130 protein-coding genes, 1 riboswitch and 1 other annotated feature (1 of these 132 only partly in view) are annotated in these 115,343 nt (G+C 49.7%); of the genes, 121 read left to right on the top strand and 9 right to left on the bottom strand.

Annotation, left to right across the window (positions count from 1 at the left end; genetic code table 11):
* The 27 genes from DP091_RS03095 to spo0A form a co-directional block, all read left to right on the top strand.
* A protein-coding gene (locus DP091_RS03095; RefSeq protein ID WP_113057012.1) for an aspartate kinase crosses the window boundary here: on the top strand, positions 1-756 show its 3' portion. Its footprint begins 498 nt before the window's first position; the window shows 756 of its 1,254 coding nt (coding positions 499-1,254); its start codon lies beyond the left edge, outside the window; its stop codon occupies positions 754-756.
* A 203-nt stretch (positions 757-959) separates the two neighbouring features.
* Positions 960-1,226, top strand: a complete 267-nt coding sequence (locus DP091_RS03090) for a YqhV family protein (protein WP_071223843.1) — start codon at positions 960-962, stop codon at positions 1,224-1,226.
* Between the two features lie 98 nt (positions 1,227-1,324).
* On the top strand, positions 1,325-2,323 hold the full coding sequence (spoIIIAA, locus tag DP091_RS03085; RefSeq protein WP_113057011.1) for a stage III sporulation protein AA: 999 nt from the start codon (positions 1,325-1,327) through the stop codon (positions 2,321-2,323).
* Positions 2,316-2,834 carry a stage III sporulation protein SpoIIIAB gene (spoIIIAB, locus tag DP091_RS03080; protein ID WP_113057010.1) on the top strand — a complete coding sequence of 173 codons (519 nt, stop codon included), beginning with the start codon at positions 2,316-2,318 and terminating at the stop codon, positions 2,832-2,834. The genes spoIIIAA and spoIIIAB overlap by 8 nt, the downstream gene beginning before the upstream one ends.
* A gap of 16 nt (positions 2,835-2,850) precedes the next feature.
* Complete coding sequence (spoIIIAC, locus tag DP091_RS03075) at positions 2,851-3,054, top strand: stage III sporulation protein AC (protein WP_007129715.1); 204 nt, start codon at positions 2,851-2,853, stop codon at positions 3,052-3,054.
* A 10-nt stretch (positions 3,055-3,064) separates the two neighbouring features.
* Positions 3,065-3,454, top strand: a complete 390-nt coding sequence (gene spoIIIAD, locus DP091_RS03070) for a stage III sporulation protein AD (protein WP_113057009.1) — start codon at positions 3,065-3,067, stop codon at positions 3,452-3,454.
* Between the two features lie 15 nt (positions 3,455-3,469).
* Positions 3,470-4,678, top strand: coding sequence for a stage III sporulation protein AE (gene spoIIIAE, locus DP091_RS03065; RefSeq protein ID WP_071223847.1), 1,209 nt, complete (start codon positions 3,470-3,472; stop codon positions 4,676-4,678).
* A 42-nt stretch (positions 4,679-4,720) separates the two neighbouring features.
* Positions 4,721-5,443: a stage III sporulation protein AF gene (spoIIIAF, locus tag DP091_RS03060; RefSeq protein ID WP_113057008.1), complete on the top strand. Its 723-nt coding sequence runs from the start codon at positions 4,721-4,723 to the stop codon at positions 5,441-5,443.
* A 14-nt stretch (positions 5,444-5,457) separates the two neighbouring features.
* Entirely contained in the window at positions 5,458-6,102 is a 645-nt protein-coding gene (spoIIIAG, locus tag DP091_RS03055; RefSeq protein WP_181469726.1) for a stage III sporulation protein AG, read from the top strand.
* Between the two features lie 65 nt (positions 6,103-6,167).
* Positions 6,168-7,040, top strand: coding sequence for a SpoIIIAH-like family protein (locus tag DP091_RS03050; RefSeq protein ID WP_113057006.1), 873 nt, complete (start codon positions 6,168-6,170; stop codon positions 7,038-7,040).
* Positions 7,041-7,208: 168 nt separating this feature from the next.
* Entirely contained in the window at positions 7,209-7,712 is a 504-nt protein-coding gene (gene accB / locus DP091_RS03045; RefSeq protein WP_113057005.1) for an acetyl-CoA carboxylase biotin carboxyl carrier protein, read from the top strand.
* Positions 7,713-7,766: 54 nt separating this feature from the next.
* Positions 7,767-9,110, top strand: a complete 1,344-nt coding sequence (gene accC / locus DP091_RS03040; protein ID WP_113057004.1) for an acetyl-CoA carboxylase biotin carboxylase subunit — start codon at positions 7,767-7,769, stop codon at positions 9,108-9,110.
* Between the two features lie 118 nt (positions 9,111-9,228).
* Positions 9,229-9,642 carry an Asp23/Gls24 family envelope stress response protein gene (locus DP091_RS03035; RefSeq protein ID WP_009591235.1) on the top strand — a complete coding sequence of 138 codons (414 nt, stop codon included), beginning with the start codon at positions 9,229-9,231 and terminating at the stop codon, positions 9,640-9,642.
* Positions 9,643-9,713: 71 nt separating this feature from the next.
* Positions 9,714-10,253, top strand: coding sequence for an alkaline shock response membrane anchor protein AmaP (gene amaP / locus DP091_RS03030; protein WP_113057003.1), 540 nt, complete (start codon positions 9,714-9,716; stop codon positions 10,251-10,253).
* Positions 10,254-10,268: 15 nt separating this feature from the next.
* Positions 10,269-10,502 carry a DUF2273 domain-containing protein gene (locus DP091_RS03025; protein ID WP_113057002.1) on the top strand — a complete coding sequence of 78 codons (234 nt, stop codon included), beginning with the start codon at positions 10,269-10,271 and terminating at the stop codon, positions 10,500-10,502.
* Between the two features lie 176 nt (positions 10,503-10,678).
* Positions 10,679-11,137, top strand: coding sequence for a transcription antitermination factor NusB (nusB, locus tag DP091_RS03020; protein ID WP_100536240.1), 459 nt, complete (start codon positions 10,679-10,681; stop codon positions 11,135-11,137).
* Positions 11,138-11,198: 61 nt separating this feature from the next.
* Positions 11,199-12,059 (top strand): bifunctional methylenetetrahydrofolate dehydrogenase/methenyltetrahydrofolate cyclohydrolase FolD, encoded by an 861-nt coding sequence (gene folD, locus DP091_RS03015; protein WP_113057001.1) that lies wholly within the window; start codon positions 11,199-11,201, stop codon positions 12,057-12,059.
* Between the two features lies 1 nt (position 12,060).
* Positions 12,061-13,431, top strand: coding sequence for an exodeoxyribonuclease VII large subunit (gene xseA / locus DP091_RS03010; protein WP_113057000.1), 1,371 nt, complete (start codon positions 12,061-12,063; stop codon positions 13,429-13,431).
* Positions 13,421-13,681 carry an exodeoxyribonuclease VII small subunit gene (gene xseB, locus DP091_RS03005; RefSeq protein ID WP_009591232.1) on the top strand — a complete coding sequence of 87 codons (261 nt, stop codon included), beginning with the start codon at positions 13,421-13,423 and terminating at the stop codon, positions 13,679-13,681. Before xseA ends, xseB begins: the two co-directional genes overlap by 11 nt.
* A gap of 22 nt (positions 13,682-13,703) precedes the next feature.
* Complete coding sequence (locus DP091_RS03000; RefSeq protein ID WP_373456884.1) at positions 13,704-14,579, top strand: polyprenyl synthetase family protein; 876 nt, start codon at positions 13,704-13,706, stop codon at positions 14,577-14,579.
* A 108-nt stretch (positions 14,580-14,687) separates the two neighbouring features.
* A complete protein-coding gene (gene dxs / locus DP091_RS02995; protein ID WP_113056999.1) occupies positions 14,688-16,595 on the top strand; it encodes a 1-deoxy-D-xylulose-5-phosphate synthase in 1,908 nt (635 codons plus the stop codon).
* A 20-nt stretch (positions 16,596-16,615) separates the two neighbouring features.
* On the top strand, positions 16,616-17,488 hold the full coding sequence (locus DP091_RS02990) for a TlyA family RNA methyltransferase (protein WP_113056998.1): 873 nt from the start codon (positions 16,616-16,618) through the stop codon (positions 17,486-17,488).
* Positions 17,489-17,556: 68 nt separating this feature from the next.
* Positions 17,557-18,048 (top strand): hypothetical protein, encoded by a 492-nt coding sequence (locus tag DP091_RS02985; protein ID WP_113056997.1) that lies wholly within the window; start codon positions 17,557-17,559, stop codon positions 18,046-18,048.
* A gap of 17 nt (positions 18,049-18,065) precedes the next feature.
* Positions 18,066-18,515: a transcriptional regulator AhrC/ArgR gene (ahrC, locus tag DP091_RS02980; RefSeq protein ID WP_071223861.1), complete on the top strand. Its 450-nt coding sequence runs from the start codon at positions 18,066-18,068 to the stop codon at positions 18,513-18,515.
* Between the two features lie 53 nt (positions 18,516-18,568).
* Positions 18,569-20,308, top strand: a complete 1,740-nt coding sequence (gene recN / locus DP091_RS02975; protein WP_113056996.1) for a DNA repair protein RecN — start codon at positions 18,569-18,571, stop codon at positions 20,306-20,308.
* Positions 20,309-20,408: 100 nt separating this feature from the next.
* Complete coding sequence (gene spoIVB / locus DP091_RS02970) at positions 20,409-21,743, top strand: SpoIVB peptidase (protein ID WP_113056995.1); 1,335 nt, start codon at positions 20,409-20,411, stop codon at positions 21,741-21,743.
* A 195-nt stretch (positions 21,744-21,938) separates the two neighbouring features.
* Positions 21,939-22,742 carry a sporulation transcription factor Spo0A gene (gene spo0A, locus DP091_RS02965; RefSeq protein ID WP_071223864.1) on the top strand — a complete coding sequence of 268 codons (804 nt, stop codon included), beginning with the start codon at positions 21,939-21,941 and terminating at the stop codon, positions 22,740-22,742.
* 238 nt (positions 22,743-22,980) lie between these two features.
* Here spo0A and DP091_RS02960 read toward each other — a convergent pair whose 3' ends face one another.
* The gene (locus DP091_RS02960) at positions 22,981-23,883 is read right to left on the bottom strand and encodes an ArsR/SmtB family transcription factor (protein ID WP_113056994.1); all 903 of its coding nucleotides are present in this window, start codon (positions 23,881-23,883) and stop codon (positions 22,981-22,983) included.
* Positions 23,884-24,167: 284 nt separating this feature from the next.
* Between DP091_RS02960 and DP091_RS02955 the strand changes: the two genes are divergently transcribed.
* The 6 genes from DP091_RS02955 to DP091_RS02930 all read left to right on the top strand — a co-directional run bounded on the left by DP091_RS02955 (position 24,168) and on the right by DP091_RS02930 (position 29,801).
* Positions 24,168-25,409: an extracellular solute-binding protein gene (locus DP091_RS02955; RefSeq protein WP_113056993.1), complete on the top strand. Its 1,242-nt coding sequence runs from the start codon at positions 24,168-24,170 to the stop codon at positions 25,407-25,409.
* An 83-nt stretch (positions 25,410-25,492) separates the two neighbouring features.
* Complete coding sequence (locus DP091_RS02950) at positions 25,493-26,368, top strand: carbohydrate ABC transporter permease (RefSeq protein WP_113056992.1); 876 nt, start codon at positions 25,493-25,495, stop codon at positions 26,366-26,368.
* 54 nt (positions 26,369-26,422) lie between these two features.
* The gene (locus DP091_RS02945; protein WP_113056991.1) at positions 26,423-27,334 is read left to right on the top strand and encodes a carbohydrate ABC transporter permease; all 912 of its coding nucleotides are present in this window, start codon (positions 26,423-26,425) and stop codon (positions 27,332-27,334) included.
* 80 nt (positions 27,335-27,414) lie between these two features.
* Complete coding sequence (locus DP091_RS02940) at positions 27,415-28,389, top strand: glycoside hydrolase family 43 protein (RefSeq protein ID WP_113056990.1); 975 nt, start codon at positions 27,415-27,417, stop codon at positions 28,387-28,389.
* A gap of 243 nt (positions 28,390-28,632) precedes the next feature.
* Entirely contained in the window at positions 28,633-29,520 is an 888-nt protein-coding gene (locus DP091_RS02935) for an NAD-dependent epimerase/dehydratase family protein (protein WP_113056989.1), read from the top strand.
* A 68-nt stretch (positions 29,521-29,588) separates the two neighbouring features.
* Positions 29,589-29,801, top strand: a complete 213-nt coding sequence (locus DP091_RS02930; protein WP_113056988.1) for a hypothetical protein — start codon at positions 29,589-29,591, stop codon at positions 29,799-29,801.
* 63 nt (positions 29,802-29,864) lie between these two features.
* On the opposite strand, the gene DP091_RS02925 is transcribed toward DP091_RS02930, so the two are convergent.
* Positions 29,865-30,170: a DUF2627 domain-containing protein gene (locus tag DP091_RS02925; RefSeq protein WP_113056987.1), complete on the bottom strand. Its 306-nt coding sequence runs from the start codon at positions 30,168-30,170 to the stop codon at positions 29,865-29,867.
* A gap of 157 nt (positions 30,171-30,327) precedes the next feature.
* Here DP091_RS02925 and lpdA point away from each other — a divergent pair, with 157 nt between their 5' ends.
* From lpdA to lipB, 5 genes are all read left to right on the top strand, one after another.
* Positions 30,328-31,749, top strand: a complete 1,422-nt coding sequence (gene lpdA / locus DP091_RS02920) for a dihydrolipoyl dehydrogenase (protein WP_113056986.1) — start codon at positions 30,328-30,330, stop codon at positions 31,747-31,749.
* A gap of 178 nt (positions 31,750-31,927) precedes the next feature.
* Complete coding sequence (locus DP091_RS02915; RefSeq protein WP_113056985.1) at positions 31,928-32,956, top strand: thiamine pyrophosphate-dependent dehydrogenase E1 component subunit alpha; 1,029 nt, start codon at positions 31,928-31,930, stop codon at positions 32,954-32,956.
* Positions 32,957-32,959: 3 nt separating this feature from the next.
* Positions 32,960-33,946, top strand: coding sequence for an alpha-ketoacid dehydrogenase subunit beta (locus tag DP091_RS02910; protein WP_113056984.1), 987 nt, complete (start codon positions 32,960-32,962; stop codon positions 33,944-33,946).
* Positions 33,947-33,963: 17 nt separating this feature from the next.
* Complete coding sequence (locus tag DP091_RS02905; RefSeq protein WP_113056983.1) at positions 33,964-35,370, top strand: dihydrolipoamide acetyltransferase family protein; 1,407 nt, start codon at positions 33,964-33,966, stop codon at positions 35,368-35,370.
* Between the two features lie 123 nt (positions 35,371-35,493).
* On the top strand, positions 35,494-36,174 hold the full coding sequence (lipB, locus tag DP091_RS02900; protein WP_113056982.1) for a lipoyl(octanoyl) transferase LipB: 681 nt from the start codon (positions 35,494-35,496) through the stop codon (positions 36,172-36,174).
* A 26-nt stretch (positions 36,175-36,200) separates the two neighbouring features.
* Here lipB and prli42 read toward each other — a convergent pair whose 3' ends face one another.
* Positions 36,201-36,302: a stressosome-associated protein Prli42 gene (prli42, locus tag DP091_RS02895; RefSeq protein WP_015734477.1), complete on the bottom strand. Its 102-nt coding sequence runs from the start codon at positions 36,300-36,302 to the stop codon at positions 36,201-36,203.
* A 114-nt stretch (positions 36,303-36,416) separates the two neighbouring features.
* Between prli42 and DP091_RS02890 the strand changes: the two genes are divergently transcribed.
* A complete protein-coding gene (locus DP091_RS02890; RefSeq protein WP_113056981.1) occupies positions 36,417-37,547 on the top strand; it encodes a tripeptidase T in 1,131 nt (376 codons plus the stop codon).
* A gap of 78 nt (positions 37,548-37,625) precedes the next feature.
* On the opposite strand, the gene DP091_RS02885 is transcribed toward DP091_RS02890, so the two are convergent.
* Together DP091_RS02885 and mciZ are read right to left on the bottom strand one after the other, a co-directional pair.
* Entirely contained in the window at positions 37,626-38,837 is a 1,212-nt protein-coding gene (locus DP091_RS02885) for a tetratricopeptide repeat protein (protein WP_113056980.1), read from the bottom strand.
* Between the two features lie 87 nt (positions 38,838-38,924).
* Complete coding sequence (gene mciZ, locus DP091_RS02880) at positions 38,925-39,089, bottom strand: Z-ring formation inhibitor MciZ (protein WP_113056979.1); 165 nt, start codon at positions 39,087-39,089, stop codon at positions 38,925-38,927.
* Between the two features lie 94 nt (positions 39,090-39,183).
* On the opposite strand from mciZ, the gene DP091_RS02875 reads away from it, so the two are divergent.
* From DP091_RS02875 to DP091_RS02800, 16 genes are all read left to right on the top strand, one after another.
* Positions 39,184-39,765, top strand: a complete 582-nt coding sequence (locus tag DP091_RS02875) for an NUDIX domain-containing protein (RefSeq protein ID WP_113056978.1) — start codon at positions 39,184-39,186, stop codon at positions 39,763-39,765.
* Between the two features lies 1 nt (position 39,766).
* The gene (locus tag DP091_RS02870; RefSeq protein WP_113056977.1) at positions 39,767-40,984 is read left to right on the top strand and encodes an endonuclease Q family protein; all 1,218 of its coding nucleotides are present in this window, start codon (positions 39,767-39,769) and stop codon (positions 40,982-40,984) included.
* 86 nt (positions 40,985-41,070) lie between these two features.
* Positions 41,071-41,694, top strand: coding sequence for a stage II sporulation protein M (spoIIM, locus tag DP091_RS02865; RefSeq protein WP_076320913.1), 624 nt, complete (start codon positions 41,071-41,073; stop codon positions 41,692-41,694).
* Between the two features lie 109 nt (positions 41,695-41,803).
* Positions 41,804-42,268: a ferric iron uptake transcriptional regulator gene (gene fur, locus DP091_RS02860; RefSeq protein ID WP_006209405.1), complete on the top strand. Its 465-nt coding sequence runs from the start codon at positions 41,804-41,806 to the stop codon at positions 42,266-42,268.
* Between the two features lie 336 nt (positions 42,269-42,604).
* Complete coding sequence (locus tag DP091_RS02855) at positions 42,605-42,838, top strand: YqzK family protein (RefSeq protein WP_100536268.1); 234 nt, start codon at positions 42,605-42,607, stop codon at positions 42,836-42,838.
* Positions 42,839-42,879: 41 nt separating this feature from the next.
* Complete coding sequence (locus DP091_RS02850) at positions 42,880-43,764, top strand: site-specific tyrosine recombinase (protein ID WP_113056976.1); 885 nt, start codon at positions 42,880-42,882, stop codon at positions 43,762-43,764.
* A 54-nt stretch (positions 43,765-43,818) separates the two neighbouring features.
* Positions 43,819-44,643, top strand: coding sequence for a purine-nucleoside phosphorylase (locus DP091_RS02845; RefSeq protein ID WP_113056975.1), 825 nt, complete (start codon positions 43,819-43,821; stop codon positions 44,641-44,643).
* A 310-nt stretch (positions 44,644-44,953) separates the two neighbouring features.
* Positions 44,954-46,144, top strand: coding sequence for a D-alanyl-D-alanine carboxypeptidase family protein (locus tag DP091_RS02840; RefSeq protein WP_113056974.1), 1,191 nt, complete (start codon positions 44,954-44,956; stop codon positions 46,142-46,144).
* A gap of 91 nt (positions 46,145-46,235) precedes the next feature.
* The gene (gene spoIIAA / locus DP091_RS02835; RefSeq protein WP_113056973.1) at positions 46,236-46,589 is read left to right on the top strand and encodes an anti-sigma F factor antagonist; all 354 of its coding nucleotides are present in this window, start codon (positions 46,236-46,238) and stop codon (positions 46,587-46,589) included.
* The gene (gene spoIIAB / locus DP091_RS02830) at positions 46,586-47,044 is read left to right on the top strand and encodes an anti-sigma F factor (protein WP_071223888.1); all 459 of its coding nucleotides are present in this window, start codon (positions 46,586-46,588) and stop codon (positions 47,042-47,044) included. Before spoIIAA ends, spoIIAB begins: the two co-directional genes overlap by 4 nt.
* An 11-nt stretch (positions 47,045-47,055) precedes the next feature.
* Positions 47,056-47,811: an RNA polymerase sporulation sigma factor SigF gene (gene sigF / locus DP091_RS02825; protein WP_006209412.1), complete on the top strand. Its 756-nt coding sequence runs from the start codon at positions 47,056-47,058 to the stop codon at positions 47,809-47,811.
* Between the two features lie 182 nt (positions 47,812-47,993).
* A complete protein-coding gene (locus DP091_RS02820; RefSeq protein WP_113056972.1) occupies positions 47,994-48,638 on the top strand; it encodes a stage V sporulation protein AA in 645 nt (214 codons plus the stop codon).
* The gene (locus tag DP091_RS02815; RefSeq protein WP_113056971.1) at positions 48,635-49,063 is read left to right on the top strand and encodes a stage V sporulation protein AB; all 429 of its coding nucleotides are present in this window, start codon (positions 48,635-48,637) and stop codon (positions 49,061-49,063) included. Before DP091_RS02820 ends, DP091_RS02815 begins: the two co-directional genes overlap by 4 nt.
* Before the next feature lie 23 nt (positions 49,064-49,086).
* Positions 49,087-50,721, top strand: coding sequence for a spore germination protein (locus DP091_RS02810; protein ID WP_113056970.1), 1,635 nt, complete (start codon positions 49,087-49,089; stop codon positions 50,719-50,721).
* 117 nt (positions 50,722-50,838) lie between these two features.
* Positions 50,839-52,170 (top strand): diaminopimelate decarboxylase, encoded by a 1,332-nt coding sequence (gene lysA / locus DP091_RS02805; protein ID WP_113056969.1) that lies wholly within the window; start codon positions 50,839-50,841, stop codon positions 52,168-52,170.
* 210 nt (positions 52,171-52,380) lie between these two features.
* Positions 52,381-52,812, top strand: a complete 432-nt coding sequence (locus tag DP091_RS02800; protein WP_009595227.1) for a peptidylprolyl isomerase — start codon at positions 52,381-52,383, stop codon at positions 52,810-52,812.
* A 64-nt stretch (positions 52,813-52,876) separates the two neighbouring features.
* Here DP091_RS02800 and DP091_RS02795 read toward each other — a convergent pair whose 3' ends face one another.
* Positions 52,877-53,278, bottom strand: a complete 402-nt coding sequence (locus tag DP091_RS02795; protein ID WP_113056968.1) for an acyl-CoA thioesterase — start codon at positions 53,276-53,278, stop codon at positions 52,877-52,879.
* 213 nt (positions 53,279-53,491) lie between these two features.
* Positions 53,492-53,675, top strand: a riboswitch (FMN riboswitch).
* A 267-nt stretch (positions 53,676-53,942) separates the two neighbouring features.
* Between DP091_RS02795 and ribD the strand changes: the two genes are divergently transcribed.
* The 18 genes from ribD to DP091_RS02705 all read left to right on the top strand — a co-directional run bounded on the left by ribD (position 53,943) and on the right by DP091_RS02705 (position 70,154).
* The gene (gene ribD, locus DP091_RS02790; protein ID WP_113056967.1) at positions 53,943-55,043 is read left to right on the top strand and encodes a bifunctional diaminohydroxyphosphoribosylaminopyrimidine deaminase/5-amino-6-(5-phosphoribosylamino)uracil reductase RibD; all 1,101 of its coding nucleotides are present in this window, start codon (positions 53,943-53,945) and stop codon (positions 55,041-55,043) included.
* A 23-nt stretch (positions 55,044-55,066) separates the two neighbouring features.
* Positions 55,067-55,735 (top strand): riboflavin synthase, encoded by a 669-nt coding sequence (gene ribE / locus DP091_RS02785; RefSeq protein WP_113056966.1) that lies wholly within the window; start codon positions 55,067-55,069, stop codon positions 55,733-55,735.
* 48 nt (positions 55,736-55,783) lie between these two features.
* Positions 55,784-57,022, top strand: a complete 1,239-nt coding sequence (locus tag DP091_RS02780) for a bifunctional 3,4-dihydroxy-2-butanone-4-phosphate synthase/GTP cyclohydrolase II (protein WP_113056965.1) — start codon at positions 55,784-55,786, stop codon at positions 57,020-57,022.
* Positions 57,023-57,278: 256 nt separating this feature from the next.
* Entirely contained in the window at positions 57,279-57,746 is a 468-nt protein-coding gene (gene ribH, locus DP091_RS02775) for a 6,7-dimethyl-8-ribityllumazine synthase (protein WP_113056964.1), read from the top strand.
* A 67-nt stretch (positions 57,747-57,813) separates the two neighbouring features.
* Positions 57,814-58,605, top strand: coding sequence for a segregation and condensation protein A (locus DP091_RS02770; RefSeq protein ID WP_113056963.1), 792 nt, complete (start codon positions 57,814-57,816; stop codon positions 58,603-58,605).
* On the top strand, positions 58,574-59,179 hold the full coding sequence (gene scpB, locus DP091_RS02765; protein ID WP_113056962.1) for an SMC-Scp complex subunit ScpB: 606 nt from the start codon (positions 58,574-58,576) through the stop codon (positions 59,177-59,179). Before DP091_RS02770 ends, scpB begins: the two co-directional genes overlap by 32 nt.
* Before the next feature lie 194 nt (positions 59,180-59,373).
* Positions 59,374-60,057 carry a DUF2953 domain-containing protein gene (locus tag DP091_RS02760; RefSeq protein WP_113056961.1) on the top strand — a complete coding sequence of 228 codons (684 nt, stop codon included), beginning with the start codon at positions 59,374-59,376 and terminating at the stop codon, positions 60,055-60,057.
* Positions 60,030-60,482: a GerW family sporulation protein gene (ytfJ, locus tag DP091_RS02755; protein ID WP_113056960.1), complete on the top strand. Its 453-nt coding sequence runs from the start codon at positions 60,030-60,032 to the stop codon at positions 60,480-60,482. The genes DP091_RS02760 and ytfJ overlap by 28 nt, the downstream gene beginning before the upstream one ends.
* A 170-nt stretch (positions 60,483-60,652) precedes the next feature.
* Positions 60,653-61,834: a D-alanyl-D-alanine carboxypeptidase family protein gene (locus DP091_RS02750; RefSeq protein ID WP_113056959.1), complete on the top strand. Its 1,182-nt coding sequence runs from the start codon at positions 60,653-60,655 to the stop codon at positions 61,832-61,834.
* Between the two features lie 63 nt (positions 61,835-61,897).
* Entirely contained in the window at positions 61,898-62,530 is a 633-nt protein-coding gene (locus DP091_RS02745; protein ID WP_113056958.1) for a nucleoside recognition domain-containing protein, read from the top strand.
* Positions 62,531-62,536: 6 nt separating this feature from the next.
* Entirely contained in the window at positions 62,537-63,070 is a 534-nt protein-coding gene (locus DP091_RS02740) for a spore maturation protein (protein WP_071223904.1), read from the top strand.
* Positions 63,071-63,192: 122 nt separating this feature from the next.
* The gene (locus DP091_RS02735; protein WP_113056957.1) at positions 63,193-63,531 is read left to right on the top strand and encodes an N-acetylmuramoyl-L-alanine amidase; all 339 of its coding nucleotides are present in this window, start codon (positions 63,193-63,195) and stop codon (positions 63,529-63,531) included.
* A gap of 21 nt (positions 63,532-63,552) precedes the next feature.
* Positions 63,553-64,308 (top strand): pseudouridine synthase, encoded by a 756-nt coding sequence (locus DP091_RS02730; RefSeq protein ID WP_071223906.1) that lies wholly within the window; start codon positions 63,553-63,555, stop codon positions 64,306-64,308.
* 125 nt (positions 64,309-64,433) lie between these two features.
* Positions 64,434-64,961 carry a redoxin domain-containing protein gene (locus DP091_RS02725; RefSeq protein ID WP_113056956.1) on the top strand — a complete coding sequence of 176 codons (528 nt, stop codon included), beginning with the start codon at positions 64,434-64,436 and terminating at the stop codon, positions 64,959-64,961.
* Positions 64,958-66,661, top strand: coding sequence for a cytochrome c biogenesis protein ResB (gene resB, locus DP091_RS02720; RefSeq protein WP_113056955.1), 1,704 nt, complete (start codon positions 64,958-64,960; stop codon positions 66,659-66,661). Before DP091_RS02725 ends, resB begins: the two co-directional genes overlap by 4 nt.
* Positions 66,648-67,901, top strand: a complete 1,254-nt coding sequence (ccsB, locus tag DP091_RS02715) for a c-type cytochrome biogenesis protein CcsB (protein WP_113056954.1) — start codon at positions 66,648-66,650, stop codon at positions 67,899-67,901. The genes resB and ccsB overlap by 14 nt, the downstream gene beginning before the upstream one ends.
* A gap of 101 nt (positions 67,902-68,002) precedes the next feature.
* Positions 68,003-68,719, top strand: a complete 717-nt coding sequence (locus tag DP091_RS02710; protein ID WP_009595176.1) for a response regulator transcription factor — start codon at positions 68,003-68,005, stop codon at positions 68,717-68,719.
* A gap of 1 nt (position 68,720) precedes the next feature.
* On the top strand, positions 68,721-70,154 hold the full coding sequence (locus DP091_RS02705) for an ATP-binding protein (protein ID WP_113056953.1): 1,434 nt from the start codon (positions 68,721-68,723) through the stop codon (positions 70,152-70,154).
* Positions 70,155-70,278: 124 nt separating this feature from the next.
* Here DP091_RS02705 and serA read toward each other — a convergent pair whose 3' ends face one another.
* On the bottom strand, positions 70,279-71,871 hold the full coding sequence (serA, locus tag DP091_RS02700) for a phosphoglycerate dehydrogenase (RefSeq protein WP_113056952.1): 1,593 nt from the start codon (positions 71,869-71,871) through the stop codon (positions 70,279-70,281).
* A 191-nt stretch (positions 71,872-72,062) separates the two neighbouring features.
* Positions 72,063-72,293: a binding site (T-box leader), on the bottom strand.
* 226 nt (positions 72,294-72,519) lie between these two features.
* On the opposite strand from serA, the gene DP091_RS02695 reads away from it, so the two are divergent.
* Genes DP091_RS02695 through DP091_RS02685 form a run of 3 tightly spaced genes read left to right on the top strand, consistent with a single transcriptional unit; the run spans position 72,520 to position 74,331 of the window.
* The gene (locus DP091_RS02695) at positions 72,520-73,119 is read left to right on the top strand and encodes a CPBP family intramembrane glutamic endopeptidase (RefSeq protein ID WP_113056951.1); all 600 of its coding nucleotides are present in this window, start codon (positions 72,520-72,522) and stop codon (positions 73,117-73,119) included.
* Positions 73,106-73,516 carry a hypothetical protein gene (locus tag DP091_RS02690; RefSeq protein WP_113056950.1) on the top strand — a complete coding sequence of 137 codons (411 nt, stop codon included), beginning with the start codon at positions 73,106-73,108 and terminating at the stop codon, positions 73,514-73,516. The genes DP091_RS02695 and DP091_RS02690 overlap by 14 nt, the downstream gene beginning before the upstream one ends.
* Positions 73,513-74,331 carry a metallophosphoesterase gene (locus DP091_RS02685; RefSeq protein ID WP_113056949.1) on the top strand — a complete coding sequence of 273 codons (819 nt, stop codon included), beginning with the start codon at positions 73,513-73,515 and terminating at the stop codon, positions 74,329-74,331. Before DP091_RS02690 ends, DP091_RS02685 begins: the two co-directional genes overlap by 4 nt.
* A gap of 51 nt (positions 74,332-74,382) precedes the next feature.
* On the opposite strand, the gene DP091_RS02680 is transcribed toward DP091_RS02685, so the two are convergent.
* Complete coding sequence (locus DP091_RS02680) at positions 74,383-75,294, bottom strand: polysaccharide deacetylase family protein (RefSeq protein ID WP_113056948.1); 912 nt, start codon at positions 75,292-75,294, stop codon at positions 74,383-74,385.
* Between the two features lie 93 nt (positions 75,295-75,387).
* Here DP091_RS02680 and DP091_RS02675 point away from each other — a divergent pair, with 93 nt between their 5' ends.
* The 44 genes from DP091_RS02675 to DP091_RS02460 all read left to right on the top strand — a co-directional run bounded on the left by DP091_RS02675 (position 75,388) and on the right by DP091_RS02460 (position 112,999).
* Positions 75,388-75,762, top strand: a complete 375-nt coding sequence (locus DP091_RS02675; RefSeq protein WP_113056947.1) for a hypothetical protein — start codon at positions 75,388-75,390, stop codon at positions 75,760-75,762.
* Positions 75,763-75,962: 200 nt separating this feature from the next.
* Positions 75,963-76,574 (top strand): genetic competence negative regulator, encoded by a 612-nt coding sequence (locus tag DP091_RS02670; RefSeq protein ID WP_113056946.1) that lies wholly within the window; start codon positions 75,963-75,965, stop codon positions 76,572-76,574.
* Positions 76,575-76,631: 57 nt separating this feature from the next.
* On the top strand, positions 76,632-77,327 hold the full coding sequence (prsW, locus tag DP091_RS02665) for a glutamic-type intramembrane protease PrsW (protein ID WP_071223918.1): 696 nt from the start codon (positions 76,632-76,634) through the stop codon (positions 77,325-77,327).
* A gap of 73 nt (positions 77,328-77,400) precedes the next feature.
* The gene (locus tag DP091_RS31205; RefSeq protein WP_181469710.1) at positions 77,401-77,547 is read left to right on the top strand and encodes a hypothetical protein; all 147 of its coding nucleotides are present in this window, start codon (positions 77,401-77,403) and stop codon (positions 77,545-77,547) included.
* An 89-nt stretch (positions 77,548-77,636) separates the two neighbouring features.
* Positions 77,637-78,986 (top strand): germination protein YpeB, encoded by a 1,350-nt coding sequence (gene ypeB, locus DP091_RS02660; RefSeq protein WP_113056945.1) that lies wholly within the window; start codon positions 77,637-77,639, stop codon positions 78,984-78,986.
* A gap of 205 nt (positions 78,987-79,191) precedes the next feature.
* Positions 79,192-79,845, top strand: a complete 654-nt coding sequence (locus tag DP091_RS02655; protein WP_181469724.1) for a flagellar brake protein — start codon at positions 79,192-79,194, stop codon at positions 79,843-79,845.
* A gap of 65 nt (positions 79,846-79,910) precedes the next feature.
* Positions 79,911-80,198: a DUF5359 family protein gene (locus DP091_RS31200; protein WP_181469709.1), complete on the top strand. Its 288-nt coding sequence runs from the start codon at positions 79,911-79,913 to the stop codon at positions 80,196-80,198.
* Positions 80,199-80,374: 176 nt separating this feature from the next.
* The gene (cmk, locus tag DP091_RS02645; protein WP_113056943.1) at positions 80,375-81,055 is read left to right on the top strand and encodes a (d)CMP kinase; all 681 of its coding nucleotides are present in this window, start codon (positions 80,375-80,377) and stop codon (positions 81,053-81,055) included.
* A 21-nt stretch (positions 81,056-81,076) separates the two neighbouring features.
* Positions 81,077-81,667, top strand: a complete 591-nt coding sequence (locus tag DP091_RS02640; protein ID WP_113056942.1) for a lysophospholipid acyltransferase family protein — start codon at positions 81,077-81,079, stop codon at positions 81,665-81,667.
* Between the two features lie 121 nt (positions 81,668-81,788).
* A complete protein-coding gene (gene rpsA / locus DP091_RS02635) occupies positions 81,789-83,006 on the top strand; it encodes a 30S ribosomal protein S1 (RefSeq protein WP_113056941.1) in 1,218 nt (405 codons plus the stop codon).
* A 211-nt stretch (positions 83,007-83,217) separates the two neighbouring features.
* Positions 83,218-84,540, top strand: coding sequence for a ribosome biogenesis GTPase Der (gene der, locus DP091_RS02630; RefSeq protein ID WP_071223925.1), 1,323 nt, complete (start codon positions 83,218-83,220; stop codon positions 84,538-84,540).
* An 11-nt stretch (positions 84,541-84,551) separates the two neighbouring features.
* On the top strand, positions 84,552-85,178 hold the full coding sequence (gene plsY, locus DP091_RS02625) for a glycerol-3-phosphate 1-O-acyltransferase PlsY (RefSeq protein ID WP_113056940.1): 627 nt from the start codon (positions 84,552-84,554) through the stop codon (positions 85,176-85,178).
* Entirely contained in the window at positions 85,171-86,211 is a 1,041-nt protein-coding gene (locus DP091_RS02620; protein ID WP_113056939.1) for an NAD(P)H-dependent glycerol-3-phosphate dehydrogenase, read from the top strand. The genes plsY and DP091_RS02620 overlap by 8 nt, the downstream gene beginning before the upstream one ends.
* A 63-nt stretch (positions 86,212-86,274) precedes the next feature.
* Positions 86,275-86,550, top strand: a complete 276-nt coding sequence (locus tag DP091_RS02615) for a stage VI sporulation protein F (RefSeq protein ID WP_006209456.1) — start codon at positions 86,275-86,277, stop codon at positions 86,548-86,550.
* Positions 86,551-86,696: 146 nt separating this feature from the next.
* Positions 86,697-86,876, top strand: coding sequence for a DUF2768 family protein (locus tag DP091_RS02610; RefSeq protein WP_071223929.1), 180 nt, complete (start codon positions 86,697-86,699; stop codon positions 86,874-86,876).
* Positions 86,877-86,918: 42 nt separating this feature from the next.
* Positions 86,919-87,503 carry a hypothetical protein gene (locus DP091_RS02605; RefSeq protein ID WP_113056938.1) on the top strand — a complete coding sequence of 195 codons (585 nt, stop codon included), beginning with the start codon at positions 86,919-86,921 and terminating at the stop codon, positions 87,501-87,503.
* A gap of 70 nt (positions 87,504-87,573) precedes the next feature.
* Positions 87,574-87,933: a 2Fe-2S iron-sulfur cluster-binding protein gene (locus DP091_RS02600; protein ID WP_113056937.1), complete on the top strand. Its 360-nt coding sequence runs from the start codon at positions 87,574-87,576 to the stop codon at positions 87,931-87,933.
* Positions 87,934-87,957: 24 nt separating this feature from the next.
* A complete protein-coding gene (locus tag DP091_RS02595; RefSeq protein WP_113056936.1) occupies positions 87,958-88,710 on the top strand; it encodes a hypothetical protein in 753 nt (250 codons plus the stop codon).
* Between the two features lie 600 nt (positions 88,711-89,310).
* Positions 89,311-90,789, top strand: a complete 1,479-nt coding sequence (gene spoIVA / locus DP091_RS02590; protein ID WP_113056935.1) for a stage IV sporulation protein A — start codon at positions 89,311-89,313, stop codon at positions 90,787-90,789.
* 259 nt (positions 90,790-91,048) lie between these two features.
* Positions 91,049-91,321, top strand: coding sequence for an HU family DNA-binding protein (locus tag DP091_RS02585; protein ID WP_006209463.1), 273 nt, complete (start codon positions 91,049-91,051; stop codon positions 91,319-91,321).
* A gap of 84 nt (positions 91,322-91,405) precedes the next feature.
* Positions 91,406-91,630 (top strand): trp RNA-binding attenuation protein MtrB, encoded by a 225-nt coding sequence (gene mtrB, locus DP091_RS02580; RefSeq protein ID WP_071223937.1) that lies wholly within the window; start codon positions 91,406-91,408, stop codon positions 91,628-91,630.
* Between the two features lie 210 nt (positions 91,631-91,840).
* Positions 91,841-92,803: a 1,4-dihydroxy-2-naphthoate polyprenyltransferase gene (locus tag DP091_RS02575; protein WP_113056934.1), complete on the top strand. Its 963-nt coding sequence runs from the start codon at positions 91,841-91,843 to the stop codon at positions 92,801-92,803.
* Between the two features lie 112 nt (positions 92,804-92,915).
* Positions 92,916-93,458 carry a hypothetical protein gene (locus DP091_RS02570; protein ID WP_113056933.1) on the top strand — a complete coding sequence of 181 codons (543 nt, stop codon included), beginning with the start codon at positions 92,916-92,918 and terminating at the stop codon, positions 93,456-93,458.
* Between the two features lie 112 nt (positions 93,459-93,570).
* Positions 93,571-94,431, top strand: coding sequence for a heptaprenyl diphosphate synthase component 1 (locus tag DP091_RS02565; protein ID WP_113056932.1), 861 nt, complete (start codon positions 93,571-93,573; stop codon positions 94,429-94,431).
* A gap of 36 nt (positions 94,432-94,467) precedes the next feature.
* Entirely contained in the window at positions 94,468-95,199 is a 732-nt protein-coding gene (locus DP091_RS02560; RefSeq protein WP_181469723.1) for a demethylmenaquinone methyltransferase, read from the top strand.
* Complete coding sequence (locus DP091_RS02555; RefSeq protein ID WP_113056930.1) at positions 95,192-96,064, top strand: UbiA-like polyprenyltransferase; 873 nt, start codon at positions 95,192-95,194, stop codon at positions 96,062-96,064. Before DP091_RS02560 ends, DP091_RS02555 begins: the two co-directional genes overlap by 8 nt.
* Positions 96,064-96,666, top strand: a complete 603-nt coding sequence (locus tag DP091_RS02550) for a UbiX family flavin prenyltransferase (RefSeq protein WP_113056929.1) — start codon at positions 96,064-96,066, stop codon at positions 96,664-96,666. Before DP091_RS02555 ends, DP091_RS02550 begins: the two co-directional genes overlap by 1 nt.
* Before the next feature lie 189 nt (positions 96,667-96,855).
* Positions 96,856-97,830, top strand: a complete 975-nt coding sequence (locus DP091_RS02540; protein WP_113056928.1) for a polyprenyl synthetase family protein — start codon at positions 96,856-96,858, stop codon at positions 97,828-97,830.
* A gap of 112 nt (positions 97,831-97,942) precedes the next feature.
* Positions 97,943-98,386: a nucleoside-diphosphate kinase gene (ndk, locus tag DP091_RS02535; RefSeq protein WP_071218428.1), complete on the top strand. Its 444-nt coding sequence runs from the start codon at positions 97,943-97,945 to the stop codon at positions 98,384-98,386.
* Positions 98,387-98,426: 40 nt separating this feature from the next.
* Positions 98,427-99,230 carry a CheR family methyltransferase gene (locus tag DP091_RS02530; RefSeq protein WP_113056927.1) on the top strand — a complete coding sequence of 268 codons (804 nt, stop codon included), beginning with the start codon at positions 98,427-98,429 and terminating at the stop codon, positions 99,228-99,230.
* Between the two features lie 168 nt (positions 99,231-99,398).
* Positions 99,399-100,568 (top strand): chorismate synthase, encoded by a 1,170-nt coding sequence (gene aroC, locus DP091_RS02525; protein ID WP_113056926.1) that lies wholly within the window; start codon positions 99,399-99,401, stop codon positions 100,566-100,568.
* 1 nt (position 100,569) lies between these two features.
* The gene (gene aroB, locus DP091_RS02520; protein WP_113056925.1) at positions 100,570-101,664 is read left to right on the top strand and encodes a 3-dehydroquinate synthase; all 1,095 of its coding nucleotides are present in this window, start codon (positions 100,570-100,572) and stop codon (positions 101,662-101,664) included.
* Between the two features lie 3 nt (positions 101,665-101,667).
* Positions 101,668-102,042 (top strand): chorismate mutase, encoded by a 375-nt coding sequence (gene aroH, locus DP091_RS02515; protein WP_006209479.1) that lies wholly within the window; start codon positions 101,668-101,670, stop codon positions 102,040-102,042.
* A gap of 359 nt (positions 102,043-102,401) precedes the next feature.
* Positions 102,402-103,955: an anthranilate synthase component I gene (gene trpE, locus DP091_RS02510; RefSeq protein WP_113056924.1), complete on the top strand. Its 1,554-nt coding sequence runs from the start codon at positions 102,402-102,404 to the stop codon at positions 103,953-103,955.
* 19 nt (positions 103,956-103,974) lie between these two features.
* Positions 103,975-105,015, top strand: coding sequence for an anthranilate phosphoribosyltransferase (gene trpD / locus DP091_RS02505; protein ID WP_100536321.1), 1,041 nt, complete (start codon positions 103,975-103,977; stop codon positions 105,013-105,015).
* Positions 105,005-105,814, top strand: a complete 810-nt coding sequence (gene trpC, locus DP091_RS02500; protein ID WP_113056923.1) for an indole-3-glycerol phosphate synthase TrpC — start codon at positions 105,005-105,007, stop codon at positions 105,812-105,814. The genes trpD and trpC overlap by 11 nt, the downstream gene beginning before the upstream one ends.
* Positions 105,815-105,826: 12 nt before the next feature.
* On the top strand, positions 105,827-106,501 hold the full coding sequence (locus DP091_RS02495) for a phosphoribosylanthranilate isomerase (RefSeq protein WP_113056922.1): 675 nt from the start codon (positions 105,827-105,829) through the stop codon (positions 106,499-106,501).
* Positions 106,498-107,694, top strand: a complete 1,197-nt coding sequence (gene trpB / locus DP091_RS02490) for a tryptophan synthase subunit beta (protein WP_113056921.1) — start codon at positions 106,498-106,500, stop codon at positions 107,692-107,694. Before DP091_RS02495 ends, trpB begins: the two co-directional genes overlap by 4 nt.
* Positions 107,691-108,542 carry a tryptophan synthase subunit alpha gene (trpA, locus tag DP091_RS02485; RefSeq protein ID WP_113056920.1) on the top strand — a complete coding sequence of 284 codons (852 nt, stop codon included), beginning with the start codon at positions 107,691-107,693 and terminating at the stop codon, positions 108,540-108,542. Before trpB ends, trpA begins: the two co-directional genes overlap by 4 nt.
* Complete coding sequence (hisC, locus tag DP091_RS02480) at positions 108,539-109,636, top strand: histidinol-phosphate transaminase (RefSeq protein WP_113056919.1); 1,098 nt, start codon at positions 108,539-108,541, stop codon at positions 109,634-109,636. The genes trpA and hisC overlap by 4 nt, the downstream gene beginning before the upstream one ends.
* Before the next feature lie 54 nt (positions 109,637-109,690).
* Entirely contained in the window at positions 109,691-110,779 is a 1,089-nt protein-coding gene (locus DP091_RS02475; protein WP_373456881.1) for a prephenate dehydrogenase, read from the top strand.
* A 412-nt stretch (positions 110,780-111,191) separates the two neighbouring features.
* The gene (locus DP091_RS02470; RefSeq protein ID WP_015734542.1) at positions 111,192-111,785 is read left to right on the top strand and encodes an RNA polymerase sigma factor; all 594 of its coding nucleotides are present in this window, start codon (positions 111,192-111,194) and stop codon (positions 111,783-111,785) included.
* The gene (locus DP091_RS02465) at positions 111,782-112,384 is read left to right on the top strand and encodes an anti-sigma factor family protein (protein WP_113056917.1); all 603 of its coding nucleotides are present in this window, start codon (positions 111,782-111,784) and stop codon (positions 112,382-112,384) included. Before DP091_RS02470 ends, DP091_RS02465 begins: the two co-directional genes overlap by 4 nt.
* A gap of 27 nt (positions 112,385-112,411) precedes the next feature.
* Entirely contained in the window at positions 112,412-112,999 is a 588-nt protein-coding gene (locus DP091_RS02460) for a histidine phosphatase family protein (protein WP_113056916.1), read from the top strand.
* A 57-nt stretch (positions 113,000-113,056) separates the two neighbouring features.
* On the opposite strand, the gene DP091_RS02455 is transcribed toward DP091_RS02460, so the two are convergent.
* A complete protein-coding gene (locus tag DP091_RS02455; protein ID WP_113056915.1) occupies positions 113,057-113,827 on the bottom strand; it encodes a class I SAM-dependent methyltransferase in 771 nt (256 codons plus the stop codon).
* A 361-nt stretch (positions 113,828-114,188) separates the two neighbouring features.
* Here DP091_RS02455 and DP091_RS02450 point away from each other — a divergent pair, with 361 nt between their 5' ends.
* Positions 114,189-115,340: a hypothetical protein gene (locus DP091_RS02450; RefSeq protein WP_113056914.1), complete on the top strand. Its 1,152-nt coding sequence runs from the start codon at positions 114,189-114,191 to the stop codon at positions 115,338-115,340.
* Positions 115,341-115,343: the final 3 nt, after the last annotated feature.

Genomic DNA, 115,343 nt, shown 5'->3' with positions numbered 1-115,343 from the left:
GATGTATGTGAAATATATACGGATGTGGACGGAATTTACTCCACGGATCCGCGGGTTGTCAAATGTGCGCGGAAGTTGAAGGAGATTTCCTATGACGAGATGCTGGAGCTAGCCAATCTTGGTGCAGCTGTTCTTCACCCGCGTGCGGTTGAGTATGCGAAGCATAATCAAGTGAAGCTTGTTGTCAGATCCAGCTTTAATCATAACGAGGGTACGGTTGTTAAGGAGGAAGCAAGCATGGAACAAGGTGTGGTTGTCAGCGGAATTGCATTTGACAAGAATGTGGCAAGAATCAGTATTCTGGGCGTTTCCGATACGCCGGGCGTTTTGGCTCAAGTGTTCGGAGAGCTTGCGAAAGAAGCGATTGATGTTGATATTATCGTACAGAGCGGTGTCCAGAACGGCGAAGCAGACTTTTCCTTTACCGTTAACTTGGCCGATCGGGAGCGTGCGCTGTCGGTTATCGAACAAATCCGCGGCAAGATTCCGTATCGTGACGTTACCTCGGAAGATCATCTGGTGAAAGTATCGATTGTTGGTGCCGGAATGGTCAGCCATCCGGGTGTGGCTGCGCAAATGTTTGATGTCATCTCCCGGCAAGGGGTCAGCATCAAGATGGTCAGCACGTCCGAGATCAAAGTATCCTGTGTCATTGAAGGAACCAATCTGGAAGGTGTCGTACAAGCGCTTCATACCGCGTACGGACTGGATACGGATCAACAGGCTTCCGTTGGCGGACCGCAGGTGCGTCGATAACCTGTTTTTGATGGAATCATGTTCTGCAATCATATCGATATTAAATAGAGTTAATCCCGGTCCATATCGACCGGGATTTTTTGCGTTGTCCGAAAGATGTAAAGTTCGCTTCTATGAAATTGAAAAAATAGAGATAAAACGAGAGTGCCTCGCATATTTTTAAACATCACACTTGTAAACAAGGAAGAAGGAGGATATAGAGCATGCTGGACAAGTTTGTCGCTAGTATGGCCACGCTTCGTTTTTTCTCCGGGAGTCTCGAGATTGTGGCGGCCATTATCATGCTGCGCCTGAACCAGGTCGATAAAGCGCTGGCTGTGAATTCCGCTCTGGCTTTTATGGGTCCGCTGATCTTGATTCTGACAACAACGATCGGACTCGTGGGAATGGCGGATAAATTGTCGTGGGGGAAGATCGGCTGGATTTTGTGCGGCGTTTCCTGTCTCTTATACGGCGTTTTAAAAAAATGATAGATTCGCTGCATATTTTTCAGGTACAAGCATACACATGGGATATGAAGTTCTCTTATTAGAAGATGATCAAAAAGGACAACCTGGGGGAAATTGATATGACATTGAACTGGTTAGACCTGTTTCCCGAAACCGTAAAACGGATGCTGCTGAACCTGTCGAAGGAGCTTCTCGATCAAGTGGAGGAGGTACGTATCCGGGAGGAACGTCCGCTGGAGATCAATTCGGCGGGCAAGCATCATTTTCTGGACCGTCGCGGCGGGCTCACCTTGCGGCCTGATGAAGCGTATAAGCCGACGCGTGAAGATACCCATAGGTTGCTGGATCTAATCAGCAACCATTCCCTCTATACCATGGAAGAGGAATTGCGAAAAGGGTTTATCACGATACCTGGGGGTCATCGGGTCGGGCTCACCGGCCGGACGGTGCTCAGCGGTGGTAAGGTTGAACACATTCGGGATATTAGCGGATTTAATGTCCGGATTGCCAAGGAAGTTCAGGGTGCGGCGGATGACATCATCCCGCATTTACTGGACCGGAAACGGAAAAGGGTAATGCACTCGCTGATCTTATCCCCGCCCCAGCAAGGCAAGACCACGCTGCTTCGGGATCTGGCGAGGCAGATCAGTTACGGCAAATGGGGGAAATCGGCCGTGCATTGGCCAGGAATGAAGGTAGGCATCATTGACGAGCGTTCTGAAATCGCCGGTTGCATGCGCGGAGTCCCTGGTTTCGACGTAGGTCCGCGTACGGATGTGCTCGATGGCTGTCCGAAAGCTGAAGGGATGATGATGATGATCCGTTCGATGTCCCCGGATGTGCTGATTGTGGACGAGATCGGTCGGCCGGAGGATGCGGAAGCCGTCATTGAAGCCTTGCATGCGGGAATCAGCGTCATAGCGACGGCACATGGCTCGTCCATACAAGATATGCGGGGGCGGCCAGCACTCGCCGGTCTTCTGGAGAACCGGATGTTTGAGATGTATGCCGTTCTTAGCAGAACGGGCGACCACAGATCATACAAGCTGTATGACGGAGGTCAGCGAACGCTCCAGACGGCTGCAGCCGGTCCGCCGGGCGGTGATGCCTATGCTTAAACTGGTCGGGGCTGTGCTCGTGCTGGGAGCTGGAACTTTGGCCGGATTTTATCAGGCCCAGCAATTCGCGGCAAGACCCAGGCAGCTGCGAGAACTCATTCTCGCGCTTCAACGGCTGGAAACGGAGATCAGCTACGGCTTGACGCCGTTACCCGATGCGCTGGAGCGAATTGGCGATTCCCTTCGTGAACCGCTCAGATCATTATTTGCCGCAGCCGCGCTTTACATGAGGCCCGACTACGGGTTATCCGCACAGGACAGCATCCGCAAGGCACTGGGCGAATACTGGAAACGAACATCGATGAAAAGTGCCGAGCGTGAGGTGTTGGAGCAGCTAAGCGGCGTTCTTGGCACCAGCGACAGGCAGGACCAGATCAAACATATCGCTCTGGCCGTGGGACAGCTCAAGCATGAAGAAGCAGCGGCAAGGGATGACCAGGTCAAATATGAAAAAATGAGCAAAAGTCTGGGACTGCTCATTGGAGCATTGATCGTCATTTTGATCTTTTAGCGAGGTGCCAAGGGAAATGAACATTGAAGTGAACGCCATCTTCCAGATTGCCGGCATTGGGATCATCATTGCCATGATCCATACGGTCCTGAAACAGATGGGGAAAGAGGATATGGCACATTGGGTGACCCTTATCGGGTTTGTGGTTGTGCTGTTTATGGTCGTCAGACTGCTTGACGACTTACTCAAGGAAATCAAAAGTATCTTTCTATTCCAGTAGGTGGACCTTTATGGAAATTATCCAGGTGGTAGGACTGGGCATCATCGCTACCGTGCTGATCTTGGTTGTCAAGGAACAGAAGCCGCTCTTTGCCTTTCTTCTCGCCGTGGCGACCTCGCTCCTCATCTTCCTGTTCCTGATCGGGAAGATCGGAAGTGTCTTATCCATGCTGGAAGATTTGGCGGAGAACTCCGGTGTCCAGATCATATATCTAAAGACCGTTCTGAAAATTATCGGAATAGCCTATATCGCGGAGATGGGGGCCCAGATCGTACGAGATGCCGGACAGGAATCAATCGCATCCAAAATAGAACTGGCGGGAAAAGTGCTCATATTGGTGCTCGCTGTACCGATTATCGGGATCATCATCGAGACGGTCCTGAAGCTCCTCCCGGCTTGAAAAAGGTGGGGGGACATGGTTACAGGAGTAATACTTCGAAAAGGCTTGGCCGTGTTTCGTCTACTGATCCTGATGTTGTTTATGACCGGATTGTTCTGCGGAACGATAAGTGCGGCTGACGCGGCAAATCCGGCCGATGAGTGGGTTGAGCAGCAGACGCAGCAGCTGCCGACAGACCAGGTCGAGAAATACTGGGACCGGCTCATGAAGGATTACGGCGGTTTCTTCCCGGATGGAAAGACGCCGTCCCTGATGGATATGCTGCTTCCGGGCGGTGACGGCCTTAGCTTCAAAGGGGTTATGTCAGGCATCGGTAAATATTTGTGGCATGAGGTGCTCTATAACGGTAAGCTGCTGGCAACCATCGTGATGCTGAGCATCATGAGCCTGATCCTTGAGAATCTGCAGACGGCTTTTGAAAAAAGCACCGTGAGTCGGGTTGCCTATACGATCTGTTACATGGTTGTCCTGGTCATTGCCGTTAACAGCTTCAGCATCGCGATAGGATATGCCCGGGACGCCATTACCCAAATGATCGATTTCATGATGGCGATGCTTCCCCTGCTCTTTGCACTGATGGCTTCGATGGGGAATGTGGTGACCGTCTCGGTGGCTCATCCGCTAGTCATCTTCATGGTACATACGGTAGGTACGCTGATCAGCACGGTTGTGTTCCCGCTTCTGTTCTTCTCGGCTCTGCTGCACCTGGTTAGTTCGCTATCCGAAAAGTACAAGCTGACCCAGCTTGGCAACCTGCTGCGAGGAATTTCGATGGGTGTTCTGGGCGTGCTGCTTACCGTGTTCCTGGGTGTCATCTCCGTCCAAGGACTGACCAGCTCGGTGACGGACGGGGTGACGATCCGGGCAGCCAAATATGTAACCGGCAATTTCGTCCCGGTAGTCGGCAAGATGTTTGCAGACGCAACGGATACCGTGATCTCGGCCTCATTACTCGTCAAGAATTCCATCGGGCTGGCAGGGGTCATCATTATTTTGTTCCTATGCGCATTCCCTGCGATCAAGATCTTGACGCTTGCCTTGATATATAACATCGCGGCGGCCGTTATGCAGCCGCTAGGAGACACCCCGATCGGCACCTGCCTGCAGACGATCGGGAAGACGATGCTGTATGTTTTTACAGCCTTGGCCGCAGTCAGTATGATGTTCTTCCTGGCCATAACGATTCTGCTCACGGCAGGCAACATTACCGTCATGATGAGGTGAGGCAGAACATAGAAGGCGGCCAATGCTTAGGAGGAATGGCGAATGGACTGGCTTGGAGGTTGGTTGAAAAGCGTCATCATGGTGGTTCTCTTTGCGGCCTTCGTAGATTTGATACTGCCCGGCAAGGCGCTTGAACGATACGCCAGATTAGTCTTGAGCCTGTTGATTCTGCTTACGCTGCTTAGCCCGATTATCGCATTGATAACGGATCCCCCCGAGAATCAACTGGCGATGGAGCTGGAACGGCAGGAGAAAGGGCTGCCGGAAGAGATTCAGCTGGAGCATATTCTGGCACAGGCCGAGAAGCTGAAGGAAACGCAGGAGAGTCAAAGCCTTCAGTGGGCAGGCAACGAATTAGCCCGGGTGATGAAAGAAGAGATCGCGGCAGAAACAGGGGAAGCGGTTCAGGAGGTCAAAGTCGTGCTGGCTGCAGTTGCCGGGCAGGACAAGGGATATGCAGGCGCTACGATACGCTCCGTTGACGTAAGGCTGGTTGGAGGTGAATCGGAGAATGAAGAGGTAGACAAAAGGGATGATAAGGAGCCCATTAACATTGAGCCCGTGGATTCCGTTCAAGTGAATGTTGAAACCCTGCAATCGGAACGGGATGGAAAGGCTGCGGTGGAAGAGAATGCAGAAACAGTGAGCAAGGCCGAAGAAGCAAGAGCAGAGCCGGTTCGGGATTACATTAGCCGCCGGTGGGATTTAGAGCCGGATCTGATCACGATATATATGCCTGGGCAGGAGCAGGATAAAAAGCTGTAGCGGAGGTGAGGATGATGGGGAATTGGTTGAAGCGGTTGGAGCAATGGCTTGGCGGAGGAGCTGGCGGAGCAAGAAAAATGCAAACCTTCAGATGGTTGATCATTCTTGGTCTGATCGGCGTCGCGATTATGCTGTTCAACTCCTTCGTCAATGTGAAGAAGCTGGATCATGAGAATATCGGTCGCGAGCCGCCGCCGGAGTCTGCAGCGGTCTCGACGCCACAAAGCGGGACTTCAACCAGCGGTGGTAGCGAGTTTGAAAGTATCGAGCAGGATTTTGAAATGCGCACCAAAACCATGCTGGAACAGATTGTTGGGGTTGGTTCCGTCGATGTCATGGTGACTGTGGAATCTACAGAAGAGCTGGTCGTCCAGCGTGATATGAAAGATACCCAGGAGCTGACGGAGGAAACTGATGCTAATGGAGGTAAGCGGCATGTAACAAGTTATCAGCGTGACGGCCAGATTGTCACCTATGAATCATCGGGGGAAGAAACCCCAATCGTCACCAAGAAGATCAAACCTCAAGTCCGGGGTGTGCTCGTCGTAGCCAAGGGAGCCGAGAATGATGTTGTCAAGAGCTTGATCGTGGATGCGATCCAGCGAGGCCTTAATGTCCCGTCTTATCGTATATCCGTTGTCCCGCGTAAACAGGAATAACCGCAGCCAATCGAATGATCCGATCATTCGTGCCAAGGTTTTCATTTAAAGGAGGAAACGTTCAAATGAATAACAAAAGACAAACCATATGGTTAGTATCCATGCTTAGCTTGATGGTCATCCTGTCAGCTTATTACTTATTCACCGACGATTCGGGAACGAAAGCGCCGCCGGTTGCCGAGAGCACGCAAGTGGACGGTCAGAAGCCGGGCGCCGGACAAGAAGCAAACGGAACCACAGGCACAGGCGACGAGCTGGTTGTGAACGAAGTGCTCGAAGAAGGTACTGACGGAGACTCGGGTGCCAATGAGCAAGGCACTGATACTAGCGATACAGGTGCGGCCGGCACGGAAGATCCTGCAGAAGCAACACAGGGTGAGCAAGGGGATCAAGGAAAAGCCAGCGGCGAAGCTGGGAAAACGGAAGAGCCGGAAGTGAAGGAATCCCAAGAGGGGGCCGAGAATTCGAAAGACGCTAGCAGCACAGGCAAAGAGGGAGCCGAGGAATCCAAAGACACAAGCAGCAGCAGCAACGGAAAGAAGTCGGATGAAGAAGTGCTGGAGCAAGTGGCGGCCAATGCAACATCCGCAGCAGCCCAGTTGGAGTCCTATAAATTGGACCGCTCCCAAAAAAATATGAAATTATACGATGAGTTAATGACAAAGATCGACAATCATGAGAACAAGCCGGAGCAAACAGCTCAAGCAACCGAGCAGCTGAAAGCGGCCGAAGCAAAAGAGGAAGTGATTCTCAGCATCGAAGAAGCGCTGCAGCAGCAATACGGCAACGCCGTTGTGAAGGAAGAAAGCGAGAAGTATAATGTGGTCGTTCTGAGTGAGAAACTTGATGCCAAAGGTGCAGCCGGCATCGTGAGTCTTGTGATGAAGGAATTGAAGGTTTCGCCGGATAAAGTAATCGTTCAATATGTTGCGCCATAAGCTTGTCTGCAGATTTCAACATAAATCACGGATATACGATAAACCGAAAGAGTCTAAGGATTGCCTTGGGCTCTTTCTATTTCGCTCGATTGTGATATAATACTCTAAGCTATTGACTGACTGTCCTAAGCAAGGGCTTCCAAGAAAGTGAAGGAGTGAACGTCGATAATGTTTAAATTAAACGAAATCAAGGAACTTATTAAGCTGGTGGATCAAACGTCCGTGCATGAATTGGAAATTGAGAGCGAAGGTACACGCTTATCCATTAAGAAACCCAATGCAGCCGAGGTTGTTAACAACTATCAGGCAGCGCCGCAAGCGTATATACCGGCACAGCAAATGATGGCACCACAGATCGCACAGCCGACTACGGCGAATCAAGCACCTGCAGCGGCACCACAGCAGGATTCAGTGGAGGATAGCAACAGCTCCTTACATAAAATCGTATCACCGATGGTAGGAACTTTCTATCGTTCCCCATCGCCTGAGGCCGGGCCGTTTGTCAGTCCCGGGGACAAGGTGACTGAGAAATCGACGGTCTGCATCATTGAGGCCATGAAGCTGATGAATGAACTGGAAGCAGAGATCAAAGGCGAAATCGTAGAGGTTCTCGCGCAGAACGGTCAACTTGTAGAATTCGGGCAGCCTCTGTTTCTGGTGAAGCCGGAGTAATATGGAGGGACTCGCCAAGAACGAGAGTCGCAAGAGTCCGAAGGAGGTTACTGCATGAAATTTCAAAAAGTGCTTATCGCGAACCGGGGAGAGATTGCCGTCCGTATAATCCGGGCTTGCCGGGAACTTGGCATCGCAACCGTTGCCGTATATTCGGAGCCGGACCGGGAATCCCTGCATGTTCGCTTGGCGGATGAGGCCTATTGCATCGGCCCTACGTTATCGAAAGACAGCTATTTGAACTTTACCAATATCATGAGCGTTGCCACGCTGACCGAGTGTGACGCCATTCATCCCGGTTACGGCTTTTTGGCCGAGAACGCGGATTTCGCGGAGATTTGTGAATCCTGCAACGTTACCTTTATCGGTCCTTCCGCTGACGCGATCAACCGTATGGGAGATAAGGCAGTTGCGAAGCAGACGATGAAGGATGCAGGTGTTCCGGTTATTCCGGGATCCGACGGACTGGTCGAGGATTTGAATGAGGCCGTTATGCTTGCGCGCGATATCGGATATCCCGTCATTATCAAAGCTACTGCAGGTGGCGGAGGTAAGGGCATTCGGATCGCCGAGGATGAAGAAACGCTGGTTAAACAGATTACAAACGCACAGCAGGAAGCCCAGAAGGCCTTCGGCAATGCAGGCGTATATCTGGAAAAATATCTGACCGGCATGAAGCATGTAGAGATTCAAATTATCGCCGACAAACATGGCAACGCCGTGCATCTCGGGGAGCGTGACTGTTCTGTGCAGCGCCGGAGACAAAAGCTTGTTGAGGAAGCTCCTTGTCCGGTGCTAAGTGAAGAGGTACGCAGCCGGATGGGCGAAGCCGCCGTTCGCGCCGCGAAGGCCGTTAATTATTCCGGTGCAGGTACGCTTGAATTTTTGCTCGGCCAGGACGGTCAGTTCTACTTCATGGAGATGAACACGCGGATTCAGGTAGAGCATCCGGTGACCGAGATGGTGACCGGGGTTGATCTGATTCAGGAAATGATCTCCGTTGCGGAGGGCAACACGCTCTCTTTCACTCAAGAAGAAGTCGTTATTAATGGCTGGTCGATCGAGTGTCGGATTAATGCCGAGAATCCGGACAAGGGCTTTATGCCTGCCCCTGGAACCATTCAGTTCTATTTGCCTCCAGGAGGTCCTGGCGTGCGGGTAGACAGTGCGGCATATCCCGGTTATACCATTTCGCCTTATTATGATTCGATGATTGCCAAGCTGATTGTATGGGCGCCGACCCGCGATGAAGCCATCGCGAAGATGAAGCGCGCTTTGGCTGAATTCGAGATTGAAGGGATCTATTCAACCATCCCGTTCCATCAGAAATTGATGAAACATCCTACCTTCTTGAAGGGTGACTTCGACATTAAATTTTTGGAAGAAAATGAGATTTGAAACCTTTGGCCAAGTTTGTCATAAACTTGGCCAAATGGTATAGTATGAGTAATAAGAGCGCATGCCATATGAAGTTCAGATGCATCCGCTAACTTATTCCGAAAGGTGTGTTGAGACAATGGCGGAAACTTTGCCTACAGAATTTGAACGTACAGATATCGGTGAGATTCAGATTGCACCGGAGGTTATTGAAGTCATCGCTGGACTTGCTACGGTAGAGGTGCGTGGAGTTGCAGGGATGAGCGGAGGCTTTGCAGGCGGCATTGCCGAACTGCTCGGACGCAAGAATTTATCCAAGGGTGTCAAAGTGGAGGTTGGACAACGGGAGGCTGCTGTTGACGTATCCGTTATCGTGGAGTATGGCCATCGTCTTCCTGAAGTAGCCGGTGAAATCCAGCGTAACGTGAAACGTTCGATCGAGAATATGACAGGGCTTACGGTAATTGAAGTCAATGTACATATTCACGATGTCCATTTCATGAAATCCGTGGAGAAGACGGAAGAATTGGATCTTGCTCAACGCGTGAAATAGAATAGTTTCGGGCTAGCCCTGGGCAGCGATGTCGAGGGTTTCATCTAATTTTAAGGAGGCTGTGCTGAATCGTGGCCAAAATAATGGACAGACTTTTGCTGTTTATCTACAGCTTAAGTATCGGTGTTATATCCGTAGTTGCCATCCTCCTGTTGAGTGGCGCTGTTCCGTATGAATTAACGAGTGTTCAGGAACAACGCCTTTTCTGGGCTGGAATTATCGTAGCTGCGGTTTTGTTTTTACTGAGCATCCGTTTCTTCTTCATCTCCGTAAGGCGCGATCGCTCGAACCTGAATTCCATCGATCAGCGCACGGAATTCGGCGACATCCAAATCTCTGTCGAGACGATCGAGAATCTCTGCCTGAAGGCGGCTTCGCGCGTCCGTGGAGTCAAGGATTTGAAATCCCGGATCAAGGTATCCCAATCGGGTCTTGATATTGCGATTCGTGCCGTGGTAGATGGTGAGGAATCCATTCCTACACTAACAACAGAAGTGCAGAAGCAGGTGCACGACTTTGTTGAAGATACAACAGGAATACCCGTGTCATCCGTATCCGTATATATTGCTAACGTGGTTCAGGCACCAAGCTTCAAGAGCCGCGTGGAATAGAGGTGAGCTTCCCCAATGCCTTGGAAAGAAATATGGGAGAGTCACAGAGGAAGAATTGCCGGGGTAACCGGCGGGCTTGTGTGCGGACTGATTTACTTATTATCCGGTTTTTGGGATATGCTGTTCTTTGCATTAGTGGTATTTATCGGCTATATATTTGGCAAGCGCAAGGATCTGAAGGAAGGTTCCATGTTCCACTTTCAGGAATGGGGACGATGGCTTTCCGAGCGCTGGCGGCCGTTTAAATGAACCCTGTGATATGCTTTCTCCGGAAAAAATGCTGAGGACAGGTGTCGTGCGCCTTTTTTGCGGAGAGAGATATTCACAGGTTTTTTTTTGGCGTTTTAATTGTTGTCAAGTCTTGACGGCAAATGGATCATACTAATTAGAAAAATGGATTCAGCAGGGTCCACAGGAGGAACAAAATGAAAAGACGTGTAGCAAGAGAGATTGTCGTTCAAAGCCTTTACCAGATGGAGATGAACGAAGTCGATAGTGTGGAAGCCGTGTCGATGCTGCTCTCGGAAGCGGCCGAAGAAAATGAGACCGAGCGGGTCATCGGCGACGAAGTTCAAATGAAGGAGTATGTGCTGCAATTGGTCAATGGAACATGGGAATCCAAGGATTCGATTGATGAACTGCTCGCTCATTATTTGAAAGGCTGGCAGGTAAGTCGTCTTTCCCGTGTGGATCGTCAAATCCTGCGTCTGGCTGTATATGAATTGACATCCCGTGAAGATGTGCCTGGCAAGGTAGCTGTGAATGAAGCGATTGAGTTGTCCAAGCATTTCGGAACCGAGGAATCAGGGAAGTTCGTCAACGGTGTACTGGGCCGAATGATTCAGGAGCTGGATCAAGTCAAGGTGAAGCTGCGTCAGTCTTAATCTGTACGCTTAAGCTAAGCTTGAAACGACATCATTCAATCATAATGGAGGAGAGATTAGGATGACAGCAGCAACGATAATTAGCGGAAAGCAGATTTCTGAAGAAATTCGCAAGGGGATTGCGTTAGAAGTAGAACAATTGTCCAAGCAGAATGTACGTCCTGGTTTGGCTGTTGTACTTGTAGGTGATGATCCGGCTTCACATGTTTACGTTCGCAACAAGGAGAAGGCATGTCAGGATCTGGGCTTTTATTCCGAGGTACACCGTCTTTCCGCGGAATCCAGCCAGGAAGAAGTGCTGGCGCTCGTGGACAAGCTCAACGCACAGGAATCGATTCACGGAATTTTGGTCCAGCTCCCTTTGCCCAAGCACATCCATGAGAAGGCCGTCATTGACGCGATCGCAGTGGAAAAGGACGTGGACGGTTTCCATCCAGTTAACGTGGGGAACCTCGTAATAGGCGATGACAGTCTGCTGCCGTGCACGCCTGCCGGCGTGATTGAAATGATCAAGCGGACAGGCATTGAGATTGCAGGCAAGCATGCGGTTGTAATCGGGAGATCCAACATCGTTGGCAAACCGGTATCACTTCTCCTCCAGCGCGAGAACGCCACCGTTACGATGTGTCACTCCCGAACAGGGAATATAGCTGAAATCGCTCGTCAAGCAGATATCCTGGTCGTTGCAATTGGCAGAGCGAATATGATTGATGCCAACTATGTGAAGCCGGGCGCCGTCGTGATCGACGTCGGCATGAACCGTTTGGAGAACGGGAAGCTTGCCGGGGACGTGGACTTTGAGAGCGTCAAGGAAGTGTCCGGTCCGATTACTCCGGTTCCTGGAGGGGTGGGCCCTATGACCATCACGATGCTCATGCAGAATACCTTGATAGCCGCCAAAAGGCTGAATGGGTTGAGCTGATATGAAATCGGCAGATCCAGGACGAGTATTATCCGTTAAGGATTTAAACCGTTATATCCGCATGAAAATGGAAGGCGATTCCAGGCTCTCCGACGTGTGGATCCGCGGCGAAATTTCGAATTTCACCCATCACTCCAGCGGACATATGTACTTTACATTAAAGGATGAGGGCAGCCGAATTCGTGCGATCATGTTTGCGACTCATAACCAGAGGCTCCCTTTTATACCGAAAGAAGGCTCGCGCGTCATTGCCCGGGGCAATGTGTCGGTATATGAACGAGATGGTCAATATCAATTCTATGCGGTTCAAATGCAGCCCGACGGGATCGGCAGTTTGTACCTTGCATATGAACAGCTGAAGTCGAAGCTGGAGGAAGAGGGCTTGTTTGCAGCCGAACGCAAGCGTCCTTTGCCGCGTTACCCCAAGACAATTGGTGTTATTACCTCGCCGACGGGCGCGGCGGTTCGGGATATTATGATTACGATCCGGAGACGGTACCCACAGGCAAGAGCCATTCTTTATCCGGTGCTGGTTCAAGGCAAAGGGGCTGCTCCTTCGATCGTGAAGGCGATTCGGACGATGAACGACATGGCTGAGGCCGATGTGCTTATCGTTGGGCGCGGCGGCGGGTCACTGGAAGAGCTGTGGGCGTTTAATGAGGAGATCGTTGCAAGGGCGATTTATCAATCCGATATTCCAGTCATTTCGGCTGTTGGACACGAAACGGATTTTACGATCGCCGATTTTGTTGCAGATTTACGAGCCGCAACGCCGACGGCCGCTGCTGAACTTGCGGTACCGAGCAGCGCGGAACTGAGGGGGCAGCTTGTTCAAAGACAGCGCCAGCTGAACCAGGGACTTCAGCAGCGTCTTAAGCGGAGTCGTGAACGTTTATTTTCGCTCCAGCGTTCCCCGGTTCTGGTTCATCCCCGACGGTATATGCTTCAACATGCCGAACGGTTGGACATGCTGTCCCAGCGGCTGCAGGGCAACCTCAAATCCCGGTTATCCCTGGTCCGACAGCGACAAAAATCACTGCATCAGGGATTAATCCGGTATAATCCGCGAACCCAAGCGGAGTTTGCCGCGAGAAGAAAAGATCAGGCCAACCGGCAGTTAATGAATGCGATGCAGTCGATCATGAAATCCAAGGTATCGCAGCTGCAAACCGAAATGAGGCATCTCGATGCGCTCAGTCCGCTGAAAATTATGTCCAGAGGATATAGCCTCGTGTATGACGAGGCAGAACAAAAGCTTGTCAAATCCATCGAAGATGTTCACTTAGGCGATTTGGTTAACGTGAGGGTCAGCGACGGACAGCTGCAGTGTCAAGTGTGGGGAATGAAGGAGGATGAAGAGAATGGCGAATGAAACATTGGAGATCAGCTTTGAAGAAGCGATGGCGCAGCTCGAGACGATTGTAGAGCAGTTGGAAGATGGAGACGTGCCGCTGGAAAAAGCGATCGATTTATTTCAACAGGGCATGAAGCTTTCGCAGATGTGCAGCAAAAAGCTGGAGCAGGTTGAGCAAAAAATCGAAATGATCGTGGAAGAAGGCGGAGAACTGAAGCGTAAGCCTTTTGGCGGGACGCTGGATGAGACAGGTGAACTGGGTGAATAACAGACTTCCGATCCATCAATATATGAATGAGATTTGGGACAGACTGGATAGCGAGTTAACAAATCTTTTTCCGTCAAGTTGGAAAGTTCCTGAAACCCTTCGCCAGTCCATGTCGTATTCTTTAATGGCAGGCGGCAAGCGAATGCGTCCGCTGCTTGTCATTGCGGCATGCGAGGCCGGAGGCGGCAACCGTGATGCCGCTCTTCCAGTCGCTTGCGCCGTTGAGATGGTTCATACATATTCCCTGATCCACGACGATCTTCCAGCGATGGATGATGACGATTATCGCCGGGGCAAGCCAACGAATCATAAGGTTTTTGGCGAAGCGAGCGCTATTTTGGCCGGCGATGCCTTGCTGACGCATGCCTTTTACAGCGTAATCCAGGCTGCCAGAAAGCATGGTATTCCAGCTGAGCGGGTGCTGTCGATTGTGGAGGATCTTGCGGAGTATGCAGGTCCGCGGGGGATGGTAGGCGGACAGGTTGCCGATATGGAGGGTGAACAAGGGATAACGACGCTAGAGCAGCTTGAGTATATTCACCTGCACAAGACGAGTGATCTGATCATGTTCTCGCTGATGGCCGGCGGGCATATTGCGGGGTGCTCGGAATCCCAGATAGAATCCTTGCGATCCTTCGGGCATCATATCGGCCTTGCTTTTCAGATTCAAGATGATATCCTGGATCTGGTCGGGGATGAGTCCAAGCTTGGGAAGCCGGTACAAAGCGATGTGAAGCAGGAAAAAGTAACGTATCCGTACTTCATCGGTTTGGACGCATCAAGGCGTGAAGTTGAGCGCCTGACAGCAGAGGCCAAGCGGGTCATTTCCGAAGGGAATTTCAATGATCCCTCCAGATTGCTGGAGATCGCGGATTTCCTGATGGCGCGGGATCACTAAGCACGCTTTACATGCAAACGGTTTTTTTGTGATATAATGTCTGTTAATGGCTGAATTCATATCAGCTAAAGAACGTAAACTTAATCAAGGAAAGCGGGGAGATTCTTCGTGCTTCTTCCAAATATCAAACATCCCGAACAACTTAAACATCTATCGGTGGACGAACTCGAGGATTTAGCAGGACAAATCCGTCATTTTCTAATCGAAAAGCTGTCCGTTACCGGTGGCCATCTTGCACCGAATCTGGGAGTGGTTGAACTCACGCTGGCCTTGCACTATTGCTTTGACAGCCCTCGTGACAAGATGATATTTGACGTGGGCCATCAAGCCTATGTACACAAGATCTTGACCGGACGAATGGATAAATTTGATACGCTCCGTAAATACAAAGGCTTGTGCGGCTTCGTAAAGCGTTCCGAAAGCGAGCATGATGTCTGGGAAGCCGGGCACAGCAGCACCTCGCTGTCTGCTGCAATGGGTATGGCGATGGCGCGTGATCTGAAAGGTGAGAACAACCGGGTGATCGCCTTGATCGGTGACGGGGCCCTTACCGGCGGCATGGCGTTTGAAGCGCTCAACCATATTGGCCACGAGCAGAAAAAGCTGATGGTCATCCTGAATGACAATGAAATGTCGATTGCGCCGAACGTGGGTGCCATGCATAACTACTTAAGCAAGATCCGATCTGATCGTTATTATCTTCGTGCCAAGGACGAAGTTGAAATACTACTGAAGAAAATTCCCGCCATCGGCGGCAAACTGGCCAAGACGGCGGAGAAGATGAAGGACAGCCTTAAATATATGATGGTTCCGGGCGTTTTATTCGAGGAGCTCGGATTTACCTATCTGGGCCCTGTAGACGGGCATGATCTGAACAAACTGATCGATACGTTAAAGCAGGCCGACAATGTGGATGGACCCGTTCTGATTCATGCCGTAACGACCAAAGGCAAGGGATACCGACCGGCTGAATCCGATTCTCATAAATGGCATGGAATCACGCCTTATAAGATTGAATCCGGCCAAGTCCTTAAAGCGGTAGGAAATCCGATGTACACGGAAGTATTCGGACAGACGCTGATTGAGCTGGGAGAACAGGACGAGCGAATCGTCGCCGTTACACCGGCGATGCCGGGCGGCTCCGGCTTGATCCCGTTCAGCAAGAAATTCCCTGATCGTATGATCGATGTGGGGATTGCCGAGCAGCACGCCGCGACCTTGTGCGCAGCATTGGCAATGGAAGGCATGAAGCCTGTATTTGCGGTGTATTCCACGTTCATGCAGCGTGCGTACGACCAAATCGTGCATGATATTTGCCGCCATAACGCCAACGTGATGTTTGCGATTGACCGTGCCGGCTTTGTCGGTGCGGATGGCGAAACCCATCAAGGGGTATACGACGTAGCCTTCATGCGTCATATCCCGAATATCGTCATTATGATGCCAAAAGACGAGAACGAGCTTCGTCATATGATGAAAACAGCGCTCGATTATAATGAGGGACCTATCGCTTACCGATACCCTCGGAACAATGTGCGCGGCGTTCCAATGGACACCGAGCTGGTACCGATCCCTATCGGGACTTGGGAAGTCGTTCGTCCCGGAGAAGGATACGCGATTCTGGCATCCGGTCCTATGGTTCAGTTGGCCGAGGAAGCTGCAGAGCAGCTCAAGCGGGAAGGCATTGCGGTAGAAGTCGTAAATGCCCGTTTCCTTAAACCCCTTGATGGAGGCATGCTGCGGAATCTGGCAGAGACGGGGACATCCATGCTGGTCTTGGAGGAAGCTTCTCAAGCGGGTAGTATGGGCAGCGCGGTTCTGGAGTTTTTTGCGGAGCAGGGAATCCATGATGCGGTCGTATCTTTAATGGGGATTGAAGACCGGTTTATCGAGCATGGCAGCATACCGCAGCAGCGTGAAGAAGTAGGGCTGACATTGGAATCGGTTTGTCAGGAGATCCGGAGCTTGAAGAATGCCCGGACAGCCGGGCTCGGCAAGAGAAGTTTTATGTCTTAGTAAACCATCGGGAGTATAATATGGATTCATCTCAGAAAGAACGAATTGATGTCCTGCTCGTGGAGCAGGGATATTATGAGAGTCGCGAAAAAGCGAAGGCCGCGATTATGGCGGGTCTGGTCTATGCCGGAACCGAGCGGATTGAGAAAGCCGGCATGAAAATTCCGAGGACGTCCGAACTGAAAGTCAAAGGCTCGGTTCATCCCTATGTCAGCCGTGGAGGATTAAAGCTTGAGAAAGCGATTCGTTCATTCGACATCGATATGAAGGGGCGCACGATGCTGGATATCGGCTCTTCGACTGGCGGCTTCACGGATTGCGCGCTCCAGCACGGGGCCAGTTATGTGTATGCGATCGACGTCGGTTATAACCAGTTGGATTGGTCGCTCCGTAACGATGAACGCGTGTGTGTCATGGAGCGAACGAATTTCCGCTACATGACGCCGGACGATCTGAATGGCCCTCAGCCTGATTTTGCCAGCATTGACGTTTCGTTTATATCCCTTCGCATCATTTTACCGCCTTTGAAGATGCTCCTGGGTAAACCGGGAGATGTAGCTGCCCTGATCAAGCCTCAATTTGAGGCAGGGCGGGAGAAGGTGGGTAAGTCCGGCGTGGTTCGTGATCCGAAGGTTCACAGGGAAGTCTTGACGCAAGTGCTGACTTTTGCCGATGAAATTGGGTTCAAATTAAAAAACCTGACATTCTCTCCGATTACGGGAGGGGAAGGCAATATAGAATTCCTGGCCCACTGGCGATTAGAGCCGGAGGTTTCTGACAGCTCGGAAGAACCGACTCATGGAGATGGACAAGAACCTGTCCATTTGAATCAATGGATTGATACCGTCGTAACGCAAGCGGCTCATACATTCACAGGAAACTCATCGAAATGATGGGTTTCTTTTGCTGAAAAAGAGGAATTTATGTTCTCATACGCGAATACAAAATTCGAGGTGAGAGGATGAATGAGCGTTATGATTGGTTATTAATGATATTGCTTGGTGTCGTCATAGCCTTGCTTATCGGTTATAGGCTGAATCGTTGGCTGATGTCGCCATCACCGGATCGACTGCCGGGCATCCCGATCAATGAATACATTCCAGATCACCCAGCGATTGGGATGCTCGAACAAGAAGGATATGACGTCGTTGGGGGTAAAGTAAAAATAAACTTGTCATTTGATACGGGGCATAGACCCATCTTGAGTCGGTTGTTTATCGATTACATTGCATCCGACGACAGTGGTGAGCTGTACATGGTGAAGCTGGCACGAGAACGGATGCCGGTCGACTGGACGGGCTCGGGCATTCGCGATCGGTTGATGCCGTTTTTGCTGCTGTATCCCGAATGTGCCGGTCTGCTCTACATTGATGTGAACGAGAAGTCGATTCACCGTTTAAGCATGGATTGGTCGGACGAAGAATGGATTGGTCAGGATGATTACAACAGTTAATACTCAGGAGGCTCTTTATGAAGGGACAACGCCATATTAAAATCAGGGATATTATTACCCACCAGGATATCGAGACACAGGATGAGCTCGTGGATGCATTGCGTGCGGAGGGTTTTCAGGTCACTCAAGCTACGATTTCACGTGATATCAAAGAGCTGCTGCTCATTAAGGTGCCTACAGATGATGGGCGATATAAATACTCCATGCCGACAGATCAGCGTTATAACCCTGTACAGAAGCTCAAAAGAGCGCTTGTCGATAATTTTGTTTACATTGACCGTACCGGTAATCTTGTCGTCATGAAATGCTTGCCTGGAACAGCCAATTCCGTTGCCGTGCTGCTCGATAATATGGAGTGGACCCAGATCATGGGGACCATTTGCGGCGATGACACGATATTGCTGATTTGCCGAACGGAAGATGACGGAGAACATGTGGTTACCCAAATCAAAAACTTCATTTCGTAATAAATATTTGTGACTCATTGGCAGTTTTAAGCAGTAGCGGAGGTGGAAAAAACATGTTAAACACGCTATCCATTCGGAATCTGGCTGTTGTCGAAAGCGTGGATGTGCATTTTTATCCGGGATTTCACGTACTGACGGGGGAAACCGGAGCAGGTAAGTCCATCATTATCGATGCGCTGGGATTAATTGCCGGCGGCCGCGGCTCGGCTGAGCTGATTCGCTACGGGTGCGACAAAGCGGAGATTGAGGCTCTATTTGAGCTGCCTGCACAGCATCCGGTATGGAAAACACTGAAGAAGCTGGGTGTTGAAGCGGATCCGGACGAGCATTTATTGATTCGCAGGGAACTGACATCTCAAGGGAAAAGCACGTCGCGTATTAACGGACAGCTGCTTAATTTAAGCATGCTGCGTGAAGTTGGAGAAAAGCTCATCAATATTCATGGCCAGCATGAGCATCAAAGCTTGCTGCGTTCAGAGCAGCATATGAGTCTTCTGGACACATACGGAGATAAGGTTATAGGACCTGCCAAACGGAAATATCAAGAATTGTACGGCGAATTCAGCAAAGTGGAGCGGGAGCTCAGGGACCTGCAGGAGACCAGCCAGAAGGCGTATCAAATGCTGGATATGTATCGGTTTCAGCTGGAGGAGATCGCGGCTGCGGAGCTGAAAACCGGTGAGGATGAGGAATTGTCCGAAGAGAGAACCAAGCTGTCCCATAGCGAGAAGATGATGGATTCCGTTGCCGGAGCATACGACCTATTGTACGGATCTTCGGGACTGGAATCGGTCAGCCGTGCCCTATCCAGATTGGAGGACGTGTCCGGCTACGACGAGAAGGGGTTAAAGCCGCTTGTTGAGCAGCTGCAATCCGCGTATTATCAGCTGGAGGATGCGGTTTTCCAGCTCAGGGATTATCGCGACAGCATTGAATTCAATCCGGAACGGCTGAACGAAATTGAACTTCGTTTAGATATGATCTCCGGATTGCGACGAAAATATGGGGATAATGTAGAGCAAATTCTGGAATACTACGTGAGAATTCAGCAGGAAACCGATATGCTGGAGAATAAGGACGAGTTTATACAAGCATTGGAACAGCGCCGTGACGAGTTGTTAAGGGTGCTGCTGGTTAGCGCGAAAGAGCTTAGTATTGCCCGCAAGCAATGTGCGCAAGATTTAGCACGGCAAGTGGAGGGAGAACTAAAGGATCTTCAAATGGAACGCACCTCGCTTGAGGTTCGCATGGAACTGCAGCTGGATCCTAACGGTTACGAATATGAAGGACATAAAGTAAGGTTGACCCGACAAGGTATGGATACGGCCGAATTCCTCATATCCGCCAATCCGGGAGAGCCTCTGCGTCCGCTTGCCAAAATTGCTTCGGGTGGAGAAATGTCCAGAATTATGCTGGCGATGAAGAGTATATTTGCCCGTCATGATCAAATACCGGTCTTAATCTTTGATGAAGTCGACACAGGTGTCAGTGGAAGGGCTGCCCAATCGATTGCGGAGAAGCTGTTTTTGCTGGCTAAAACCTGTCAGGTGTTCTCCATTACGCATTTGCCGCAGGTCGCTTGTATGGCGGATCATCAGTATTTAATCGAGAAGAAGCTGGAAGCCTCCAGAACGATGACGCAAGTAGAAAACCTGACTGAAGAGGGGCGTGTAAAAGAGCTTGCACGAATGCTTGGCGGAGTCGAGATCACTGAAAAGACACTTCATCATGCCCAAGAAATGCTCAATCTGGCGGCAGCGCAAAAGGCTTCCAGAACGGCTCTGGGTCAATGATTGACAGTTATAAATCCTTAAGGGCAGGGTAACTTAAAGGTACGCAATTGGCGACCACCTTTTCGTCAAGCGAAAGAAGAAAAAGGGAGCGTGACAGCCATTGAAGCCCAACCTCAGGAGAAAACTGCTCGGTTTCGTTCTTGCTTTCCTTCTTTGTTTCATCGGATCTGCTGATCCTGTCCAATCTTTTGCTTCATTGCCTAATGAGCTGAGATTGATTTCCGGTCAGCAGTCCCGCCTTGATGTTGCCATGCCTGTTCAAGCCCTCGCTTCAGTTGATCGCCCGGATGTCCTGCAGCTCAACGGCTCCCGCGAGTCAAAACTTCAAGTATCGCTAAAGCATCCACTGCAGCTGAACCCCCAGCAAAGCGGAAATGCGGAAGTAACCCTGAAATTATTTGGTAAAATTCCTCTGAAGACAGTTCATGTGAAGGTGGTCCCGGAGCTCAAGGTCATTCCTGGAGGCCAAACCATCGGTGTCAAAGTGAAATCCTCCGGTATATTGGTCGTTGGACATCATCTGGTACGCGTTCAAAACGGCGCTAAAGTGTCTCCAGGAGAAGCAGCTGGCTTGAAGGTTGGCGATCTGCTGACCACGATGGATGGAAAGCCGCTTAATGATGTGACTAAGGTTGCTGATATCGTCGAGAACGCTGGTAAAGCTAATAAGCCATTGGATATCTCCTTTAAGCGGGGCGGCAAAGTAATGACAACAAAGCTGAGCCCGGCGTATGATCAAGAAGATCAAAGCTGGCGCCTTGGTCTGTATATCCGTGATTCTGCAGCAGGTGTTGGAACCTTAACCTTCTATGCGCCTCATCAGAAAGTTTACGGAGCTTTAGGTCATGTTATCACCGATATGAATACTCAAACACCCATTGATGTTGGAAGCGGTCAGATTGTTCAGTCCAACGTTACATCCATTAGTCGAAGTGAAGAAGGCGAGCCGGGGGAAAAAAGGGCCACCTTCACAAAAGACGGCAAGATTTTGGGCAATGTCGAGCGCAATACTCATTTTGGCATCTTCGGTAAAATGAATAATCTTCCTGAACACGGTCTGTATCAGGAGCCCATTCCCGTAGCCTTATCGCATGAGGTCAAGGAAGGTCCGGCAGAGATTTTAACTGTCGTTGAAGGGCAGGAGGTAGAACGCTTTACAGTGGAGATCGTTCATGTCTCCAAGCAGGCTGCTCCCGCAACGAAAGGGCTTGTGCTACGTATTACCGATCCGAGACTGCTCAAGAAGACAGGCGGGATCGTACAAGGGATGAGCGGCAGTCCGATCGTTCAGGATGGCAAGCTGATTGGAGCGGTAACGCACGTTTTTGTTAATGATCCTAAATCGGGGTATGGATGCTTTATTGAATGGATGCTTCAGGACTCCGGCGTACTACAATCTACAGAATCAACTCCTCAAAATCTTAAGGCAGGTTAATGCCTTGAGATTTTTTGTCGTAAAATAACGAATTAGAGATTAATTTGAAACAAAATATTTAATTATAAATCAACTTCAAAAAAAAATAAAGAAAAATAATTTTCGACAGAAGGAATTTAAATGGACATGTCGAAAACCTTATACACAAGAAAATGTTCTAAACTAACAACTGATCTGATAAAGGAGGAGCACGAATTGCAAAAGATCGAGGTATTATTGGCAGACGACAACCGTGAGTTTACAAACCTGCTTGGTGAATACATTTCGGATCAACAAGATATGGTGGTCTCCGGAATCGCTTATAACGGCGAAGAAGTACTGAGCATGATTGAGGAATCAGGAAAAGTACCGGATGTGCTGATCCTTGACATTATTATGCCTCATTTGGACGGACTTGGCGTACTTGAGCGATTACGCGATATGAATTTGTCTCCGCAGCCGAAAGTCATAATGCTTACGGCATTTGGTCAGGAAAATATTACGCAGCGAGCCGTGCAATTGGGGGCTTCTTATTATATTTTGAAGCCGTTCGATATGGAGGTGCTCGCCAGCCGTATTCGTCAACTTGTTGGCTCGTCCAGCAGCATTTCGTCAGGCGCTCCATTTACAAGTATGAAATCCAATGTGGTTCCCATGGGCAAAGGCAAAAATCTGGACGCGAATATCACTTCGATTATCCATGAAATTGGCGTCCCTGCTCATATCAAGGGTTACCAATATTTACGTGAAGCCATTACGATGGTATACAACAATATCGAAATTCTTGGTGCGATCACCAAAACGTTGTATCCGGCAATCGCAGAGAAATTCAAGACAACGCCTTCCCGCGTGGAACGTGCGATCCGTCATGCTATCGAAGTGGCCTGGACACGCGGCAACATCGACAGCATCTCGCATTTGTTCGGCTATACCATCAACATCAGCAAATCCAAGCCAACCAACAGCGAGTTTATCGCGATGGTCGCTGACAAGCTGAGAATTGAGCATAAGGTTTCTTGAAAGGGTAAGGACTGAGGAAGGGATTTGGGGTAATGAACGAGGTTGCCTCAATATCTACTTACGCGGAACATTGAAATCACTCCTTTATTGGTTGCGATATCGTAGCCTGTGAAGGAGTGATTTTATGTTTGTCATGGTCTTCCAACAAAACAAACCAGCCGGATTAACGGCTGGTTTGTTTTCCTTTAGGTAACCTAACAGGTGAACAACCTTCGGTGTTATCTACCTTCGATCGGCGTCACAGATAATACATTTTGAACTGGATATCCTGCTCGTGGTTTCCGAACTTCTTGCCGAATAATGTGGCACCTCCCACGTGCTTTGCATCTTCTTTCACTTCAATTCGAAAGGTCCAGCGATCACAGGTTGCATCCAAATCATTTATGGAGACGGCAGAGAGCGGGTCGCCATCGATATAAGTACCATGGCTTGTAATTCGTATTGTTTTTAGCAGACCGTATTGGTTGATGTTGTGCGGCCACCATGCAGGCGTATACTTCCCCCTCGTATCCGCGAAATCCCCCGGGCTTGTCCATGTACCCAGTTCGATCCCGTTTAAGGAGAAAGTAATATCGGAAGGCCAGACATCATTGGAAAAAGGAAATTCCGAGGAAATCTCTAAGCTGATTTCGAACTGCTGCAGTTTTTCATCCTTTTGAAGGAAGTTCGCGATGTTGTATTGGATAAAGCCCTCCGTAAACCACAGGATTTCTGCATCCACACGTTTAGGATCCATGAAATATTTAGGTTCGTCAACCCGCCCGATAAATTCCTTCTCGGTAGCAAGGCCGCAGGTAGGTTTCAGGTCATAGTCCGTGTAATGCCCGATTGGCACGGAAGCCTCATATGAAGCAAAGGAATGAAAAATTTTTTTCGGGAAGTTGATTTCGATATGATCCACCTTCAGGATCGATATTTTTTGCTGTCCCGATTTTCCCGGTACTTTTTCTGTCCGGATAATGCCTGCATCTTCGAGCTTTTTAATATGTTTTGTCACAATCGGACTGCTGATTTGAAGTTCTTGGGCCAAATCTTTGATATTCATTTTGTTTTTGGAGAGCAGCTGAATAATCTTGATTCGAACTTCGCTGGCCAAAGCCTCGTAAACCACAAGCGATGACTTGTCTATTTCCAATTGCATATGACCACTTCTTTCAACAAGTTTTTCATAAACCAGGTTCATTAACTTATATGCATCATAACACATGCTTTATTAACCTGTATATAAATCTAAGTATTTAATACAACAAATTTTCAATTATATGATTAATGTAAATGTTAATCAAACTAAAAATAAGTAACAAAGATTTATATATATGTTATTGACACCGTTTTCAAAACGAGTGTATACTGAACCAAAGTTAATCGTTTTCATGATCCATGCCGGTAAATGATTAACCAAATGATTAGTAATAGGAGGAGAGTTTGTTGAAGAAAAAAATGGGGGTTTCACTAATACTTGTATTGTTAGCGGTAGCGGTACTAGGGGGATGTGGCAACGGGGACAAGAACACCATTACCTTCTGGACGCCTTTGACAGGTGATGACGGGGCTTACATGGATCAGCTAGTGAAAGATTACAACGCCACCAATCCTGAATATAAAGTGAAGCACGTGATTACTTCGGATATGTATACAAAAATTTCTACAGTTCTGAATTCAGGCAAAGGCGTTCCTGATCTGTCCATTATTCACGCAGACCGCGTCCCCAACTTCGTTAAGCAAGGTGTGTTGGAGCCGATGACGGCAGTCATGCAAGCTCAGCCAGAATTGAAAGCGGATAATTATTTACCCCAGGCTTGGGCAACAGGAAACATAGAGGGCACCCAATATACAGTACCCCTTGATATTCACAGCAATGCGATGTATTACAATAAAAATTTGCTCAAAAAATACAATGTTGAAAGTTTCCTGGATGATGATGTCGTTACCATTGATGAAATTTTGTCGCTGCAAGGCAAGTTGGATGAGGGCGACTACGTTATCAATGATGCTTTATTGGGCTGGGTTGTGTTGGCGCAAATCCAGAACCTGGGCGGCGACATTCAACAAGACGGCAAGCCGGCCGTGAATACAGAAGCCATGAAGCAAGCATTTACGGAGATTAAGAAAATATCGGATGCAGGCTTGATGACCCCTTTTGGTGAGGACGGCTATCTGATGTTCCAAGCTGGAAACGTTTTATTTTCCACTGACGGCACATGGAGCTCGACGGCACATGCAACCGTCGATGGATTGGACTTTGGCGTAACGAACATTTATTCGACGAGTGCTGATAAGTATACGAACCGGGCCTCTTCGCACTTATTCTCCATGTTGAAGAACGATAAGAGAGCGGATGAAAAAGAGCAGGCCATCGGCCAGTTCCTGGAATTCATTCGCCAAAACTCGATTGAGTGGGCAAAAGCGGGACAGATCGTTGCGAGTAAACAGGTCATTGAGAGCCCGGAGTACAGTAATTATATTCAGTCATTCTTTACCTCCAACGAAAAAGAAATCGAATCCTTGTACATTTATACCTACGAATACTATCCATACGTAGCGGAGGCTGTGGATACATATGCAGCGGATATCGTACGAGGCAATGTCGATATCGACGAGACCCTGGCGACGATGCAGAAATTTGTAGAGGATAAAATCGCGGAAGGCAACAGTGCTGCAAAGTAAATGACAGCAGACCAGATTGAAAAAAAGAAAAGTGTCCTTGCTAAACAAGACACTTTTCTTTTCCAAAGGAGAAATGAAAGGGTATGAATAAGAAGTCGTTGACGCCTTATTTCTTTGTAGGTCCCCATCTGATACTTTTTATCGTATTTATTCTATTGCCGACCCTATACGGAATCTATGCTTCCTTTACACAATGGAATCTGATTAATGACCCTGTATGGGTTGGCTTGGCCAACTATAAAACGATTCTGTTTGACGCGGAGTCCACCTTCTATACCCAATTTATGAATGGATTAAAAAATACGCTCATCTTTGTTGTGCTAAGCGTACCTATATTAATCATCATTCCGTTAATGATTGCCGTATCGCTGGAACACAAAAAAGTGAAAATGAAAAATGTGATTCAGTCCATCCTCTATATTCCCGGACTCATTTCGATTTCGGCAGCGGCACTGATCTGGTCTTTAATCTTCAATAAGCAGCTTGGGATCACGAATAATATTTTCGGCTCAGAAACGGTCTGGGCGGCCAACCAGCCCTATGCCTGGCTGATCATCATTGTCATTACGGTTTGGGGCGGAGTCGGTGGCAACATGATTATCTACCGGGCTTCCATAAGCGGAGTGTCCAAGGATTTGTATGAATCGGCCGAGATGGATGGAGCAGGGCCTGTCCGCAGATTTTCAAGCATTACACTGCCTTCCATTCGTTTTCCGCTGATCTATACCTTTGTTATGACGACAGCCGGAGCCTTTAACGTATTCGGTCAGCCATTAATGATGACGGACGGAGGACCCAGACAGAGCACGACCGTATTGATGATGTATATCCGGCAGCTGGCCTTCGGTCACGGGGAATCGATTGCGGGTATGGCATCCGCGATGGCGGTTTTGCTCGGACTGGTCATTCTCGTCATTTCAGCCCTTCAGTATTATGTGATGAACCGAAACGCGTCCTAGCGGCATGATCAGCTTGCAAACGACGGAAACGATAAAAGGTAGGTGTACTGTGCAATGTCGAACCCGGTAATACATGAAGTAAACGCGGATTCCAAGCTTGGTCGCTCTGGTCCGAAGAAGGCTTCATCCAACATAAGCGTGTCAAAATATATAGCTTACGCATTTCTGATCATACTGTGTGTGATATGGGCAATTCCGGTCATATTTGGCATTACCACATCTTTTCGGTCCCAGGCTGAGGTGGTTTCCAGCGGTTTCAGACTGCTGCCAGACAGCTGGATTTTTGATAATTATGTCTCGATCCTGCAAAACACGTCGACCGCGCCCATTCTGCGCTGGTTGATGAATTCCGTGTTTATTGCAACGATGCATACGCTGCTCGTGATCGTTGTCATTTCCATTACAGGTTATGGGTACTCTCGCATGAACTTTAAGGGAAGAGATGCCTTGTTCTTTACCTTGCTTGGGATTTCCTTCTTTCCCGGGGTAGTGAATCTGATCCCGTCTTATAAAATCATTGATGCGCTGGGATGGGTAAATACATCTTGGGCGATGATCATTCCAGGTTTGGCCGGGATGGGGAACATTTTTTTGGTAAGACAATTCATGATGGGCGTTCCCAAGGATTTGGATGAATCGGCACGCGTGGATGGAGCGGGGGATTTTAGAATCTATTATTCTATTATTTTGCCGCTCATGAAACCTGTATTGATTGTATGCGGCTTGTTTTCATTTACGGGTTCCTGGAATGATTTTCTGTGGCCCGTCATCGTGTATACCGATGTGGAGAAGATGCCGGTCACAGCAGGTTTGCTGTTGTTACAGGACATTTACGGCAATTACCGCATGATCGGACAATTGATGGGTTCTGCGATCCTGGCCATCATTCCGACGCTGCTGTTATTCCTGTTTGCCCAGAAATACTTTGTGCAGTCGATTAACTTAAACGCAGGCATCAAAGGATAGCAAGAAAGATTGAATTCGTAGAAACAATTAAAAATAGAAAGCTAGCGGAAGTCAAACTATAAGGTATAGGAGTCGTCACCATGTCTGAATTATATATAAAAAATCCCCTGATTGAACAAAGGGCCGATCCCTGGATCTATAAACATACCGATGGTTATTATTACTTTACCGGTTCCGTGCCGGAGTATGACCGAATTGAGCTTAGACGCTCGCAAACGATACATGGGCTTGCGGATGCTGAAGGAATTACGATCTGGCGCAAGCATGAGTCTGGCCTGATGAGTGCCAACATATGGGCACCCGAGATTCATTATTTGGATGGCAAATGGTATGTGTACTTCGCCGCTGCCCATACTTCAGAAACGAGGGACGGATTGTTTGATCATCGCATGTTCGTACTGGAGAACGTTTCGGCGAACCCGCTCGAAGGGGAATGGGTGGAGAAGGGGCAAGTGATCACGAAGTGGGAATCTTTTGCCTTGGACGCAACAACCTTTGAGCATAGAGGCAAACGATACTATGTATGGGCTCAGAAAGATCCGGGCATTCCTGGTAATTCCAATCTGTACATTTCATTGATGGAAAATCCATGGACCCTTACAGGGGAACAGGTATGCATCTCGGTTCCTGAGTACGACTGGGAGAAGATCGGGTATCTTGTGAATGAAGGGGCCGCCGTTCTGAAGCGAAACGGGCGAATATTCATGACCTATTCCGCGAGCGCCACGGACCACAATTATGCGATGGGGCTGCTGACAGCCGATGAGGACAGTGATCTGCTGAATCCGAGCTCCTGGGTCAAGTCGCCGGTACCCGTGTTTACGACATCGGAAGCCAATGGCCAATATGGTCCAGGGCATAACAGCTTCACGATTTCCGAGGATGGCTCGCAGGACATTCTGGTGTACCATGCAAGAAGTTACAAGGAGATTGTGGGCGATCCTCTTTATGATCCAAATCGGCATACGCGCGTACAGGTCATCCGGTGGAACGAGGACGGAACGCCGAATTTCGGGGTGCCGAGAGCGGATGATGCACCGGTCTCCAAGCCATGATTCAATTTGCAATTGGGGTTTTAGAACGAGTCGATTTACAAACATCAGACCGACTGAGCTAAACAGCTTGGTCGGCTTTTTACATTCCGGGAGATAAGCATCATAATATAAAATAGGAAAAAAGAAGGAGTCTACGATATGGATGGAGAAAAGAGGACTGATCGTTTTATGTAATGGTTAAGGATGTATAAAGTTCGGTACTATTAACCGATATTCATATTTCCCGGTAAGGAGGAATTATAAATGGCAAAGATATTAGTATTGGGCGGGACCCGCTTTTTCGGTAAAAGGCTGGTTAACCGGCTGCTGGCTAAAGGCGATGCCGTTACGATTTTGACGCGCGGACATCACCAGGATTCATTCGGGGGTGCCGTTGAGCGGCTTACCGTGGATCGAAAGGATCCGGAAGGTTTAAAACAGGCAGTGGGAAGCCAGGACTTTGATATCGTGTACGATAATATATGTTATACTCCGGAAGAAGCGGGACAAGCTGCAGACATCTTTGCCGGACGGATTGGACAATACGTGCTGACCTCTACGTTATCGGTCTATGATTTTGCGGATCATCCGGTGAGGGAAGAGGACTTTGATCCTTACAGATACCCTGTCATGATGAACGAAAGCAGGGATTACAGCTATAAGGAAGGCAAGCGCCAAGCGGAGGCGGTATTATTCGGTCGCCATAACCTGAACGTTACCGCTGTCCGGCTGCCGATTGTGCTGGGACCGGATGATTATACGCGAAGACTGCATTTTCATATTGAGCATGCGGCGGGCGGAGAAGCTATTGGTTTGCCTGATCCTGACGCGCAAATCTCGTTTGTGCATGCCGAGGAAGCTGCCGCTTTCCTGGAATGGGCTGGTCAAGTTCAATTGGAGGGCCCGGTCAATGCCTGCTCCAGCGGTACGATTTCGGTTCGGGAAATGATGAGCCTGATCCAGCAGGAAGTTGGAAGGTCGGCACCGCTGCAGTCTTCGGCAGCACCTGAGCACATGTCCCCGTTCGGAATTCCGGGAGATTGGACGATGGATCATGCCAGAGCGGCAGCTGCCGGCTTTGAATTCTGGGATTTGCGCGATTGGATGCCGAAATTGATTGCCGAATTGTCCGCCGATTTGAAGGTTCGCTAGCGAAAGCAGCAGGATCTTAATCATGTAGAAGCAAGATAAGAGGGAAATGCCCTGAAAGGAAGATCAGCATGAGTGACAAGATGGCAGCATGGAAAGAGCGTATTGGAGAGGTAGAAGCCATGGGGGGCTTATCTCCGGAAGCCCGGACGTTAATCCATGCGATGTATGAAGAGTTGGAAGCTTTGACGAAGCAAAATTTCAACCTGCGGAAAACCGCGCTGAAAGCGACGTCCAGAGAAACGAGGATGTCGAGTAAACTGAAGGATGCACTGATGGAATAAACGGCGGAGTCCAGCACATATGATAAACACCGGGGAGGGCTCCCCGGTGTTTTTTTGAAAGGATTAGCTTTTAGATGGCGTTCCTGATTTCGGCGCTTGGCGCTTCTTTTTGAATCTTGGTCCCACGTAATTTCGCTTGCGGTCCCGGAATAGTATCCAGCCGCCCAAGAATCCGATGCCAATGACAAACAGAGCCAGCCCGCCTAGAAAAGATAGCCAACCGAAGGCAGGGTTTGCCACACTGTCATCCCCATGAACGGAAATGTATAAAAAAACCGCATCTTTCATCATTAAGAAACCCTTCATTGCCATAAAACCCGGGATAACCAAAATCAAGATGGCAATAAAGCGGGAAATCAACATTCTCATAGAAGATTCCTTCCTGCGACTGATGTAATGAACTACCGTTTATCATACCTTTTTCATAGGGCGATGTCTATTTCCATTATGGATGATGATTTTGTAATCCGAAAAAAAGAGAGTACAATGAAAGTGTATAACTGGACTTATTATGGAGGTGCCGTTTGTGGCTATAACATGTGATGTAGCAATTCTTGGCGGGGGAACCGGTGGATATGTTGCGGCCATCCGCGCAGCCCAGCTTGGTAAAAATGTGGTCATCATCGAGCAGGACAAACTGGGGGGGACCTGCTTGCACCGCGGCTGTATTCCGAGCAAATCTTTGCTTCGGAGTGCCGAGCTGTATGCGGAAATGAAGGATAGCGAGAGCTATGGCATCGAGACGGACGGGGTCCGGCTAGCGTTTGACAAAGTACAGAAGCGCAAAGACGGTATCGTCGCTCAGCTCCACCAGGGCGTTCAGTATTTGATGCGCAAAAATAAAATTACCGTTGTGCAGGGCAAAGGGAGGGTTATCGGCCCGTCCATTTTCTCTCCGCGCAGCGGGGCCGTGGCGGTTGAGCTTCCGGACGGCGAGATGGAAACCGTGGTTCCCTCTCATCTGATCATCGCAACCGGTTCGCGTCCGCGTCACTTACCGGGGCTAGAGCCTGACGGCATACATATACTGACAAGCGATCATGCGCTTCAGCTGGATGAGCTTCCTGCATCCATCATCATCGTAGGAGGCGGTGTAATCGGGGTGGAATGGGCCTCGATGCTGAATGATTTTGGCGTTCAGGTCACGATTATTGAAGCTTCGCCCCATCTGCTGCCAGCCGAAGACGAGGAGGTTGGACGAGAGCTGACCAAGATGCTCACTGCCAGAGGCGTAGAGGTTATCACCAACGTTTCCATTCAAACCGATAGCTGTGAGATTCAGGATCAAAGCGTGTCCATCACGATTGAGCAAAAGGGCGATACCAGAACATTGTCAGCGGACAAGCTGCTCCTCTCGGTAGGGAGAATCGGTAATACTGAAAATATCGGGCTTGAAAATACCGACGTTCGGGTTGCGAACGGCTTCATTGTGGTGAATGCCAATATGCAAACAACAGAGCCCCATATTTACGCAATCGGCGATTGCATCGGGGGTCTTCAGCTTGCCCATGCAGCAAGCCATGAAGGGATAGCCGCGGTGAATCATATGGCAGGCGAGAAGACGGAAGCCTACAGAAGCGAATGGATCCCTCGCTGCATCTATACCCGACATGAGGTAGCCAGCGTCGGGCTAACGGAGAAGCAGGCCAAGGAACGCGGACATGAGATCAGGATCGGAAAATTCCCGTTCTCTGCGATAGGCAAATCTTTGATTCACGGCACGAAGGAAGGGTTCGTGAAGGTCATTGCCGATCAGAAGACGCAGGATATTCTGGGCGTGCATATGATTGGACCGCATGTGACCGAGCTGATCGGCGAAGCGGCGCTGGCGCAAGTGCTGGATGCGACTCCATGGGAAGTGGGAGCGGCGGTGCATGCCCATCCCTCCTTATCCGAAATCATCGGCGAAGCGATGCTTGCGGTGGATGGACGAGCCATCGGATTATAAGGATAAGTACATCCTTTTGTGGAATCCCTCATTTCTTTTTGCCGAAAAAGGGATTATAATAACATTAAGCCAAGTCTTAGTACCAGGTTTTAATACTTGATCAAATATGCTTTTAAACTTAGGTTACGAGGCTAAGGATCAAGCCTGAAGTCATGGCTCACATAAAGGAGGGATCTCCATGAAAGAACATGAAACGGTTACGGCAAACAACAATAGGCATGAGCAGCTTGGACTGACCGACGGACAAGTGCTAGACATGTACAAATATATGGTGCTGGCGCGAAAATTCGATGAGCGCAACCTGCTGCTGCAGCGTGCGGGCAAAATTAATTTTCACGTATCCGGGATCGGGCAGGAGGCGTGTCAGGTTGCTGCTGCTTTTGCCCTCGACCGGGAGAAGGATTACTTTTTACCCTATTACCGCGACTATGGATTTGTATTGGCAGTGGGCATGACGCCTCGGGACCTGATGCTGTCGGCTTTTGCAAAGGCCGAGGATCCCAACAGCGGCGGACGGCAGATGCCCGGACACTTTGGCAGTAAACGTCTGCGGATTGTGACCGGCTCCAGCCCAGTAACCACGCAGCTTCCGCATGCAGTGGGTATCGCACTGGCAGCGAAGATGCAGAAGAAGGATTTTGTATCGTTTGTTACGTTTGGCGAAGGCTCAAGCAATCAGGGGGATTTTCACGAGGGCTGCAACTTTGCGGGCGTTCACAAACTTCCTGTCATTATCATGTGCGAGAATAACCAATATGCCATTTCGGTGCCGCTCCATAAACAGATAAGCGGGAAGGTAAGCGACCGCGCGCTCGGTTATGGATTTCCCGGCATTCGAGTGGATGGCAACGATGCGCTCGAGGTCTATGCAGCCGTGAAGGAAGCTCGTGAGCGTGCGATTCGCGGAGAAGGTCCAACACTGATCGAATCCATGATGTACCGTTTGTCTCCGCACTCCACATCGGATAACGATTTGGCGTACCGGACAAAAGAAGAGGTTGAAGAGAACTGGAAGAAAGACGGCGTCGCCCGCTTTAAGAACTATTTGGTCGACTGCGGGCTCTGGGACGAAGCACGCGATCAGGATTTGATTGCGCAATTAAACCTGGAGATCAAAGAAGCGACGGAATCTGCAGACTTGGCTCCATTTCCGAAGCCTGAAGATACGCTTCTTCACGTGTATGCCGATGATGAAGGGGGCGTGTAAAAGATGGCGGTAATGGAATATATCGATGCAATTCGCCTGGCCATGAAGGAAGAGATGGAGCGTGACGAGTCCGTATTCGTGTTAGGCGAGGACGTAGGCGTTAAAGGCGGCGTGTTTACAACAACCAAGGGTTTGATGGATCAGTTCGGCGAAATGAGGGTGCTTGATACTCCGCTCGCGGAGTCCGCGATTGCCGGTGTCGCTATCGGTGCGGCCATGTATGGCATGAAGCCGATTGCCGAGATGCAATATTCAGACTTCATGTTCCCGGCAACCAATCAAATTATTAGTGAAGCAGCGAAAATCCGCTATCGTTCCAATAACGACTGGAGCTGTCCCATCGTGATTCGCGCGCCGATCGGCGGCGGAATATTCGGGGGATTGTATCATTCCCAGTGCCCGGAATCGGTTTTCTTCGGAACGCCGGGTTTGAAAATCGTTGCGCCGTTCTCGGCCTATGATGCGAAGGGACTGCTGAAAGCTGCGATACGCGATCCGGATCCGGTACTGTTCTTTGAGAACAAAAAATGCTACAAGCTGATTACTGGCGATGTACCGGAAGATGATTACGTTGTACCGATCGGCAAAGCGAATTTGCTGCGCGAAGGGTCGGATATTACGGTGATCAGCTACAGTCTGCCGCTGCACTTTGCCATGCAGGCTGCTGAAGAGCTCGAGCAGGAAGAAGGGATCAGCGCGCATATTCTGGATCTGCGTACGATACAGCCGCTTGACCGGGAAGCGATTATTGAAGCGGCGCGTGCAACGGGTAAAGTGCTGATCGTTCATGAAGATAATAAAACCGGCGGTGTCGGCGGGGAAGTAGCCGCGATTATTGCGGAGCACTGCCTCTATGATCTGGATGCCCCGATCATGCGCTTGTGCGGTCCGGATGTACCGGCTATGCCAATCAGCCCGCCGATGGAGAAATTCTTCATGCTTAACAAGGACAAAGTCAAAGAATCCATGCGTCAATTGGCGCTTTATTAAGGACAGGGAGTGTGAGCATGTCACAAAATCAGAAATTGACCGATGTTACGATGCCTCAGCTGGCAGAATCCCTTGTTTCGGCGACCATTGCCAAGTGGCTTAAGAATCCGGGGGATGCCATCGAGCAGTACGAACCGATCTGTGAAGTCATCACCGACAAAGTCAATGCCGAGATTCCATCCACCTTGGACGGCGTCATGGGAGAGATTCTTGCCCAGGAGGGCCAGACCGTCAATGTTGGCGAGATCATTTGCCGGATCGCTGTCGCTTCCGGTCAAGGGGCAGATCCTTCGCCCCAGCCGGCTGCAAATCCTTCCGTGAGTCAGCATCAGGGAAGCGGCAGCGTGGAGGGTTCGATGCGTTTCCGGTATTCCCCGGCCGTGCAAACACTGGCAGCCGAGCACCGGATTGATCTTTCGCGAGTACAGGGATCAGGCATGGGCGGCAGAATTACCCGTAAAGACGTATTGGCTTATATTGAAAAGGGAGGGGCAGCTCAAGGCAATGGCGCTCCTGCCGGGGCAGTACCAGCCCAGAGCGCCCAAGCACCAAAAGAAACGATACAGCCTAGCGGGACTTCGCCGTTCCAAGGGCTGCAGCATCAAACGCCCGCGGAACCGTCGCCTCCCCTTGGCACAGCCATTCCGGATGTGCGTCATTCCGGGCTGCATTTGACGGAATCGCCGAAACTTCCGACCATTGAAGTGGAAGGAATGGAGGGCGGAAGATCGGAAGACTTTATTGATGTTACGCCGATGCGTAATGCGATCGCCAGAAACATGCGTCAAAGCGTGACGGAGATTCCGCACGCGTGGACGATGATTGAGGTCGATGTGACCAACATCGTATTGCTGCGTAATCAGCTGAAAGACGAGTTCAAGCGTAAGGAAGGGGTTAATCTGACCTACCTGGCCTTTTTGCTGAAAGCTGTTGTGAACGCAATTAAAGATTACCCGATCATGAATTCGTTCTGGGCCGTGGATAAAATCGTGGTGAAGCGCGATATCAATCTGTCCCTGGCCGTCGGAACAGAGGATTCCGTGCTGACGCCGGTCATCCACCGTGCCGACCAGAAGAATATTGCCGGCTTGGCTAGAGAGATCGATGAGCTTGCACGGAAGACCCGTGAAGGGAAGCTGAAGCTAGACGACATGCAGGGCGGTACCTTTACGGTGAACAATACGGGATCCTTCGGTTCGATTCTGTCCTATCCGATCATCAACTATCCGCAGGCTGCGATTCTAACGTTTGAATCGATTGTTAAAAAGCCTGTGGTCATCAATGACATGATCGCTGTTCGTTCAATGGCGAATCTGTGTCTATCCCTCGATCATCGGATTTTGGATGGGGTGATCTGCGGAAGATTCCTGCAGCGGGTTAAAGACAACCTGGAAGGTTATACCCTGGATACGAAGCTTTATTAATGTTCTTCTATGCGTCTGCGGACTGATTCTTCGGAAGAAGGTTCGCAGACGTCATTCATACCAAAGTCAATTACAGGAGCAATCATTGGTTAGTTGGAACCCTATGAAAGAAGGCGTTAGCACATGAATAAACCGTTAGATGTATCGTATACGCCGGTTTTAGATTATGGCAAGGCTTGGGAGCTTCAGAAACAACATGTTTCCGCCATCGATCTGGGGGAGCAGCATGAATGCTTGATGCTTCTTCAGCATCCTCCGACCTATACCATGGGGTCGCAGCGTCATCCGGAGCACTTGCTCCTAAGCAAAGAGGAATTGGAACAGCAGGGCATCGGCTTGTTTGAAATCGATCGTGGCGGCGACATTACATATCATGGTCCTGGACAGCTTGTCGGGTATCCGCTGTTACTGCTGGACGGCGGCAAGAATTTGAATCTGCACGGATTTCTGCGCGATGTGGAACAGGTCATCATCGATTACTTGGCATCATACAACATCGAAGCCGGCCGCAAACCCGAGTACACCGGGGTATGGGTAGGGGATTTGAAAATTTGCGCCATCGGCGTTAAATTCAATAAAGCCCGCCAGCATCGCGGGTTTGTGACGAGTCATGGTTTTGCGTTTAATATTAAATCCGGGATCGCAGACGCGGGATTCGCGGGAATCATTCCGTGCGGAATACAGGAATACGGTGTAACGTCATTGGAAGACTGTACGGGGCGGGTTTTTGAAGTAGAGGAAGTAGCCCGGGAGATCGTGCCTTTCTTCACCCGGGTATTTCCATATGAGGCTCGTTGGTTGTGACAGCAGGCGCTCGTAAATGCAGGGTGTCAGCGAAGGAACAATGGCTCAAGGATAACCAGCAGCGTTGATCCGACCATGGCAATCAGCATGAGATAGATAACAATTCGAAACCACTTTTTACGTTGCATTGTGTAACTCCTTTGAAATAGGTTTAATGATGAACATACATGCAGCAGCATCACTTCATTGTGATAATAGTTATAAAGACATTGTATCGTATCTGCGAAAGAGAGGGAAGTCCAGTGATCTCAGAAGAGCGTATCATCCAAGAGTTTATGGAACTGGTTCAGGTCGATAGTGAAACCAAGCATGAAGAAGAGATCTCCAAAGTTCTCAAACATAAATTTTCCGGTCTTGGTTTTGACGTCATCGAAGATGATGCCAAGGAGAAGACCGGGCACGGAGCAGGAAATCTGATTATTACCTGGAAAGCGGACGAGGCGGTCTCGCAAGCGCCTAAACTGCTATTCACCTGCCATATGGATACCGTAACACCGGGTAAAGGCATTAAGCCGACCTTGGGTGATGATGGCTGGATTCGAAGTGATGGTACGACTATCCTCGGGGCGGATGACAAAGCAGGCATCGCCGCATTGCTGGAAGGTATTCGGGTTATCCGGGAGAATAACATTCCTCACGGACAAGTCCAGTTTGTCATTACGGTAGGTGAGGAATCGGGTTTGGTGGGAGCGCGGGCGCTTGACCCAGATGTTTTGGATGCGGATCTCGGCTTTGCCCTGGATTCCAACGGGGAGTTAGGCTCCATTGCAGTTGCCGCACCGACCCAAGCGAAAATCAAAATGATTATCAAGGGCAAATCGGCTCACGCCGGAGTGAATCCGGAGGATGGAATCAGTGCCATTCAAGTCGCTTCCAAAGCGATATCCAAAATGAAGCTGGGACGCATCGACAAAGAAACCACGGCAAATATCGGCAAGTTCCAGGGTGGAGGCGCAACCAACATCGTCTGTGACCATGTTCAGATTGATGCTGAGGCACGCAGTATCGTCCAAGAAAAAGTGGATAAGCAAGTGAATGATATGCGTGAAGCGCTTGAAACTACCGTGCGGGAGTACAATGCCAATTGTGAGTTCATTAGCGAGATTGTCTACCCGGCTTTCAGTTTTAATGAACACGATGAGGTCGTTCAGCTTGCGCAGCGTGCCATCGGCGGTTTGGGCTTGCCCACCCGCACGTTTCGCTCCGGAGGCGGCAGTGACGCCAACATTTTTAACGGTCTTGGAATTCCAACCGTCAATTTGGCGATTGGATATCAAGATATTCATACGACCCAGGAGCGCATTCAAGCTGCAGATTTGGTCAAGGCGGCGCAGATCGTTGTGGGGATCATCCAGGAAACGGCTAAGGCTTAGTCGATTATCAGACTTGAAGAAAATGTATAAAGCCCGCGGTGGACATTTATCGTCCCTGCGGGCTTTTGGATATGTCTATTAATTCAAGGTTGCCATGGGCGAGTGGTTCTCGCGTCTTTTTTGGGCAGGCGACCAAGCGGTATGCCAGTTCGAGTTCTCGACCACATGCAATGCGGCATTGATGTTGTCCAGGTATTGTTCAATTTCTTTCCTCGCCACTGCCGAGGAATACTGTTCCTCAAGGCGGGCTGAGAGGGAGATCAAGGCTGACTGCAGATAACAAGCAGCTTCGCCGAATCGTATCTCTGTACGCCCAGGATAAGCGGCTCTAAGCTGCTCGAACAGGGATGCGGCCTCATCATATCTTCCTTGATCATATAAATGCTCTGCCGCTATAAAGCATACTTTCATACAATGGCTGTCCTGCTCTTGAAGCGGCAGCGCTTCCAATTGGTTTAATTTTGAAATTGCGAGTCCTCTGTAGCCTTCATCATAAAGAAAACAGATCAGAGCATAATAAGCATGCTCCCCGCTATGGGAAAGCAGATGTTCGGCTATGGATATCATATTAAGCGAAACGGCAGCGCGTGCTAATTCTAAAGTATCCGACATGGCGATAAATCGGTCAGGGATCGAATGGTTTATGTTCCACTCGCAGAGCTGCCTGATTCTGGATAGTTGAGCCCCTTCCGACGTTCTTGGACGAGGCAGTTCGCGCAGGTGGTGAGTCGAATCGCGAAGGTAACTGTCGATGAGCTGCTTGGCATCAGATACTTGACCCGTCATGATCAGGCAAGCCACATACTGGATACAGGTATCTGGATATAAACTCCCCTGTTTAGCAAAACAATGGGCAGCTTCCGGATAAGCTCCGATGTAGAATAGCGATCTGCCAACCATGATGTTGGAAGCCGGAAAACTCCTCGTTTCGCCTAGGAGCCGTTCACAAATCGTGTGGTCTGTCATCCCCTGCATGTGCAGGAGTGAAGCCCACTGGTTCAGAGCCTCTTGGACGTAGGTACCGGAATGCTGTACGACGGTTCTGAAAGCTTCCTCCGATTTGCCGAAGGAACGCATCCGCATGCTCAATAACCCGTATTCGAGCCAGCTTAGATCAACTTCCTTCCATCCCGGGCTCGATTTGTCGGTTGGGGCGGATTGCGCAGCTTCCTTGAAGCTTTTCAACGCCTTTTCAAGATACCCGCGTCTTTTGTACCACTTACCGCGTTCATATTCAGTTGAAGGTGGATTAGTAATTGGTTCGGTTTCAATATTAGGTATATGTCGCATGTCGAAGCCTCCCAATGTTATAACACCCTTATAGGTGTAAAGGTCATGGTCCGTATACGAAAAAAGTCGAAAATCAGGTCGTTAGACCTAATTCCACTCCTTGTTTTCGTAAATATTTTTAGAAGACTTAGAAATTATATCCATCATTTTCGTTTCCGAGCCCCATTGCTGTTGCCACTGCTTCAGCATGATCCGTATCTGCCAGGCGTGTCCTACCATATGTACGGAATGATCCCCTTTGTAGCTTTTCATGGGCAGGTTCCTTCTTTCTTGTAAATTTTGATATAATACACCTTATGCAATAGCATGGTCAGACATGCCGTTTTTAAACAAAGGAGGTCATTTTGTGAGCGATATCGGCAGTAAGAACCGAGAAGCCTCGGATAAATTGCTGGAAGAAACCACCCTGTCTACCGAATCGATTTTTGAAGGGAAGATTATTTCACTGCAGGTCGATACGGTGAAGCTGCCAAATGGGGGGACCGCGAAACGTGAAGTTGTCAGACATCCCGGCGCAGTAGCGGTGCTTGCCTTAAAAGGCGACAAAATGTTGGCCGTCAATCAATTTCGTCAGCCGCTTGGGCGCTGTGAGGTTGAAATCCCTGCAGGCAAGCTGGAGCGGGGGGAAGATCCGCTTGAAGCGGCGAAGCGCGAATTACAGGAAGAAACGGGTTACTCGTGCGGTTCCATTCGCAAACTGCATTCCTTCTATACCTCCCCGGGGTTTGCAGATGAGATCATTCACTTGTACCTGGCGGAGGATCTGATCAGCGGCGACATGAACCCGGATGAGGATGAATTTATAGAGATGATGGAAATCTCGCTGGAAGAGGCGTATTCACTCATACAAGAAGAAAGAATCAGCGATGCGAAGACTATTCTCGCCGTTTATGCCTGGAATATGTACAGCCTGACAGGAAAGATCTGATATGCTGCAGCCTAAAAAGAACATGTCAACCGGGGAGAAGCTTCAGTCCTATTACTGCGACATGCACATTCACATAGGGCGCACAAGCAGCGGACAAGCTGTGAAAATTAGCGCAAGTAACAATTTAACCTTTGAGAATATAGCCGTGGAGGCCTCGGAGCGCAAAGGCATCCAAATGATCGGTATCATCGATTGCCATTCTCCTTCGGTACAGCAGGATATTGTCCAATGTTTGGACAGCGGCGTCATGCAGGAGATAGATGGAGGCGGAATCGCGTATCAGGATACGGTGATCCTGCTTGGAAGCGAGATTGAAATTCGCGAAAGCGGCCGTGGCGCAGCCCATGTGCTGGCCTATTTCCCTGACCTGAACACCATCCAGGAGTTCTCTGTCTGGATGGCAAAATACATGAAGAACGTGCAGCTTAGTTCGCAGCGCATCTATGTCAGCCCTCGTGAGCTCCAGCAGGAGGTTTTGGATCGCGGCGGGCTGCTGATACCTGCACACGTCTTTACGCCTCATAAGGGACTGTACGGCAACATGGCGGATCGTATGAGCGAGGTGCTGGACCTGAACGGGATTGCAGGAATAGAGCTTGGACTCAGCGCCGATTCCTCGATGGCCGGGCGGATAAGCGAACTGGACGCCTACTCCTTTCTGACCAATTCGGATGCGCATTCGCTTGGGAAAATCGGCAGGGAATACAACCGGATCGACATGGCGAAGCCTTCATTTACCGAATTTCGGCAGGCGCTTGGAACAAGTAACGGTCGAAGAATCAGCGCGAACTACGGGCTTAATCCCAGACTCGGAAAATACCATCGTACTTACTGCGGCGGCTGCGACAGCATTCTGGAGGAGGGCAGCGATATTCATGAATGGGTGCGCTGTCCTTACTGCGGGAGCACCAAGCTGGTGCAGGGCGTGTTTGATCGGATTCTGAACATCGCTGATCGCAAGGAGCCCATGGTACCGAAAAGCCGGCCGGCATATCACTATCAGGTTCCGCTAGAGTTCATCCCGGGCCTTGGCAAATCGGCGATGTCGAAGCTGCTGGGGGCTTTCGGCACCGAAATGAAAATTCTTCACCAGGCTACGGAAGCGGAGCTTGCCGCTGTTGCCGGAGAAGGGCTCGCTGCCAGCATTGTGATGGCTAGGAACGGGACATTGTCCTTGTCCGATGGCGGCGGAGGCTCTTACGGGAAGGTTCTCCGCTAAATCGATCAACTCTTTCAATCGCAGGTCATACAAGAAGGATGATGGTCATAGAGTAGAGTAGAGACACAGAAAGGAGACTCTATTCTATGCAATCATTCCGTCAAGCCTTTAAGGATCAGACCATGCTCTATGTGTTCGTGGGCGTCTTGTTTTTAGTTGGCGTCCTGTTTGGAGCGTTGATGGTCAATGCACTTTCATTGGAGCAGCAGCAGGAGATGGCCCGATATTTAAACCACTTTTTTGTAAACGTGCAGGACGGTGGAGAAACCATGAGTCAGTCTTCTTACTGGAGCATCGCAGCCCTTCATCTGAAATGGATCGGATTGATATGGATTCTGGGATTGTCCGTCATCGGGCTTCCGGGAATTTTGATATTGGACTTCTTAAAAGGAGTGCTTATTGGGTTTACGGTTGGTTACTTGGTCGGTCAGTATTCCTGGAAAGGCTTGCTGTTCGCCCTGGTGTCGATTGCGCCGCAAAATTTGCTTATCATCCCCGTGCTCATGATGTGCAGCGTAGCGGCGATAACCTTCTCCCTATACATCATCAGGGACCGGTTTATTATGAATCGCGGCGGGAGCATGGTAAAGCCCTTTGCCTCGTATGCGATGCTGACCTTTTTCATGGTCCTGTTAACGCTTGGAGTCGCTTCATTTGAAACCTGGGTAACCCCGGCCATGATGCGCTGGGTCACACCAATGTTGCTATAATCCGCGAATTTTTCCATAAAGCAAAACCGTTTGACTTTGTTTGTCAAATCCCCCTATAATGAAGGAAGCGAACAATAACGTGCAGTGATTTCCAAGGGGGAGGGAAACGATGGAAGCGCGGATCGACAAAATTAAGCAGCAGCTACAATCCCAAGGATACAAATTAACGCCCCAACGGGAAGCCACGGTAAGCGTATTGTTGGAAAATGAAGACGACCACCTTAGCGCAGAGGATGTATTTATGCTCGTGAAAGAGAAGGCTCCGGAGATCGGTCTGGCAACCGTGTACCGTACCCTAGAGCTGCTCAGTGAGCTTCATGTTGTCGAGAAGATAAATTTTGGCGATGGTGTCGCCCGTTATGACTTGCGGACGGATACTTCGAAGCATCACCATCATCATTTGATATGTACTCAATGTGGAAGCATGGATGAGATACGCGAGGATTGGCTCGGTCCATTGGAAGAGCGGTTAGAGCGAGAGTTTAACTTTACCGTTCATGACCATCGGCTTGATTTCCATGGCATATGCTACCGTTGCAAAGAGAAGGGCAAGAATGACCAGGACAAATCATAATTTTATATCATTCAACAAACCGCAGTGATGACCATCACGGCAAGCCCTCTACGGCGGTAAGCCGGGAGGGTTTTTTAGATGGTAACCTAAATATATATGGAACATGCACGAGTTCGTATCGTTCACGCAAGAACAATCTATCATTCTACATCATCCATGTACGTCGATAAGACGTTTTTTTTATTCTATCCCATTAACCGCCAAGTCCAATGACTAAAGAACATCAGAGGAAAGCGTCATAATCCAGCAGCTTGTATCATAGGATTTACGTGAAGTATACCTATAATACCCACTTTCACTTGGTGATCAAGCAAAGATGAAGGAGAGGCGCTGCCAGTGATTATATCAATCCGAAAAATAGGCTCACTGATCCGATTTATTACGATGTTCGCCGTTCTGACGATGTTTTTTTACTTCGTGCTGGGTTGGGTGGGAGATTGGCTGACCCCAGTGGATCCTTACCGTGCGCCTTCCGGTCAAGCGGTTAAAGCTTTTCAGCCTGAAAGCACCATGGACTCCCGCTATTCGCCGGCGGAACGTCTGCGATTGTACTACTGGTATGGGGAGTGATCGTGCTTGTAACGGGTACACGGGAATAGGAGCAAAAGATCATGAAACAATATCTGGACGAATATGTAACCTATCTGGAAGACGTGAAGGGACTGTCCCGGAGCACGATTGAATCGTACCGGGCCGACTTACAAGGATTCATTGCTTTTGCAGCGGAAAGAGACGTTATCAACCCGCAGGAAGTTACACGCACCATGCTTGGATTATACATGGGAAGACTGAGGCAGCAGGGCAAGGCGGCATCAAGCCAGCTTCGCTGCACGGCTTCCTTGCGTTCCTTTTTTCAATATTTGGTGCGTCAAGCCGTTATAGGACAAGATCCGACCCAGCTGCTGGATAATCCGAAGCCGGAACGGAAGCCGCCCAAGTCGCTAACCATTGAGCAGGTGGACAAGCTGCTGTCGGCCCCGGATTCCGGCACCCCTCAGGGGGCTCGGGACAAAGCGATGCTGGAGCTGCTATATGCTTCAGGTATTAAGGTGTCGGAATTGGTGAATTTGAATACGCATGACATAAATATGGAGATGCGATTTTTGCGCTGTGCCGTTTCCGGAGGGAAGGAGCGAATTCTTCCAATTACCCAGATCGCAGCCGGGAGCGTGGCTTTTTATATGCAAGACATGCGGGACAAGCTGATTCGTGATGCGAATGAGGATGCATTATTCCTGAATTCACTCGGTACGCGCTTGACACGGCAGGGATTTTGGAAAATTATTAAAAAGTATGGCAAGCTGGCCGATATCGATGAGGAGATTACGCCGCATACCCTTCGCCATTCGTTTGCCATTCATTTGCTGCAGAACGGCGCCGACTTGCGTTCGGTTCAGGAGATGCTGGGTCACTCGGCATTATCCACCACCGGCATGTATCAATCCACCAAGAAAAGCATGAAAGAAGTATATGATCATTATCACCCGAGATCTTAGCGGACCTGCTCGACTAGGATCTACAACTTATTCTCAGTTAGGAGAGGTATGAACATGAGTTCAAATCATCAGCAAAGCATTAAGGAAGCAGCGGCATACATACGCGGGCAGAAGGGTGTCGAACCCCAGGTCGGCCTGATTTTGGGTTCAGGACTCGGCGTACTGGCAGAATTGATTGAGAACCCGGTTTCCATCCCGTACACGGACATTCCTCATTTTCCCGTGTCCACAGTAGAAGGCCATGAAGGAGAACTGCTGCTGGGTACGATTCACGATCGACCTGTCGTTCTGATGAAGGGCCGTTTCCATATGTATGAAGGTTATGGTCCGGAAGTGACGGCTTTCCCGGTGCGCGTCATGAAAGAGCTGGGCGTGAAAAGTCTGCTGGTTACCAATGCGGCGGGCGGCATCAATACGTCCTTCGAGCCGGGTGACCTCATGCTGATCTCCGATCATCTGAACATGACAGGCACCAATCCGCTGATCGGGCCGAATGATCCGAAGCTTGGCGTCCGGTTCCCGGATATGTCCCAGGCTTACAGCCGTCAGCTTCGCCAATTGGCAAAAGAAGTCGCGGTGGGTCAGGGCATTGCACTGAGAGAAGGGGTCTATGCAGGTTTGCTCGGACCAACCTATGAAACGCCTGCCGAGATCGTCATGCTGCGTACGCTCGGCGCGGATGCGGTTGGCATGTCCACGGTGTCTGAGGTCATTGTGGCCAGACATGCCGGTCTTGAAGTGCTGGGCATCTCTTGCATCAGCAACATGGCAGCCGGAATATTGGATCAGCCGCTATCCCATGACGAGGTTATGGAGACTGCCGAGAAGGTCCGGGAGAAATTCCTTGCGCTGGTCATGGCCATTATCCCAAAAATGTAATAACCCATTTTAGCAAGGGGCTGGGCTCCGGCGGATTTATATCTGTCGAGTCCAGCCTTTTTGCTATAAGTTTTCAGCGAAGCTGAACCATTCTGTATTCGCATTTATACGTGTTTGGGGTCCCCGCAAAGTATTTGGAATAAGCATCGAAGGATAGGCTCCACTTTGTGGGGTTATTCTGTGTTCCCTTAAGATCAAGGCGATAATATTTCCGTAAAATACTGGAATAATTTGTTTTCATCCTGACGACAATGAATAGCAGACCCGTTATTTTTCGGGATGCCATTACGAATGTCAGGAGGGGATGGAAGTGAAAAAAGCGTTAATCGCTGGATTGCTGGTTCTATTTGTAGGGTTGTCCAGTGCGGCTGTACCAAGTTATGCAGAAGAAAAAAGCAAACCCGGCGAAGGATCATCTCAAGAGGAACTGGCACCAGGTGCTCGTTCTGCTATATTGCTGGATGCGGATACCGGAACCATTATTTACGAGAAAAACAGCCATGATAAGCTGCCTCCGGCGAGCATCACCAAGATCATGACGATGCTGCTTACGATGGAGGCCATCGATGAAGGACAATTGCAATGGACGGATAAGGTGCGTACCAGCGAATATGCGGCCTCCATGGGCGGGTCGCAGATCTTTCTGGAGCCCGGCGAAGAAATGACGGTGGATGAGATGCTCAAAGGCATTGCCATGGCATCAGGCAATGATGCCTCCGTCGCGGTGGCAGAGAAAATTGCCGGCTCAGAGGAAGCGTTTGTGAAGCTGATGAACGAGAAAGCGGCCGAGCTGGGGATGAAGGATACCCATTTTGTGAACTGCAACGGACTTCCCGCAGAGAATCACTATACTTCGGCCCACGACATTGCGGTCATGAGCCGGGAGCTGCTGAAATATGACCAGATCACCAAATATACGGGAGCCTATCAGGATTATTTACGTAAAGATTCAGAAAAACCGTTCTGGCTGGTCAACACGAACAAGCTGGTTCGATTCTACACGGGTGCTGACGGATTGAAAACCGGATACACATCAGAGGCCAAATTCTGTTTATCGGCCACAGCCAAGCGGGACGGACTGCGCGCTGTTGCCGTTGTTATGGGGGCTCCGGATACAAAGACTCGGAATAATGAAGTATCTCGCATGTTTGACTATGCCTTCTCCCAGTATTCGATGCATTCCATCTATAAGCCGGGTGAAGTGTTAGGTATCGTGAAGGTCCAGAAGGGAACCGTGCCAGAGATTTCGATTCAAGCGGATAAAGATTACAGCGTGCTGGTTAAGAAGGGCGTAAAAAGCCCGGATATCCGTCATGAAATTCAGATGGACCCGAATGTGAAGGCGCCGGTAGCCGCCGGACAAGTTGTCGGCAAGCTAACGGTATATCAAGGTGATCGGGTAGTGAAGGAGTTCGAGCTGACATCTCCTGTCGAGGTGAAGAAGGCCGGATTCTGGAAGCTGTTCAAACGGACAACCGGCAAGTTGTTTCATGTAGATTAATAGGAGTTTTCTTCTAGTTTTGTCGGGATGCAGGAATGTCTTTTTCAAATGTAGAAATCTTTGTTCATGTCAGGGAGGAGAGTGAGCAAACATGAATCTGCATGTTGATATGGAGCATCACAGGCATGTACTGATCGTCCGTCTGTCCGGGGAACTGGATCATCACACGGCCGATTCTGTCCGGATGCAGCTGGATGAAGCTATTCAGAGACGTCAAACAGAGCACTTGGTGGTGAGCTTAAAGGACTTGGACTTTATGGACAGCTCGGGACTTGGGGTCATCCTGGGACGCTATAAATTCATCAAGCAAAAAGGCGGAAAGATGGCGGTATGCGATGTCAAGCCGCAGGTTTACCGCTTGCTTGAAATGTCAGGGCTGTTCAAGATCATGCCGATATATGAGAACGAGAGCACGGCACTCTCGGGTTTGGAGGTAGTGTCATGAGTGAAGGAAAAGCACAGCATAATTTTATGACTCTGCAGTTTGCCGCAAAGTCGGAAAACGAATCCTTTGCCCGTGTCGCCGTGGCTGCGTTCATCTCCCAGATGGATCCCAACATGGATGAGCTGAGTGACCTGAAAACGGTAGTCTCCGAAGCGGTCACAAACAGCATTATCCACGGTTACGATAGTGATCCGGATGGGGTTGTCAAGATTGAAGCCTCCATTGACGGGGATATGATCACGCTGTGCATTGAAGATTCCGGCCATGGGATCGAAGACTTGGAGATGGCCAAACAGCCGCTTTATACATCAAAGCCTGAGCTGGAGCGATCCGGCATGGGATTCACCATCATGGAAAATTTCATGGACGAATTTGAAGTGGTCAGCGAACCAGGCAGCGGTACGTCGATCAAAATGAAAAAGAGGATCGAATCTAAGAAAGCTTTATATAATTAGGGGTTGGACAAATGGATGCCGATGTGAAGAAAACTTCGCAGACTTATTTGGACGACGCGGAGGTCAAACGACTCATTGCACTTAGCCAAAGCGGGGATAATGTCGCCCGAGACACGCTCGTCAACTGTAATATTCGTCTTGTCTGGTCTGTCGTTCAGCGGTTTATGAACCGGGGGTATGAGCCTGATGATCTGTTTCAGATCGGCTGTATCGGTCTCCTCAAATCCGTGGACAAGTTCGATCTCAGTTATGACGTAAAGTTCTCGACCTATGCCGTACCGATGATCATCGGAGAAATTCAGCGCTTCTTAAGGGACGACGGGACCTTGAAGGTCAGCCGCTCGCTTAAGGAAATGGCCAACAAAGTCAGGAAGAAGCGGGACGAGCTGTCCAAGCAGCTCGATCGGCTTCCAACGGTGAAAGAGGTTGCCGAAGAGCTTGGGGTAACCCCCGAGGAAGTGGTGTTTGCCCAAGAGGCGAACAAACCGCCAACCTCGATTCATGAGACCGTATTTGAAAATGACGGGGATCCCATAACGCTAATGGATCAGATAGCTGATGAATCGCAGGAACGATGGTTCGACAAGCTGGCCTTGAATGAAGCGATAGGCGGCTTGACCGAACGGGAGCGGCTCATTGTATATCTGCGGTATTACCGGGATCAGACGCAGTCGGAAGTTGCCAGCCGGCTGGGCATATCCCAAGTACAGGTATCGCGACTTGAGAAAAAAATATTGCAGAGCATACGGAACGAGATCGCGCAGTAGCGGCTTGCAGCCGTTACTCTAAAGCACTGTCAAAATGACGCCGCCCTTAAAGGGACGGCGTCTTTTCATTTTTCAACAACCTCCCTGTTGATGGAGCGGATAAAGAAAGTATGGTAAATCCGAGTAGAAAGGAGAGACTTTTCCCATACTAACGGTAATTTAGCAGTAAAGGAGTGTTTCGGATGAAGGTTAATCCCACTCCGACGGTGTTTCTGCAGCTAAGGAGCCGCATACGGTTACCAAAAAACCAGACCGTCAAACTAGGTGATGTCGCCTTCATTGTCTGCGATCCCGAATGGGAGAAACGGCTTAGAGTCCTGCCGCTTACGCAGCCGAAGGATATCGATGGCAACCGCCTTGTCATGGATCTGATACAAATTATCCCGAAGATTCAAGCCTTGATTCCTGGCGCCCATATTGAACCGATGGGAAACCATCATACCCTGGTGGAGCTTATTGGTCCGGAGAGCAAGCGGTCCAAATTCTGGTTCCCGCTCATTTGGCTGCTTTTGTTTTTCGGTTCGGCGCTGACCATTATGAACTTCCATGCCGACGTCAACATGCTCGAGGTACAGATCCGAATCGTCGAGATGGTGACGGGGAAAAGAGACGAGCATCCCTATTTGTTCCAGATTGCATACTCGCTCGGGCTCGGATTCGGAATGACGGTGTTCTTCAATCATTTGTTCAAGAAAAAATGGAATGAAGAACCGACCCCGCTCGAGGTGGAAATGTACCTCTATCAGGAAAATCTGGATCAGTTCGTGGTCGCCGAAGAATACCGGAAAATGAACGCCAGCGCGGATACGAGAGGTAAGGAACCATGATGATATCCATCCTGCAAGGGATATTCACCTGTGTTCTTGGCGTAGCGGGGGGCATCGCCGTCGGCGGCGGAGTCATTGCGCTCATCATCGTGCTGGACATCATTCCGAGACTGTCCCAACTGACGGCGACTTACAGCCGGGTCCATTGGTATGAAGGGGCTTTAATTGCCGGATCCTTTATCGGCACGGTGGCCGATTTCTGGCATTGGTCCGTTCCATTGGGGCCTGTTGTGAGTACCGTGATCGGATTGATGTGCGGAATATTCATCGGCATGCTGGCAGCCGCATTGACGGAAGTGTTGAATGTATTGCCGATCCTGGCCAAGCGGCTCCGGTTGACGGGGTATTTGTTCGGTCTTCTTATGGCTATGGTCGCAGGCAAGGTAGCGGGCTCTTTGTTCGACTGGTTTGTTTACAGCAAGTGATAGTTAAGGCTAGGAGGTAGGTTATGGACGAGAAAACAACATATAACGGCGAACGGGAGACCGATATTCCGATTATTCCACCATCGGAGATCAAAGCATTGGAGGAACAGGAGCTGGCCGAGAAGAGGGAAGCTGAAACTTCCAACAGCACCGAGGAATCCGTCATCTACTGGCAGCAAACAGACCATGTCCCCGCAAAGCTGAGTGAACTGAAAAAAGTGCTTAAGGAAGTTATCGGTCTTGGGGTTTCTTTCGATGTGGTATTCCGTGAGATGAACTTTGCCGGCAGAAATGCGGGGCTTCTCTTCTTAAACGGCTTCACGAATGATGCCTTGGTGACGGATATACTGACAAGGCTGACGTATCTGACACCGGAGGATGTGAGCAATCAGGCACTTACCGAGATGATGACCCGCTATATTCCACATGTCCAAGTGGAGCGGGATACAAGGCTCAGCAAAGTGATTAACGAAGTGCTCTCCGGTATATGTGCGCTGTTCATTGAGGATGCGCATTCCGCCATCTTGTTGGATACCCGGAAATATCCCATGCGCGGGCTCGAAGAGCCTGCGGTGGAACGTGTCGTTCGCGGCGCGAGAGATGGTTTTACGGAGACACTCGTTACCAACGTGAACCTGGTGCGAAGACGGGTTCGTGACCCGGGGCTTCACGTCGAGGTCATGAAGGTCGGAAGGCGGACGAGAACCGATGTATGCCTGGTTTTCATTGATGACATCGTGGACCGTACCCAGGTTGAGGCGATTCGGGATAAAATCAAGCAAGTGGATTTAGAGGGGCTTCCTCTCGGAGATAAACAGCTCGAAGAAGCAATCGTGAACAAAGGCTGGCACCCTTTTCCGCTGGTCCGATATTCGGAACGGCCGGATGTTGTATCCTCCCACCTGCTCGAAGGCCGAGTTGTTGTCATGGTAGATACTTCACCGAGCGTGATGATCATGCCAACCACGTTTTTGGATCTCTGTCAGCATGCCGAGGAGAATCGCCAGACCCCATTTATGGGGACATATCTCCGCTGGATACGTTTTATTGGCATATTTGCATCCATGTTCCTGCTCCCGTTGTGGATGCTGCTTGTTGTCCATCCTGAACTGAAGCCGCCGGGACTCGATATCATCGGTCCGCAGGAGAACGCTAAAATTCCGATTATCCTGCAATTTCTGATCGTTGAATTCGGTGTGGATTTGCTCCGCTTGGCTGCCGTTCATACGCCGACACCGCTAGCTTCGGCGATGGGGTTGATCGCCGCGATCTTGATCGGCGATATCGCGGTTAAGACCGGATTGTTTGTCAACGAGGTCGTCTTGTATATGGCGGTCGCATCCATCGGGATGTATGCAACTCCGAGTTATGAGCTTGGACTTGCCAACCGGATGGTCAGGCTGCTCCTTCTGCTTGCAACAGCCCTGTTTGCGGTGAAGGGTTTTGTCATCGGGACGACGCTTCTGATTCTGCTCCTGACGACACACCGTTCCTACAATTCCTCTTACTTGTGGCCATTTATACCATTTAGTGCAAAAGCGATGGGCGAAATTTTGTTCCGCAAACCGCTGCTTCTATCAAGAAGACGCCCGGCCCACAATAAAACGCGCGACAACACCAAAATGGGCTCTGAAATGAATCCCAGAGGCGAGCAATAACAATAACACAAATGTTGTGTTGAAAAATCCATTTTGATTACCTTCCGTTGTCTGCTATACTGTGAACAATTATTCGATTACCCTATTTTGAATCAATGGATCGGAGGAATTGTAAGCATGTTTTTACACGGTACAAGCAAGATTAACGATCAGGGGCATTTGGAAATCGGCGGGTGTGACACATCCGTTTTGAAAGCTCAATATGGAACACCACTATATATTGTAGATGAGCAGTCGGTTCGCAATCGTTGCCGGGAATACATCGAGGCCTTCAAGGCGTCCGGCTTGAAGTTCCAAGTCGCCTACGCAAGTAAGGCGTTTTGTGTGATGGCCATGTGCCAATTGGCCGAACAGGAAGGTATGTCGCTTGACGTCGTATCAGACGGAGAGCTGTACACCGCACTTGAGGCCGGATTCCCGGCAGAACGGATTCATTTCCACGGAAATAATAAAACCCCGGAAGAAATTGAGATGGCGCTGGATGCGGAAATTGGCTGTTTCGTTGTCGATAACGTAGTTGAACTGCATATGCTGCAAGCGATTGCTGCCGAGAAGAATCGGAAGGTCAACATTCTGCTTCGCGTGACACCAGGTGTTGAGGCTCATACGCATGAGTATATCTCAACAGGCCAAACGGATTCGAAATTTGGCTTTGATATCGGCAACGGCTCAGCTTATGAAGCGGTGAAGCTTGCCGAGGCTCAAGCGAATATTCATCTGATGGGCATTCATTCCCATATCGGCTCCCAGATTTTTGAGGTGGAAGGCTTTCAGATGGCTGTTCAGCGCGTAGCTGAATTCGCGGCTTCCGTTAAAGAAGGTTTGGGGGTTGTATTCAAGGTTGTGAACCTTGGGGGTGGTTTCGGTATCCGTTACGTGGATGGCGATACGCCGCTTCAAGTATCCCAGTATGTAAAAGCGATCACGGATGCCGTGAAGACCCATTTTGCGGGCCTTGGCTCCGAACTTCCGGAAATTTGGGTGGAACCGGGTCGGAGCATTGTTGGTGATGCAGGCACCACCCTGTATACGGTGGGCACAAGCAAGGATATTCCCGGTGTGCGTAAATACGTTGCCGTAGACGGCGGAATGACGGACAACCCGCGCCCGGCGCTGTACGAGTCGAAATATGAAGCGCTGCTCGCGAACCGGGCGAATGAGAAGCCGGAAGAAACGGTATCCATTGCCGGCAAGTGCTGTGAGAGTGGAGACATGCTCATCTGGGACTTGGAGCTTCCGAAGGTAGCAACAGGCGATTTGCTGGCCGTATCCTGCACAGGCGCATACAACTATTCCATGGCTAGCAATTACAACCGAATCCGCAAACCTGCGGTCGTGTTCGTGAAGGACGGACAGAGCAAGCTGGTCGTACGCCGTGAGTCGCTTGCGGACATCATCAGCCATGATGTGGTACCGGCAAGTGTAACCAAAGAAACCGTGGCCAATTAAACTGATGATTGTTTTACGGCTCTAAAACCAAAGAGGGCCCACCAATGCCTCCGGCTGCGGTCAGGGCTCTTTGGTTTGCCTTGGTCTTGATATGTGATGTGCGAACAGGGGACAAGATCGTTTTGCTTCGAAGCTCAATTCATAGTAAACTATAGAATGCATTGTAAAAAAATCGAAAAAACGTTCTAATAACGGAAGGAGATAACACATATGGCTAAAAAAGCGAAGATCACATTAGAGAACGGCAAAGAGGTAGTGCTTGATCTGTTCGAGAATGATGCACCGAATACGGTAGCTAATTTTGAGAAATTGGCGAACTCCGGTTTTTATAACGGTCTTGTATTTCACCGTGTAATCCCTGGGTTCGTTGCTCAAGGCGGCTGCCCACAGGGAACGGGAACCGGCGGTCCTGGCTATACCATCAACTGCGAGATCAATCCTAACAAGCATGAGCGTGGAAGCTTAGCTATGGCGCATGCCGGCCGCAACACCGGCGGAAGCCAGTTCTATGTATGCTACGAGCCGCAGCCGCATTTGGACGGACAACATACGGTGTTCGGTAAAGTTGTAGAGGGCATGGAGTACGTGGATGCATTCAAAGGCCGCGACAAAATGGAAAAAGTGGAAGTATACGAAGCGTAAACATTTCTGTTCAGGACAGGCTCACCCGAAAGGGTGAGCCTGTTTTTAATATTCCGGAGAGGGGTTACGCAGGATCAGGGAATAATTGGCGGAGCTCCTCCGGTACTGGCCGGCTTTTTCGAGTATGTACATCCATCGCCACACTGGTGACGGCGGCATCCGCGCACAGCTCTCCCTGTTCGTTGTATATCGTCTGTATCAGGACATAACTCGTACGACCTACAGCATGCGGTTCGGTTACGATCGTCAGACGTTCGCCCTGGGCGCACTCCTTGCGATAATTAATATTGATATTGACGGTAACGGTTTGGACGCCGAGCCGTTTCAATAGGTCATATTGAAGATTCCCTGCTTCGTACCATTCCTCACGCCCCCACTCCAGATATTCCAGGTATTTGGCGTTATTTACATGTCCGTTGACGTCGATTTCCGTAGGACGGACGACAATGTCCAGCGATGTTTTCATCGTGATCGCGCTCCTTTTCAGCTGTATCAAGTCCTGTGTTTATCCTCTGCATCATATCCCGTGCTTAACTTATTTAAATGTTCTCCCTTCGGGGAGAATTCTCCTTCTACATATTGGTATTAAGTTATAGACTTTAAAAAAGTTAGTTGTTTTTCTTGCATTTTTCAAAAGGTGGTGATAAGATTCTTCATAAGATCAAACAATATCATATGTTTAATCCTTCGGGGCAGGGTGAAATTCCCTACCGGCGGTGATGAACGCAGCGATTGAGCTTTAGAAAGCAGGTGGCTGCGTCTTAGTCCGTGACCCGGATATGCGTGTGTTGTTACACACCGTATGCGGTGGACCTGGTGAAAATCCGGGACCGACAGTATAGTCTGGATGGGAGAAGGAGTGAAAGACACATAAGCAACATGTGCTATTTGTGTCTGTGCACACAACGCGATATGCGTTATGTGCAGGTTTTCACATGCAATTCAAGCCTGTGCTTGCGATGATATGATGTCGCCGGTAACGGATTTGGATCGTTTGTTATAGGCAAAACCTGCGACCATAACGGTTATTCAGCGTGTCGATTAGTAACTTCCATCAAGCCCTGTTAAGGATTCCCCGAATCTTTGGCAGGGCTTTTTTGTGTGAACGTTCAGAAAGGGGCATGTTTAGCTTGGATATCGTCAACGATGAATTCTATATGTCACTTGCGCTGGACCTGGCAGAACGTGCTCAGGGCCAAACCGGGATTAATCCGGTTGTGGGGTGTGTCGTCGTTAAGGATGGCGCACTTGCAGGGGTGGGAACACATCTGGAGCGCGGAACACCGCACGCTGAAGTTCATGCCCTGAATATGGCTGGCACCAAGGCAGCTGGCAGTACGGTGTACGTAACACTGGAGCCCTGCAGTCACTACGGTGCGACGCCGCCATGCAGCGAGAGGCTGATTGCCGAGGGTGTTCAGCGAGTGGTTGTTGCTTGCGAGGACCCCAATCCTCTCGTTGCGGGCAATGGGATCCAAATGCTGCGCGCAGCGGGAATCCGGGTTGAGATCGGTGTCCTTAAGGAACGTGCTCTTCGCTTGAACGAAGCCTTCATTAAATTCATTACGACGGGTCAGCCCTTCGTAACGTTAAAGACAGCCAGCACGCTGGACGGCAAGATCGCTTCAAAAACCGGTGATAGCAAGTGGATATCCAATGAGGAATCAAGAGAGCTTGTGCATACGCTGCGTCATCGTCACCAGGGCATCATGGTAGGCGTGTCTACCGTAATCGCGGATAATCCAAGCCTGACGACAAGACTTGGCGTGGAAGGCTTGCATCCGGTTAGGATCATTGTGGATTCCAGCTTGCGAATCCCGCTCGACAGCCATGTCGTGACAGACGGTTTGGCGCCGACGTGGATCTTGACGACGGAGCAGGCGGATGAGAAGAAGCGGTCCGTGCTGGAAGAGCAAAGAGTTCAGGTTATCCCCTGCGGGCCAGGACCTCGTGTGGATCTGAAGACTGCACTGGTGAAGCTGGGGCAAAAGGGGATTGCCTCCATTTTACTGGAAGGTGGGGGCACGCTGAATGGCTCAATGCTGGAACAGAAGCTGGTGGATCGGCTCATCCAGTTCATCGCCCCTAAGATTATTGGTGGATACGATTCCCCGGGAAATTACATGTTCAGCGGGTATGAGCAGATGAATCAAGCGATTCAGCTGACAGGACTTGAGACCGAAAGACTTGGCGACAATATTTACGTCACCGGGATTCCGGTCTGGAAATAAGGAGAAAGAAAGGAGGGAAACCTGTGTTTACTGGATTGGTTGAGGAGATCGGCGAGATGAGGCGGATCGGACGGAAGGGCGAAGCCATGCTGCTGAGCATTTCCGCGAGCCGGATTATGGATGATTTAAAGCTGGGGGACAGCGTATCCGTTAATGGCGTTTGCTTGACAGCTACAACCATTGACAAAGGTATATTTACGGTGGACGTGATGCCGGAAACCTATAGAAATACCAATCTTAAGGAACTGCAGCCAGGTGGAAAGGTGAATCTGGAACGGGCGATGGCGGCCGGAGGCAGATTTGGAGGCCATATCGTTCAGGGGCATGTGGATGGCGTCGGCGTCATTCGCAGCGTGCTGGCAGATCAGAATGCCGTGGTATACGAGATTGCGCCCGCGAATGGGGACATATTCAAATATATCATTCCGAAAGGCTCCGTTACCCTGGATGGAATCAGCTTGACCGTTGTCAAAACGACAGATTCCTCCTTTACGGTATCCATCATCCCCCATACGCTGGCGGAGACGGTGCTGGCTTATAAAAAAGCAGGCGATACGATTAATATCGAATGCGACATTTTAGGGAAATATGTAGATCACCTGCTGCATTACGGCTCAGAAGGGGCCGGCAGCAAAGGTGGGGCAAAACCGGGGATCAGCAGGGATTATCTTGCGGAACACGGATTTGCCTAAGCTGGGTGATTCACATAGAGTCTCCATGAGGAAGAAGGAGGAGTAGCGATGGATGAGCGCTTTTCATTTCATACAATCGAAGAGGCGTTAACCGATTTGAAGGAAGGCAAGGTCGTCATTGTCGTCGATGATGAAGACCGTGAGAATGAGGGTGATTTTATCGCATTAGCTGATAAGGCAACCCCGGAGGTCATTAATTTTATGATTACCGAAGGCCGTGGGCTCGTATGTTTGCCCATGACGCAGGCCAGAGCCCAGGAGCTCGACCTCAAACCGATGGTTACCCAAAATACGGACTTTCATGGAACGGCCTTTACGGTTTCCATTGATCATAAGGATACTACGACAGGCATATCGGCCTATGAGCGGTCCATCACCGTCAAAGGCATCCTGGATTCGAATGCATCTGCGTCCGATTTCCGAAGACCAGGTCATATGTTCCCGCTGATCGCAAAAGATGGAGGCGTCCTGCGCCGGGCAGGACATACGGAGGCCGCTGTCGATCTTGCCAGATTGAGCGGCTCCTATCCGGCCGGCGTCATCTGCGAGGTAATCAAGGAAGACGGCACAATGGCACGGCTGCCGGACCTTGTGGAGATTGCTAAGAAGCATGATCTGAAGCTGATTAGCATCAAGGATCTGATTCATTACCGCAATGAAAAAGAAAAGCTTGTCCAGCGAGAGGTAGCCGTGCGGATGCCGACCGACTTCGGCGTGTTTCAGGCCGTCGCCTACACCAACGACGTGGACAATAAAGAGCATGTTGCCTTGGTAAAAGGGGAGATCGACGGGAATGAGCCTGTTCTCGTGCGCGTGCATTCCGAGTGCCTGACAGGAGATGTGTTTCACTCCCATCGCTGTGATTGCGGTCCCCAGTTCGAGGCGGCACTCCGCCAAATCGATGAAGCAGGCAGAGGCGTTCTTCTCTACATGCGCCAGGAGGGGCGGGGCATCGGCTTAATCAATAAATTGAAGGCCTACAAGCTCCAGGAAGAGGGACTCGACACCGTGGACGCCAACCTGAAGCTAGGCTTTGCGGCAGATCTGCGCGATTACGGCATCGGAGCCCAGATTCTGAAGGATCTGGGGATCAGACAAATCCGCTTGCTGACAAACAATCCGCGCAAAATCAAAGGCCTTGAAGGTTATGGTCTTGAGGTTGTAGAGCGCGTTCCGATCCAAATGCCGGAGAACGAGGATAACACGGGCTACCTGCACACCAAGCAAGCCAAGCTCGGTCATATGCTGAAGTTCAGTGATATCGAGCAGAACGAGAGTGCCAACTAATCACCATATAACAAAAGGTCTTATTTGAGAAGACGGATTTGCCTGAGCATAATAAGCAGAGGAGCAAATCAGTTCTGGAGAAGCGGTAGCGGTCGCCTTTAAATCCTGATTTCCACCTTGAAAAAATAGATCATGAAATCAGGATTTAACAGCGATCGGAAGAACGATTTGATCCGGCAGCGACTTGATGCGAAGCAATGACTATGATCACCTTAAGACCTTATATAAACTCCAAACCGAAAGGAAGTCATTCATCATGGCAACTATATTTGAAGGTAAATTAGTATCCGAGGGTCTAAAGTACGGTATCGTCGTAGGTCGATTCAACGAATTCATCACCAGCAAGCTGCTGAGCGGCGCACTGGACGCACTGAAGCGTCACGGCGCACAGGAGAACGAAGTCGATGTGGCATGGGTGCCGGGTGCGTTTGAAATCCCGCTGATTGCCCAAAAAATGGCAGAGAGCGGCAAATACGATGCCATCATCACCTTGGGAACCGTCATTCGCGGGTCCACCACGCACTATGATTATGTATGCAGCGAAGTGGCCAAGGGGGTATCCGCAATTAACCTGAAGACCGGTGTACCAACGATTTTCGGTGTCGTAACGACGGAGAATATCGAACAAGCCGTGGAACGCGCGGGAACGAAGGCCGGCAATAAAGGCTGGGATTCGGCCATGGCAGCCATCGAAATGGCGAACTTGACGAAAAGCCTAAAATAGTGCTTATTTAATGTAGTGCTCTTTTTTTGGAGCACTGCATTTTATTTTTTTGGCGGGAGGATTCACCGTGACCGTATTATACAAGCTGGAAACGTTTGAAGGACCGCTCGATCTGCTGCTGCATTTGATTGATAAAGCGGAAATCGACATCCAGGATATTCCCGTCAGCGAGATTACCGAACAATACATGGCCTATTTGCACAACATGCAGGAGCTGGAGCTGGAAATTACGAGCGAATTTCTGGTCATGGCTGCAACGCTGCTGTCTATAAAGAGCAAGCTACTGCTTCCGAAGCCTCCGGTTATCGAAATGGACGAGTTCGATTTTTATGAAGAGGATGACATGGATCCCAGAGCAGAGCTCATTGCGAAGCTGATCGAATACCGTAAGTACAAAGGCATCGCACGCCACCTGCATGAGAAGGAATGGGAACGCAGTCTGATTTATTCCAAGGAAGCGGAAGACCTGACGCCTTACATGCCGGAAGTGGAAGAGAATCCGGTGCAGGGATTACATATTTCGGATTTGATCGCCGCTTTTCAAAAAGCGTTAAGCAAAGCAGTCAAACGTACATCGTATGCCCGCATTCAGCGGGATGAAATATCGGTTAAGGACCGGATTCGTCAGGTCTTGGATGCTTTGGAGGAGGTTGGGCCTGGAGGCAGAATCCTGTTCTCCAAGCTGCTTCACGAAGAGATGGTACGGCATGAAATCGTGGTAACCTTCCTGGCCATTTTGGAGCTGATGAAAATGAAGCAAATTTTGTGCTACCAAGAGAAGTTGTTTGAAGATATCGTCATGGAGTGGAGAGGGGAAGGACGCATTGATGGATTATCCGAAGCTGAAATCGATTATTGAGGGGCTTCTGTTCCTGTCGGGAGAAGAGGGCTTGTCGATTAGGCAAATTGCTGAGATCACCGAGCAATCGGATGGCCTGGTTGGCGAAGCGCTTGAGGACATGAAGGAGGAATGGGAGCGCCATGAGCGTGGGATTCAGATCGTACAGATTGCGGGGAGTTACAAAATCGCGACGCTGGCTGAACACGCCCCGTATTTTGAGCGCCTGGCGTATTCGCCTTCCCGCTCCTCCTTGTCGCAAGCCGCACTCGAAACACTTTCCATCGTGGCCTATCGTCAACCGATTACGCGTGTAGAGATTGAAGACATCCGCGGCGTCAAGTCCGAACGGGCTATCCATACGCTGGTAAGCAAAGGATTGATCGAGGAGGTCGGTCGCGCCGAGGCGATCGGCAGACCGATCCTGTATGGAACGACCAAGTCCTTCCTGGAATATTTCGGGCTTGCCAACATCAAGGATTTGCCGGAGCCGTCGCAATTCGAGGATAACGATAATTTAGAAGAGGAAACGCAGCTGTTGTTCGATAAGCTTGACGGTCGTCAGCTTACGTTTGATGATGTGGAGGAAAGCTAGCCATTATACAATAGTATAGGTGATAGCAGAAAGTTGATCCCGGGCATGGTGATTTCCATCGTCCGGGATTTTTTATGCGGTAAGCGAAAATTTGAATTCAAGGAGTTGGAACCATTTCGCATCATTTGGAGGCGCTTTTGCCATACTAAGCCAAGCGGATTACATTTGACTAAGTTCGTGCTGGGGGTTACTTCGTGAGGATATGGATCTTTCTGGCGGCTGGTCTGGTCGTTCTCCTCATCGTATTGCTGATCGTTGTGCTGAGCTCCAAGGTAACGATTAAGCTGGATGTGGTTCTAAAAAAAGATGAATATAAAGTGTTGGCGGAAATCAAAATGATCTTCGGATTGATTAAGCGCAAGTATGCAGTCCCCTTTCACCTGGCGAACGGTGGGATCGAGTTTAAGAAGGAGACCGTTGGTGTAAACGGAGAACAGGGAACTGCACACGATTCAAAAGAGGAGAAGGCTTCGAGCAGAACGATCAGATATAAGGACTACGGGCGGGCCATGCTTTCAACAAAAGGTTTCAAAAAATGGTTGAGACAGACGATGTCGGCCGTTCATGTCATGGATGTGCGCTGGTCAACCCGGATTGCCCTGGAGCATGCGGCCGATACGGCGGTAGCGACTGGGCTGCTGCATGGCATCAAGCATACGTTACTTGGATGGATGTCGTATCGCCTGGTCATGGAAGAGCTGCCAATAATCGATGTGGTGCCGCTTTTTAACGGTCCGCCGCAAATTTCCACAGAGCTTAACTGCATAGCGAAAATCTCTTGCGGAAAAGCTATGTATGCTGGACTGGTACTTATAGTTCGCGTGTTAAAGGTGAAAGGAGGAATTAGATCATGGCAGAACACCCTATTCAAGGCTTGATGCAAACGGCTATGGAAAACATCAAGGGAATGGTGGACGTTAATACGATTGTGGGCGATCCGGTGAATACGCCGGACGGCAGCGTTATCTTGCCAATCAGTAAAGTGGCGTTTGGTTTCGCGGCCGGCGGTAGCGACTACAACGTTGAGGCGGGAGGAACACACACAACTACCACCACTAACGGGACGCACAACGATCATAGTGCCCTTCCTTTTGGCGGCGGCAGCGGCGGTGGCGTCTCCATTCGACCGATTGCCTTCCTGGTCGTGGGTAAAGAAGGCGTGCACATCGTGCCGCTGGACAATCAAACCCATCTGTTTGAACGGATTATTGATGCGACCCCGTATTTACTCGATCAAATCCAGTCGATGTTTCAATCAGGAAGCAATGCCGCGAACAGCACCACGCCTCCGCCTGCGTACTGATTGGAGCAAGCAAATCCCTTTCGTTCATAACGGAAGGGATTTTTGCTGTAAGGAGAAGTGGATATCTGAGCATTCAGCGAAGCTGAACTCATTCAATAACCATGAAATGGACATACCTTTAGCGCGGACGACATATACTTGTACAAGATTTCTGAACACCGGAGGATAAAATGATGAAAATGAAATGGACGAACTGCAAGTCTTTGTTATCCATGTTGATTGCCATAAGCTGCTTGCTGGGCACGGCCGTCCCCGTGCATGCAGATCATGAGAATGGCCCTGCCAATCATGCCCAGGCAGCTGCACTGATTGATGTCACTTCCGGTAGGATGCTCTACAGTAAAAACGGGGACGAGCGTTTAAGAATCGCAAGCCTGACCAAAATCATGACAGCCATTGTGGCGATTGAACACGGCAAGCTGGACGATCGCGTTAAGGTCTCCAAGAATGCTTTTGCCAAAGAGGGCTCTTCTCTCTTCCTGAAGTTAGGTGAGGAGATGACGCTTGAGAATCTGCTGTACGGCTTAATGCTGCGATCAGGCAACGATGCAGCAACGGCCATTGCCGAGCATGTCGGGGGGACGGAAGAAGGCTTTGTGCTGCTGATGAACGAGAAGGCGGCCGGACTCGGTTTGACGAACTCGCATTTTATGAATCCTCATGGGTTGGATCATGATGATCATTATTCTTCCGCTAATGACGTTGCCAAACTGACGGCTTATGCCCTCAAGAACCCTGTCTTTAGCGAGATTGTCAAAACGCCGACCAAGAAAGCACCGAATCCGAATGAAGCGTGGGACTACAAATGGGATAACAAAAACAAGATGCTACGCTTCTATGAGGGGGCGGACGGCGTCAAAACCGGTTACACCAAAAAAGCATTCCGCTGCCTGGTAAGCTCCGCCACCCGAAACGGTCAGCAGATTGCGGCGGTTACGCTGAATGACGGCAACGATTGGAATGATCATTCCAAGATGCTGGATTACGGTTTTAACCATTTTCCTCTGAAAAAGGTTACGGAGAAAGGGCAGAAGATCCAGGGCTATGCACTGGTCACGGGCAGTTCCTTTACGTATGCGTTCGCGCATGATGAGGAAGCGCGCCTGGTCAAGAGGCTGGTCCTCCATAAAGCGAGCACACCCGACTTGTCTTTCGGGCTGCGGGGTCATATTGAACTGCTGCTCGATAATGTCAGCATCGGCAAAGTTCCGGTCTATGCGGAAGGAAGCAAGCTTCCTGAAGTCCCTGAGGTACTGCAGAGGTCCAAAAGCACATCCGGACCCATCGGGTCGTTGTCGCTGTGGCAGTCTGCAGGAGAAGTGCTAAGGCATCTGTTCAGGGCCAAATCATAACCAGCCTTCGCTAAAGAGATCGTGTATTCTCACGCGAGCGAGGCAGCAAACGGGGGCGAAGAGATGATCAATTTGATTTGGATGGGGATGATACTGATCGGCTTTATCTTTGCGGCAGTTAACGGGAACATCGAAAGTGTTACAAAAGCCGCATTTGACGGAGCCCAGACGGGAGTAACCGTCTCCTTCGGTCTCATCAGCATATTGGTATTCTGGCTAGGCATGATGCGCCTGGCAGAGGACGCGGGCCTGCTGAAGAAGGTTGCCAAGCTGCTGGGCCCGGTTGTCCGCTTCCTGTTCCCGGATGTACCGAAGAATCATCCCGCTATGGGGTATATATTGTCCAACATGAGCGCCAATTTGTTCGGTCTGGGAAATGCGGCGACACCGATGGGGATTAAGGCGATGCAGGAGCTTCAGAAGTTAAACCCGGATAAGGAAACAGCGTCTCCGGCGATGTGTACCCTGCTGGCATTAAATACGGCAAGCATTACGCTCATACCGACAACGCTGATCGCGATCAGGCTGAATTATGAGTCCGCTAATCCTTCGGAAATCGTTGGGACCACGCTTTTGGCCACAGCGATTGCAACGGCGGCCGCCATTATGGCTGACCGATGGTATCGAAGAAGGACGCTACGCCGCCAGAAGCCGCCGGGAATCGGTACAAGCCTGAACCCGGATGTGAAGGGGTGATGAATCTTGCTGTCATGGATTAATCTCGTTTCCGCCTGGTCTATTCCCATTATTATCGCATTCATCCCGCTTTATGCTTATACGCGCAAAGTGCCCGTATATGAATCGTTTGTGGACGGAGCCAAAGACGGCTTCTCCACGGCGATTGGGATCATCCCGCACTTGGTGGGCATGATGGTCGCCATTAGCGTGTTCCGGTCTTCCGGCGCGCTGGAGTTTTTTGTGGGTTGGACGGGCCCCTTTCTGCAATCGCTAGGCGTGCCGAGCGAGATTTTGCCTTTGGGAATTCTCAGGCCGCTGACGGGTACAGGCTCTCTCGCTTACACAACGGAACTGATTCGGGCATACGGTCCGGATTCCATGATTGGCCGAATCGCGTCGACCATACAGGGAAGCACGGATACGACCTTGTACGTACTGACCGTGTACTTTGGCGCCGTCGGAATCCGCAATGGCCGGTATGCGCTTAAGGTGGGGCTGTTTTCGGATGTGATCGGTTTTATTGCGGCAATCGCCGTATGCCTGCTGGTGTTCGGTTAATTGTGATCATTCGTCTGGAAGAGGACGGAACGTTTTTTCTATGTAACAGGACGTGTACCTATACCCTCGATTCCCTCGCGTCATATACTGCTGCAATTACAAATTGTAGTAGGGGTGATGAAATGGAATTCGAGGGTTTTGTTATTCATCATACCGTGTGCGAGCGGGAACCGCGGAACTGGGATTTTAAAATCCATCCGGACGGCTCGGTTTCTTCTTCATCTGTCCTGGTTCACCCGGGCCAGATTCACATCTGTCTGGAGGGCAATTTTAATATCGGCTACGAGTCCATGTCGCTGCACCAGAAAACACAGCTGTTTACCGCCAGCAAAATCATTTTGGAGCTATCCAGACTCCATGATATTTCCCCGTTATACTTGTTTCCTCACTCCGACTCCTGCCCTGGGGCACATTTTCCATGGAACGCGCTTGTGATTTATCCTGTCGATGGTTATCATTAGGAATGAGGTGACCTAACGAACATGGAGAGATTACAGAAAATTATGGCACAGGCCGGAGTCGCTTCCCGCCGCAAGTGCGAGGAATTGATTCTTGAAGGCAAGGTGCAGGTAAACGGAGAGACCGTTACCGAACTCGGCACGAAGGCCGATCCAGCTCAGGATATCATTACGGTTTCAGGCAAACCGATTAAGAATGAGAAAAAGGTATACATTATGCTGAATAAGCCGAAGGGAGTTATTACAAGCGCTTCGGATCCCGAAGGCCGAAAAATTGTATCGGATTATCTCAAGGGCATCAAAGAGCGGGTATATCCGATTGGACGTTTGGACTACGATACGGAAGGACTCCTGCTGCTGACCAATGACGGCGAGTTTGCCAATCTGCTCAGCCACCCTAAATATCATGTGCCCAAAACATACTTGGCTACCGTGAAAGGGGTGCCCCATGGCACCGAGCTGGACAAGCTTCGCCAAGGGATCATGCTGGAGGACGGAATGACGTCTCCTGCCGAAGTGGAATATAAGGATGTGGATCCGGATAATAAACAATCCGTCATATCGATTACCATCCATGAAGGCCGCAACCGTCAAGTCAGAAGGATGTTCGAAGCGATTTCCCATCCGGTAACGAGATTGAAGCGGATATCTTATGGGGATCTGCTGCTGCAAAATCTAAAACGAGGTTTGTACCGCCATTTGACAGCGGATGAAATCAACCAGCTTTTGCAGATGGCGAAAGCCGCTAAGCCGGGCGGGAAACCGAAGAGAAAACGTTAAACCCGACACATAATATTCAAAATGGCGAGCGGCGTTTATGACAAATTTCGTTATAATTGTTCATAGGATGTTCACACCCGTAGTAAACGATATGATGAATGTCATAGAAAGGAAGCTGCTGCTTTATGGGCAAATCAAAGAAAAGCGTACAGATTGTGATTCTGCTTGCCATAATCCTGGTCGGAGTTTACGCCGTTGCAACCGTTGTATTCGGCTCTGATGAGGTTCCCAAAGTGGGTCAAAAGGCAGCGGACTTTGAACTTCTAGGCATGGATGGCAGCGTACATACCATGAGCGAATACGAAGGCAAGGCCAGGGTGATTAATTTCTGGGGCACCTACTGTCCGCCATGCGTGCGGGAAATGCCGGCTCTTCAAGCCCAGTGGGAGAAATGGAGCAGTCAAGGCGTTGAGATCATCGGAATTAATGTGGGCGAGAACAAAATGACCGTTGAGAATTTTGTTGCTCAAACCGGCGTGAAGTTCCCCATACTGATGGATCCTAAACGGGATGCTGTTGCCAGCTTCGGGGTTGGGCCGATGCCGACCACCTTTTTTGTTACGGCCTCTGGCAAAATTGATCATATTCGTATAGGCGAACTGGATTTGAACACCCTTGACAAACAAATTGAACAGTTGGTGAATGCGAAATGAGTCAAGGTTCCAAGCCTTTGATCCAGAATACGAAGTGTGATTGCGGACACCAGAATCCAACGGGGACGGTCCTCTGCGAGGCATGCGGCAAGCCGCTGACCGAGGAAGCAGAGGCCCAGCCGATTCTGGAAATGCGGTATGACGGCGTTGCTCGTCGATCACAAAAAGAAAATCCCGGTATTATCGATCGGGTATGGAATTTCTTTTCTTCGGTAAAAGTAGCAATATATCTGATATTGCTTACCCTGATTGGCTCCTCGTTAGGGACCATCTTTCCGCAGGAAAGCACATTCCTTAATATTGACCCCTCGGTCTATTACAAAGAGGAGTACGGGCAGTTGGGGCATATTTATTACTTGCTCGGGCTGTCCCATACATACACGTCATGGTGGTTCGTGCTGCTGCTTGTCATGATCGGCGCATCGCTTGTCATTTGCAGTCTGGACCGGGTCCTTCCACTGTACAAAGCGCTCAGCAGACAGCGGATTCCGAAGCATATGTCCTTTCTTACCCGCCAAAAGGTGGTATACCAAGGACAAGTCGAAGAGGACGGTGCCGACTGGGTTGAACGGGTGAAACCGATCATTAAGAAGAAGGGCTACCGCGTGCGAACGGATGGCGGAACCCTACTGGCGGAGAAGCAGCGGTTCAGCCGCTGGGGCCCCTATGTTCTTCATATCGGCCTCATTATTTTCCTGCTTGCCGTTCTTGGACGAAATCTTCCTGGACTGCATATGGACGAGCACATGGCCTTCCCTCAAGATGAGCCTGTGCGCATCAAGAACACCAGTTATTATTTATTGAACGATGGCTTTAAGGTGGAGTTTTACACCGAGGACGATATGCCTGAGGAATTTAAAGGCAAGAATAAAGTACTGCCGAAGGAGTTCCAAACGCAGGCGATTCTGTATATGTGCGAGGCCAATTGTGACGATTTCGATAAAGAGCCCGACCTCGTGGAAGTGATGCGCCATAACATCGAGGTGAATCATCCACTCAATTACAAAGGGTTAAAAGCTTATCAATTCGATTATGATCTGACCCCGATTCTCCGTTCGGTTTCGCCGGTGCTGGTTGACAGTAAGAGCGGGAAGGAATACGGCAAAATCACATTGTCGATCGACGATCCTCAAAGAGAGTATCAGGCGGGAGAATATACGTTAACGCTTACACAATCCTTTACCGATTTTGGACTTGGCGATAACGGCAAACCGGTAAATCTGTCACCTAACCCGAATGCTCCTGCATTCTTATTTCTGATTAAGGGACCTGAACTGCCGAAGGAAGGCATTCAATATTTCTACTTTCCGAAGCAGATCGATAAGGAACGCTTTAACCAGGAAGCAATCAATGCACAGCTGGCGGGTGGAGAAGCGCTCGTACAACTGGATGTTCTCAGCATGGACGATGTGGACTTTTCGGAATCTACGACTTATCTGAATATTCGTGTGGATAAAGCCATGCCGTTCATTTGGATTGGTTGTTTTATCGGTATGGTCGGCCTGGTCATGGGCTTTTATTTCACCCATCGCCGGATCTGGCTGCGTATCGATAACGGAACGCTGACACTTGGCGCGCATACGAACAAGAACTGGTTTGGGCTTCGCAAGGAGGTCTCCGCGATCCTCAAGCAGATGAATATCGAAGTCGATGAAAAGTCATTGGAGAATAACAGGGGGACTAAGCATGAATCTAATTGATTTTAGCGGCAACGCGTTTATCGTTGCCTTTACCTTGTACTGTGCGGCATTTATCATGTATGCACTTGCCGTAATGGGACGACGGTTCCGCAAGCGGGACCCGGAAGCCCATTTGGCTAAATGGGGAAAGATCGCATTTGTTACGGCATCGATCGGTTTGATCGGACATCTGCTGTACTTCTTTACGAGATGGGCGGGCTCTGGTCATGTGCCTGTCAGCAACATGTATGAGTTTATGACCTTCTTGTCGATGGCAATCATGATTGCCTTCCTCGTACTTTATTTTATCTACAAAAAATCGCTGCTCGGATTGTTTGCCCTGCCGCTGGCGATTCTGATCATGGCATATGCAGCCGTGTTTCCGCAGGAGGTGCAGCCTCTGATTCCATCGCTTCAGTCTTATTGGCTGGGGATTCACGTAACCTTGGCTGCGCTGGGTGATGCATTTTTTGCGGTCGGTTTTATTGCCGGCTTGATGCACCTGCTACGTACCGTTAACTTTAGCGGAACAGACAAAGGCGCACGCAGAGAACAGCGCTGGCTTGAACTTTGCATGTTTGCCATCGTGATACTAATCGGATTTATTTTGTCGGTATACAGCTTCCGTGCAAGCGGATATCAGGCTGAATTCAACCAGACTTTGGTTGACCCGAAGACAGAAAATAGTACAATAGTAAAAGTGGAATATAACATGCCACCGCTTGTTGCACCTTATAAAAGCGAGACGGAGAGCATGCAGTCCTTCTTGGGCATGAAATCTCCACTCATGGAAGCTCCGTCCTGGATGCACGGCGTGAATGCGGGGCGTAAGCTGAATACGGTGATATGGTCGCTGATCACGGGGGTGATCCTGTACGGATTGCTCCGCCTGATCCTGCGCAAGCCGCTCGCAAAATTCATTCAGCCTGCCCTGAATAGATTGGATCCGGACGATCTGGATGAAATCAGCTATCGCGCCATTGCGATTGGGTTCCCGGTATTTACGCTGGGTGGTCTCATATTCGCCATGATCTGGGCGGAAATTGCTTGGGGCCGGTTCTGGGGATGGGATCCGAAGGAAGTATGGGCGCTTATTACATGGTTGTTTTACAGCGTATACCTTCATCTACGGTTATCGCGCGGCTGGCAGGGGAAACACTCGTCCTGGCTGTCCGTTATCGGCTTTATCGTGGTCATGTTTACGCTGGTCGGCGTCAACTTGATTATCGCAGGTCTGCATTCCTATGCGGGAACCGATTAATTGTCAATAGAATAGCAGTGAATGATCAATCAGAAGGGCCCTTTCTTAAACAAGAGGGCCACTTCTGATTTTCCCTATAAAAATAAAGGAGTTGGCCGCCAATGTCAGAGCACGGAAATCGTATTCTCGTAGTTGATGATGAAGAACGGATTCGCCGCTTGTTAAAAATGTATTTGGAGAAGGAAGGGTATGAAATCGAAGAGGCGGAGGATGGAGAAACCGCACTTCGCAAAGCAAGCTCGGAAGATTACGGGCTTGTTATTCTGGATGTCATGCTGCCTGGCATGGACGGCGTCGAAGTGTGCACCCGTCTCCGCCAGGTGAAGTCTACGCCTATTCTCATGCTGACTGCCAAGGGAGAGGAGATAAACCGTGTACAGGGATTTGAAGTGGGAGCAGACGATTATGTTGTGAAGCCCTTCAGTCCGCGCGAGGTGATCTATCGCGTGAAGGCGATTTTGCGCCGCTCATCCGCTACGGCCTATTTGAGCAAGGAACCAAACCCAAGCAATAGCATTGTATTCCCTCATTTGATCATTGAACATGATGCTCACCGCGTAACGGCCGGAGGGCATGAAATCAGTTTGACGCCAAAGGAATATGAGCTTCTGCACTACCTGGCCTCGTCCCCGGATAAAGTATTCTCCCGGGAAGAACTGCTTAAGGACGTATGGAATTATGAATTTTTCGGCGATCTTCGCACAGTCGATACCCACGTGAAGCGGCTTCGGGAGAAGTTAAATAAGGTATCCGCGGAATCCGCAGCGATGATCACGACTGTATGGGGAGTAGGCTACAAGCTGGAGGTCCCGAAGTAACGTGAGTTTCTGGAGATCACTCGTCGGCAAGCTGTGGATTACGATAACCTGTTTAGTCGCGTGCGTGCTGCTGACGCTCGGATTATTTTTGCTCCCCTATATCGATACCACGTTTGCGAATTCGGATGCCATCAAACGTTTATTTACTTATGTGGCCATTATCGGTTTTTCGATGACTACCTTTTTCGGGTTGTTTCTGTTAACGAAGATTACCCAGCCCATGCAGCAGCTCATTGAGGCAGCTAACGACATCCGTAAAGGAAAATATGGCACTAGGCTAAATCTTGTGACCAGTGACGAGATTGGCGAGCTGGCCAATACGTTCAATCATATGGCAGCAGAGCTGGAAACGAATATCCGCAACTTGAACCATGAGAAGGAGCACCTGTCCAGCGTGCTGAGAAGCATGAGCGACGCGGTGATTACTTTTGATAATCATGGTCAGGTCATTTTGGTGAATCCGCCAGGGCAGGAAATCATGAAAACCTGGAAAGGGCTGGAGTGGGATGATGAGCTGCAGGGCGGAGGCTGGGCGGCCGATGTCATGCCGAAACCGCTCAGTGAGCTCTATTATGCCACCGTGAACGAAGGGAAGGACCAAAGCGCTGACCTGCATGTAAAACAGGGAATTTGGTCAGCGCACATGGCTCCTTTATATTCGGATGAAGTGATCCGGGGCGCCGTTGTTGTGTTAAGAGATATTACCGAGCAGGTCACGCTGGAGAAGATGCGTACGGATTTCATTGCCAACGTGTCACACGAAATCCGAACGCCGCTGTCCATGATGCAGGGCTACAGTGAAGCGCTGCTTGACGGTATGGCGGCTTCGCCGGAGGAGAGCAGGGAGCTGATACAGGTGATTCATGAGGAATCCCTGCGGATGGGCCGGCTGGTGAAGGATTTGCTTGATTTAACCCGTATGGAAGCAGGGCATGCAGAATTGTCCCTGCGGGAGATGGACGCAGGTGAATTGTGTGAAAGGGTATACCGGAAGTTCACCGTCCGTGCCAAGGAGCGCGATATTGATCTTCAGCTCAACAAACTCCACTCGAATCTTCTGCTCGAAGCGGCGGATGAAGATAAGCTTGAACAGGTGCTGACCAATCTGCTGGATAATGCGTTTCGTCATACGCCTTCAGGCAAGCAGATCCGAATCATTGCCGATCGGATTACCGTTTCGAATACAGAGGCGCTCCAGGTGAAGATTAGCGACCAAGGCGTCGGTATTCCGCCTGAAGATCTGCCTTTTGTTTTTGAGCGATTCTACAAGGCAGACAAAGCGCGTGTGCGGGGGGAGACAGTAGGAACCGGTATAGGCCTCGCCATCGTGAAAAATATCGTGACAGCGCATCATGGCACGATTAACGCAACAAGTGAAGTAGGCGAAGGAACGGTGTTTACGATGATCATTCCAACAAAATCGGCAGAATCTTAGGCAATGTCTCCGCAAAAGACAAAACACGCTCACAAGGAGCGTGTTTTTTTGTTGAAATAAAGGGGTTAATCTTGTTCTACGTGGAACAATGATTAACCCCTTATATCATATAGCTGGCCTGAATTTAGCCCAGCGCGATTTGCTGCGCGGTATTCAGTTCCGAGAGCCCGGCAAGCTTGACCAGAACGTCTTTAGGAACGTCTTTATCCACCGTCAGAAGCATGATGGCTTCACCGCCGATGACTTTACGTCCAACCTGCATGGAGGCGATATTGACATCGTTCTCGCCGAGCAGGGTTCCGACACGACCGATAATGCCCGGTTTGTCGTTATGGGAGATCAGAATCAGATGGCCTTCCGGAGAGATATCAACCGGGAATTTATCCAAACGGACAATCCGTTCGCCGTAACCGAGCAGGAGTGTACCAGCGACAATTCGCTCCAAACCGTTTTGCGTTTTGAGCGTAACGGTAACGAGGTTGGTGAAGTCTTTGGTTTTTGGTGTCTGGGACACAACGACGTGAAGATCACGGCTTTTTGCCAAATGCATGGAGTTTACGATATTCACTTCGCTTCCGAGGTGACGTTCCAGCACACCCTTCACGATGTAACGGGTCAGGGCCTGTGTATCGACTTCAGCCAGCTCGCCTGCATAGTCAACGTGAATCTCCTTCACCGCGTGTGCGGTGATCTGAGCCGCTACACTTCCCAATTTCTCACCGAGCGAGAAGTAAGGCTGCAGCTTGTTCATGACGCTAGCCGCTACAAGCGGGAAGTTGACCGCATTTTTGAACGGCTCGTTGCGCAGGATATGAAGCACTTGCTCCGACACGTCAATCGCAACGTTCTCCTGAGCCTCAACGGTAGATGCACCCAAATGCGGGGTCACGATGACCTTTGGATGGTTCAGGAATGGATGATCGCTTTCAGGCGGCTCATGTTCAAATACGTCGAATGCGGCTCCGGCAACAATGCCTTCATCGATCGCTTCGACAAGGGCGCGTTCGTCAATGATGCCGCCGCGGGCGCAGTTGACGATCCGCATGCCGGGTTTCATCACTTCGAATTGCGGTCTTGCGATCATATGCCGGGTTTCCGGCGTAAGCGGCGTATGGACCGTAATGAAGTCGGCGCTGCGGATAATGTTATCCACCGAGGAGAGTGTCACGCCCAGTTTGTCCGCACGCTCTTCCGTGAGGAACGGATCAAAAGCAAGAATGTTCATGCCGAAAGCCTTGGCGCGTTTAGCCACCTCGCTGCCGATTCGGCCCATTCCCATGACGCCCAGCGTTTTGTTGCGAAGCTCAACGCCGAGGAAGGATTTGCGGTCCCAGGATCCGCCAACCGTTTTGGCATAGGCCTGAGGGATGTGGCGGGCGAGGGCAATCATCATGGCAAACGTATGCTCCGCTGTTGTAATCGTGTTACCGTCTGGCGCATTGATAACAACGATCCCGCGCTTCGTAGCAGCCTCAAGATCAATGTTGTCAACGCCAACGCCAGCACGGCCGACAACTTTGAGATTGGTTCCTGCATTCATAATGCGTTCTGTCACACGTGTCTGACTCCGTACGAGGAGTCCGTCGTATTCACCGATAATGGCAGTGAGCTCATCCTCGTTGAGCCCGGTTTTTTTGTCTACCTGCACATCGGCGGCATCCATTAACTGCTGGATCCCCAAATCACTGATCGGATCCGATACCAATACTTTAAACATGGTTTCTCTTCCTCCTTAAAATCCTCTATAAAATGCGGTACTGCAATATTGAATAAGGATTACGCGGGGCGTATTCCGTTATACACCAAAGATTCCAATAAAGCTGCAAGAGGTCTATACAGGTTTGACGCGGTGTCGTGGCAAAGAGACAGGAACATAAAAAAACTCCCAATCCGCATACTACCTCCGTAGTAAGGGACGAGAGTTATTCGTGGTGCCACCCTTATTCGCTGCCATGTTGCGGCAGCCTCAAGCGGTCTGTTCAGACCATGATTGGTAACGGATATCATCCGATTTGCGCCTACTCCAAGTTTCAGCGAAATATCTCAGGAACGCTCAAGAATACTTTTACGCCACCGATTTACACCAACCATCGGCTCTCTGAGGACGTTACAGCATCTCTTTTCCATCATCGGTTTTCACAGATTAATTTTTTCATAATGTATCATGGCTCTAACATTGTGTCAATAGGTGTTTATTCCGTTCATAGGCCTTAAAGTAGGGGAAGAAACAAGGGATAGCCTTGAATGTCATGCCGTTAATTTGCTATGATGCATATGCCCGCCTATGATTGAATGATTCTGATATTACGATGGTTGTATACGATGATAATCTTAAAAATCAAGATGAAAGACAGGCCCATCTTCTATGAAAAAATTTAAAATACGCGTAAAAAGAATCGAAGCCCACCAATTAAACGATCGGCTGCTGCTTATTAATCTGTATCTTACCCAAGCATTGACACTTATCGCAGGGTTGATCTGGATCCTGTTTCAGCAGAGGAATCCGTTTGGGCTCTTTGTCATTCCGAAGGATATCGAGTTCGTTTATTGGGGGCTCGGACTTGCTGCCGCCATGCTGGCAGTGGATTTTGTTTTATCCCGGTTTGTGTCAGAGGATAGTATGGACGATGGCGGAATCAATGAAATGCTGTTCCGAAAAAGGCCGGTTTGGCATATTTTTGTTATAGCTTTGGTTGTATCGATCTGCGAGGAGTTATTGTTTCGGGGAGCCATCCAGCATGCGTTCGGACCGTACTGGACGAGTATCTTGTTCGCGCTTATTCATGTCAGATATTTAAAGCATTGGCTTCCAACCGGGTGGGTTTTCTTAAGCAGTTACGGTCTGGGCTACGTCTATATTCAAACGGGTACCATTTGGGCACCAATCCTGTGCCATTTTCTGATTGATTTCATATCAGGAATGTTGATTCGGTTTCGGAGGAAAGAGGAACATGAACGAACTTAGCAGAATGCAGCGACATCAGAGCCGAAATAAAAGCCGCAAAAACAAGTCAACGGCTCAATCAGAAAAAAGAACGGCAGCGAAGACGCGACAAGCGGATGAAACGCGGAGCCGATCCAAATCGCCACCCCGAGCAAGCTCCGTGGAGCAAAAGCCCCAGAGCAGCACGACAGCGGAGGGCTTGAGCCGTTCGAGATCGACCCGGTCACGTCAGCGTCAAACAGAGGAAGAAGTGTCCGCTCCTAAACGCACGAATACATATTCCTCGTACCGCGTTAGAATGAGCAAATGGTTTGTGAACTCATTGATCGTCATTTTCATATTGTTAATGGTAGGTCTTCTGTGGTGGGGACTTATCGGAGCGCCTCCATTAAAGGAACTGTTAAAGGAGTTATTATGAGTGTGTGGATGTGGATAGCAGGTGCTGCGGCACTCGGTGCGTGCGCTATCGGCTGGATGAGGGCTGAGGCCAGGGGCTATCGGGTGCGTGAGGAAGAAGTCGTATCCGAACGTATTCCTCACTCGTTTGACGGGTTTCGGATATTGTTCATCAGCGATATACATCGCAGACAATTGTCAGAAGAGAAGCTATTATCCAATCTTTCATCGGTGGATTGCGTACTGCTTGGCGGAGATATCACGGAAAGAGGAGTGCCTCTTGAGCGGTTGAAGCATAACATGTCGGTGCTGGCCCGTATCGCACCCGTCTATGCCGTCTTGGGGAATCATGATCTCAATGCAGGCAAGGACGGTGTCCGTAAAGCGTTGCGGGAGAGCGGCGTTATGCTGCTGAATGACAAGACCGTGACGTTAAAACGGAGTAACGAGCTAATGGTTCTCAGCGGTGTAAGGCAGCCGGCCAGCCGGAAACACCCTTACACTAAGTTTCGGGGGAATGCAGCCGAAGACCAGTATCACATCATTCTGGTCCATGATCCGATATGGATCAAGGGCAAGGATGTGGTGCATGGGGATCTGGTGCTGGCAGGGCATACTCATGGGGGACAGATCGTGCTGCCGCTGGCCGGAGCCGTTCGTCTGACGCGTTTTTACAAGGAGTTTAAATCCGGATGGTATGCACTGCCGAGAAAGGCGGGCGAGACCGAACATTCTTCCAAGATGCTGATCAGCCGGGGGTTTGGTACTTCCCATATCCCGCTGCGCTTGCAATGTCCCGCAGAATACCATGTGATTACATTACGCAAAAAACCTTAATTCGAACGTCAGGTGGTGACGGCAGAATTAAGGTTTTTGTGTATTCCCGGATTATCTTATTTTAGGTTCGATTAATCGCGGATCCACGAAGCCGTATCCTATGGCTTCAAGCTTGGTCAGCAAGGTATCGAGGGCCTCTACGGTCCACGGAAGCTCGTGCATCAGAATGTTGCTGCCGGGGTGAAGCTGCTCGAGCACATTGCTGACTACGGCATCGGGTTTGTTTTTGGTTTGGCTTTCCCAATCCAGGGAACCGTTGGACCAGGTCATGAACAGCAGGTCATGATTAAGGGCAACTTCCTTAACGATATCTCCGCCAGAGCCGAACGGAGGACGGAAAAACTTCGGTTCCGAACCGGTCGCTTCCTTGACGATTTGCTGGACATCGCCGATCTGTTTCTGTACCGTTTGTTGATTTTCTTTTTTCAGGTCGATGTGGTCCCAGGAATGATTCCCAATGATTTGACCTCGGTCATGGATCAGCTTCAGCAGTTCAGGATGCTCCTTCGCACGGTATCCATTCACGAAGAAAATCGCTTTGGCGTTATGTTTGTCGAGCGTATCGATCATTTGGTTGATCATTTTTTCTTCCTTGGGACCGTCGTCAAATGTGAGCAGCACCACTTTTTCGGGTACAGTATCATCATTGGGGACGATTCGGTACACCTTATTCATGTGATACTTCGGTTCAGTCGGCGCCTCGGCATCGGGACTCTTGAGATCTTCATCCGATGGGTCCGCGGGAGTATCTACTTCAGGCTCGGCTTCAGGCTTGTCCGTTTCGGTTGATTTGTCGGTACCTTCTTTCGGAGCGGATGCCTGTCCAGAGATTTCACTTTGCTGCGTAGCTCTGTCATTACCGACTTCCTTGGCCGCGCCTTGCTTCTGATTGACTCCGTTGTTGCCGCAAGCGCTGAGCATGAGGCAGCAAGCCAGCAGAAGTACTGTTCGTGTTCTAACCATGATTCCATCTCACTTTCCTGTATTTATGTAGCATGAGTTCCTGGCAGTGCGAGAACAATAATCTCGAGTTTATCATAGAAGGAGGTATCATTTGTGAAGACTTCGTCATTTCTATATGGTGTCATTATCGGCGCCGTTGCATGCCGGATGATTTCCCGTAATAACAGCAGGTTCTTCTCCTCAATGATGAAAGATGCGAATCTTGGCCGATTCGCGGATACCGCGATGAGTAAAATTCAGGGCACGAAGAGCCAGCATTATTCCGGCTCGAGCCAAGAAAGCGTGTCTCCCAGTTCAGGCCGACATGATTCCACTCATTCCAATGGAACTGCAGGGGTACAGACATCGACTCATTCGAAGGCTGCCAACTTGAAGCAAGTCAAGGATTTTATCCGAAACAACCCTGATGTCAAGAACGAAGTCGAACAGATTTTGAAAGAAACCCACACCGTCATACCGGGTTTGTAAACGGCATGAACCATTTTGAATCATTCTCGGGGACCGGCCACGCGAATCCCTGTGAATGATTCTTTTTTCTTCAGTTACATATTTACGTGCATTTGTGGGTATTAAATGATAAAATCAATATATAAAACCATTTTTATCACGTCATAATCCAGACATCATAATTTGTTATAAACTTTTGTTTACGTAAGGAGGATCCTGTCATGAAAATAGAACGTTTGAGTCAAGATAAGATACGGATTTTCCTCACGTTTGACGATCTGAGTGAGCGTGGGATCCAGAAGGAAGAGATGTGGCAGGAAATACCGAAAGTTTATGACCTGTTTACGGAGATGATGGATCAGGCATACAGTGAGCTCGGATTTGATGCCACCGGACCTCTTGCCGTTGAGGTGTTTGCACTGCCTGCCCAGGGCATGGTGGTTATTGTGACGAGAGGGAAATACGATCATCATTTCGGCGGCTTGTCCGAAGAAGATATGCCGGACGAGATTTATGAAATGGAAGTAACGCTGGATCAAAGTGATACTATCGTCTATGTTTTTCAGGATTTTGAAGTGCTCATTGAAGCATCGCATATGTTGAAGGACCTTGTAGGCGGAGCGGGTAAGCTCTATCACTATATGGATAAATGGTTTTTGTACTTCGATCCTGAGGAATTGGATAGCGAGAAGCTGCCGGCGGTTATTGCAATGCTGGCTGAATTCGGTGAATCCTCTTCAGTAACGGAGGCTGTGCTGGAGGAATACGGTAAGAAAGTAATGCCTCAGCAAGCGGTTGAGGTTATCTGCACACACTTCCAGCGTCAGCATTAACAAAGGTGGGCGTGCGTGCCGGACTTCAGGCCCGCAACTAACGGAAGGGGAATTTTAGTGCTGGTGTTCTCGGTAATTGCGTCAGCTTTGGCGCCGGGACTCGCATTGCTCACGTATTTTTACCTGAAAGATAGGTATGATCAAGAGCCCCTGCACATGGTGATCAAGGTGTTCATGTTAGGGGTTCTGGTCGTTTTCCCGGTCATGATTTTGCAGCGGGGAATGATACTATGGCTTGGCGACAATCCGGTAGTCAACTCATTGCTCGTTTCGGCGGGTGTTGAGGAATTTCTGAAATGGTTCGTAATGTATCATATTATTTTTAACCATACGGAATTTGACGAGCCTTATGACGGCATCCTTTATGCAGTGGCGATATCGCTTGGATTTGCTACGGTAGAGAATTTGCTTTACGCCTGGTACAGCCAGGCAGCCTTTGGTCCGATGTTCCTGCGAGCACTGCTGCCCGTATCGGGACACGCGATGTTTGGCGTTATCATGGGCTACTACATGGGACATGCGAGATTCACGGAAGGGAAACGAAGAAGGTTCTTTCTCGTTCTATCCTTGTTCCTGCCTTGGATGTGGCATGGTTTGTACGACCTGATTCTGAGTCTGCTGACTCACACATGGGTATGGTTCATCGTACCGCTTATGGTGCTGCTATGGTATGGCGGCATGGGCAAAATCTCTAGAGCTAACAACCGTTCTCCTTTTCGTTTCATTAAGCGGGAGGAAGAGGTTAACACTTAACAAATCAGGGCACACTTCATTCTATAGACCTCGGCTGACAGCCGGGGAATCATAGAAAGGGAGGTGTCTTTTTTTGCGTGTAAAAGTGAAAATTCTTTGCAAAGATTGCGGTGAACGTTTTGTGCTGCGGGGAAAAAAGGAACAGGGCCGGATCGAAACCGGATTCAAGCAGTGTCTGTGCAACAACCGCGATCACTTCGAGATTGAGGAAGATTTCTAAGGGATGAAGGAATTATACAGAAATGCATAAGACTTCTTTCTTCTAGTCAAACTAACGGCAGTGAGTAGAAGAAAGGAGACTATCGCATCATGTACAAACGATTAAGCGCTATCCTGTTTCCTGTGGCCACAATTTTATTGATCGGGGCTCTGGTATGGGGTTATCAAGAGAATAAAGAGAAAAACGCCATATTGATTAATGCCGAGAACCAATACCAACGGGCATTCCATGACTTGTCGTACAACATGGACAGGATTCATGCCGAGCTCGGCAATACGCTCGCGGTAAGCTCTACCTCCCAAGGGATGCATCGCAAAGGCTTGATGAATGTATGGCGCCTAACCAGCGAGGCTCAAAATGAGATCAGCCAGCTGCCGCTTACGCTCCTTCCCTTCAACAAGACCGAAGAGTTCCTTTCCCGAATTTCTAATTTTGCTTACAAAACAGGTGTGCGTGATTTGACGAAGGAGCCGCTCAGTGAGAGTGAGGTCAAAACGTTGAAATCCTTGTACGCCAACTCCGGCGAAATTACGAAGGATTTGCAGCATGTGCAGAACAAGGTTATCGCAAACAGTTTGCGCTGGATGGATGTAGAGACGGCACTGGCTACGAATAAAGTCGAAGATAATTCCATTATTGACGGCTTTAAAACGGTGGATAAGAAGGTAGAGTCCTACCCTGAGCTTGACTGGGGACCATCGGTAAGCAGCATTTATAACCGCCGCTCCGTGAAGCAGTTGGCAGGCATGCCGATATCGGAAGAGGATGTGAAACGCAAAGCGCTGAAGTTCTCGGATGTGGGCAATGATGCCAAAGTGCAAGTGACGAAGAACGGAAACGGCACCGAGTGGGTATCGTATACAGCGAAGGTGCAGCATCCGAATGGTCATATGCTCAGCATGGACTTTACCGAAAAAGGCGGCCAGCTGATCTCCTATACGGATGAACGGAATGTTGGCGCAAAGCAAGCATCCGTTCAAGCTGCAATCGACAAAGCCCAGCAATTTCTGACGAAAAAAGGCTATTCCGATATGACGGTTATTTCAGCGGACCAATACGACAACCTGGCCAACTTTTCCTTTGTTCGTGAAGAGGATGGCGTACTGATTTATCCAGAGAAAATCACGGTTCGTTCGGCTATGGACAATGGGGATGTCATTGGATTCCAGGCCAGCGACTTTGTGTACGAGCATCAGATCAAGCGAGAAATCCCGCAGCCGAAACTTAGTCTTGCCGAAGCGGAGAAGGTATTGAATCCTGAGTTTAAAGTGCTCTATCACCGTAAGGCCTTAATCAAAAATGACCGCTCCGAAGATGTTCTGTGTTATGAATTTGGCGGGCGGATTAATGGAGCCCAGTATCGGATTTACATTAACTCGGATACCGGCCTTGAGGAAACGGTCGAGGTCGTGAAGGATGCACAGTCAGGAATTAAATAATCAAAGCACTGTGTGATGCAAGCCGGTTCAGGAGATTCCCTGAACCGGCTTTTTTGCTTGGATGTAGGTTCTAAAGCAAGGAAGAGAGTCCCGTGTTCCCGAGGATTGACATAAATCGACTTTGTTTTGAAGATTTTGCCCTAAGGCCATGGGATCCCGTGATATAATGGAACATATGATTATGATGAATTAGTGGGTGAGCGCATTGTATCCAAAGATTAACGATGTCCTCTATATCCAGTTGGATACGGGGGATGAGAAGGAAGCTAACATTGTTTATAAATCCCGCATTTCCGACATGGATGACGAATCGATGTATATGGAGGTTCCGCTGCAGGAAGGGACGGGCAAGCTGAAAAAGCTGTACATCGGGGACGAGCTGTCCGCTTACTTTTTAACGGAAGGCGGAGTCAAAAATTTCTTCAATTCCCACGTCCTTAGCCACCATGAGGATATAATCCGTCTGGTTCGCATCAAGAAGCCGGAGCAGGATCAAATAACGAAGGTGCAGAGAAGAAGCTTCCTACGGGTGCAAGCCGAGCTCGAGGTAGCCGTTATGACCAAAGACGGCAGCCAGTTTTTAGCCAAAACCGACGATGTCGGCGGCGGCGGCGTATCCTTTCATCTGCAGCAGGATCAAGCGATTGCGGAAGGGAGTATATTGTCTTGCTGGATCCTTATCCCGTTTAAGAACGGATCCGTGGAGCATGTCCCGTTTGAAGGCGAGGTTGTAAGGGTGAAGGAACTCCCAACCAACCGAAGCATCGTTATGCTGAAGTTTAATCAAATCGCAGATATGGAACGCCAGAAGCTGATTCGTTATTGTTTTGAGAGACAATTTGATTTTCGCAACCGTTAATGCATAAAAGGGACAAGCCGGTGGCACACTATCCGAAAATTTTTGTGCCGGAGGAACTGTCAGCCATGTCAGAAGTAGTAAACGATCACGACCAACTGCTTGAAAAAACAGGACTGGAAGTAAAGGATGCCGAGCAGGGACAAGCCCTGCACGACCGCTACGGTCACATGCTGCTTAAGCTGCTAGTCGGACTAGTGCTTGCGTTGGTGATCACCCAGCTCCTATTGCATTATGAGCCTAGCCGGCCCTATATCTCGCCTATTCAGCAGATGGAGGGTGTTCCCGTTAACGAGCCAAATGTAAACGATTGGATGGGGGAAAACACCCCTTCTCTTTTGCATCACTCTAGCTAGTGTGGTATAATTTTCACGTCGCAGGCGGGCGCCTGCTTTTTTCTTGAAATATAAGATTACGCCTTTGTTTCATCTGCGCTGTCTTATATATTTTCACTAGAGAAACGGTGACCCCGTCCGCAACGGATGGTAAGCCCTTTCGATTTCGAGGTAGATGTTTGAGGAGGAATGCCCCGTTGGTTACGCAGGGGACAGGTTATCGCGACAGAATGAATATTGCCATCGACGGTCCGGCAGGCGCGGGTAAAAGCACCGTAGCGCGTATGGTAGCCAGCAGGCTGCAGTACATCTATGTGGATACCGGAGCCATGTACAGGGCAGTCACCTGGTTCATGCTGAACCAAGGGATTTCTCCAGAAAATCCCGAAAAAGTGCTTCAATATGCACAAAATATGGTGATTGAATTAAAACGGCATGAAAATGGTCAAATGGTCTGGCTGAACGGGGAAGACGTCACGCCGCATATTCGTTCACATCAGGTTAGTGCAGTGGTATCCCAATATGCACGAATCGAGGGTTTGCGGATAAAGCTTGTCCGTTTACAGCAGCAAATGGCGGAAGACAAGGGCGTTGTCATGGATGGACGTGACATCGGCACAACCGTTTTGCCGGATGCTGAAGTGAAGATTTTCATGACGGCCAGTGTCAAGGAACGAGCTCTCCGCCGCTTCAATGAGTTGAGTGATGAAGGCATATCGCTGGAACAACTGGAAAGAGATATCGCAGAACGTGACAGGCTTGACCAGGAACGTGAAGTGTCGCCCCTCCGATGCGCAGAGGATGCCATCATACTGGATACGACACATATGGATATCAATCAGGTTGTGGAGGCAATTCTTTCATATTGCGAAACTTAAGTGGGATGGGGAGAAATGGGCATGATTTATGTTTTTTGCAGAGCGGTGGTCCGCGGTTTGTTCGCTATTCTCTACAGATTTGAATCTGTCGGCGTACATAACATTCCTTCAGAAGGCGGCGTGCTGATCTGTAGCAATCATATTAGCATTCGAGATCCGATATCTGTGGGCATTCACGTCAAGCGCCAGGTTAAGTTCATGGCCAAAGCGGAACTGTTCAACATTCCGGTGTTCGGATGGCTGGTTCGTCAGCTTGGGGCATTTCCGGTCAAGCGCGGGGGAGTAAGCAAAGATTCGATCAAAACCGCCCTCACGATTCTGCGCACGGGCGAGATCATGGGTATCTTTCCTGAGGGCACCCGCAATTCCGATTCAACTGCGGCCAAACGGGGTGCGGCAAGTTTCGCTCTCCGCAGCGGGGCGACGGTCATACCGGCTGCGATCATTGGGGATTACAAGCTTTTTCGCAAAGTGAAAATCATCTATGGTGCCCCTGTGGATCTATCAAGGTTTGAAGGTGACAAGTCACCGGAAGCGCTGGATGCAGCAACCGAGTTGATCATGGCCAAGATTCACGAAATGCGCGCAAGCGGCAGGCCAACCGTGAACTGATTTATTTCATTCCATGCATAAAAAGCATGGGGAGATTGGAAAGATACTACAGCAATTATGTTTTGAACTTCGCGAATGCGAGTTTAAATAAATGGGGTTTGAATTGAGGAGGTTATTTGACATGTCGGAAGAAACAAGAAATGAAGAGGCTGTAGAAAACCAAGAGCAGCTGGACCAAATCGTATCCTTGAAAAAAGGGGACACCGTGAAAGGGACGATCGTCAAACTGGAGGACAACCAAGCTTATGTAAGCATTGGATATAAATATGACGGCGTAATTCCTGTTCGCGAACTGTCTTCTGTACAGCTTGACAACGCATCTGATGCGGTTCAGGTTGGCCAAGAGGTAGAGTGCAAAGTCGTTAGCATTAACGACGACAAGGAAAGCCTGGTTCTTTCCAAGCGCGCGATCGACACTGAGAATTCGTGGGAAGAGCTTGAGAAGCATTTTGCGGATCAGGACGTATTCGAAGTAACGGTGGCTGACGTTGTTAAGGGCGGTCTCGTAGCCGATGTTGGAGCACGCGGATTTATTCCTGCATCCATGGTAGAGCGTCATTTCGTTGAAGATTTCAGCGACTACAAAGGCCGTACGCTTCGCGTGAAAGTGAAGGAACTGGACCGCGAGAACAACAAAGTGATCCTTTCCCAGAAGGATGTTCTCGAAGAAGAGTTCGAAGCCAACAAACTAAAAGTGATGTCCGAGCTTCAAGATGGCCAAGTGCTGGAAGGTACAGTACAACGCCTTACGCAATTCGGAGCATTTGTTGATGTTGGCGGCGTAGACGGTTTGGTTCACGTATCCGAGATCGCTTGGAGCCACGTCGACAAGCCGGCCGATGTATTGTCCGAAGGCGATCAAGTGCGTGTGAAGGTACTGAAAGTAGATCCTGAAAAAGGAAAAATCAGCCTCAGTATCAAAGCAGCCGCTCCAGGTCCTTGGGAAACAGCTGGCGAGCAATTCAACACGGGCGACATTGTAACAGGCGTTGTTAAACGTTTGGTTACTTTCGGAGCTTTCGTTGAACTGGCACCAGGTGTTGAAGGTTTGGTTCATATCTCCCAAATCTCCCACAAGCATATCGGTACACCGCAAGAAGTATTGAAAGAAGGCCAAGAAGTTCAGGTTAAAGTGCTTGATATCAACACTTCTGAGCAACGTATCAGCCTGAGCATCAAAGAAACGGAAGAAGCGCCAGCTCAAGCTCCACGCGCTGAAAAACCGTCCAAAGGTCCTAAAATCGACCTGAAAGACAACCCGAACGTTTCTTTGAACAACCAAGGCATGAGCGTTACGCTTGGAGAGCGTTTCGGCGATAAGCTGAGCAAATTCAAGTAAGCCCGGGAACAGTTTTGTTCGGTCTATTGACCTATCATAACGAAGTCGGCGAACCCAGAAATCTGGGTTCGCCATTTGTTTTTTTAGGGGACGAACGTTTACGGATGTTGTAACATGGGGTAGAGCATAATAGAAATAAAGATGAAAGGTTAGCCAATTGTAACGTTTTTTGCTATGATGATAATCGTAAGAATTGACAGGAGGAGTGACTATGGCAAGACCCGTAGTGGCTATCGTTGGACGGCCTAACGTCGGTAAATCGACCATATTTAACCGATTGATTGGCGACAGATTAGCCATCGTTGAAGATAAACCGGGTATTACCCGTGACCGGATTTACGGTAGTGCCGAATGGAATGGTAAAGCGTTCAGCGTCATTGATACCGGCGGTATCGAAATCGACGGCGATGACATGATATTGAAATCCATCCGCATGCAGGCCGAGCTAGCAATTGAAGAAGCGGACGTCATCGTGTTCATGTGCGATGCCAAAACAGGAGTTACCCAATCGGACGAGGAAGTTGCACAGATTCTGTTCCGTTCAGGTAAACCTGTCATACTAAGCGTAAACAAAGTGGATAATTTGAAGCGTGTTGATGATATCTATGAGTTCTATTCCCTCGGATTTGGCGATCCTGTCGGAATATCGGGCAGTCACGGCACAGGGATCGGCGACCTGCTGGACGTTGTGGTCGAGAATCTGCCGGAGCTTGAAGACGATGGATATGACGAGGATGTTATTCGAGTTGCCCTGATTGGCAGACCGAATGTGGGCAAGTCCTCCCTGGTTAATGCCATTTTGGGAGAAGAGCGCGTCATTGTCAGTGACGTTGCCGGTACCACTCGCGATGCTATTGACACGCCCTTCGAGAAGGATGGGCAGCGGTATGTGCTCATCGATACGGCTGGCATGCGCAAACGCGGGAAAGTTTATGAGACCACGGAGAAATACAGTGTCATGCGCGCCATGCGTGCCATCGAGCGCGCGGATGTCGTTCTCGTCCTCATCAACGGGGAAGAAGGCATCATCGAGCAGGACAAGCATATTGCCGGTTATGCCTATGAGGCCGGTAAAGCCTCTTTGTTCGTTGTGAACAAATGGGATATGGTCGAGAAGGACGACAAAACGATGCAGCAGTTCGAGAAAAAGATCCGCGATCATTTCTTGTTCATGACCTATGCGCCGGTTGTTTTCCTGTCGGCCAAAACGAAGCAGCGTTTGCAGAAGCTGCTCCCTGTCGTTAAGCATGTGGCTGATCAGCATTCGCTGCGCGTGCAGACGCATCTCCTTAATGATGTCATATCCGATGCGATTGCCATCAATCCGCCTCCAACGGATAAGGGAAGAAGACTGCGTATTAACTATTCGACGCAGGTTGCAGTCAAGCCGCCGACCATGGTCGTATTCGTCAACGATCCGGAATTGATGCACTTCTCATATGAGCGTTACCTTGAGAACAAAATTCGGGCCGCGTTTGACTTTGAAGGTACACCCATCAGGATATTTACTCGAAGAAAGTCTGATGAGAGTTAGGGGAGAATAGCTTGATTTTGGAGATCGTAGCGATAGTAGTGAGTTATTTACTCGGATCAGTGAGTTTCAGCGTGCTGCTTGCCAAAATCCTGAAAGGGATTGACATTCGTCAGCATGGCAGCGGCAACGCCGGGGCAACCAATACCCTTCGCGTCCTGGGAAAGGGACCTGCCATACTGGTATTGGCTTTGGATGTAATTAAGGGCATCGCTGCGGTTTGGATCGGACGATGGCTCGGGGGAGACAATGCGTGGCTGCCGGGATTGTGCGGTATTGCGGCCATTATCGGTCATAACTGGCCTCTATACTTCCGCTTTCGAGGCGGCAAAGGGATTGCAACAGCCATTGGGGTGCTTGCTACGCTTTGCTTTATACCAGCGCTTATAGCAGGCATTATCGCAATCCTATCCATTGTTTTTACCCGTTATGTATCTTTGGGTTCCCTTATATTTGTAGTGCTTACCCCTGTTTTTCTATTGATCGCGGATTATTCGTGGCCGATCTTTTGGACGAGCTTGATCATATGCATATTCGCCTTCTGGCGGCATCGCTCGAACATCGTGAAGCTTGTGCAGGGGCGTGAAAACAAGTTGGGTTCCGGAAAAGGAAAGGACAAAGGAGGGAAGCGCGTTGTCTGACAAAGTCGCTGTTCTGGTGGCAGGCAGTTGGGGAACCGCTTTGGCAAGTGTTCTCGCTTCAAATGATCTGGATGTGGTCGTCTGGACAAGAACGGAGGAACAGACTCGTGAAATCAACGAGTCGCATACCAACAACCGTTATTTACCCGGTGTGGAGTTACCACCGAATATCCGTGCTACAACCGATATGAAAGAGGCGGTCTCATCGGCTGCAGCCGTGGTTATCGTGGCGCCTTCGTCCGCGATGCGGGAGGTGACGGGCCAGCTGAAGCAGTACTGGACCGAAGACATGCTGGTGATTCACGCAACCAAAGGATTTGAGATCGAATCCTTGAAGCGGATGTCCACGGTCATATCCGAGGAGCTTGAATGCGAGGAAGGCCGCGTGGTCGTATTATCAGGACCAAGCCATGCGGAGGAAGTGGTCAGACGCTGCCCGACAACGGTTGTTGTGGCTTCATTGGATGCTGCGGCGGCTGTAGCTGCTCAGGATTTGTTTATGAACACGTATTTCAGAGTGTACACGAACCGGGATATGATCGGTGTTGAGCTGGCCGGAGCCTTGAAGAATATCATTGCTTTGGGGGCCGGGATGTCCGACGGACTGGGTTTCGGCGACAACGCCAAGGCAGCGCTTATTACGAGAGGTTTGGCGGAAATTTTGCGAATCGGCATGGAAATGGGAGCGAATCCGCTGACGTTTGCCGGGCTTGCGGGAATCGGTGACCTCGTGGTTACGGCCACCAGCCAGCACAGCCGAAACTGGCGGGCCGGCTCGATGCTCGGTCAGGGAAAGAAGTTAGACGAGGTTTTGGGCTCTATGGGTATGGTTGTGGAAGGAATTCGCACGACCCAAGCCGCACATGCCATTTCCGAGAAATACGGCGTACAAATGCCGATTGCCGACCAGCTGTACCATGTGTTGTTTAAAGACCGGAATCCCCGGATTGCCGTAGAAGCCTTGATGGGCCGGGATCCCAAAACAGAGATGGAAATGATGCCGCTTGAAACTTGGGAGCAATGGCACACCTAGCTTATTCACCATTCCGATGATTGACTCATATATTGATGTGAGGATGTCGGAGGAGGGGTGGAAATGAGCAAAAGCTTTCACAAGGATGTACTGAATGCGATTAACAAGAAAAGCGGCAAGAAAATTTCTTCAGGGGCTGTCAATAAGCTGGCTAGCACGGTTAAGCCGTCTACAATGCAAAATGAAGCCCAGCTCCGCCAGCTGATTAAGCAGGTATCTTCGATGGCGAACATACCTGTTAGTGAGGACACGATCCAGGAGATTGTCGGCGCGGTGAAGAAGAGCGGCATGAACCCGAGCAACATGGAAGCCTTGATGAAAATGATGATGAACAAATAAGATACGATGATGATGTATGTTGAACAAAAGACGCTCCTCACCGGATAGCGGCTTTTGTTCTTTTTTTCGACATACCTGAGGTGAGGCGCTATCATTTTCGTGATATAATAGGTTGAAATTGATGAGAGATTGGAGAGTTTCGTGACATGGATCCGATGCAAAAGATGTGGCTGTCCCTAGTCGCGTTATTGATTATGGCACTGTCCGTCATAGTGGTTACGCTTGCGCGAAGCAAGACCAAGGGCTTTCTGCGCGGCGCGCTGTCGTTCGTGGCCTTTATGATGATGATTTTCGGTTTTATTATTGGACTGGCCTCCATCATATAACGTAGGAAGCCAATCCGGGACGATACGGTAAAGGGGTGCAGCATGACGCTGAATGATCTGCCGGAATTGGAGAGTGTGTTAGCTACCGCCATTCATAAGCTGAATCAGGTACCCATGGCTTGGCTGCTCGGTGGAAGCTGCAGCTTGCTCCTTCAGGATGTAACATTGGACAAACCGCCGAGAGATATCGATATATATACCGATATAGGGGGCGTACAGCCTATGCATGAGTCGCTGGCTTCTATGGCCGTGGATGCTCCCCGCTTGGACCAAGAAGGGATATATTCTTCGATTCTGAGCCACTATGAAATAGAGAAAGTCCCGATTGAGCTGGTGGGCGGATTTGAAGTGAAATCTAACGGATCCTCCTACTGTGTTGAGATCGATCAATTGCTGTATCCTGCAGCACCAGAGCGTCATATACAGGGCGTCACGGTACGACTAATGCCGTTATCCCATGAACTGGTGTTTAATGTGCTACGGGACAGGCCGGATCGATATATTGCCATCGCGGAAGCGATCCTCCGGGACATAGACCATCATATGCCGCTTCTTCAGCGGTTATTAAGCCGGAACCAGCTGCTTGGGGAACATCGAATGGTTTTGAACCGATTAACCGGGCTTTAACCGGAGTCCTGTGTGAAGCAGCCAGGGAGTATGGCAGAAGGTGTACATAAGAAAAGGAGTGCGTTTATCGTTGGACTACGAGGTGTTATTTCAACCGGATCAGAAAAAGGTCAAGGTTCGTCCGCACACAAACGTTCTGGATGCCTCGCGTCGGGCCGGTGTGCGTATTCCTACCCGCTGCGGAGGCAAGGCCGGTTGTTTGATGTGCAAGATCATCGTTCCGAGCGAGGAACGCGATCATTGCTCCGCACCGGAGCCCAATGAAATCAGGAAGCTGGGGACATCGATGATTGAACAAGGCTACCGGCTGTCCTGCCAGACGAGAATCACGAATCATATCAGGGTAATGATTCCCGAGGACCCGCTCAAAGCTGCGGTACGCAAACAGCTGGAAGCGGCGAGAAATCGGGAGTCCGATGACTTTATTTAAAGCGAAGGATGATGTTAGTTGAGTATGAACACTTGGATGACCCAAGCGGCAGGCCGTTCGAAGCGAATGTCCGCCGTCTTAGTCCTGGTGCTGTTTCCGATGTTGCTGACAGGCTGTCTTTATCCTGACGAGAAATTGCAGGAGAACAATGTTTCATATAGGGAAAGTGTCAAGCGGATACAATCGGCCGTAGATGATTTTTATAAAGAACAGGGAATATTGCCGATGATTACGGCAGGTCCGGAAGTTCCACGGTATGAGAAATACCGGGTTGATCTGGATCAGCTGAAGAACCGGGGATACATTGACCAAATTCCGGATACGGCATTTGAGAAGGGCGGCAGTGGATATTTTCTCATTATTAATGAGGAAACGGAGCCAACCGTGAAGGTCATGGACTTGACCACGGCCCAGAAGGTGAATGACGTTCAGAGAGCGGTTAATTTGTACAAAATGGCGCATGACAACGCGCTTCCCGCAGGGGAAGCCCTCTACCCGGGCTATACGGCGGTGGACCTGTCCAAGACCGATGCCAAATCCGTTAGATTGATGAGTGTGTACTCAGGTCAGGAGATGACCTTTATGATGGATGATGAGGGAACGGTGTACGCCGACTATGCCTTTGATATTATGCAGGCGATCCAGAAGAACGGTTCCGATCCGCAAGAAGGAGACGATTTACGGGTGTTCCTGGAGAAGGAATCCTATTATGTCCCGGTAAAATCCGTACCTTATACATGGAAGGATGGGCAGCCCGTTGCTCAGCCGCGATCCTAAACCTATACCCGCCGTTATCGGCGGGTATTTTTATTGAATCTGCCTGGTTACCGAGCCTGTAGAATGAGCACCCGAAAGCAAAGAGGCAGTTTGCATTTTTTTCCCTGAGATCCTTCTTCGATAGTTTTTTTTGAAAATGGTTGAATCTATTTGGAATATCTATTAAAGTGCGCGCATATTCATAATCTGAAAGAGTAGTGCGGGCAAGAGCCGGTTGCCCACATCATGAGGTGTACGAAAACGTCTGAAGGCGCAGCATGAAGACCAACCGCGCCCCAGCAATAGTTTTTCTTTACGATAATCGATGGCGGTGTCTAGTTGGTATAGGCCTATTCGATATCTTAGAAAAAAACTGGACGGACTTTAAGGGGCAACCGTCATATTTTTGAACCCGGTACATATGATGTTACTAGTCCAAATGCATGTACGAGTTACGCCGCTTTGCCGTTTCCATCAAAACTCATGGAATACCGGCGGCGGGATGCTGGCGACATTGTAAAGGCTGCTCATCTGTTGCAATGGCTTTGGCTATGAGTGGAACACGAAGCGGATGCTCTTAAAGCATTTTTCCTTCGGAGTAATTTGAGGAGGGGATCTCTTTTGGAAAAAGTGGACATTTTTAAGGACATTGCCGAACGGACCGGAGGGGACATTTACTTAGGTGTTGTCGGTGCCGTCCGTACGGGAAAATCAACCTTCATCAAGCGGTTTATGGAGACGATTGTTCTCCCGAACATTACGAACGAGGCGGATCGAGTAAGAGCTGTCGATGAGCTGCCTCAAAGTGCTGCTGGGAAAACGATCATGACCACCGAGCCGAAATTCGTGCCGAACAACGCGGTACAGATCAAAGTAACGGAAGGTCTTGAGGTCAACGTCAGACTGGTGGATTGTGTAGGCTATGCCGTTGAAGGCGCTAAGGGCTACGAGGATGAGAACGGTCCGAGAATGATCTCGACGCCATGGTTCGAAGAGCCGATTCCGTTCCAGGAAGCGGCTGAAATCGGAACCCGCAAAGTCATTCAGGAGCACTCCACGCTTGGCGTCGTTGTCACCACAGACGGAAGCATTGCAGAAATTCCGCGCAGCTCTTATGTCGAGGCTGAGGAGCGCGTCATCGAGGAACTGAAGGAAGTCGGCAAGCCATTCGTGGTAGTCATTAACTCGACGCGTCCACGCAGCGAAGAAGCGCTTCAGCTGCGCAATGAGCTGGCAGAGAAATACGACATTCCGGTGATGACACTGAGTGCAGCCACGATGACCGAAGATGATGTAACCGGCGTTCTTCGTGAAGTATTGTATGAGTTCCCAGTGCATGAAGTGAACGTTAATCTTCCTAGCTGGGTTATGGTTCTTAACGAGAACCACTGGCTGCGCAGCAACTATGAGAACTCGGTCAGAGATACCGTGAAAGACATCCGCCGTCTGCGTGACGTGGATCGGGTGGTCAGCCAGTTCATGGAGTATGACTTCATCAACCATGCCGGACTTAGCGGCATGAATATGGGTCAGGGCGTTGCCGAGATCGATCTCTTTGCACCTGACGAACTGTATGACCGGATCTTGATGGAGGTTGTGGGTGTCGAGATTCGCGGTAAGGATCATTTGCTGCAGCTGATGCAGGAGTTCTCCCATGCCAAACGGGAATACGACCGCTTCGCCGAAGCGCTTGAAATGGTTAAAACGACAGGTTACGGTATTGCTGCTCCTTCCCTGGCTGAGATGGCGCTGGATGAGCCTGAGCTTATCCGTCAAGGCACTCGCTTCGGGGTAAGATTGAAAGCGACCGCGCCTTCCATCCATATGATTCGGGTCGATGTGGAATCCGAGTTCTCCCCGATTATCGGCACAGAGAAGCAGAGCGAAGAGCTTGTGCGTTATCTGATGCAGGATTTCGAGAACGATCCGATCAAAATTTGGGAATCCGACATATTCGGACGCTCGCTGCACTCGATCGTTCGTGAAGGAATTCAAGGCAAAATCGCGATGATGCCTGACAATGCGAGATACAAATTGCAAGAAACTTTAGGTCGCATCATTAACGAAGGTTCCGGCGGTTTGATCGCGATTATTCTTTAAGTGAGTGCCGGTAAGGTGTTGAATACGCAGTCGCTAACGGGTCTAAAGTCCCGATTAGCGGCTGTTTTTCGTGTTTTCTTTGGTCTGGCAAAGCAAAACGCTTGAAATTATGAGATGGCTGTATTACTATAAATTTGTTCCGCGTCATGCATTCTAAACGCGAGATAGGGGTAAAATACCCGATTGCACGTATAATTTGCGGTAAAACGGAAACAGTGAATAGCAAGTGGAGCACATTCCTTGTTAGGGAGGTGAAAGAATGAATAAATCGGATCTGATTACACAAGTAGCTGAATCTACAGAGCTTTCCAAGAAGGATGCAACTAAAGCGGTTGATGCCGTTTTCGATGCAATCTCCGAAGCGTTGCAAAGTGGAGACAAGGTACAGCTGGTCGGCTTTGGCAACTTCGAGGTTCGCGAGCGTTCCGCACGGAAAGGCCGCAACCCGCAAACAGGTGAAGAAATCGAAATCCCTGCGAGCAAAATTCCTGCATTTAAACCTGGTAAAGCGCTCAAAGACGGAATCAAATAAAGATTTCTACATATTACCTAAGAGCACAGGTCGTGAATTCGTTCACGGCCTTTTCTTTTAGCTTACGGTGAGGAGGCCTGAAAAATGGAAAACGTTCAAAACGGGGATTATTTTATCGTCAAAGCGCTGGACCACGGCGTGCAGGTGATCGGCCTTACCCGCGGTCAGGACACCCGGTTTCATCATACTGAGAAGCTGGACAAAGGCGAGGTCATCATCGCTCAGTTCACGGATCATACGTCTGCGGTGAAAATACGCGGCAAAGCAGAGGTCATGACCAAGCACGGAAAGATTGAATCCGGTATCTGAACAGGATTCATATTTTGGCTAAGCCCCACCAAATTGGTGGGGCTTTTTTATGCGGTTGTTAAAGGTGCTCTTGCTGGATATGAGAACGGAACAATCCAAAAGTAACTTTCGTCACATTTGCAAACTCGTTTGTCAAGTACAATTCCAACAGACCGCGGCCATGAAATCCTTTAATCTGAAATCAGATCAATTGGATAAAGGATGATGGTTATGGGAATCCGAGCTTTTTTTAAACTGGTGGAAATGCAGACAAAGGTAGCCAGCATGATTCCGTTCCTGTTCGGAACTTTGTATGCCTTGTTTCGTTTTCAACAGTTCGACGGGTATCATTGTGCCCTGATGCTGGCTTCATTGCTGTCGTTTGATATGGCAACGACGGCGATCAATAACTATTACGACTATAAAAAAGCGATCAAAAAGAACGGGTTCGGTTATGAGCAGCACAATGCCATTGTACGTTATAACCTTAAGGAGCCTGCGGTCGTCTCCGTCATCATCGTACTGCTATTGACAGCCGTTGGTGCAGGGATCGCGCTGTTCTTATCTACGGGCGGGTTGATCCTGCTGCTGGGGGGATTGTCTTTTGCCGTAGGGATATTATATTCGTTCGGACCGATTCCGATCTCGCGGATGCCGCTAGGCGAGCTGTTCTCCGGGTTGTTCATGGGATTTGTCATTCTATTTATTTCGGCATGGATCCATGCGGAGGGTGGTCATCTGGCGGTTCTGGACCTCCAGGACGGCGTTCTGTCCCTTCAGGTGAACCTATCTGAGGTACTGCTGCTGCTGGTGGTATCACTGCCGGCCATTCTGGGGATTGCCAACATCATGCTGGCCAACAACATCTGCGACATGGATGAGGATATGGAGAACAAGAGGTACACGCTGCCCGTATATATAGGATTCAGGCCTTCTCTTAAGCTGTTCCGAATTCTGTACTGCCTTGCTTATCTGGATCTGGTGGCTCTTCTCCTGATGAAGGTGCACCCCGTGTTAATTCTTCTGGTGTTTGTCACCCTTGTCCCGGTTTACAAAAAAAGCGCCCTATTCACCGCCCATCCTTCCAAGGAGAAGACATTTGTAATTGCGGTGCAAAATTTCGTCCTCATGAATCTGGCGAGGATCGCTGCGCTGGGAGTAGCCGTGGCATGGACTTCTCGATCATTCTTCTAAACCGAATCGGATCGTTTTACCTGAAGCAGGCATAGCCTGCTTTTTTTCTTTATACAATGAGGTATGGACTCATGAGGAGCGGAAGAAACTAGGAATAGAGGAGGTTTAGGACATGAAGCATTGGCAATCCGTACGAGCCGTAATTCTGCCCGCGGCAATTGCATTTATCATGCTCGCGCTATTAATGGGGCTTCAATCGCAAGCCCGTTATAAGGTCGGCGCTGTGGCAGCGGCGATTCCCTATCACAGTCGGGAGTTAAGCGATGCCGGACTCGTGGACTCCCTAACAGATCTTCCTCTTCATCTGAAAATAAGCCGGGCAGATTATGATGAAGGCGCCCTGACGCTGGATATCAAATTAAGCGACCCCCCGGAAACGGCCGCCGAGGTATATGAGGATATCGCCAGCATTATGTCATTTACGTTCGAAGGAACGGACAATGTGCAGCAGTTGTATCTCAGAGTGGTAGCCATCGATCGATGGGGAGGGAAGCGGTATATGCTGCTGGCTTCGAACATGAACAAGGATGCCTGGGACTTGCGCAATGCAGAAGCTCTTACCCAGCTTGAGAACGGCGATGTTCCGCCATCCATTGCGGCCGCTCTTAACCTAACATTTACGAATCTTTGGGTAAAGCAGTTCAGCAGTCCTTGAAAGGGGTAAAATAGTAGATGACAGGGCATGTACGTGCCTTGAACATGTGTTATAATAGATTGGATTGTGGGCTCAATTGGACAAAAGAACATCAAGTGCACGGAGGCTGAGAATGAAACCGTATCGCGTACCAGAACTGGCAGAGAAATATTTAAATTATGATATGATTCAGAACCACACGGAACTTCCGAATTTTCCGGATGCCCGTGTTCATTTGCTATACATATTTTTAAAGGATTCGGGACGAAATCTTGCCGGACATGAAGAATTGTACGCACTGGTCACCTCACTGGTTCAGGTGGGACTCGATACGCATGAGAGCATCGACGTTACGGAGGGCAATCAAGGAGAGGCGATGATGCGATCCCGGCAGTTAAAAGTGCTTGCAGGGGATTATTTCAGCAGCCGGTTTTATCAACTCCTTGCCTTAAAGGGCGAAATTGCTGTCATCTCGCTTCTTAGCAAGGCTGTCAGCGATGTTAACGTGATGAAGATGAGATTATACGGCAAAATGAAAAAAACGCTGCTGCCTTCTGAAGAATATCTACGGCTAACGGTACAGCTGAATATGCAGCTGTTTCTTTCTTTTACTCCGCTGCTTGAGGTGTCCGTACAAGAAACATGGGAGAAGCTGCTCAAGGAAATTACGGAGTGTGAGACGCTTGTTCAGGAGATGGAACGCTGTGCGACGCCTGAAGTCGGCAGATGCGGTTACGTATACTGGCATCTGATCGAGTCAGGGAGCGAAGAGGAACGGAAGATGCTGGTTGGCAAGAAAACGGATATGAAGGACTGGAGGAAGCTGATCCTGAAGCACAAGGTTTCGGAGAAGCTGCTGGACAAGCTGCGCGAGTCCGTAAATGCCGTACAGCTGCTGCTTGCAAACCGTGCAGGAGAGAGCCCGTACGCCGGTATGCTGGACCCGTTCCTGAAACGGCTAAGCACCTACCGGTCCGTTGTAAGTGAAGGGTAGGGGGATGTTGTGGATAATCAAACAACCAAGTTAGACATGAGTAAGCATGACGGCAAAAATCCGAAAGAGCAATACGTCCATTCCGTCTTTGAAAGCATTTCGGGAAAATATGATATGATGAATGATATTCTCAGCTTTCGAAGACATAAAGCTTGGCGCAAGTTTACGATGAAGAAGATGAACATGCGCCATGGCGATACGGCGATCGATCTATGCTGCGGTACTTGCGACTGGACGATTAGTATGGCACAGGCAAGTGAAACCGGACACATAGTTGGACTCGATTTCAGTGAGGGGATGCTGAATGTCGGCCGGGGGAAGGTTGCCAAACATGGGCTGGATCAACAGGTAGAGCTGGTTCAGGGAAACGCCATGAGCCTGCCGTTCGAAGACAATCAGTTCGACTATGCGACGATCGGTTTCGGTCTTCGCAATGTACCGGATTACATGCAGGTTCTGCATGAGATGAAACGCGTGGTTAAGCCTGGCGGGATGGTGGTATGTTTGGAACTGTCCAAGCCGACTTGGCAGCCGTTCAAAGGCATTTATTATTTCTACTTTCAACAAGTGCTGCCTCGGATGGGGAAACTGGTAGCCAAGCGTTACGAGCAGTATAAGTGGCTGCCGGAATCGCTGGCATTGTTCCCAGGACGAGAGGAGCTTGCCGCAGCTTTCCGTCAGACCGGACTTCAACAGGTTCAGGCCTATCCCTTGACTGGTGGCATAGCAGCCTTACATATTGGGATCAAGGAGAATCTGGATGTTTAAGAAAATAGGAACTTATCTTGAAATGATTAAAGTGGAGCATACACTGTTTGCTCTGCCTTTCGCTTTTATGGGGGCGATTCTTGGATCGGCCGTCGTGTTTGACCAACTACCATCCTGGGGAGATATCGGGTGGATCTTTCTTGCCATGTTCGGCGCACGCAGCGCTGCGTTCGGATTGAATCGGCTCACGGACCAGCATATCGACGCCAAGAACCCCCGAACCGCAAATCGAGCCATTCCGGCAGGCCTGCTAAAACCGCTGGAAGTGATCTTATTCATTATTCTGTCTTTCGCGGTGTTTTTCTGGGCCACTTACATGCTGGATCCGTTTGCATTCCGTTTGCTTCCTATCGCTATTTTTATGCTTATTATTTATTCATATACCAAACGGTTTACTTGGCTTTGCCATCTGGTGCTCGGGCTTACAACGGCGTTGGCTCCGCTTGGCGGATGGGTTGCGGTAACCGGTCAAATCGACTGGAAAGCCATTGTGTTCTATATCGCGCTTGCGTTCTGGACGGCGGGATTTGATATTGTTTACGCTTGCCAGGATGAGAAGTTTGATGCAAAAGAAAAGCTGTACTCGATTCCTTCCCGGTTCGGTTTGCATAAAGCGTTGTGGTTCGCGCGCGGTTTTCACGTAGTAACGGCTATCGGCTTTATCATTCTTTTCTTTGTCACGCCGGTTGGCTGGTGGTATCTGATCGGCATGGTCATTGCCTGCGGAATTTTGTTCTATCAGCATTACATCTTGTCGCCAAACGATATGAGCCGGCTGCAAACCGCCTTTTTTACGATGAACAGTACGCTGAGCATCATTCTGTTTGTATTCACTCTGATTGATCTGGTGGTGCGGTATAATTGATGAAATCCTTGCGCAGAAAAAGCTGGGTTGTCGGGATAACGGGAGCCAGCGGCAGCATATACGGAGTTCGCCTTACGGAGAGCCTGCTATCGCTGGGCTATGATGTGCAATTGATCATTTCCAATGCGGGCTGGCGTGTCCTGAAGGAGGAAATGGGCTTTCAGGCAGGCAATCGCGAAGAAGTGCTGGCCGAGAAGTTCGGCGGATACGAGGGGCATTTGATCTACCATCCGATCTCCGACATCGGGGCAACGATAGCCAGTGGATCTTACCTTGTCGAAGGCATGATTATCATGCCATGCTCAATGGGTACATTATCCTCGGTCGCGCACGGCTCTTCTGACAATCTGATGGGACGCGCCGCGGATGTGATGATGAAAGAAGGCCGACCTCTGGTGCTGGTCCCGAGAGAAACGCCTCTGCATGCGATACATCTGGAGAACATGCTGGCGCTGGCCAAGCTTGGCGTCAAAATCATTCCCGCGATGCCCGCGTTCTATTACGGGCCGAAAACCATTGATGATATCGTGAATTTTCTGGTCGGCAAGGTATTGGACAGCTTGCGCATTGAACATCAATTGTATAAGAGATGGGGAGACTAGCAGGCCGTCGCGTATCCAAGGAGATAACGGCTGTTGAAATGACGACTTTACGAACCTGTGCTACGATTTTGACGAACGACAACAGGAAGGGTTACGCTTATATTTCAAGTTCGTAGATGAGCTTGGCCTGCTAAGATCGCAAGTAGTGCCGGAGTTATGGAATGAGAATCTAAGCATACGGGTGAAAAGATGAAACGATTTGACATATTCGGAACATTAAAAAAAGATATGGACGTTATCGAGAAGGAACTCTATCTCAGTGTTGAAGGCGACAGTCCCGAGCTGACCGAGACTTCCTTGCATCTGCTTAGAGCAGGAGGCAAGCGGCTCCGTCCTGTTTTTGTGCTGATGGGCGGTAAGTTCGGCGACTATGACATTGACAAGCTGAAGCATGTGGCCGTGCCGCTCGAGATGATTCACAGCGCATCGCTCGTTCATGATGACGTGATCGATGATGCGGACACGCGGCGAGGTAAGCCGACGGTAAAGGCGAAATGGGACAACCGGATTGCCATGTATACAGGCGATTATATATACGGCAAGGCGTTGGAGTTGACGACTCATCTGAAGCAGCCAGAGATTCATCAAATTCTCGCCAAGGCGATGGTGGAGATGTCCATCGGGGAAATGGAGCAAATTCGTGATTTCTTTAATACCGATCAGGACGTCAGAAGATACCTTCTGCGTATTCGCCGCAAGACGTCGCTCTTGATTGCCGTCAGCTGCCAGCTCGGAGCACTGGCAGCGGATGCGGACCGAAAGGTTGCAAACAGCCTGTATCGATTCGGATATAACGTCGGCATGGCCTTTCAGATTCAAGACGATCTTCTGGATCTGTGCGGGACGGAGAAGCAGATTGGCAAACCGCCGGGGAGCGATATGAGGCAGGGGAATATTACGCTGCCCGTCATATTTGCTCTCGAAGATAGCAAACGGAGGGAGCCGCTGCTGCAGGAGCTGGATCGGATTCATGCACTGAATGGCCAGTGTGATGTGACGGACGCCGTGAAGCTTGTAACCTCAAGCGATGGTATATCGAGATCTGAGGCTTTGGCTGATCGGTATATCCGTAAAGCATTGGCCGCATTGGATACTTTGCCTGACATCAAGACCAAAAAACAGCTTAGAGATATCGCAAATTTTATTACAAAGCGGTCATATTAGCCTTAACCATGAGGTTGCTTTCTGTTAAAATACGGGTACAAACATGTAACATCACCTGAGCATGGAATAATTGTTCAATATCCTAAGAATGAGGGGAAGCGTGATGAGGCCAATGGAACGTACTTTCTTAATGATTAAACCGGATGGTGTACAGCGTGGGCTGATCGGCCGAATCGTCGGCCGTTTGGAGGATAAAGGATTTAAGCTGGTTGCAGGCAAGTTTCTGCAGATTTCGGACGAGCAGGCCAAGCGCCATTATGCGGAGCATGAAGGCAAAGATTTTTTTGAAAACCTGGTTAGGTTTATAACATCCGGACCGGTGTTTGCGATGGTTTGGGAAGGGGACGACATCATTGCTTTGTCCCGCCAAGTGATTGGCAAAACGAATGTGAAGGATGCGCTGCCCGGGACAATTCGAGGGGATTTTTCAGCTCATACCCCGCACAATCTGATTCATGGATCAGATTCACCGGAGAGCGCGCAGCGCGAAATTGCCAATTTCTTTGAAGCGAAGGAATTGGTTGAATATAACAAAACGCTGTCCCCTTGGCTGTAAGCTAAGGAAGCGGAATAATCTGATTAAACAGGATGATACGATGACGGAACATGAAACAGTGCTGGATGATCCGGATTATATCGGCTTTGTTCGCAGCATCGAACGAAGCACGGGGATCAATCTCGCAGATTACAAAGAGGCGCAGATGAAGCGAAGGCTGACAACGCTGCGTTTGAAGAAGGGGTTTGAAACCTTTTCGGCCTTCTACGACGCGATGATGAAGGACAAGCCATTATTTCATGAGTTTTTAGACCGAATGACAATTAACGTCTCGGAGTTTTGGCGCAATCCCAATCGGTGGGAAGTTCTCCGTGACAAAATATTGCCAGAGATATCCCAGCAGAATCCCGGGGTATTGAAAATATGGAGCGCCGCCTGCTCCACGGGTGAGGAGCCTTATACACTTGCCATGATACTGTCCGAACAGAAGATGCTGAGCCGTGCGCGCATCGTGGCGACAGATATTGATGACGGCGCATTACATAAAGCGAAGGAGGGCCTATATGTCGAGAGGTCATTGAAGGATGTGCCTCCGGATGTAGCCGCCCGCTATTTTAAGGAAGAAGGTTCGGTGTATCGCTTCAGTGAGCATTTGAAGAAGGAAGTAACCTTCCATAAGCAGAATCTGCTGACGGACCGCTTTGAGACGGGATATGATCTGATCGTTTGCCGAAACGTGATGATTTATTTCACGGAAGGGGCCAAGCATAAGCTGTACCAGAAGTTTGCCTCAAGCTTGAAGCCAGGCGGATTCTTGTTTGTGGGCAGCACGGAACAGATCTTTAATCCGGGACAATATGGCCTGGAGAGCAACGAGACCTTTTTCTACCGTAAAATTCAATAGAGACAGCTAATCATAACGCATAAGCGCTTTTCAATCCTGAGGATGAGAGGCGCTTTTGCTTGTCTTGCGGCATTCTTGTCAAAGCGTTAGACCTATACTATAATGAGCAGAAGATATTTACGGAGTTTAGCGGTTTAACGCTTAAAAGTTTAAAGGGGGAAAAGCATCATGAGCTTACGCTTTTTAACTGCCGGGGAAACGCACGGTCCTCAGCTGACAACCATAATCGAAGGACTTCCAAGTAATTTGGAGCTTGATTTCGAAGCATTGAACTTTCAGCTTCAACGGAGACAGAAGGGATATGGCCGGGGACGCCGCATGCAGATCGAGAAGGATACCGCGCAAATCCTTGGAGGTGTGCGTCACGGCTATACTACCGGTGCGCCCATCGCGTTGGTCGTGCAGAATAATGACTGGAAGCATTGGCAGAACATTATGAACGTGGAGCCGATTGAGGGCAATGACGAGGTGAAAAGACGGGTACATCGTCCAAGACCGGGACATGCCGACTTAAACGGCGGTTTAAAGTACAATTTGAAGGATCTGCGTAACGTGCTGGAACGCTCCAGTGCCCGTGAAACCACAGTTCGCGTAGCGGTAGGTGCAATAGCGAGACAATTCCTGGCACAATTCGGCGTTAAAGTGGCAGGCCAGGTCATCCGGATTGGCGAGATCGAAGCTCCCCCGCACAATCTCTCGATCGATGAGCTGATCGAGCGTACGGAAGCCTCCTCGGTTCGCGTGGTGGACAAAGAGACAGAGAAGAAAATGGAAGCCTACATAGACCAGATCAAAAAAGAAGGTGACTCCATCGGCGGCATCGTGGAATGCATCATCGAAGGCGTGCCGATCGGTTTGGGCAGCCATGTCCAATATGACCGCAAGCTGGATGGCCGCATCGCACAGGGCGTGATGTCGATTAATGCCTTTAAGGGCGTTGAAGTCGGAATCGGATTTGAAGCAGGGCAATTGCCTGGTTCCCAGGTGCACGACGAGATTATGTATAGTGAAGATCGCGGATACCATCGTGCAACCAATCGCTTGGGCGGATTTGAAGGCGGCATGACCAACGGCATGCCGATCGTCGTTCGCGGCGTCATGAAGCCGATTCCGACGCTGTACAAGCCGCTTCAAAGTGTGGATATCGATACCAAGGAAGCTTTCACGGCTCAGGTTGAACGCTCGGACGCCTGTGCGGTTCCGGCCGCCAGCGTTGTCATGGAGCATGTTGTGACCTGGGAGGTAGCTAAGGCCTTTCTCGAGAAGTTTGGCGGTGATTCAATGGAAGAAATTCATGCGAATTACCAGAACTATCTGAAGCAGCTGGAGAACTACTAATATGAGAACACTTCAGGTAGAGCTGGGAGAGCGTTCCTATCCGATTTATATCGGAGCTGGAATATTGGATACCATTGGTGAGCTGAGTGTGAAGCATGGAATTACACGCAAGAGCCCGCATCTGATAGTAACGGATGATAAAGTAGCTCCTCATTATTTATCTCAAGTGGAGGAGCAGTTAAAATCAGAAGGATACACGGTTATTTCCCACATTGTCCCTTCTGGTGAATCCTCCAAATCGCTTCAAGTCTATGAAGAGGTAATGACTACAGCAATCAACGGCAAGCTGGATCGCAGCTCGGCAGTATTTGCGCTGGGTGGAGGCGTTGTTGGTGATTTGGCCGGTTTCGTCGCGGCAACGTATATGCGCGGCGTGACGTTTGTTCAGATCCCGACCACCATCCTGGCTCATGACAGCAGCGTTGGCGGCAAGGTGGCCGTTAACCATCCATTAGCCAAAAATATGATCGGCGCGTTCCATCAACCCGTTATGGTGGTTTACGATGTGAACACACTGATGTCATTGCCTCCACGCGAGGTATCTTCTGGTCTTGCGGAGATGGTGAAGCATGGTTTGATCCTGGACCGTGATTTTGCCTATTGGTGCCGGGAGAATGGTCAAAAGCTGCTGAACCTGGATCCTGATGCGTTGATATATGGCCTAGAGCGCGGCTGCGCGATCAAGGCAAACGTTGTATCCCAGGATGAGCGGGAGGGCGGTTTGCGTGCCATCCTTAATCTGGGGCATACCATCGGTCATGCCATTGAAGCCGTTGGCGGCTACGGACGCTTCTTGCACGGCGAGGCGATTGCCATCGGAATGGCGGGCTCGGCCCGCCTTGCCGAAAAGCTTGGCAGACCTGCGGATCTGCATAATGAGACGGTGAGCATGCTCAAGGCGGTAAATCTGCCGGTAACCTTGCCTAGTGACGTCTCGGTTGAGCGAATTATGGACGCTATGCAGCACGATAAAAAGTTTGCCGAGGGAAAGATGGTATTTATCGTACCGGAATCCATCGGCTCCGTGAGCATCGTTAAGGATGTACCGGTAGAAGCTGTTCGATCCGTGGTTGAGCAGTTGAAGGGAGAGGGATAGTTCATGATGAATCGGGGAATCCGGGGGGCGACAACCGTCACCCGCAACGATGAGCAGGAGATTGTACAGGAAACGCTGCGGCTGCTTGAAGAGATGGTGAGACGCAACGAGCTTCAGCCGGAGTATATCAGCAATATATGGATTACAATGACGCAGGATCTGGACGCGGCGTTTCCGGCCAAAGCGATACGCCAGCTGGAAGGCTGGGATTTGGTCCCTTTAATGTGTTCGGTTGAAATACCGGTCCAAGGCAGTTTGCCGCGCTGCATCCGGTTTATGGTTCAGGTCAATACAGATAAAAGCCAGAGCGAGATTAAACATGTGTATTTGAATGAAGCCAAGCGGCTGCGACCCGATTTATCAGGCTCCAACGCATGATGTAGAAATTTAGGGTTGCAGGAACACGGCTCCATCCTGTATAGTGATATCAGAATAGCTGAGTAGAGTTAGGTTTTACAGATGAGTTGAGTTGAGAAGAGCTGAGGCATTTTAGGCAATAACATAATCGGGATTAAAGATGAACTTGATTTCATGATGAATAGTACAGCATGTTCGCACGGCTGGTTACAAGCCTATTTCTTGTATCCGTCATTGGAACAACAGCCGCTGTAATTCGTCGTTGAATGGGCTCTGAATTCCTTGACCGCGCTCTTTTTTCATAGACTTATTCTGAACGTTAACCTCTACTTCGGTAGAGGTTTTTTTTGTTGTATACCATCAATTAAGGAGGGATTGACATGGCGAATCCATCAATGGAGCAAGTGGTGGCTATGGCAGGTGAATATAACCTGATTCCAGTAGCGATCAGACTGTTAGCCGACATGGAAACCCCGATTCGCATTTTCCAGCGATATGCGGAACGGAAGCGGGCATTTTTACTTGAAAGCGTTGAGGGCGGAGTACAGTGGGCACGGTATTCGTTTATTGGAACGGACCCCTTCTTAATGATTACGGGTAAAAAAGGAAAGATCGAAATTGAAAGGAACGGAGAGCGTTCCCTGCTGAGAGGAAAGCCTGTTGAGGAGTTAAAGGCGCTGCTGCGAACGTACCGCAGCCCGCAGCTGAAGGAGATGCCTCCTTTTACCGGAGGGGCTATCGGATTTTTCGGATATGACCTGCTCCAATATTATGAGAAGCTTCCGGCACATGCGATGGACGATCTGGGAATGGATGACATCCGGTTCATGTTTTGCGATCAAGTCATTGTCTTCGACCATGTGAAGCAGCAGATCATGCTGGTTGGCAACGTACACGTGAAGCCGGGAGATTCGGACGAAACTATCCGACAAAGCTATCGCGATGTATGCCGTACCTTGGAAGCCGCAGCCGAGCAGCTGCAAGAAGAGGGACCGCGGGAGAACGTGAACTCCAAAGGCATTCCGGCGGATGTTGATATGGGCGACATTAAATCCAATATGACAAAAGAGAAGTATCTCTCCAATGTGGAGCAAGCGAAGGAATACATTCGTGCTGGTGATATTTTTCAGGTGGTATTGTCCCAGCGCTTCCATATTGAGACCGAAGTATCGCCGCTTCACGTGTACCGGGTGCTGAGAACGCTGAATCCTTCACCGTATATGTATTACCTCAAGATGGACGACGACATTATCGTAGGAACCTCCCCGGAAGCCCTCGTGAAGGTGGATGGACGAAGATTGGAAACAAGACCGATTGCAGGTACCAGACCTAGAGGCAGCGATGAGGCCGAAGACCAGGCGCTGGCCGATGATCTGCTGCAGGACGAGAAGGAACGCGCCGAGCATCTGATGCTGGTGGATCTGGGCCGCAATGATCTGGGCCGCGTGTCAAAGTTCGGCACAGTGAAGTGCGACACGTTCATGGAAATTGAAAAGTATTCCCACGTGATGCATATGGTATCCAGCGTTTCCGGTCAGCTGAGAGAGGATAAGGATTTCTTCGATGCTTTTCTGTCGTGCTTGCCGGCAGGAACGGTATCCGGTGCTCCGAAGCTAAGGGCTATGGAAATTATTGCGGAGCTGGAACGGGAAGCAAGAGGCGCGTACGCGGGCGCCATCGGTTATCTCGGCTTCGGCGGCAATATGGATTCCTGCATTACGATCCGTACGATCATTTTTCGTCAAGGCAAAGCTTATGTCCAGGCGGGGGCCGGCATCGTATGGGATTCGGTACCGGAGAAGGAATATGAAGAAACCATCAACAAAGCCAAAGGGATGCTGAAGGCGATCCGCGTAGCGGAAGCGATGTTCCCGTCCAGCACGGGGGCTGACGATTTAATTAATCAGGATTACCTGTACCAATACACACCTTAAACCGAAGGAGGAGAACGTAATGAACGTCATGGAAACGATGCAATCCAGCCTTACGAAGCTGATTCAAGGTCAAGATCTGAGCCGGGAGGAAGCGCGCGGGGTCATGCAGTCCATTATGGAAGGCCAGGCAACCCATTCTCAAATCGGGGCGCTGCTTACAGCCTTGAGAATGAAGGGAGAGACGGTCGAAGAAATCACCGGCTTCGCCGAGGCGATGCGTGGTGCGGGCGGACGCGTCGTTACCGAGCGAAACCAGCTGCTGGATACATGCGGCACTGGAGGATCCGGAATTCATAAGTTTAACATTTCCACTGTATCCGCCATTATCTCCTCCTCGGTTTCGGTCAGAGTGGCCAAACACGGCAATCGCTCGGCATCGGGACGGGCAGGCAGCGCCGATGTGCTCGAGGCGCTGGGCGTGAATATCCACTTGACGGCAGAGCAAGCGACAGCCTGTCTGAATGATATCGGAATTTGTTTCCTGTTTGCCCAAATCTATCACCCGTCGATGAAATATGCGGCGGCTCCTCGGAAAGAGCTGGGGGTTCGAACCGTATTTAACATGCTGGGGCCTTTGACAAACCCGGCGGGTGCAGATCGGCAAATGCTTGGGATATACGATATGAACAAAACGGAAACCATCGCGCAGGTGCTTAAAGAGCTTGGCTTAAAGCGGGCCATGGTGGTAACCAGCCACGACGGCTTGGATGAAATCAGCATCTCTGCGCCTACGCGAGTATCCGAGCTTCGTGGCGGAGAAGTCCGAACGTATGATATTCATCCGCATGACCTGGGACTGTCGGTTCATCCGATGAGCGACATTCTGGGCGGCGATGCAAAAGAGAACGCGGCTATCATCGGATCCGTGCTGCGCGGCGAGCGCAGTGCTTATCGGGATATCGTGCTTGCCAATGCCGGTGCCTGCATCTATGTGTCCGGACTCGCGGATAGTTTGGCCGAAGGTGTGCAGCGCGCTGCGGGAGCTATTGATTCAGGGCTGGCTCAGTCCAAGCTGGAGCAGCTGATCTCAAGAACGGGGGAAATGAGTTATGTATCTTGATCGAATAGTAGAAACGAAACACAGAGAAGTTGCTCAGCTGCGAGATACATTCAGCATCTCGGAGGCAGAGAGGCAAATAGCGGATTTACCGCCGACTCTCGGCTTTGAAAAGGCGTTGTCGATGGGGCGTAAACGCAGCATGGGGTTAATTGCCGAGGTGAAGAAGGCTTCGCCGTCCAAAGGGTTAATTCGACCGGACTTTGACCCGGTTATGATCGCCAAAGCTTATGAAGCAGCCGACGCCGATTGTCTTTCCGTGCTGACCGACAAGGACTATTTTCAGGGGAGTGGAGAGTATTTAAAAGCGGTAAGGGCGGCCGTTAACATTCCTTTGCTGCGGAAGGATTTCATAATCGACGAGACTCAGATTTACGAAGCGCGACTGTTAGGTGCGGACGCGGTTCTTTTAATAGCGAGCATACTGGAGCCGGAGCGGATCGCGGAGTTCATAGACATCGCCGGCTCGATTGGCTTGGATTGCCTGATTGAGGTCCATGATGGGGAAGAACTGGAATCGGTGCTAGGACTGGGAACATCTCAGCTGATCGGAATAAACAACCGCAATCTGCGGACCTTTGAAACATCGCTGCAGACGACAGCCGATCTCGCGGCACAAGTGCCGCAGGGAGTAACCTTGATCAGCGAAAGTGGAATATCGAGTCCGGCCGACATTTCCTACTTGCATTATGTCGGGGCACATGGTGTTCTGGTCGGGGAGCATTTCATGCGCCAGCAGGACGTGTTCCGCGCGGTAAACGATTTGATGGGACCCTTGCCGATCGCTGCAGACGTAGAATAAAGGGGATAATGGGTGATGAGTACAGCGCTAAAAATATGTGGACTTCAAAGCGTTGAAGTGCTAAAATCTATGATAAACTTACCTGTGGATTATATCGGATTTGTATTTGCCAAGAGCCGGCGGAAGGTATCTCCGCAACAGGCTGCAGAGCTTATGCAAGTATTGCGGGAGTGGGATCATTACAAGATTCCCGCCGCTGTCGGCGTCTTGGTTAACCCTGATTTGAATGAGCTGGAAGAGCTTCTACGAGAAGCAGCGCTCGATGTCGTGCAGCTGCATGGCCAGGAATCTCCGCAATTTTGCCGGGAAGTGAAGGTGCGCTTCCCGGTTTCCGTTTTTAAGGCGATATCGATCGAGAGTGAGCATTTGGAAGCGGAACGTCTGTCAGCTCTGGATCCGTATGCGGGCTGCATCGATGGATTGCTGATCGATACGTACGATCCGGTGTACGGCGGAGGTTCTGGCAAGACATTTGCCTGGGATCTCATCCCGCCTTACCAGCAATGGGCGAAACGGCAAGGGATCCCCTTGTTTGTAGCCGGCGGATTGGATTCGGATAATGTATCGCATTTAATAGGCCGATTCGCTCCCTACGGCGTGGATGTATCCAGCGGCGTTGAGAGCGAGCCTGGCGTGAAGGACATAAACAAAGTGATGGCATTCATAGAAAGGGTGAAGGGGAAATGACACAACTTCCTGACCGTAATGGACGTTTTGGAGTGTTTGGTGGCCGGTTCGTACCGGAAACGCTCATGAACGCTTTAATAGAGCTTGAACAAGAGTATATCCGCTTTTCGGAGGATCCTGCCTTCAAAGAGGAGATCGCTTATTTGCTTAAACAGTATTCCGGACGGGAAACGCCGTTATATTATGCTGAACGACTCAGCAAACACCTCGGCAAGGCTAAAATTTATCTGAAGCGTGAGGATTTGAACCACACAGGCGCCCACAAAATCAATAACGCCATTGCTCAAGGCGTATTAGCCAAGCGTATGGGCAAAGGCAAAGTCATTGCCGAAACGGGTGCCGGGCAGCATGGGGTTGCCACTGCAACCGTAGCCGCTCTGCTCGGTCTCGAATGCAAGGTGTTCATGGGCGAAGAGGATACCAAGCGGCAGCAGTTGAATGTATTCCGCATGAAAATGCTCGGAGCCGAAGTGATTCCGGTGACCTCGGGAAGCCGGACGCTGAAGGATGCCGGCAACGAGGCGCTTCGCTACTGGGTCAGCAACGTTGAGGACACCTTCTATGTGCTTGGCTCCGCAGTAGGCCCGCATCCGTATCCGATGATGGTGCGGAATTTCCAGCGGATCATCGGCGACGAGACCCGCAAGCAGATTCTGGAGACGGAAGGAAGACTTCCAAACGCGATTCTTGCACCAATCGGGGGAGGAAGCAACGCCATCGGCATGTTCTACCCGTTCCTGGAAGATAAGGAAGTCGGTCTAATCGGTGTCGAAGCGGCCGGGAAAGGGATCGATACCGATTTTCATGCGGCCACCATGTCCAAGGGGACCCAAGGCGTATTCCAGGGCTCGATGAGTTATTTGCTTCAGGATGAGTATGGACAGGTTCAGGAGGCGCATTCCATTTCTGCCGGTCTTGATTATCCCGGCGTTGGGCCAGAGCATTCCTACTTAAAAGATATCGAGCGTGTGCAGTATGTGCCTATAACCGACCAAGAGGCATTGGATGCCTTGCAGCTGCTATGCCGAACGGAAGGCATCATACCTGCGCTGGAATCGGCGCATGCCGTGGCGCAAGCCGTAAAAATGGCGTCCACGTGGACTGAAGACGATATCGTCGTCATTAATTTGTCCGGTCGAGGTGACAAGGACGTGGAGTCCATCATGGCTTACACGGGAGGGAAATCCGAATGAACCGAATTGACCAGACCTTTGCGTCGTTGAATCAACAAAACAAGACGGCCCTGATTCCTTATCTGACCGTTGGGGATCCGGACGTGAAAGCGACGCTGGATATCATTCATGAGCTTGAAATGGCCGGAGCCGACATTATCGAACTCGGCGTTCCTTATTCTGATCCCCTCGCCGATGGCCCGGTCATCCAGCGTGCTTCCGAGCGCGCCCTGAAGAGCAAGGTTAATATCCGTACTTGCATGGAGACCGCGCGCCTGGCGAGAGAACGAGGCAGCAAACTGCCGTTCATTTTGTTCACCTATTACAATCCGGTTCTGCAGACCGGACTGGATGTGTTCTTCGAGGAAGTGGTAAGGCATGATATCAGCGGGCTGATCATTCCGGATCTGCCGGTGGAAGAATCCGAAGAGGTTCGGAAACGGGCTCATGCCGCGGGCGTTCATCTGATTCCGCTGGTTGCACCTACCTCCCATGAACGGATTGCGAGCATCGCTTCGGAAGCGACCGGCTTTGTCTATTGCGTATCCTCGCTTGGCGTGACAGGCGAGCGCAGCGATTTTTATTCGGGTGTGGAGTCATTCCTGGAAACGGTGAAGCAGTACAGCCAGGTGCCCATCGCGATTGGTTTTGGCATTTCGTCGGGCGAACAGGTTGCCAGATTCTCGAAAATCTGCGACGGCGTCGTTGTTGGCAGTGCCATAGTGCGGCAGATCGAGTCTACTATTCCACTTCTTGAGAAGGAAGAGACAAGACAGCAGGGACTTTTGCAAATCAGAGAGTTTGTGGCACAATTAAAGGGATCATGTTGTGTTGAAGCAGTTATGAAAGGTGAGGCGAATATCGAATGAAACCGAAAGCGCAAATTGTTAATCTTCCCGTATATCAACCCGGGAAGCCCATCGAAGAAGTCAAAAAAGAATTAGGTCTGGATGTGGTCATTAAGCTGGCCTCCAACGAGAATCCGTATGGCTGCTCGCCGCGCGCAACCGAAGCAATTACCGCGGAGCTGGCAACGCTCAGTCTGTACCCGGATGGAAGTTCAGCCGATGTAACGGCGGAGCTTGCTGATCAGCTTGGTATTGAACGCAATCAAATTATTTTCGGATGCGGATCCGATGAAATCATCGCCCTCATTATTCGTGCGTTCCTGGAGCCGGGAGACGAAACCATTATGGCCGATCAGACCTTCTCGGTGTATAAAACGAATGCGGATATTGAAGGTGCGACAAGCATTGAGGTGCCTCTGGTTAACGGGAAGCATGATCTGCCGGGCATGGCAAAAACCGTTACGGACAAAACCAAAATCATCTGGGTGTGCAATCCGAATAATCCGACCGGAACCATCGTTTCCGAGAGCGAGCTGGTATCATTCCTGGATGAAATCCCTGCTCACGTGATGGTTGTGCTTGATGAAGCTTATTATGAATATGTAACGGACGCTTCGTATCCGGCCAGCATCAAATTAATGGAACGTTATCCGAATCTGGTCATCTTGCGTACCTTCTCCAAAATATACGGCCTGGCTGCCCTTCGCATCGGCTACGGTATCGGGCAACCTGAGGTTATATCCTTGATTAACCGAGTGCGTGAGCCGTTTAATACAGGACGTCTGGCCCAAGTGGCCGCGAAGGCCGCTTTGAAAGATCAGGAGTTCGTAGCTAAATGCCGTCAATTGAATGCTGAGGGAATCGCTTATGTGCAGCGTGAGTTTGATCGTCTTGGATTATCCTATTTTCCTGCGAACGGGAACTTTATCATGGTGGATGTGAAGAGACCGGGCACCGAAGTGTTCAAATCCCTGCTGAGCAAAGGCATCATCGTGCGTCCGGGTTTTGAGGTTTACCCGAACTACATTCGCGTAACCGTTGGCTCTGAAGAACAAAACAAGGCTTTCATCGGCGCATTGGAACAAGTGCTCCAAGAAGCGAATGCCCCAGCTTGATCTAATAACATACAATAATCGCAGCTTGAAACGAGTGAGAGAGAGAATATGACCATGCAAATTTCTATTTTCGGCGTCGGCTTGATCGGCGGTTCGTTAGCATTAAACTTCAAAGGAAAACCAGGCATAACCGTTACCGGTTATGCCCACACGCAGGAATATGCCGACCAGGTAATCGCCAAGGGCGTTGTCGATAAGGTTACGCTTTCGGTGGAAGAAGCTGCCCAGGACGCGGACGTCATATTTTTGTGCGTTCCCGTAGGAAGTCTCGAGATGTACATAAAACGTCTGAGTGAATTGCGGCTTAAACCCGGATGCATTATTACGGATGTAGGCAGTACCAAAGCGAGTATTGCCGAATGCGCATCCCAACTTGTGCTTAAGGATGCCTATTTTATCGGAGGACATCCGATGGCCGGCTCGGAAAGATCCGGTGTCGGCGCTGCCTCCACCGTTTTATTCGAGAATGCATATTATGTGCTTACTCCGCCGGATGATATCCCACAGGAGAAGCTGGACGTGCTTGTGGAGCTTCTGTCGTATACGCGTGCTCACATTGTAAAGGTGGAGCCAAGGCTGCACGATGAGATTGTCGGAGCCATCAGTCATCTGCCTCATGTGATCGCAGTGGCCTTGGTGAACCAGATCAGCTCCTACAATGACGATAATCCGTTGTATCGCACGCTGGCTGCAGGGGGATTCCGGGATATTACCCGTATCGCCTCCAGCGACCCGGTCGTTTGGCGGGACATTCTATTAAATAATCGCAATGTCATGCTGCCGCTGTTACGAGACTGGAACGAAGGAATCCAGCGATTTATGGACATGCTGGAGTCGAAGGACGGGGCTGCTATTGAAGAGGCTTTCCGCAGAGCGGGGGAATTCCGCAGCGTCCTGCCAGAGCGGCGGAAGGGAATGATCGTTCCCCAATATGATTTGTATCTGGACGTGCCTGACCATCCGGGTATCATTGGCCGTATAGCAACGGATTTGGGGACGAACAGCATCAACCTCAGCAACATGCAGATTATCGAGAGTCGGGAAGATGTGCCTGGCGTGATGAGGCTTTCCTTCCGCAATGAAATCGAACAGGAGCGGGCGAAAGAGCTTCTGTTGTCACAAGGGCACTCGGTGTACCAGTAATTTTTCGGTTGTTTTTAAACAACCGGAAATAAATTCGTTTTCAGTGTTGACAAAATGAAAACGTATACATATAATAAAAGTACAGTATGGTTTCTCTCCACTCCTATCCAAAATATTGCACTGTGTGCAACCGCCTTCAATGTTGAAGGCGGATTTTTTTTGTCTTTTTTCCTATCCGTGGAAAACCTGCTGCCACAAACCTGAACTTTTCTCCAATATGTGCTATAATGCTAGAGTGCTAGTGTAGAAGATTTGGGGAAATTGCCAAATACATAGAATAGTCAGACATCTTGAGGCGTAACTATATATGGTTTGACGGTACTTTTGCACAAATCCTTGATCATTGCATCCCGAGGGAGATGTAAAGGACAGGGAAGAGGCACCGGATGGTGAAGGAGGAACGAAAAATCATATGACGGATTCCCAACTAATCCAAGAAATTAAGCAAGGCAATACCGAACTTTATTCCGAATTAATGCGGCGTTATCAGAGGAAAATATTAGCATTTGTCTATCATATGTTAAAAAGTTCGCACATGGAGCTTATGGCTGAAGATTTATGTTCGGAAACATTTTATAAGGCATTCCGGAGTTTGCACTCATTCCGGGAAGTGGATGCATCCTTCTCGACCTGGCTCTATACCATTGCCCGCAACACCGTGCTCAGCGAACTTCGCAAGCATCGGAGCGGCACATTGCCGCTGGAGGAGAGCGGGGTCGTGCCTGTGGCTCCGCTTGAGGTTGCTCCGGAGCAGGCAATCCTACGCAGTGAACGAGTACATATGGTAAGGGAAGCGATTAATAATTTGCCGGAGAAACAGAGATCGGCACTGATTCTGCGGGAGTATGATCAACTGGATTATCAGGAAATCGCAGATATTCTAGGTCAAAGCGTCAGTTCGGTTAAGTCATTGTTGTTCAGAGCTCGCGGCAGTGTCAAAATTCAGCTCGAACCCTATTTTTATGAGCCGGTTTTTGAGGATCTGAGAGGGATGAAGAACAGATGAATTGCGATGAAGCCCAAGAGCTGATGGAAACTGTCTGGGATTTGCCGGACAATGATCTGCGGCGACAACGGCTGAAGGCACATGTTCAAACCTGCAGCTCATGTGCAGCGGAGTACGAAATGTGGGTGGAAAGCCAGAACATGGTTCATGTTCTGGAACATGAGATCCCCGACATGGACGCTGAACAAATCAACCGCAACGTGATGGACCGCATCTATCGTGATTTCCCATGGCTGGTGGAGGAAACGTCTAAGAGTCGGGCGGTAAGCCGAGTGTTCCGCAAGCGGCTGACTCTCATGATTGCCGGATTTTTGGCTCTGTTTGTATGCAGCTTCGCATATTTTGCTGCTACCGGCAATCAGCCGGAGCCAGTTCCGGAAGCGGTAACGACAGGGATCATCCCAACGGGGGTGGCTGACACGGCCCAAACCCTGAACTCTCATGACGATTACAAGATTCCGAAAACCAACAGCGGCATTATTGATCCTTTTGTGGTTGATATGAGCCCGACCCAGCCAGAATATTGGATGATACTATCCCTATTGGGCATTGGATTCGCCATGTTTTTCCTGAAGAAATTAAATCGAGTCAGAAGATAAAAAAGGTTAGGATGGAGGAGATGCGGCATGCAAATCGGCTTGGTTCGTCATGGATTAACGGATTGGAATGCGTTAGGCAAAATTCAAGGTCAAACGGACATTCCACTGAATGAGGAAGGTCGTCGTCAAGCCCGTTTGCTTGGGGATCGACTACTGCAGGAGCCTTACCGGTGGGACTTTGCCGTTAGCAGCGGACTTTCCCGTGCTGAAGAAACCGCTAAGATCATCTCGTCCATGCTGAACATTCCATTAATGCCGCCGGATGACCGTTTGCGCGAGCGCAAGTACGGTCAGGTGGAAGGTTTGACAGCGGAAGAACGTGAATCCCGGTTCGGTGCCGATTGGCACCTGCTCGATTTGGGACAGGAGACGGATTTGGAGCTTCAATCCAGAGGGCTTGTCTTTCTGGATGATATGTGGCATAAACACCCGAACGCCAATATTCTGGTTATCAGCCACGGTGGTTTTTTAGCGCAGCTCTACAAGCTGGTGTGCCGCGGTGTTCTGAGCGAGCGGATCGGCAATTTGTCGCTCACCGTCCTGGAGAGAAAAGATGATGACTGGTCGCCCCTGCTGTTTAACTGTACCAAGCATCTATTGACAAAACAGTCGTAACATGGAGATTCATTAACAGAAGTAAGAGCCTTCCCGCGGGAAGGCTCTTTTTTGGTATTAGGATGAAGTTCTATGCTGCGCTATTATAATAAACCGATGCTGCTGCACCTCGAAATAGCCCTTGGTCCGGATTTCCTGATGAATCTGATATAAAGGCTCAAGGTATCGTTCCACCGTGAAATCGGGAATCTGCCAGGGAATCGCTCGCAGGTAATAGACCAGTGCACCGATGTCATAAAACCGCTGCGGTGAAAAGGCCTCCCGGCTGAAGGTGACGTTGAAACGGTGATCCTGCAGTTCTTGGACTGCGGTTGCCAGATCCCAGTGCGCGAACTCTTCATTTAACGGAACGCCAAACCATTCGTTGATTCCATAACAGTCGGTTCCCCCAGATTGCTGGGTTACGAACACGCCCTGACCGTTTAGAATTCTTTTGATTTCCGCCGCGGAATAGGATTCGTGCTGATTGATGATCAGATCAAAAAAATGATCCTTCAAAGGCAGCGAGGAATCCTCTTCAAAATAGACGACTTTTACGCCAAGCGGCTCAAGTTTTTGTCGTGCAATCGGAACGTTTGGTTTATACCCTTCAGTGGCATAAACCGTTTTCGGCAGCGGATGAAGGGAGGATAGGAACTCTCCTCCTCCTGTCCCCATATCCAGCATCGTAGCGGCATCTCGCATGAACGGAATGACCATGCTGCCTAAAGACCAGGGGAGGGCGTGGGACTGCATGCGGCCTGTTGCTGTTATTCTCGAGAAGTCCCATCCTGAAAAATGCTGATCGATATCTTGAATAAAGGCCATAAACGCTGAATCCTTTATCATTTCACATAACCTCCTAGCTTTTATTATGAGTGTTGTTTCATTGTTGAAAGCTCTTAAGGGAGGTCCGCGGATTCGATTCGCACCTAGTTATATTTCATGTTCCGGGGTTCTCATGATCATGTCCTCCTGTAGTGATTCAATTATTTCCTTCATATAAAGCGGTTTTTTCATTTTATTTAGATGTAACGATCATAAGCGAAATCTTTAGCAGCAATCAGTAAGTATTCTATCATTTAATAAGAGAGCATAGTCATTTCTATATACAAAAAAATAAAAAAATATTTCGTAAAACCGAAGTGTATCAGGTATCAAATGTCCAAAACCTTCCCATAATGGTTGTAAAACGGCGAGGCGATGGAAGATGAATCTAGCGGATATGCTCACATATGCCGATATTGGACAGCTTAGCAATATAGCGAATCACTATGATTGTGACGCTAAGCGGAATTCAAAGCATGAACTGATCCAGAGTATTCTGTCCAAGCTCGGGCGCAGAGAGTTTTTCGAGGAGCAGGTCAGCAGCTTGTCACCAAGCGATTTGCGTTTTCTGAACAACCTGGCATTTGACACTCGAACAGGCTATAGCCTGGAGGAATTGACGGCTGCGATCCGTCAAGCGGCGGAATTGGAGGAGAAAGAGGATCAAGCTTCTTCAAACAAAAAAGCTGCCGCCGCCAAAACGGAAAGTCCGCGTGAGGCGGTCGCACGTTATCGCCGAAGCGGCTGGTTGTTTAACGGCTTTACCCATTCCACCAAGTATTTGTTTCAAGTGCCTTCGGATATGAAGGAACGGTTTCGTGACGTGCTGCGTGAACGGCTTCATCGTAATCTGCAGCGATTAAGTGATGACCCGGAAGTATACCGGGATGAGCAGGGACTCGCCGCAGAAGATCTCATGCTGATTCTTAAATATGTCGGCAGACATGATATCGAGTTGAATCAGGAAGGATTCATGTATAGGCGGAATCAGCAGCAGCTGATGAGTACACTGCATATATCCGAGCCGCCCATTACCAAGGGAGCATGGAGGTTCGGGTATGGCCGCTCCTGCATTGAATATCCCGATCGCTTTGCGCTGCTGTACGATTATGCTTACGCTAAAAAATGGATCAGGGAAAACAACGCCCGGTTGATCCTGACTGAAAGCGGAACTGCGCTTATGGAAGAAGGAAATCAAGTTAGCGTGATACAGATATTCCGCTTTTGGTTAAGACTTTATAAAGGCGCAATTCCCAATATCAATTCTCTTGTATACTGGATCAGTCAATGCGCAAGAGATTGGGTCACCGCAGCCTCTCTTTACGAATCGCTGGGCTGGCTAATCCGTCCTTTCTATTATGACAGTCCACAAAATATTTTGGAGCAGCGGATTATCCGCATGCTGATGCATTTGGGGATGCTCAGAATAGGAGAGAGCCAGAGTATGGGAACAACGTACAAAATGACGGCGCTTGGCTTGAAGGCCGCGGAAGCCGGCATACATATCAGCGATTCGAATGATTTGATTCTCTAGGTT

Source organism: Paenibacillus sp. MDMC362 (assembly GCF_003269305.1).
In the GTDB taxonomy this organism is placed as follows: domain Bacteria; phylum Bacillota; class Bacilli; order Paenibacillales; family Paenibacillaceae; genus Paenibacillus_AQ.
Note: the sequence above shows the minus strand (reverse complement) of the source record. Positions and strands in the feature narration are given on the sequence as shown.

Coding starts and splice junctions, on each gene's coding strand:
- DP091_RS03090 (WP_071223843.1), top strand. CDS start 960: ATGCTGGACAAGTTTGTCGCTAGTATGGCCACGCTTCGTTTTTTCTCC.
- spoIIIAA (WP_113057011.1), top strand. CDS start 1,325: ATGACATTGAACTGGTTAGACCTGTTTCCCGAAACCGTAAAACGGATG.
- spoIIIAB (WP_113057010.1), top strand. CDS start 2,316: ATGCTTAAACTGGTCGGGGCTGTGCTCGTGCTGGGAGCTGGAACTTTG.
- spoIIIAC (WP_007129715.1), top strand. CDS start 2,851: ATGAACATTGAAGTGAACGCCATCTTCCAGATTGCCGGCATTGGGATC.
- spoIIIAD (WP_113057009.1), top strand. CDS start 3,065: ATGGAAATTATCCAGGTGGTAGGACTGGGCATCATCGCTACCGTGCTG.
- spoIIIAE (WP_071223847.1), top strand. CDS start 3,470: ATGGTTACAGGAGTAATACTTCGAAAAGGCTTGGCCGTGTTTCGTCTA.
- spoIIIAF (WP_113057008.1), top strand. CDS start 4,721: ATGGACTGGCTTGGAGGTTGGTTGAAAAGCGTCATCATGGTGGTTCTC.
- spoIIIAG (WP_181469726.1), top strand. CDS start 5,458: ATGGGGAATTGGTTGAAGCGGTTGGAGCAATGGCTTGGCGGAGGAGCT.
- DP091_RS03050 (WP_113057006.1), top strand. CDS start 6,168: ATGAATAACAAAAGACAAACCATATGGTTAGTATCCATGCTTAGCTTG.
- accB (WP_113057005.1), top strand. CDS start 7,209: ATGTTTAAATTAAACGAAATCAAGGAACTTATTAAGCTGGTGGATCAA.
- accC (WP_113057004.1), top strand. CDS start 7,767: ATGAAATTTCAAAAAGTGCTTATCGCGAACCGGGGAGAGATTGCCGTC.
- DP091_RS03035 (WP_009591235.1), top strand. CDS start 9,229: ATGGCGGAAACTTTGCCTACAGAATTTGAACGTACAGATATCGGTGAG.
- DP091_RS03025 (WP_113057002.1), top strand. CDS start 10,269: ATGCCTTGGAAAGAAATATGGGAGAGTCACAGAGGAAGAATTGCCGGG.
- nusB (WP_100536240.1), top strand. CDS start 10,679: ATGAAAAGACGTGTAGCAAGAGAGATTGTCGTTCAAAGCCTTTACCAG.
- folD (WP_113057001.1), top strand. CDS start 11,199: ATGACAGCAGCAACGATAATTAGCGGAAAGCAGATTTCTGAAGAAATT.
- xseA (WP_113057000.1), top strand. CDS start 12,061: ATGAAATCGGCAGATCCAGGACGAGTATTATCCGTTAAGGATTTAAAC.
- xseB (WP_009591232.1), top strand. CDS start 13,421: ATGGCGAATGAAACATTGGAGATCAGCTTTGAAGAAGCGATGGCGCAG.
- DP091_RS03000 (WP_373456884.1), top strand. CDS start 13,704: ATGAATGAGATTTGGGACAGACTGGATAGCGAGTTAACAAATCTTTTT.
- DP091_RS02990 (WP_113056998.1), top strand. CDS start 16,616: ATGGATTCATCTCAGAAAGAACGAATTGATGTCCTGCTCGTGGAGCAG.
- DP091_RS02985 (WP_113056997.1), top strand. CDS start 17,557: ATGAATGAGCGTTATGATTGGTTATTAATGATATTGCTTGGTGTCGTC.
- ahrC (WP_071223861.1), top strand. CDS start 18,066: ATGAAGGGACAACGCCATATTAAAATCAGGGATATTATTACCCACCAG.
- recN (WP_113056996.1), top strand. CDS start 18,569: ATGTTAAACACGCTATCCATTCGGAATCTGGCTGTTGTCGAAAGCGTG.
- DP091_RS02960 (WP_113056994.1), bottom strand. CDS start 23,883: ATGCAATTGGAAATAGACAAGTCATCGCTTGTGGTTTACGAGGCTTTG.
- DP091_RS02950 (WP_113056992.1), top strand. CDS start 25,493: ATGAATAAGAAGTCGTTGACGCCTTATTTCTTTGTAGGTCCCCATCTG.
- DP091_RS02945 (WP_113056991.1), top strand. CDS start 26,423: ATGTCGAACCCGGTAATACATGAAGTAAACGCGGATTCCAAGCTTGGT.
- DP091_RS02940 (WP_113056990.1), top strand. CDS start 27,415: ATGTCTGAATTATATATAAAAAATCCCCTGATTGAACAAAGGGCCGAT.
- DP091_RS02935 (WP_113056989.1), top strand. CDS start 28,633: ATGGCAAAGATATTAGTATTGGGCGGGACCCGCTTTTTCGGTAAAAGG.
- DP091_RS02930 (WP_113056988.1), top strand. CDS start 29,589: ATGAGTGACAAGATGGCAGCATGGAAAGAGCGTATTGGAGAGGTAGAA.
- DP091_RS02925 (WP_113056987.1), bottom strand. CDS start 30,170: ATGAGAATGTTGATTTCCCGCTTTATTGCCATCTTGATTTTGGTTATC.
- DP091_RS02915 (WP_113056985.1), top strand. CDS start 31,928: ATGAAAGAACATGAAACGGTTACGGCAAACAACAATAGGCATGAGCAG.
- DP091_RS02910 (WP_113056984.1), top strand. CDS start 32,960: ATGGCGGTAATGGAATATATCGATGCAATTCGCCTGGCCATGAAGGAA.
- DP091_RS02905 (WP_113056983.1), top strand. CDS start 33,964: ATGTCACAAAATCAGAAATTGACCGATGTTACGATGCCTCAGCTGGCA.
- lipB (WP_113056982.1), top strand. CDS start 35,494: ATGAATAAACCGTTAGATGTATCGTATACGCCGGTTTTAGATTATGGC.
- prli42 (WP_015734477.1), bottom strand. CDS start 36,302: ATGCAACGTAAAAAGTGGTTTCGAATTGTTATCTATCTCATGCTGATT.
- DP091_RS02885 (WP_113056980.1), bottom strand. CDS start 38,837: ATGCGACATATACCTAATATTGAAACCGAACCAATTACTAATCCACCT.
- mciZ (WP_113056979.1), bottom strand. CDS start 39,089: ATGAAAAGCTACAAAGGGGATCATTCCGTACATATGGTAGGACACGCC.
- DP091_RS02870 (WP_113056977.1), top strand. CDS start 39,767: ATGCTGCAGCCTAAAAAGAACATGTCAACCGGGGAGAAGCTTCAGTCC.
- spoIIM (WP_076320913.1), top strand. CDS start 41,071: ATGCAATCATTCCGTCAAGCCTTTAAGGATCAGACCATGCTCTATGTG.
- fur (WP_006209405.1), top strand. CDS start 41,804: ATGGAAGCGCGGATCGACAAAATTAAGCAGCAGCTACAATCCCAAGGA.
- DP091_RS02850 (WP_113056976.1), top strand. CDS start 42,880: ATGAAACAATATCTGGACGAATATGTAACCTATCTGGAAGACGTGAAG.
- DP091_RS02845 (WP_113056975.1), top strand. CDS start 43,819: ATGAGTTCAAATCATCAGCAAAGCATTAAGGAAGCAGCGGCATACATA.
- spoIIAA (WP_113056973.1), top strand. CDS start 46,236: ATGAATCTGCATGTTGATATGGAGCATCACAGGCATGTACTGATCGTC.
- spoIIAB (WP_071223888.1), top strand. CDS start 46,586: ATGAGTGAAGGAAAAGCACAGCATAATTTTATGACTCTGCAGTTTGCC.
- sigF (WP_006209412.1), top strand. CDS start 47,056: ATGGATGCCGATGTGAAGAAAACTTCGCAGACTTATTTGGACGACGCG.
- DP091_RS02820 (WP_113056972.1), top strand. CDS start 47,994: ATGAAGGTTAATCCCACTCCGACGGTGTTTCTGCAGCTAAGGAGCCGC.
- DP091_RS02815 (WP_113056971.1), top strand. CDS start 48,635: ATGATGATATCCATCCTGCAAGGGATATTCACCTGTGTTCTTGGCGTA.
- DP091_RS02810 (WP_113056970.1), top strand. CDS start 49,087: ATGGACGAGAAAACAACATATAACGGCGAACGGGAGACCGATATTCCG.
- lysA (WP_113056969.1), top strand. CDS start 50,839: ATGTTTTTACACGGTACAAGCAAGATTAACGATCAGGGGCATTTGGAA.
- DP091_RS02800 (WP_009595227.1), top strand. CDS start 52,381: ATGGCTAAAAAAGCGAAGATCACATTAGAGAACGGCAAAGAGGTAGTG.
- DP091_RS02795 (WP_113056968.1), bottom strand. CDS start 53,278: ATGAAAACATCGCTGGACATTGTCGTCCGTCCTACGGAAATCGACGTC.
- DP091_RS02780 (WP_113056965.1), top strand. CDS start 55,784: ATGGATGAGCGCTTTTCATTTCATACAATCGAAGAGGCGTTAACCGAT.
- ribH (WP_113056964.1), top strand. CDS start 57,279: ATGGCAACTATATTTGAAGGTAAATTAGTATCCGAGGGTCTAAAGTAC.
- scpB (WP_113056962.1), top strand. CDS start 58,574: ATGGATTATCCGAAGCTGAAATCGATTATTGAGGGGCTTCTGTTCCTG.
- ytfJ (WP_113056960.1), top strand. CDS start 60,030: ATGGCAGAACACCCTATTCAAGGCTTGATGCAAACGGCTATGGAAAAC.
- DP091_RS02750 (WP_113056959.1), top strand. CDS start 60,653: ATGATGAAAATGAAATGGACGAACTGCAAGTCTTTGTTATCCATGTTG.
- DP091_RS02745 (WP_113056958.1), top strand. CDS start 61,898: ATGATCAATTTGATTTGGATGGGGATGATACTGATCGGCTTTATCTTT.
- DP091_RS02735 (WP_113056957.1), top strand. CDS start 63,193: ATGGAATTCGAGGGTTTTGTTATTCATCATACCGTGTGCGAGCGGGAA.
- DP091_RS02730 (WP_071223906.1), top strand. CDS start 63,553: ATGGAGAGATTACAGAAAATTATGGCACAGGCCGGAGTCGCTTCCCGC.
- DP091_RS02725 (WP_113056956.1), top strand. CDS start 64,434: ATGGGCAAATCAAAGAAAAGCGTACAGATTGTGATTCTGCTTGCCATA.
- resB (WP_113056955.1), top strand. CDS start 64,958: ATGAGTCAAGGTTCCAAGCCTTTGATCCAGAATACGAAGTGTGATTGC.
- ccsB (WP_113056954.1), top strand. CDS start 66,648: ATGAATCTAATTGATTTTAGCGGCAACGCGTTTATCGTTGCCTTTACC.
- DP091_RS02710 (WP_009595176.1), top strand. CDS start 68,003: ATGTCAGAGCACGGAAATCGTATTCTCGTAGTTGATGATGAAGAACGG.
- serA (WP_113056952.1), bottom strand. CDS start 71,871: ATGTTTAAAGTATTGGTATCGGATCCGATCAGTGATTTGGGGATCCAG.
- DP091_RS02695 (WP_113056951.1), top strand. CDS start 72,520: ATGAAAAAATTTAAAATACGCGTAAAAAGAATCGAAGCCCACCAATTA.
- DP091_RS02690 (WP_113056950.1), top strand. CDS start 73,106: ATGAACGAACTTAGCAGAATGCAGCGACATCAGAGCCGAAATAAAAGC.
- DP091_RS02685 (WP_113056949.1), top strand. CDS start 73,513: ATGAGTGTGTGGATGTGGATAGCAGGTGCTGCGGCACTCGGTGCGTGC.
- DP091_RS02680 (WP_113056948.1), bottom strand. CDS start 75,294: ATGGTTAGAACACGAACAGTACTTCTGCTGGCTTGCTGCCTCATGCTC.
- DP091_RS02670 (WP_113056946.1), top strand. CDS start 75,963: ATGAAAATAGAACGTTTGAGTCAAGATAAGATACGGATTTTCCTCACG.
- ypeB (WP_113056945.1), top strand. CDS start 77,637: ATGTACAAACGATTAAGCGCTATCCTGTTTCCTGTGGCCACAATTTTA.
- DP091_RS31200 (WP_181469709.1), top strand. CDS start 79,911: ATGTCAGAAGTAGTAAACGATCACGACCAACTGCTTGAAAAAACAGGA.
- DP091_RS02640 (WP_113056942.1), top strand. CDS start 81,077: ATGATTTATGTTTTTTGCAGAGCGGTGGTCCGCGGTTTGTTCGCTATT.
- rpsA (WP_113056941.1), top strand. CDS start 81,789: ATGTCGGAAGAAACAAGAAATGAAGAGGCTGTAGAAAACCAAGAGCAG.
- der (WP_071223925.1), top strand. CDS start 83,218: ATGGCAAGACCCGTAGTGGCTATCGTTGGACGGCCTAACGTCGGTAAA.
- DP091_RS02615 (WP_006209456.1), top strand. CDS start 86,275: ATGAGCAAAAGCTTTCACAAGGATGTACTGAATGCGATTAACAAGAAA.
- DP091_RS02610 (WP_071223929.1), top strand. CDS start 86,697: ATGGATCCGATGCAAAAGATGTGGCTGTCCCTAGTCGCGTTATTGATT.
- DP091_RS02605 (WP_113056938.1), top strand. CDS start 86,919: ATGACGCTGAATGATCTGCCGGAATTGGAGAGTGTGTTAGCTACCGCC.
- DP091_RS02595 (WP_113056936.1), top strand. CDS start 87,958: ATGAACACTTGGATGACCCAAGCGGCAGGCCGTTCGAAGCGAATGTCC.
- DP091_RS02585 (WP_006209463.1), top strand. CDS start 91,049: ATGAATAAATCGGATCTGATTACACAAGTAGCTGAATCTACAGAGCTT.
- mtrB (WP_071223937.1), top strand. CDS start 91,406: ATGGAAAACGTTCAAAACGGGGATTATTTTATCGTCAAAGCGCTGGAC.
- DP091_RS02575 (WP_113056934.1), top strand. CDS start 91,841: ATGGGAATCCGAGCTTTTTTTAAACTGGTGGAAATGCAGACAAAGGTA.
- DP091_RS02570 (WP_113056933.1), top strand. CDS start 92,916: ATGAAGCATTGGCAATCCGTACGAGCCGTAATTCTGCCCGCGGCAATT.
- DP091_RS02565 (WP_113056932.1), top strand. CDS start 93,571: ATGAAACCGTATCGCGTACCAGAACTGGCAGAGAAATATTTAAATTAT.
- DP091_RS02560 (WP_181469723.1), top strand. CDS start 94,468: ATGAGTAAGCATGACGGCAAAAATCCGAAAGAGCAATACGTCCATTCC.
- DP091_RS02555 (WP_113056930.1), top strand. CDS start 95,192: ATGTTTAAGAAAATAGGAACTTATCTTGAAATGATTAAAGTGGAGCAT.
- DP091_RS02550 (WP_113056929.1), top strand. CDS start 96,064: ATGAAATCCTTGCGCAGAAAAAGCTGGGTTGTCGGGATAACGGGAGCC.
- DP091_RS02540 (WP_113056928.1), top strand. CDS start 96,856: ATGAAACGATTTGACATATTCGGAACATTAAAAAAAGATATGGACGTT.
- ndk (WP_071218428.1), top strand. CDS start 97,943: ATGGAACGTACTTTCTTAATGATTAAACCGGATGGTGTACAGCGTGGG.
- DP091_RS02530 (WP_113056927.1), top strand. CDS start 98,427: ATGACGGAACATGAAACAGTGCTGGATGATCCGGATTATATCGGCTTT.
- aroC (WP_113056926.1), top strand. CDS start 99,399: ATGAGCTTACGCTTTTTAACTGCCGGGGAAACGCACGGTCCTCAGCTG.
- aroB (WP_113056925.1), top strand. CDS start 100,570: ATGAGAACACTTCAGGTAGAGCTGGGAGAGCGTTCCTATCCGATTTAT.
- aroH (WP_006209479.1), top strand. CDS start 101,668: ATGATGAATCGGGGAATCCGGGGGGCGACAACCGTCACCCGCAACGAT.
- trpE (WP_113056924.1), top strand. CDS start 102,402: ATGGCGAATCCATCAATGGAGCAAGTGGTGGCTATGGCAGGTGAATAT.
- trpD (WP_100536321.1), top strand. CDS start 103,975: ATGAACGTCATGGAAACGATGCAATCCAGCCTTACGAAGCTGATTCAA.
- trpC (WP_113056923.1), top strand. CDS start 105,005: ATGTATCTTGATCGAATAGTAGAAACGAAACACAGAGAAGTTGCTCAG.
- trpB (WP_113056921.1), top strand. CDS start 106,498: ATGACACAACTTCCTGACCGTAATGGACGTTTTGGAGTGTTTGGTGGC.
- trpA (WP_113056920.1), top strand. CDS start 107,691: ATGAACCGAATTGACCAGACCTTTGCGTCGTTGAATCAACAAAACAAG.
- hisC (WP_113056919.1), top strand. CDS start 108,539: ATGAAACCGAAAGCGCAAATTGTTAATCTTCCCGTATATCAACCCGGG.
- DP091_RS02475 (WP_373456881.1), top strand. CDS start 109,691: ATGCAAATTTCTATTTTCGGCGTCGGCTTGATCGGCGGTTCGTTAGCA.
- DP091_RS02470 (WP_015734542.1), top strand. CDS start 111,192: ATGACGGATTCCCAACTAATCCAAGAAATTAAGCAAGGCAATACCGAA.
- DP091_RS02465 (WP_113056917.1), top strand. CDS start 111,782: ATGAATTGCGATGAAGCCCAAGAGCTGATGGAAACTGTCTGGGATTTG.
- DP091_RS02460 (WP_113056916.1), top strand. CDS start 112,412: ATGCAAATCGGCTTGGTTCGTCATGGATTAACGGATTGGAATGCGTTA.
- DP091_RS02455 (WP_113056915.1), bottom strand. CDS start 113,827: ATGATAAAGGATTCAGCGTTTATGGCCTTTATTCAAGATATCGATCAG.
- DP091_RS02450 (WP_113056914.1), top strand. CDS start 114,189: ATGAATCTAGCGGATATGCTCACATATGCCGATATTGGACAGCTTAGC.